Below are 114,704 nucleotides of genomic sequence, written 5' to 3' on the forward strand. Positions count from 1 at the left end.
AAACGGCCTCGCCAACAAATGCAATTTTCATTGAGTCATCACTTGTCTGTTCATAGAGACTTACGGTCAGTTCTCTCGCGGATTTTTTCCGCTTTCGCTTTCGCTTTTTCTAATAACCCCGTCTCTTGCTTAATGATTTCCCGTGGCGATTTAGCAAAATAGACGGTGAGAAAACGCCAAATATCCCGCTGTGTCAGACCTATATTCAGTGAGGAAAAATAGAGTCCAATCAGGTCTTTATCCCGCCAGCGCTGCGGAACATGAGCGCGCATTTGGGCACGATGCAGATCGATTACCGATATTTTCAGCGTCTCTTCGTCACCGTTGAAAGGCAGATGCAGCAGAAAATGGCAGATATAACAGTCGCGATGGTTTACGCCAGCCTGGTGCATCTTGCGAACCATGGTCGCGATACGCTTGATGATCATGCGTTTGATTCGCGGTTCTGGCGGATGGGTCAGCCAGTCGGCACAATAATCTTCCAGGCTAATCGTCGGCGTTAAATCTTCAGTAATAATAAAAGAGGTTTTATTGATAGGATTTACGCCCTTTTCACCAAACCCCACGCCATGCATCGTATCCACACCCGCATCATGCAAACGGTGAATGGCATTCCACTCCCTGTCTGCACCCAGCACGGGTAAACGCAGCGAAAGGAGATTTTTCACCACCTCTTTCACCGCCGTTCCCTGGTGCCACTTCAGGAAATAACTTTTATCCGCGAGTTCAAAGCGCAGGGTGCGGCGTGTTTCGAGCTGGCGAAAGACCTCCCCCTGCAATTTTTCAACTTCAGCAAATGCATCTTTTCCCCGCCAGAGTGTTGCCAGCGGCTCTTTCAACTCAACCATGCACTTCACCCGTAATAATATCCGCCGCTTTTTCCGGCAGACTATAGAGATCATGAGTATCTGCGAAATGTCGCGCCTGCTCCGCCCACTCGTTGCGTATTGCTTTGTCTTGCAAGGCCACTCGCAATGCATCGTTCAGGGCCATCTGTGAATAAGGCTCATTAATTACCACGCCGCATTGTGCTTGCGTGATGTAATGCGCATAGCCACAGACCGATGTGGTGAGCACCGGTAAACCCGCCGTTATCGCCTCAAGCAGTACGATGCCTGCCGCTTCCTGGTAGGCGGGGTGTATTAGTAAATCCGCGCCAGCCATCAGTTCCGAGACATCATTGCGACCCGAGAAGAAGCGTACATTTTCTTTAATGCCCAGTTTGTCCGCCTGGGCAGCAAAACGTACCGGCTTATCTTGGCCCACGACAAACAGCAGCGTATTTTTCCTGATCGCTTCAGGCAAAGCGGCAACGGCAGCAATGCTTCTGTCGACACCTTTGCGGCTAAAATCAGAACCTACTTGCAGGAGCCAGTGTTGATGTTCGGCAATACCGTTTTTATCGCGGTAGATTTGTCGGCTGTTCGGTATTTGCTGGCTGTATTTGCGGTCAGGATAAATACCCGGCGGCAATATATAAAACCGATCGGATTCAGTTTGATAATGCTTTTGAAAGTCGCCGATTTGCTTATCCGTCAACATCAGCAATTGCGTCGCTTTCCCTTGTTCGAAGGTGGCGCGCTCAAACGCAGCATAATGGCGGTAACGGGACGTCAGACGGTAAAAGAAACCTTTTTCCTGCACGACTTTTTCGGCATAACACACATCCGCCGCATAGTAGACGTCCAGGCCAGGCATTTTGTTAAAACCAACGACCCGATCAACCGGATGCTGCGCCAGATGCGCCTGCACCCAGGCATAATATTCGGCATTGCGCCCATGGTTTGTACGCGATTTCACTGGCACGCGAATAAGCTCGAAATTTTCCGGCTCGTCGCCTTCCCAGGATTGCGTGTAGACCCTGACATGATGCCCGCGTCCTGCCACGGTTTCTGCGATACGCAGAAAATCGCGTTGCAGGCCGCCGAACGGGAAATACTTATATAAGCAGAAGGCGACAATCATGATGAAGCCCCCATAGCCGCAGCGGAAAAGCGTTGCGGAAGCATCTTTTCCGTTGCAGCAATAACATCTTCGGCCGGGATGACGGACATGTATTTTTTATTTCTGTCCAGATCACGTCGTGCTGGCATCGTCTGATAATTTCCCGCCCAGAACTGGATAATGTCGTTGCTCCATGGCCGCCAGAATACGTGGTCGGTCGCACCAAAGAGGCAAATAATCGGCGTTTTTACCGCAGCGGCAATGTGTCCTGGAGCCGAATCAACCCCAATAAACAACGCAGCGTGATCAATCAACGCGCCAAGTTCCGGGAAACGCGTTTTACCCGCAAGCGTGGTGACCGGTTTTTGCTTACACCCGTCAGCGATATCTTTAATACATGCGAGATCATCTGCGCCCGGACCGGATGTCAGGACAACCTGATAACCGCGGGCTTGCAACGCATCAATAACCTGGGAGAATTTGTCGTTATCCCAGCATTTGAATAGCTGCCGGGCCGTGGGTTGTATCACGACATAATGCTCACCCACCTCAGATTCATTCAGCGCGTTGCGCATACGCTGCCAGTGTTCAGACGCGTAGCTCATGGTCGTTTCACGGCAATAATCTGTAATACCCAGCGGAGCAAGCGCCGACAAATTACGCTCCACGGCGTGTTCACCCGCAAACGGCGCGAGGTGCGTGAAGCTTTTTTTCCAGAACGGCGACTGCCGGTTGGCAAAATCCTGCGAGATTTTCACTTTAGCCGCCAGGCATCTCACGAGCAGCGCCACGATGTGTTGATCTGTCAGATTGACAATCAAATCGTAATCATTCTTGCGTAAGTGGCTAACCAGACTGAAGAAATTCTGTATCTTCTCCTTTAGCGATGCCCCTTTATTGCTCACGCCGTAAAGCGCATGAATCTCCGTGTTTTCGGATAAAATCGGCATCGTGTCTTTATACAGCAGCATATCGATGTTCGCGTCAGGATAATGACGTTTCAACGTACTGATAACCGGCGTGGTCAGCAGCATGTCTCCGTGAAAACGCATTTTTATGACCAGAATTCGCTTAAATGGCTTTTCCACAATCGGCTTTGGCTCTTTAGGAAATGGTATCCGGAAAAAAAGACTGGCACGCTACCGCCCCAGGCTCGACAGCTACCTGAACACTGATATTGCGTACTTATAGATCTTTTATTGTACCACTTCTTTCCCGCCGATCCGATATCAAGCACTTTTCGGCAATTCTTTCAAAAAAGAGCCTTAAATCAAAGAGATGAAAGCAAGCGCTTTTACCTTACGACAGAATCAGTGGTCTCCCGAAACATCAATAAAATAGATAAGAATGCAAAAAAACATGGCTGGCCGATATTATTGATGCGATAAGAGGCCAATTTAGCTGATTTCGGCAAAAGTAATAGCAATGGCTGTGCTAAATACTTAAAATCCCCAGCACATTCCTAAGCCAGCAAAGTACTATGCTCCAATTGCTCTACACCACATTGCTGTATCTTATTCAGCCGCTGATTTGGGTGCGGCTGTGGGTGCGTGGTGCTAAAGCTCCGGCTTACCGCAAACGCTGGGGTGAACGCTACGGCTACTATCGTAAGCCGCTGAAAGCCGGCGGTATTATGCTGCACTCAGTGTCCGTCGGTGAAACCCTCGCCGCCATTCCTCTGGTACGCGCCTTGCGTCACCGTTATCCCGATCTGCCGATTACCGTTACGACGATGACGCCGACAGGATCGGAGCGTGTTATGTCCGCGTTTGGCAGCGATGTGCAGCATATTTACCTGCCCTATGATCTGCCCGGTGCGTTGAACCGCTTCCTTGATAAGGTTGACCCCAAATTGGTGCTGATCATGGAAACCGAGCTGTGGCCAAACCTGATTAGCACGCTTCACAAGCGAAAAATCCCGCTAGTGATTGCCAATGCGCGCCTTTCCGCGCGTTCTGCTGCCGGTTACGCAAAGCTGGGCAAATTTATCCAGAACCTGTTACGCAAAATTACGCTGATCGCCGCGCAAAACAGCGAAGACGGCGAGCGTTTTATTGCACTCGGAGCAAAACGGAACCAGCTTACTGTAACCGGGAGCCTGAAGTTTGATATCTCGGTCACACCGCAACTCGCTTCCAGAGCTGTCGCTCTGCGCCGCCAGTGGGCTCCTCATCGCCCGGTCTGGATTGCGACAAGTACGCATGAAGGCGAAGAGAGCATTATGCTGGTTGCGCATCAAGCCTTGCTAAAACAGTTTCCTGATTTACTCTTGATTCTGGTTCCACGTCATCCTGAACGTTTCCCGGACGCTGTAAATATGGTGCGCGAAGCCGGTTTGAATTACATCACCCGCTCTTCTGGCGAAATACCGTCAGCCAGTACGCAGGTCGTGATTGGCGATACTATGGGCGAGCTGATGCTGCTTTACGGCGTTGCAGACCTTGCGTTCGTGGGTGGTTCACTGGTTGAAAGAGGCGGCCATAATCCTCTTGAAGCTGCTGCCCATGCTATCCCTGTATTGATGGGGCCGCACACGTTCAACTTTAAAGATATTTGCGCGCGATTGTCACAGGCCGATGGTTTGATAACGGTGCCGGACGTGGATGCACTGACCAAAGAGATCACCTCTTTGCTAACTGATAAAGATTACCGTAATTTCTACGGTCGCCATGCAGTGGAAGTCCTCTATCAGAACCAGGGCGCTTTGCAGCTTCTGTTACAACTGCTGGAACCCTATCTGCCACCTAAAGCGCAATAAGGTCAATTATGCAAAAGCGGGCGATTTATCCTGGCACCTTTGATCCCATCACTAACGGGCACATTGATATTGTCACCCGTGCCGCCACAATGTTTGACGAGCTGGTACTGGCGATTGCGGCCAGTCCAAGCAAAAAGCCGATGTTCGATCTTGATGAGCGCGTGGCGCTGGCGCAAGCCGCAACGGCGCATCTGCCGAACGTCACGGTGGTAGGCTTCAGCGATTTGATGGCAAACTTCGCACGGGCGCAGCAGGCAAATATCCTGATTCGCGGTTTGCGGGCGGTGGCGGATTTTGAATATGAGATGCAGTTGGCGCATATGAATCGCCATTTGATGCCAGAACTGGAAAGCGTTTATTTAATGCCGTCAAAAGAGTGGTCGTTTATCTCTTCGTCGTTGGTTAAAGAGGTGGCCCGCCATCAGGGTGATGTTGCGCATTTCCTGCCGCAGAACGTACACCAGGCGCTGCTGGATAAGTTGAAGTAATCTTTCGATGCCGGGCCGGATGGCAGCTTCGCTTTACCCGGCCGACAAAATTACGCTTATTTCTGACATCGACGACAATAAAATGTTGAGCGCTGTGCGTGTTTTGCCGCCACGATCGGTGCGCCGCACACACGACAAGGTTCCCCTTCCCTCCCGTAGACTTGCAGCTCCTGTGCGAAATAACCTGGCTTGCCGTCACTTTGCAGAAAATCTTTTAGCGTCGTTCCGCCCTGCTCAATAGATCGCAGCAACACCGCCTTGATGACCCGCACCAGGATGTCGCACTCCTGTTTTGAAAGCGACGAAGCCAGCCGATCAGGATGGATCCCGGCCGCAAAAAGCGATTCGCTGGCGTAGATATTCCCTACCCCCACCACCAGCTTGTTATCCATCAGCCAGGGTTTAATGGCCGTTTTTTTCCGGGCACATTTCTGTTGAAGATAGTCGGCATTAAAGTCATCGCTGAGCGGTTCCGGGCCAAGGTGAGCCAGCACGTTGTGGCCTTCCAGCTCTTTGGTCCATAGCCATGCGCCGAAACGGCGAGGATCGGTGTAGCGCAGCACTTTGCCGTTGCTCATCACCAGGTCAACGTGGTCATGTTTTTCCGGCGGCAGCTCATGGGGAAGAATACGCAGGCTGCCAGACATTCCCAGGTGAATGATGATCCAGCCATCAGGCAGCTCAAGCAGCAGGTATTTGGCGCGGCGCTGAACGCTGAGCACCAACTTATCGCTCAGGCTGTGAATTTCTTCGGAAACCGGCCAGCGTAATCGCCCGTTGCGCACCACCGCGTGCAGGATGGTCTCGCCCACCAGATGCGGTTCAATGCCTCTGCGGCTGGTTTCAACTTCGGGTAATTCAGGCATCTCGTCTCCGGCGTTTTTGCGGGTTGTCAGAAATGCAAAAACCCCGACAGTGCGGGGTTTTTGTTCAAGAAAACTAAAATTATTTGATTTTAGCTTCTTTGTACAGCACGTGCTGACGGACAACTGGATCGAACTTTTTCAGTTCCAGTTTTTCCGGCTTAGTACGTTTGTTCTTCGTGGTGGTGTAGAAGTGACCAGTACCAGCGGAAGAAACCAGCTTGATTTTCTCACGAATACCTTTAGCCATGATTTATATCCTTTAAGTACTTAGTACTTTTCGCCACGGGCACGCAGTTCAGACAGAACTGTATCGATGCCTTTCTTATCAATTACACGCATACCTTTAGCAGATACACGCAGGGTGACAAAACGCTTTTCGCTCTCAACCCAGAAACGGTGAGAGTGCAGGTTCGGCAGGAAACGGCGTTTAGTCGCGTTCAGTGCGTGGGAACGGTTATTACCGGTCACCGGACGCTTGCCAGTAACTTGGCAGACTCGGGACATGTCTATTCTCCAAAAATCAAATTAGCTCGAGCTTCGTATGGGGTATCGGCGCCTCGTCAGGCTTTACAGCCCGGTCATCGCAGTTCTATGTGAACTCTCGATTGCCAGGCCCAAATGCCAAACCCGAGATTCTCAAAGGTGGCGTAGTATACGCTGAGTCGGCGGTGTGCTCAAGTCCCGAACAGACAAAGATCCCGATGGATCGCGCAAAGTGGTCTAAATCCAACCACGTTCTGCAAAAGAAACGTACTCTCCGTGACCAATAACCAGATGATCAAGAACGCGAATGTCCATGAACTGGCAGCTTTTTATCACGCGTTCCGTGATCAATTTATCCGCTTTACTCGGCTCAGCGTTACCCGAGGGGTGATTATGCGCGAGGATCACGGCGGCTGCATTGACTTTTAACGCTTCACGTACAATTTCTCGTGGATGCACTTCCACATGATTGATGGTGCCGCTAAAGAGCCGGCAATGTTTAATGATGCGGTTCTGGTTATCCATCATGATGACCATAAAGATCTCGCGCTCTTCACTCGACAGCTGGCTTTGCAAAAACTCCCGGGCCAGTTCAGGGCTGAGCAGAGGGCTTTCTTCCACGACGATGCGGGCGTTATAAGAACGCCGCGCCAGTTCGCCAATGCCCCGCAGTTGCGCATATTTCGCCACGCCGATACCCGGAATATTTTTAAATTCCTCATAATCGGCAGAGAGCAATGTATATAGCGAACCAAACTGTTTCAGCATTTCCCGGGCAACGGTGAGCACACTCTTCCCGCGCGTTCCGGTGCGCAGAAACAGTGCCAATATCTCAGCATCGGTAAGGGCCTCAATACCTAACTCCAGCATTTTTTCGCGTGGTTTCTGGGGCATAAAAACGATATCCATATCCATTCCTCTCTGTCTCGCCTTAATGCTGCCACACCCGGCGCATCCCATTCGACTGCGAATTTTCATCCCTGCGTAGCGCCTCGCAAAGTGCCTTGCGGGCAAAAGCACGACAACATCAGGATTGTGATAAAATCCCCAGCTTCTGGTGAAATCCAACAGGAAAGAATCATGATCAGTCTGGCGGGTAAAAAAATTGTCCTCGGTGTAAGCGGCGGAATTGCTGCTTATAAAGCTCCTGAACTGGTGCGCCGTTTGCGCGATCGCGGAGCCGAAGTCCGCGTGGCAATGACCGAGGCCGCCAAAGCCTTTATCACCCCGATGAGCCTGCAAGCCGTTTCCGGCTATCCCGTTTCCGACAGCCTGTTGGATCCCGCTGCCGAAGCGGCGATGGGCCATATCGAACTGGGTAAATGGGCCGATCTGGTGATTTTGGCTCCCGCCACCGCCGACTTGATAGCCCGCGTCGCCGCCGGCATGGCCAACGATTTGGTTTCCACAATTTGCCTCGCTACGCCGTCGCCTGTCGCGGTGGTACCGGCCATGAACCAGCAGATGTACCGCGCCACCGCCACGCAGCACAATTTGCAGGTGCTGTCTTCTCGAGGCCTGCTGTTGTGGGGGCCAGACAGCGGTAGCCAGGCCTGTGGCGATATCGGCCCGGGGCGAATGCTCGATCCGCTCACTATTGTTGATATGGCCGCCGAACATTTTTCGCCGGTCAAAGATCTGCAACATCTGAACATCATGATTACCGCCGGGCCAACCCGTGAGCCGTTGGATCCGGTGCGTTACATCACCAATCTCAGCTCCGGCAAAATGGGCTTCGCCATTGCCGCCGCCGCCGCAAAACGCGGGGCCAACGTCACGCTGGTTTCCGGCCCGGTGTCGCTGCCAACGCCCGCCTTTGTGCAGCGCGTGGATGTGACTACCGCACTGGAGATGGAAGCCGCCGTGCAGAGCACAGCACAGCAGCAGCACATTTTTATTGGCTGCGCAGCGGTAGCGGATTACCGCGCCAGCCAAGTAGCTGATGAAAAGATTAAAAAGCAAGGCGATGAAATCACGATAAAAATGGTCAAAAACCCCGATATCGTGGCAGGTGTTGCGGCACTTTCTGTAAATCGCCCTTATGTTGTTGGGTTTGCCGCCGAAACAAATAATGTGGAAGAATACGCCCGGCAGAAACGCGCCCGCAAAAACCTCGACCTGATTTGCGCGAACGATGTTTCGAAATCCAATCAAGGTTTTAACAGCGATAACAACGCATTACACCTTTTCTGGCAGGATGGCGATAAACGTTTACCGCTGGAGCGCAAAGAGCTTCTGGGACACTTATTACTGGACGAGATTGTTACCCGTTATGATGAAAAAAATCGACGTTAAGATTCTGGACCCTCGCGTGGGTAAGCAGTTTCCGCTGCCGACCTATGCTACCGCCGGTTCCGCCGGCCTTGACCTGCGCGCCTGTCTTGATGACGCCGTAGCGCTGGCACCAGGCGCAACAACTTTGCTGCCGACCGGTCTGGCAATCCATATTGCCGATCCAGCGCTTGCCGCCGTGATTTTGCCGCGTTCAGGGCTGGGCCATAAACATGGCGTGGTGCTGGGTAATCTGGTTGGGCTGATTGATTCAGATTATCAGGGGCAACTGATGGTCTCTGTCTGGAACCGTGGGCAGGACAGCTTTACGATCGTTCCCGGCGAGCGCATCGCGCAAATGGTCTTTGTACCGGTTGTCCAGGCGGAGTTTAACCTGGTAGAAGATTTCGACGCCACCGAGCGTGGTGAGGGCGGCTTCGGCCATTCAGGGCGTCAATAAGCCGCTCTTTTTAACGCATCACACAGCAAAACAACGCGATAACATAACCGCAAACGCACCTCGTTTGCGGGTGTTGTGTGGTTGCTCGCCTGACAAGTGCTTATTTTCAGGGGTATTTTAGAACATGGCAGAAAAACAAACTGCGAAAAGGAATCGTCGCGAGGAAATACTTCAGTCTCTGGCGTTAATGCTGGAATCCAGTGATGGAAGCCAACGCATTACGACGGCGAAACTGGCGGCGTCCGTTGGCGTTTCTGAAGCTGCGCTGTATCGCCATTTTCCCAGCAAAACACGCATGTTCGATAGCCTGATCGAGTTTATCGAAGATAGCCTGATTACCCGTATCAACCTGATTTTAAAAGACGAAAAAGACACTACCACCCGTCTGCGTCTGATTATGCAGCTCATCCTTGGTTTCGGCGAGCGCAATCCGGGTTTGACGCGCATAATGACCGGCCACGCGTTGATGTTCGAACAGGATCGCCTGCAAGGGCGCATTAACCAGCTGTTTGAGCGTATAGAAGCGCAGCTACGTCAGGTACTGCGTGAGCGCAAGATGCGTGAAGGCGAAAGCTATACAACCGACGAAACACTGCTGGCAAGCCAGTTACTGGCGTTTTGCGAAGGAATGCTTTCACGCTATGTGCGCAGCGAGTTTAAATACAGCCCAACCGAGGATTTCGATGCCCGCTGGCCGTTGTTAGCCATGCAACTCCAGTAATACCATATGCAGTCCTTGTGGCTGCATTCGCGCTTCCCCCGCTTACTTTGCAAAATCACGGCGTAATTCCTTATATTACAGCGCGTCAATCCACGCCCCGTGCATCCTCACACAGGGCGTAAATGTTATACGCCGTACTCTTCGCGATAAGCGCGTACAGACGCCAGGAGATCGGCCATCTCCGGCTTCTCTTCCAGATAACTAATTAAATCATTCAGGGTAATGATTGAAATCACTTTACAGCCGTAGTCGCGTTCCACTTCCTGAATGGCGGAGATATCAGCACGGCCACGCTCCTGGCGATCCAGTGAAATCATCACACCCGCCAGCGTCGCGCCGTTGGCCTGAATGATTTCCATCGATTCACGAATCGCCGTACCGGCGGTTATCACGTCGTCCACCAGCATGACACGGCCCTGCAAGGCGCTACCGACCAGATTGCCGCCTTCACCGTGGTCTTTAGCTTCTTTACGGTTGAAGCAGTACGGCACATCGCGTTCGTGATGCTCCGCCAGCGCTACCGCCGTGGTGGTAGCAATCGGAATCCCTTTGTAGGCCGGGCCAAACAGCAGATCAAAATCGATACAGGAATCCACCAGCGCTTCGGCGTAAAAACGGCCTAACAGCGCCAGATCGCGCCCGGTATTAAACAGCCCTGCGTTGAAGAAATAGGGGCTTTTGCGCCCGGATTTCAGCGTAAATTCGCCGAACTTCAGTACCTGTTTGTTAAGCGCAAATTCAATAAACTGACGCTGATACGCTTTCATGGATTCGCTCCTCATCTCACTTTTTACAGACAACAAAAAGGGCGACATCGTCGCCCTTAATAATTAACTCGCCAGCGCCGCTTTCTGCGCCGCGATAATCGATTCAATCCCCCCTCTGGCTAACGCCAACAGGGTGAGTAGCTCTTCATGGGAGAAGGGCTCGCCTTCCGCGGTACCCTGAACTTCAATCATGCGACCATCTTCGGTCATTACTACGTTCATGTCGGTTTCCGCTGCGGAATCTTCCACATATTCAAGGTCACACACCGCTTCGCCGTTAACAATGCCGACGGACACCGCCGCAACCATCCCTTTCATTGGGTTAGTTTTCAGTTTTCCGGCGGCGACCAGTTTGTTCAGTGCATCGGCCAATGCGACACATGCACCAGTAATCGACGCGGTACGGGTACCACCATCGGCCTGGATAACGTCACAGTCGAGGGTAATGGTGAATTCACCGAGCGCATTCAAATCGACTGCGGCGCGCAGCGCACGGGCGATCAGGCGCTGGATTTCCATGGTGCGGCCGCCCTGCTTCCCTTTCGCAGCTTCACGCGCGTTACGGGTATGAGTAGAACGCGGCAGCATGCCATATTCGGCGGTGATCCAGCCCTGGCCCTGACCTTTCAGAAAACGCGGAACGCCTTCTTCAATGGAGGCGGTGCACAGAACTTTGGTATCACCAAATTCAACCAGCACGGAGCCTTCTGCGTGTTTTGTGTAGTTACGGGTCAGGGTGACGGGGCGCACTTGAGTGGCGCTACGGCCTGCTGGACGCATGATGATTTCTCCGGGCTGTTACGAATGTGGCTGCGCATTATACTGGCTTACCGAGGTTATGCCTATCCTGATAAGGCCATGAAAGCTATAATCCCCGCATCTCTCTTTAAAAACGGGAACGTCTATGATCCGCAGTATGACCGCCTACGCCCGGCGTGAAATCAAGGGTGAATGGGGCTCCGCCTCCTGGGAACTGCGCTCGGTTAACCAGCGATATCTGGAAACATATTTCCGCCTGCCGGAACAATTCCGCAGTCTCGAACCGGTTGTCCGTGAACGTCTTCGTACCCGTCTGACACGTGGCAAAGTCGAATGTAACCTGCGTTTTGAACCGGACTCGAGTGCACAAGGTGAACTGATTCTTAATGAAAAACTGGCGAAACAGCTGGTTACTGCCGCGAACTGGGTCAAAATGCAGAGCGACGAAGGGGAGATTAACCCAGTCGATATCCTGCGCTGGCCGGGCGTTATGGCTGCCCAGGAGCAGGATCTGGACGCGATCGCCGCGCAAATTCTTGCCGCACTGGATGGCGCGCTGGACGACTTTATCGTCGCCCGTGAGACCGAAGGCCAGGCGCTGAAAGCGCTGATCGAACAGCGTCTCGAAGGTGTCAGCGGCGAAGTCAGCAAGGTTCGTGCGCATATGCCGGAAATCCTGCAATGGCAGCGTGAGCGCCTGGTCGCCAAACTGGAAGACGCGCAAGTGCAACTGGAAAACAACCGACTCGAGCAGGAACTGGTGCTAATGGCGCAGCGAATCGACGTTGCCGAAGAGCTGGACCGACTCGAAGCGCATGTTAAAGAGACTTACAACATCCTGAAGAAGAAGGAAGCGGTCGGTCGCCGTCTCGACTTTATGATGCAGGAGTTCAACCGCGAGTCGAACACGCTGGCCTCCAAGTCTATTAACGCTGAAGTGACCAACTCCGCTATCGAACTGAAAGTGCTGATCGAGCAAATGCGCGAGCAGATCCAGAATATCGAGTAACGCTTCATACTGTCGCACTGCGTTGCAGAACGCCCCGCCAAGCCCGCTAACCACGGGCTTTTTACTATATTGTCGTCATCGCACAGGATTGCGTGAAATCATACGCAAGCTTGCGCCCGGCGCCGTCTTCATCAGCGGATAATTTCTTGCAACACAATTAAGTCCGTGAAATGAAAAGTGGGCACGATGAGTATCCTGAAAAGAGGAAGCCCGACAATATAAAAAACACCTGCGAGTAATTGACCCGGTATATATATCCTTTATTATTTCGCTGGTATTTATATAGTTAACAGACCCAAAACGATCCACAACAGCACATAAACGCCGTAATTTTTCGCCGTTAAAAACGTAAGAAAAAATAACATCCCTACGCACATAACATCAATTAACTAACTGATAATAATTAAAAAAACTCAGATCGTGGAGAAAAAATAGCGACAATAACAATACGGTTGTTAACCAATATATTAGTACCAGGAGAAAATTTATTACTGATTGCCAGCAGAATAGCCGCCTATTTATATCGACACCATTTGAATGCTACCTCCATAGAGGTAGGTGATTTAATTTCTCGATAAGGGTTTGTTATGACTATCAGGCGCGTTTCTTTCTTATTATTTGCAATACTGATTGGCATTTTTCTTGTGAGTTCCGCTACTAATTTGTGGCGACTCACGCAAAGCAACCGCACGTTAGACAATACGAATAACGAGCTAAACGTGATTCTTTATGTGATAGACCCGATCAACCACAGCCGCACTGTGCGCGTAGTGCTGCGCGAAGCCATATCCCATGCACACAAGGGCGACATGCAAGCGGCACGGGCGGCTATTGAAAAAGCTGAAATCACCTTACAAAAAGGCGTGGGAGCTTTTAATAATTATCTATCCGCCCCGCATTATCCTGGTGAGAGTAAATTCGAACCGGGGTATCGCGCAGCGTGGAAAGAATATTACGACAAAGGCTTATTCCCCTTGTTACAAGCGGCGAAAGCCAACGATTTTGTACAGTTCGAATCGCTGGTAGGCGACACCTTACCTAAGCTTGATCACGATTTTGAAGTCGCGCTGGATAAGCTGTTAGCGTTTCGTAATATCTACGCAGATAAACGTAACCAGGAGGCGCAGCAGCATTTCACTAGCAGCGTTATTAATGTGGTCGCTTTCACTGTACTGTTTGTCTTAATTGTTGCTTTGGTGTTTGTCGCAATTCGCCGTCGTCTCTTAACCCCGTTAGCTATCGCACATAATGAGTGTTCGCGCATCGCAGCAGGCGAATTGCATAATCCGATCAACGCCACGGCGGGAGACGAAATCAGCGACATGCTTCGCGCTATCGAATCCATGCGCGTATCGCTGGTAGACATCATCCACAAAGTGAAATCTTCAAGTGATCATGTGTCGCATTCAGCACAGGAAATCGACGCGGGAAATACTGACCTCTCATCACGCACAGAGCAACAAGCGGCGTCATTGGGGCAGACCGCTGCGAGTCTGGAAGAAATCACCTCCACTGTTAAGAAAACGTCCGAGAATTCACAATACGCCACACGCCTGGCGGAAGAGATGCGCACAGCCGCGTTAACGAGCGATCAAACTATGCAACAGGCCATGACTTCGATGCGAGATATCGAAACCAGCTCTGGCAAGGTGAGCGATATTATCGGAGTCATTGAGGGAATCGCGTTTCAGACCAATATTCTTGCCCTTAACGCAGCGGTAGAAGCCGCCCGCGCCGGTGAGCAAGGGCGCGGTTTTGCAGTTGTAGCCAGCGAGGTACGCAATCTGGCGCAGCGTTGTGCTGTTGCGGCGAAAGAGATTGCCGCATTACTGGAGAAAGCACGGGAAGAAGTGCTAACCGGCGGCGAGCATGTAATGCACGCAGGTGAGAGCATGAAACAGATTATTACCACTGTTAGCCACGTTTCTGAGCTTATGAAAGAAATTGCGGTTGCGACAGGTGAACAAAGTATTGGTATCGATCAAATAAATGCAGCTATCGCGCAGATTGACACAGTCACCCAACAGAATGCCGCGCTAGTTGAAGAGTCATCCACCGAGGCGCGGGTGCTCAATGAGCAATCCATAATGTTGGCTAACACCGTCTCCCTTTTCCGTTTAGCTTAATATCTCCCGCACGCGCTGCCGCTGCTTGCCGCTGGCGCGTGCACACATATCTCATGAGCTTATCGCTGATATTTAACAAACAACTCCCGAACATCGATTCAGATCTTCGCGGCTTTAAAAGGGAAAAATTTGCTGACCAATCTTTCTTCATGCTACGGCCAACAAATTAGATAAACTAATCCGAAACACCTCTCCTTAGAAAAACTCAATCGTCCCGCTGCCGCGTAATCGTTACCCTGCCGCATCTACATCACGGAGGCGGGCATGCTGCTACACATTCTTTATCTTATCGGTATCACCGCCGAAGCGATGACCGGTGCACTGGCAGCTGGCCGTCGCCGGATGGACACCTTTGGCGTCATTATCATTGCCACCGCCACGGCACTCGGCGGCGGTTCGGTACGCGATATCCTGCTGGGCCACTATCCGCTCGGCTGGGTGAAGCACCCGGAATACGTCATCATTGTTGCCATCGCCGCAGTGCTGACGACTATCTTCGCACCAGTGATGCCGCATCTGCGCCGCCTGTTTCTCATACTTGATGCCCTTGGTCTGGTTGTTTTCTCTATTATCGGTGCACAAACCGCGCTTGATATGGGCGAAGGCCCGGTGATCGCCGTGATTGCCGCTGTCGTCACCGGGGTTTTTGGCGGTGTGCTGCGCGATATGTTCTGTAAACGTATTCCTCTGGTATTCCAGAAAGAGCTCTACGCCGGGATCGCGTTTGCTGCCGCCGTGGTTTATATCGCGCTGGGCCATGTCATTACCAGCCACGATACCGTCGTGATTACCACGCTGCTGTTTGGTTTCACGACCCGCCTGCTGGCCATTCGCTGGAAGCTGGGCTTGCCGGTGTTTCACTACAAACATAGCGCTCACTGAAACGCTTTCACGCCTTGCTTACCCAGCCATGTTGTCAGTTGTTCAATCACTGGCGCATGGATAAAAGCGATAATCTGGCGGGCTTTTTCTGCACCAATAGCGGGTAGCTGTTGCCAGGCCTGATCATCCCGCCCTTTTATTTGTTGCCATGAAGTATCACCAGCGGCGTTGATCGCAGATTGCGGCATCGGTGTACTGAGCGCGTTAAGCCAGCGGATAAAAGGCTTTTCGCGCGTCAGGGAAAAACGGTGCCAGAGCTGTAGCCCACGCGCTGGCGAGATGCCAGGCGTTGCCTGCAACTGCTCTTTCGTTAATGTCAGCCAGGAAAAGAGATGCTCAAAGTGATGCGTCTGGTGCAGCATTCGCCATCCGCTCTCACCCAGACCGTCCAGATCCAGCGCCTTTGCTGAACTTAGCCATACCAGGCGGGCAATAAACTGTTCGTGGCAATCCGGGGCGACATAAAAACAGCTAAGCGGCGTAAAGCGCGAAGCGGGAGGAACAGACCGCTCCCGAACAAGGCTGCGCCAGACCACACGATCAATGCGCGGAATACCCTGCCCAGCAAGGCTGATAGCAATGTTATCTCCTGGCGCAATATCCAGTTCCTGCCAACGTCTTACTGAGCCGACATTCACCCTCTGGACACGCTTGTCATCAAGCTGTACCGGCTCGAGCAGGGCGACGACGGAAATTTTGCCGGTGCGCCCAACGGCGAATTGAATATCTTTTACGGCAGCGACTTCCTCGACGGGCTCGTATTTCCACGCCACAACCCAGTCGCCCTGACCGGGCAGCCAATTTTTACCCGCAGGTTCTGTGCTGGTGCGCACCACCACACCATCGGTGACGAACGGTAGCGATGAGGTAAACCACCGCTCACGCAGATTCTCCACATCCTGCACGGAGTTGACCGGCACACTGTAATGCTGCATGTCGCTAAACCCGGCTTTACCGAGCGCAATCAGCCGCTGTGCTAATGTTGCCGGGCCGTCTGGCCAGGCCCAGACAAAAAAGGCCAGCTCGTTGAGAATGGCAGGATTATCACGCCGCAGCATCGCGCCCGCCACTTTTGCCCGCGCGTTAACCCCTCCAGCCTGTTTTTGCACATGATTTTCACGGCGTAGATAGAGCTCGCCTTGTAACACACTGTTTGCCAGTACACCGACCACGGTTTTGGGGATTGATGGAATTGCGCGTACTTTTGCCGTCCAGTCTTCACCTATCAGGCCATTTCCCCGGCTGATGGCCTGCACCAGCTCGCCGTTGCGATACACCAGTGTGACCGCAATACCGTCCACCTTCGGCTGCACCCACAGATCCTGTTTACCCACCATCCACTGGCGTAACGCGAATTTATCCGTCAGCTTGCGCACTCCGGTGTGTGCAACCGGATGTCTCACACTACCGCCTGGCAATGCAGGCGATTGACGGGTAGATTCAATGGCAAAGCAGCGCTGCCACTGCGCCAGCCGGGCGCTTAAACGGTCATAAACACCGTCACTCACTTCACTTGCGCCCTGCTTCCAGTAGGCATCATTCCACTTGCCGAGCTGTTGTTGCAGGCGGCCAATCTCATCTTGCGCCCGCGATGGCGACCAGACCGGGCAGGTCGCCTGGCTTAACGCGCTCCATAGCAGCAGAAAAACGGTCATTCCGGCTCTTTTCCACATCATGCTTTCTCCCTTGTGATTGCGGTTTGGTTATACCGTGGGCGGTTGGATGCTTCGAGCAGGAAAAAGCGAGATTGCGAGCCGGGTTCCAGCAACTCGTTGCGGCGGTGAAAATTTGCAAATAAATCAGGAAACGAGTGCGCAAAACGCCATACTCAATGGGAAAAAGTGTGACAAAGACTACGTCACATAGCGCTGATGTGTATAATAGGCACGTATGTAAGTTCCTCTCGCATTCACATACAAAAGACTCTCATGGCTCAAGGCACGCTCTATATTGTTTCCGCCCCCAGTGGCGCGGGTAAATCAAGCCTCATCCAGGCTTTGCTGAAAACCCAACCGTTATACGACACACAAGTTTCTGTTTCGCACACTACCCGCGCTCCGCGCCCGGGCGAAGTACACGGTGAACACTATTTCTTTGTTAATCATGATGAATTCAAAGCCATGATTAATGATGACGCGTTTCTTGAGCACGCCGAAGTTTTTGGCAACTACTACGGCACGTCTCGTGCCGCTATTGAGCAAGTGCTGGCAACCGGTGTAGATGTTTTTCTCGATATCGACTGGCAGGGCGCACAGCAAATTCGCACCCGTATGCCGCAGGCGCGCAGCATCTTTATTCTGCCGCCGTCGAAGCTGGAGCTGGATCGCCGCCTACGTGGGCGTGGCCAGGATAGCGAAGAGGTGATTGCGAAGCGTATGGCGCAGGCGGTTGCGGAAATGAGCCATTACGCGGAATATGATTACCTGATTGTGAATGATGATTTCGATACCGCCCTGGGCGATCTGAAAACCATTATTCGCGCCGAACGTCTGCGCATGGGCCGCCAAAAGCAGCGACATGACGCTTTAATCAGCAAACTATTGGCAGACTGAGCCTGGTTTCAGTATCATGCCCAGTCATTTCTTCACCTGTGGAGCATTTTAAGTATGGCACGCGTAACTGTTCAGGACGCTGTAGAGAAAGTTGGTAACCGTTTTGACCTGGTGCTGGTCGCCGCGCGTCGCGCTCGTCAGATGCAGGTTGGCGGTAAAGATCCGTTAGTTCCGGAAGAAAACGATAAAACCACCGTTATCGCGCTGCGCGAAATCGAAGAAGGTCTGATTAACAACCAGATCCTCGACGTACGTGAGCGCCAGGAGCAGCAAGAGCAGGAAGCCGCAGAATTGCAGGCTGTTACCGCCATTGCTGAAGGTCGTCGTTAATTAACCCGCAGGTCACCCTTGTATCTGTTTGAAAGCCTGAATCAGCTGATTCAAAACTATCTGCCTGAAGACCAAATCAAACGTCTCAGGCAGGCGTATCTCGTTGCACGTGACGCTCACGAGGGTCAAACACGTTCAAGCGGTGAACCTTATATCACGCACCCGGTAGCGGTGGCCTGTATTCTGGCCGAGATGAAACTCGACTATGAAACGCTGATGGCCGCACTGCTGCATGACGTGATTGAAGATACCCCTGCCACCTACCAGGATATGGAGCAATTGTTTGGCAAAAGCGTTGCCGAGCTGGTGGAAGGGGTCTCTAAGCTTGATAAGCTCAAGTTTCAGGATAAGAAAGAAGCGCAGGCCGAAAACTTTCGCAAGATGATTATGGCGATGGTGCAAGACATCCGCGTCATTCTTATCAAACTCGCCGACCGCACCCATAACATGCGCACGCTGGGCTCTCTTCGCCCGGATAAACGTCGTCGCATCGCCCGTGAAACCCTCGAAATCTATAGTCCGCTGGCACACCGTTTAGGTATTCATCACATCAAAACCGAGCTGGAAGAGCTGGGCTTTGAAGCACTGTATCCAAACCGCTATCGCGTGATTAAAGAAGTGGTGAAAGCCGCACGCGGCAACCGTAAAGAGATGATTCAAAAAATCCTCTCCGAAATCGAAGGGCGTTTACAGGAAGCGGGCATTCCCTGTCGCGTCAGCGGGCGCGAAAAGCATCTTTACTCCATCTACTGCAAGATGGTGCTTAAAGAGCAGCGTTTTCACTCGATCATGGATATTTACGCCTTCCGTGTGATTGTTCATGACCTGGATACCTGCTACCGCGTGCTCGGTCAGATGCACAGCTTGTACAAGCCGCGTCCCGGTCGCGTAAAAGACTATATTGCGATACCCAAGGCGAACGGCTATCAGTCGCTGCATACCTCAATGATTGGTCCGCATGGCGTGCCGGTTGAGGTGCAGATCCGTACCGAAGATATGGATCAAATGGCAGAAATGGGGGTTGCCGCACACTGGGCTTATAAAGAGCACGGCGAAAGCAGCACCACTGCGCAAATTCGCGCCCAGCGCTGGATGCAAAGCCTGTTGGAGCTGCAACAAAGCGCCGGTAACTCATTTGAATTTATCGAAAGCGTTAAATCTGATCTCTTCCCCGATGAGATTTACGTTTTCACTCCGGAAGGCCGCATTGTCGAATTGCCCGCTGGCGCGACGCCGGTGGATTTCGCCTACGCAGTCCATACGGATATCGGCCACGCCTGCGTTGGCGCACGCGTTGACCGCCAGCCGTATCCGCTATCGCAATCGCTCTCCAGCGGTCAGACGGTCGAGATTATAACCGCGCCGGGCGCTCGCCCGAACGCTGCATGGCTGAACTTTGTTGTCAGCTCGAAAGCGCGCGCCAAAATCCGCCAGATGCTGAAAAACCTCAAACGCGATGACTCGGTAAGCCTGGGTCGCCGTCTGTTGAACCATGCTTTGGGCGGTAGCCGCAAGCTGGCGGAAATCCCGCCGGAGCATATTCAGCGTGAGCTGGATCGTATGAAGCTGGCCTCGCTTGACGATCTGCTGGCAGAAATCGGCCTCGGCAACGCCATGAGCGTCGTCGTGGCAAAAAATTTGCAGCAAGGGGAAGCCGTACAAGCAACACAATCATCGTCCAGCGCAAATGGTCATCTGCCGATTAAAGGCGCAGACGGCGTACTGATTACGTTTGCCAAATGCTGTCGACCTATCCCTGGTGACCCGATTGTCGCCCACGTCAGCCCCGGTAAAGGGTTGGTTATCCACCATGAGTCCTGCCGTAATATTCGTGGCTACCAGAAAGAGCCAGAGAAATTTATGGCTGTGGAGTGGGATAAAGAGACCGCCCAGGAATTTATCACCGAGATCAAGGTTGATATGTTCAACCACCAGGGCGCACTGGCCAACCTGACAGCAGCCATTAACACGGCCTCCTCCAATATTCAGAGCCTGAATACCGAAGAGAAAGATGGCCGCGTTTACAGCGCTTTCATCCGCCTTACGGCGCGCGATCGCGTCCATCTGGCGAATATCATGCGTAAAATCCGCGTGATGCCGGATGTGATTAAAGTCACCCGTAACCGAAACTGATTGTATGAATTCTCAGCGTTATGCGCGTATTCGCGAGATGCTCGCCAGGCGTCAACCCGATTTGACCGTCTGTATGGAACAGGTTCACAAGCCTCATAACGTCTCTGCCATTATCCGTACTGCGGATGCCGTTGGCGTACATGAAGTCCACGCCGTCTGGCCGGGCAACCGCATGCGCACCATGGCCTCATCTGCGGCGGGCAGCAATAGCTGGGTAGAAGTGAAAACTCATCGCACCATTGCAGACGCGGTTGGCGCGCTAAAACAGCGCGGCATGCAAATCCTCGCCACCCATCTGTCTGACAAAGCCGTCGACTTTCGCGAAATCGACTATACCCGCCCGACCTGTATTCTGATGGGCCAGGAGAAAACCGGGATCACTCAGGAAGCGCTGGATCTTGCGGATCGGGACATCATCATCCCGATGATTGGTATGGTGCAGTCGCTCAATGTTTCGGTTGCATCAGCACTTATTCTTTACGAAGCGCAGCGCCAGCGGCAAAACGCTGGCATGTACCAGCGCGAAAACAGCACATTGCCAGATGCCGAACAACAACGGCTGTTGTTTGAGGGCGGTTACCCGGTGCTGGCCAGAGTCGCGAAACGCAAAGGTCTGCCTTATCCTCACGTGAATAATGAAGGCCAGATTGAAGCCGACCCGACGTGGTGGTCCACCATGCAGGCCTCGAGGTAACCGATGAAAGGTAAGCTGCTCGATGCGGTGCCCTTAAATACGCTGACCGGCGTCGGCGCGGCGCAGAGCAGCAAGCTGGCAAAAATCGGCCTGCATACCGTTCAGGATCTGCTGTTACACCTTCCCCTGCGCTACGAAGACCGCACCCAGCTTTACCCTATTGCCGACCTGCTGCCAGGCGTTTACGCCACGGTGGAAGGTGAAGTGCTGAACTGCAATATCACCTTCGGCGGTCGCCGGATGATGACCTGCCAGATAAGCGACGGCTCCGGCATTCTCACCCTGCGCTTTTTCAACTTCAACGCGGCGATGAAAAACAGCCTCGCCACTGGCCGCCGAGTGCTGGCCTACGGCGAAGCGAAACGCGGGAAATATGGCGCCGAGATGATCCACCCGGAGTACCGCGTACAGGGCGATTTCAGCACCCCGGAATTGCAGGAAACACTGACGCCAATTTACCCCACCACCGAAGGCGTTAAGCAGGCAACACTGCGCAAGCTGACTGACCAGGCGCTGGAATTGTTGGCGACCTGCGCCATCAGCGAACTGCTGCCACCGGAGCTGGCACAAGGCATGATGAGCCTGCCGGACGCACTACATACGCTGCATCGTCCGCCGCCCTCGTTGCAATTAAGCGAGCTGGAAAGCGGGCAACATCCGGCGCAACGTCGGCTAATTATGGAAGAGTTGCTGGCGCATAACCTGAGTATGCTGGCGCTACGTGCCGGGGCGCAGCGTTACCATGCGCAACCGCTTGGCGCTAACGATACGCTGAAAGAAAGCCTTCTGGCGTCCCTGCCCTTTAAACCCACGGGCGCACAGGCGCGCGTGGTGGCAGAAATCGAACGCGATATGGCGCTGGATATCCCAATGATGCGTCTGGTGCAGGGCGACGTTGGTTCCGGTAAAACGCTGGTAGCCGCACTCGCGGCGCTACGCGCAATTGCCAATGGCAAACAGGTGGCGATGATGGCACCGACAGAGTTGCTGGCAGAGCAACACGCCAATAACTTCCGCGCGTGGTTTGCGCCGCTTGGTATCGAGGTGGGCTGGCTGGCTGGGAAACAGAAAGGTAAAGCACGCCAGGCACAGCAGGAAGCGATCGCCAGCGGGCAGGTGCAGATGGTGGTCGGCACGCACGCCATTTTCCAGGAGCAGGTACAGTTTAACGGCCTCGCACTGGTGATTATTGATGAGCAGCACCGCTTTGGCGTCCACCAGCGGCTGGCGCTGTGGGAAAAAGGCCAGCAGCAGGGCTTTCATCCGCATCAGTTGATTATGACCGCAACGCCGATCCCACGAACCCTGGCGATGACGGCCTATGCCGATCTGGATACTTCGGTGATTGATGAACTGCCGCCGGGCCGTACGCCAGTGACCACGGTTGCTATTCCCGATACGCGCCGCAGCGAGATTATTGATCGCGTGCGCAGCGCCTGCACTGGCGAAGGCCGCCAGGCGTATTGGGTTTGTACGCTGATTGAGGAGTCCGACCTGCTGGAAGCGCAGGCAGCGGAAGCGACCTGGGAAGAGCTCAAACTGGCACTGCCAGAACTGAATGTCGGGCTGGTGCATGGCCGCATGAAACCGGCAGAAAAGCAGGCGGTGATGCAGGCGTTCAAACAGGGTGAGTTGCACTTACTGGTTGCCACCACGGTAATTGAAGTCGGCGTGGATGTGCCCAATTCCAGCCTGATGATCATTGAAAACCCGGAACGTCTTGGCCTTGCGCAACTCCACCAGCTACGTGGTCGCGTAGGACGTGGCGCGGTAGCATCCCATTGTGTGCTGCTGTACAAATCCCCGCTCTCCAAAACAGCGCAAAAACGTTTGCAGGTGCTGCGTGATAGCAACGATGGCTTCGTGATTGCACAAAAAGACCTGGAAATTCGCGGTCCCGGAGAATTACTGGGTACACGCCAGACCGGCAATGCAGAATTTAAAGTAGCCGACCTGCTGCGCGACCAGGCGATGATCCCGGAAGTGCAGCGCGTCGCGCGCCATATTCATGAGCGCTACCCGCAGTTGGCCGAAGCGCTGATTGACCGCTGGATGCCAGAAACCGAACGCTACTCTAACGCCTGATTTTTAGAACCTGACGGTGCGAAATCAACATCCCTTAGAAAAGTATGCGTTTAACCAAGCAACCGTTTGCTTTTACCAAACAGTCCGATAAAATCAGCGCTTTTCCATCAGGGGATGCTTGAGATGTCCGTAAACACCATCGAGTCAGAAAATGCGCAACCGGTTGCGCAGACTCAACCCAGCGAACTGATCTACCGCCTTGAAGATCGCCCGCCGCTGCCGCAGACCCTGTTTGCCGCACTGCAACATTTGCTGGCAATGTTCGTTGGCGTTATCACGCCCGCGCTGCTGATTTGCCAGGCGCTGGGTTTACCGGCTCAGGACACTCAGCACATTATCAGCATGTCGCTGTTCGCCTCCGGCGTTGCTTCTATTATTCAAATCAAAGCCTGGGGCCCGGTTGGCTCCGGTCTCCTGTCGATTCAGGGCACCAGTTTTAACTTTGTTGCACCTCTGATTATGGGCGGAACTGCGCTGAAAACCGGCGGTGCGGATGTGCCCACCATGATGGCTGCGCTGTTCGGCACCCTGATGCTGGCAAGCTGCACCGAAATGGTTATCTCACGCATTCTGCCGCTGGCCCGCCGCATTATTACCCCGCTGGTTTCCGGTGTAGTGGTGATGATTATCGGGCTGTCGCTGATTCAGGTGGGCCTGACTTCCGTAGGCGGTGGCTTCGCGGCAATGGGCAACCACACCTTTGGCGCGCCGAAAAACCTGCTGCTGGCAGGCGTTGTTCTCGGGCTGATTATTCTGCTTAACCGCCAACGCAACCCGTACCTGCGTATCGCCTCGCTGGTGATTGCGATGGCCGTCGGTTATGTGCTGGCGATGTTTATGGGCATGCTGCCGGAATATAACGCGCCAGCGGACACGTTTATGGTGCCGACGCCGCTCTATTATGGCCTGAGCATCGACTGGAGCTTGCTGCTGCCGCTGATGCTGGTGTTTATGATCACCTCGCTGGAAACCATTGGCGATATCACCGCAACCTCTGATGTGTCTGAACAGCCTGTTACCGGCCCGCTGTATATGAAACGCCTGAAAGGCGGCGTGCTGGCGAACGGTCTGAACTCCTTTGTTTCTGCGGTGTTCAACACTTTCCCGAACTCCTGCTTTGGTCAGAATAATGGCGTTATTCAGTTGACCGGCGTTGCCAGCCGCTACATTGGTTTCTTCATTGCGCTGATGCTGATCGTGCTTGGCCTGTTCCCGGCAGTCAGTGCTTTTGTGCAGCAATTGCCAGAGCCGGTACTTGGCGGCGCAACGCTGGTGATGTTTGGCACTATCGCCGCATCCGGCGTGCGTATCGTCTCCCGCGAGCCGCTTAACCGCCGCGCGATCCTGATTATTGCGCTGTCACTGGCCGTTGGTTTAGGTGTTTCTCAGCAGCCGCAAATCCTGCAATTCGCGCCGGACTGGCTGAAAAACCTGCTCTCTTCCGGTATCGCCGCAGGCGGTATCACCGCTATCGTACTGAATCTGATTTTTCCGCCAGAGAAAAACTGATTAACCCCGCGGCAATGGGGTACAACCTGTTGCCGCAGCAATCTCCTTTCACCATTCCTCCCTTGAGCATTGCGCATAATTCGTGCATAAATCCCTTACTGACACTTCGGGGATGGAAGATCATGAAATTTCTTGGAAAGCTACTACTTGTTGTCGTTATCGTCCTGCTTGTGGTGATTCTGGCAGGCTATTTCCTGCTGCAAACACGCTGGGGCGCGACGCAGGTGAGCAAATGGGTAAACAACAACAGCGACTACCACCTCACCTTTGAGGCCCTGGATCACCGCTTCTCCTCCCCATCCCATGTGCTGCTGAAAAACGTGAATTTCGGTCGTAAAGGCCAGCCCGCCACCTTGGTTGCCAAAACAGTTGATATTGGCCTGAGCAGCCGACAAATTACCGACCCGCTGCACACCGACACCATTCTGTTACAGGACGGTACGCTGAATCTATCCCCAGCCGCTGCGCCGCTGCCCTTTAAGTCTGACCGTCTGCAATTAAGCAATATGGCATTTAACAGCCCGACCACCGGCTGGGATCTGAGCGCGCAACGCGTAACCGGCGGCGTTGTGCCGTGGGAGCCTGTCGCAGGGAATGTGATTGGCAGCAAAGCACAGCTTCAAATGAGTGCCGGATCGTTAACCTTAAACGGCGTTCCCGCCACGAATGTGTTGATTCAGGGCAGTATTGATAAAGATGTAGTCACGCTCACCACTATTGGTGCAGATATGGCGCGCGGTTCACTCACTGGCGATGCGCAACGCGGCTCAGATGGCAGTTGGGTGGTGAATAATTTGCGCCTGAATGATATCCGTCTGCAAAGCGATAAATCTCTGCTCGATTTCTTCGCGCCGCTGACTACGCTGCCTTCCCTGCAAATCGGCCGGGTGGAAGTGACGGATGCTCGCTTACAGGGGCCAGAGTGGGCAGTGACAGATCTGGATCTCAGTTTGCGCAACCTGACGCTGGCGAAAGGCGACTGGAAAAGCGAGGACGGCAGGCTATCGATGAATGCCAGCGAGTTTATTTACGGCTCGCTGCATCTGTTTGACCCTATTCTTAACGCGAATTTTTCGCCGCAGGGCATTGCGCTGCAACAGTTCACTTCACGCTGGGAAAACGGCATGGTGCGCACCTCCGGTAACTGGTACCGCACAGGCAATGCGCTGGTACTGGATGACACTGCATTCGCCGGGCTGGAATATACCCTGCCTGATAACTGGAAACAGTTATGGATGGATGAATTGCCGACCTGGCTCAACAGCCTGGTATTGAAAAAATTCAGCGCCAGCCGCAACTTGGTGATTGATATCGATCCCACGTTCCCGTGGCAGCTCACCGCGCTGGATGGTTACGGCGACAACCTGCAACTAGTGCGCGAACGCAAATGGGGCGTCTGGGGTGGCTCCGCAAAACTGAATGCCGCAGCCGCAACGTTTAACCGGGTGGATGTACGCCGCCCGTCGCTGGCGCTTAATGCCAACAGCAGTGTGGTCAACATTACCGAGCTGAGTGCCTTTACCGGCCAGGGCTTGCTGGAAGCCAGGGCCGTGGTTGCACAAACGCCGGATCGCGGCGTAAATCTCAGCCTCAACGGACGTGGCGTGCCGGTAAATGTATTGCAAGAGTGGGGCTGGCCTGCGTTACCGATCGGCGGTAACGGCAATCTGCAATTAACCGCCAGCGGCACTGTACGCGCCGATGCGCCGTTAAAACCGTCGGTAAACGGCGAGTTACAGGTTATAAATGCGCAAAAACAGCAGGTTAAGCAGAGCATGCACGGTGGCGTAGTCTCCGGCGGCGTGGTTGCGCCACCAGCAGAAACACCAGTGCAAGCGGCACCATAAACCCATTTTGCCGGATGGCGCTAACGATTCCCAGGCCCGGTAACCGTTAGCGCCACCGGGCGATTCTCTTCTCAAAGTATTATGCGAACCTCCCCGCCCTGCGGCGCGATCACCACACCGAGTTCGCTACCAGTCTGCGTTGCGCCCTCCACGCGAGTGATTTGCGCGATATTACGCAAGCAAAGCGTCCAGTTTTTGCCTTCACCCTCAGCCCGAACGGTTATCACCCCTCCTTCGCGTTTCGCCCGCAGACGGAAGACAATCGCACCGCTGGCATCGGGGATTTCGCTCAATGCTTCGCGCCCGTCATCCAGCTCAAATAGCTGGAATGCAGTATTTTGATGCCAGGCATAATCCGGTCGTTGTTCGTTATTGCCCAGCGCCAGCAGGGTATTGTCACGAACATAAACTGGCAGGCTCATAAAGCCGTGACGCTGCTTATGCCAGCGGCTGCCGTTAAGCGTGTCGTTATGCCAGAGGTGTGTCCAGCGCCCTTCCGGCAAGTAAAATTGCACATCCCCCACTTCGCTGAACACCGGTGCGATTAGCAGCGCATCGCCGAGCATATACTGGCGGTCGAGGTAATCGCAGGCCGGATCGTCCGGGAAAGCCAGCATCATGGCACGCATCATCGGTAAGCCGTACTCGCTTGCCAGCGCGGCCTGGCGATAAAGATAAGGCATCAGGCGGCATTTTAACTGGGTGAAATGGCGCACCACATCGCAGGACTCTTCATCGTAGGCCCACGGCACGCGGTAAGATTTGCTGCCGTGCAGGCGGCTGTGGCTGGAAAGCAGACCAAATGCGCACCAGCGTTTATAGACATGTGCGGGGGCGGTGTTTTCGAAACCGCCAATGTCGTGGCTCCAGAAACCAAAACCAGAGAGGCCAATGGACAACCCGCCGCGCAGGCTTTCCGCCATCGATTCATAATTGGCGTAGCAGTCGCCGCCCCAGTGCACCGGAAATTGCTGCGCCCCAACGGAGGCCGAGCGGGCAAAAAGTACTGCTTCCTGCTCGCCAACGGTCTCTTTCAGCACGTTCCACACCAGCTCGTTATAGATGTAAGCATAGTGGTTGTGCATTTTTTGCGGGCAAGCGCCGTTATGCCATACCACATCCGTTGGGATGCGCTCACCAAAGTCTGTTTTGAAGCAGTCCACGCCCATTGCCACCAGGCCTTTGAGTTTATCGGCATACCACTGGCAGGCTTCCGGGTTGGTGAAGTCATAAATTGCCAGCCCCGGTTGCCACTTATCCCACTGCCACAGCGAACCATCCGCGCGTTTTAGCAGATAACCTTTCTCTTTTAGCTCACGGAATACGGGCGATTTTTGGCCGATATAGGGGTTAATCCAGACGCAGATTTTCAGCCCGCGCGCTTTCAGGCGTTTGATCATCCCTCCCGGGTCCGGGAAGGTCACCGGGTCCCATTCGAAATCACACCACTGGAAGGCTTTCATCCAGAAACAGTCGAAGTGGAAAACATGCAGCGGTAACTGCCGCTCAGCCATGCCATCGATAAAGCTGTTAACGGTTGTTTCGTCGTAGTTGGTGGTAAATGAGGTGGTGAGCCACAGGCCAAATGACCACGCAGGCGGCAGTGCCGGCCGACCAGTGAAGCGGGTATAGCGGTTCAGCACGTCCTGCGGTGTCGGGCCGTCGATAACGAAGTATTCCAGGTGCTCCCCTTCAACGCTGAATTGCACTTTGGAGACTTTCTCCGAACCGATTTCAAACTCCACCGCTTCCGGGTGATTCACCAGTACGCCGTAGCCGCGATTAGTGAGGTAGAACGGGATGTTTTTATAGGATTGCTCAGTGCTGGTGCCGCCGTCGCGGTTCCAGGTTTCTACTGACTGACCGTTGCGCACCAGCGCGGTAAAGCGTTCACCGAGGCCATAAACCGTTTCGCCAACGCCCAGATCCAGCCGCTCAAAAATAGAGTTGCGCCCGCTGTTACTGTCCTGCACGTAACCGTTATTTTTAAGCTGGCTACCGGTAATACGTTCGCCATTGCGAAAAAAATCGAGTGCCCAATTTTCGCCTTTACCAACACGAACCGTTAACGCACCGCTTTGTAGCTCGGCAAACTCATTGGTGTTGCGTATCTCAACAGGAACGTTTGGCGCAATGTTGAGCGGGAAGTGCGGCCCTTTGTCCACTTCGCCCTGAAAGTGCTCAATACGCACACCGATAATTCCTTCGTGTGGGGAAAAAAAGCGCAACGTAAACAAAGGTGTATCCAGTTGCCAGGTACGCTCGCGCACATCGCGCGGCGCGGCATACACCACCATCTCATTGCCTTGCTGTTCGACATCGAACACCTGGACAGGCTGGATTAATGTCAGACCAGGCTGGATAAGCCAGTTACCATCACTGATTTTCATGCGTTGCTCCTTACAGTAACTCTTCCCGGGTTGAAACGTCGCCGAACCGCTGTTGGCTGCGATGCTCACCACGCGCCAGTTGCGCCATGATGGATTTCAGGAACGGGGTTTTCAGGGCGTAGTAGCGTTTAGCGATTATGGCGCTCAGCAAATAACAGGCCGCCGGAACCAGAGTGAACAGCGCGATGATAATGCTGATGGTGGTGCTGTTCTGGCTTTGTGCCGCGGCATTGTAACCGCCGCCCGCCAGCGCCCAACCTATCAACGCGCCACCAAGCGCCAGGCCGAGTTTCAGCACGAACAGCGTGCCGGCAAAGCTGATGCCGGTCAGGCGCTTACCGTTGCACCATTCGCCGTAATCGACGGTGTCGGACATCATTACCCACTGGATCGGGGTAACAAGTTGGTGCAACACGCCGATGACAAAGATAAAGGCGAACATGGTGATGCTGGCCTGAATCGGGATAAAGAACATGGCAATGCTCAGCACGGTGAGCGCGGCGTTAGTCCACCAGAAGATGGTGACTTTGCATTTCCAGTCGGTAAGTGGCTTGGCCATTGCGCTACCGATCAGGTTGCCGACGCAGTAAGTGGTGAGGAAGGCAGTAAAGATGGCGGCATCGCCCATTATCCAGGTGACGTAATACATCATCGCGCCGCCGCGCACGCAAACCGCCAGGATATTAAGGATGGTCAGCATACCGACGATGCGCCACTGGTCGTTTTGCCAGATATCGCGAAGGTCTTCGCGCATGGCCGTTGTGCTCGGTGGAGCCTGAATACGCTCTTTGGTGGTGAAGAAGCAGAAAGCCAGCATCATAAAAGCGACAACGGAGAGCACCGCAATACCGCCCTGAAAGCCGACAATTTTGTCTTCACCACCGATAAGTCTTACCAGCGGCATCATTAGCACGGTTGAGAGCATGCCGCCTGCGGTTGCCAGTACGAAGCGCCAGGATTGCAGCGAGATACGTTGTTGTGGGTCATTGGTAATGACGCCGCCGAGAGCGCAATACGGAATGTTGACCACGGTGTAAAGCAGGGTGAGTAACGTGTAGGTTACAGCGGCATAGAGCATTTTGCCGCTGAGGCTAAGATCCGGTGTGCTGTAGGCAAGTACGCAGACTATGCCAAACGGCAACGCACCAAAAATAATCCACGGGCGAAATTTACCCCAGCGGCTGCGGGTGCGGTCGGCAAGCAGCCCCATGCAAGGGTCGGAAATGGCATCTAACGCGCGCGCCAGAAGAAACATGGTGCCGACAAATCCGGCGGGGATGCCGAAGATATCGGTGTAGAAAAACATCATGTACAGCATTACGTTATCAAAGACGATATGGCTGGCGGCATCGCCCATTCCGTAGCCAATCTTTTCTTTCACAGAAATAATCTGACTGTCCATTTTTGTTTCCTTAACGCCTGAAAAATAGGCTGATAGCGGTTTCAGACGTTGTAAACGATCGCTTTACAGGCGGGTATTGCGATTTCTGGTTATCAAATTACGTTTATTCTTTTCTGTGATCGTGATTCCTTTAAGGTATGCAAAATGCTAAGCAATGGAAAAGATAGAGATTTATCTTAAACAAACAGAGAAAGCAGAAGCACAATGAGAAAATTTATGGTGGGGGGATGTGGTAAATGTCTGAAAGTAGCTATAATGCGCCCCGCCTCCATGTAGCAATGCAGGCGCGGAAGATCGTCATCTCCGGTGAGGTGGCTGGACTTCAAATCCAGTTGGGGCCGCCAGCGGTCCCGGGCAGGTTCGACTCCTGTGATCTTCCGCCAATTTGCCTCTCCTGAACTCCACTGTCTCAAGTAAATCCCCTATAATACCCGAAATTACTGCTAATTATGTTCTCCCGAGGTCAACTGTCTCTACCAGAATCAAGTGCATTCTGGGGGCATAATGGGGGGCATGATTTATAGCCCCATTTTGAGATGCCCCCAATGAAGCTAACAGTCAGACAAATCGACACAGCCAAGCCCAAAGAGAAGGCGTACAAGCTATCTGATGGTGGAGGCCTCTACCTTGAAGTAACCACCAACGGCTCACGCTATTGGCGTTTAAAGTATCGTTATGCGGGTAAAGAAAAGCGCCTTGCTTTCGGCGTTTATCCTGAGGTTTCTCTCGCTCAAGCCCGTGAAAAGCGTGAAGCTGCGAAAAAGTTACTATCTGCTGGAAGCGATCCCGGAGAGCTAAAGAAAGCAGAGAAAATCGCTCAAAAACTAAACTACGAAAATACCTTCGAGGCTATTGCCCGTGAATGGCACCAGCTGAGAGCGGATCGTTGGTCATTACGTTATCGCGATGAGATTATTGATACCTTTGAAAAGGATATTTTCCCCTATATCGGTAAGCGTCCCATAGCTGAAATTAAGCCCATGGAATTGCTGGAAACCCTTCGTCGTATGGAAAAGCGTGGTGCATTAGAAAAGATGCGCAAAGTCAGACAGCGCTGCGGTGAAGTATTCCGTCATGCAATCGTGACCGGACGCGCTGAATACAATCCTGCACCCGATCTCGCTACAGCCCTCGCAACACCAAAGAAAACACATTTTCCTTTCCTGACTGCCGAAGAGCTTCCTCACTTTCTTATGGATCTTGCCGGTTACACCGGTAGCGTTATTACCAAGACTGCGACTCAAATCATCATGCTTACAGGGGTACGAACTCAGGAGTTACGTTTTGCCCGCTGGGAGGATATCAATTTTGAAAAGCGGCTTTGGGAGATCCCTGCTGAAGTGATGAAGATGAAACGACCACACATCGTTCCGATGTCGGATCAGGTTGTCGAGCTCTTTGAGTCACTTAAGCCTATTACTGGGCTATACCCACTGGTATTCGTCGGACGCAATGATCGAACGAAGCCGATCTCAAAGGAAAGCGTTAATCAGGTGATTGAGTTATTGGGATATAAAGGAAGGCTGACGGGGCATGGTTTCCGCCACACGATGAGTACCATCCTCCATGAAGAAGGTTTTAACTCAGCGTGGATAGAAACGCAGCTAGCACATGTGGATAAGAACGCGATACGTGGGACTTACAACCATGCACAGTATTTGGAGGGACGGAGGGAGATGATGCAGTGGTATTCAAACTTTATTAAAGTGAAATGTATATCGATAAAGTAATTAAAATATCAGCTTTAATTAATTTTCAAGTGGGCATTTTAAGAGCCCACTTTATTTTTATTTTTTGCTTCCAAATTGAATGCCAAGAAGCTTATTCTCAGCTTTATCTCCTCGCAAGGTGAGTACAACTTTTGACCTTAAATCATCCATTTCGAACTTGGAGAGTGTTTCGGCCATAGCTTGGAAGTTTTCTGTGTTTAACGACGCTATATACTGTTTTCCATTAAATTTCACAGATTCATTTATGAATGCAAACCATCTTGAACGCACCCCGGGGTCAATATCAGCAAACAGGCGGTTGTCATGCCACAACATATTCATCGAATGATTTTGACCATACATAAATACTAACCAATCAAAACATAATATCCTTGCATCATTAATACCATCAGAATCATCTCCTTCTATTTGAATGCTTAAATCATAACGAATTTGATTATCACCGGTATTAACATCTAAGACTATACCAGCCGGTACTCTCGGATACAATATTTCAGCAAGCTCGGCAAATATTCTATCATATTCTGATAAAGGATTGGTGGAAGTATAATCAACCGCCAGTCTATCTTGTTCAACTTTTCTTTCTCTTAATTTTTGTGCTTTTTCTTGGAGTTTAGTTGCGAAGTTTAAGTATTCATGCAATCTTGATTTTTCTTCCTCTAATTCAGCAAGTTGCCTTGCAACGACGGAATATTCATCAAGCGCTTTTTTACCATGCAAAGATTGCAGATTTAGATCTCGAAGCTCTGAAACTTCAGCAATATTGAACTTGAGAATTTCCAATTCAGAAAGCAGATTTATTTTATCCTTCTCTAATCGTCTTTTTCTATTGAAAGAAAGTGAATTATGAAAATTTTCAACCGCTTCAAAATGAGCTAATGTTTCTGGTTTGAAAATATTTTGCAAACCAGAATATAAATCAAGCAAATCTTCTCTTGATATATCTGGATGTTCTAAAAGAGTTTTATCAATATTACTTATTCTAAATTCAATAATGTTTTTATTTTTTTCTAACTCTCGCACTTTCTTTGTTAATATATTTGTTTCTTCTTCTATAGCTCGATATTTTTCATGAATCTGGAATTCATCTAGCTCATCTTTTAATTTCGGAATGACACGTTCAAGCCACTCATAACGAACTTTGGGCTGAGAACCAGCTCTAAACATATCTTTTAATATATCGTCGTTCTGCCAATTTTTTAAAGATTGACTAACCTTGTCTAATTCATGCTTATTATTTCTTTTAGACAAAATTAAGGTATGATCAATACCTAATAAAAATGCCGTTCGGAGTAAAGCTTCAAAATCAGGCTCTTTAGTTGTGCGAACTGGGCTAATGCAGTCATCCCTTGTATACCGTGTAAACCGCTTAAATAATGATCTAAAGCTTAAATAAGGAATGTTATCATTTAAGTTAAATATGCCAGATTTATCCAATAACTCTTTGTATGCCTTTAAAGAAATAGGCTGATCGTTTAATATTATTTTTTTCCCATTACCTGTTCTCGAAACTAAGTATTCAGTCCCGTCGTGTGAAAAAATTAATGTAAACCACCAATCAGGAACAGCAGAGGATAATTTTTTATCAGCATTTGCTCCTAAACAATGCTGTATAAGGCCAAGTACTAACGTTTTGCCAACGCCATTACTACTCCCTTCTTTTTCAGTTGAACTATCCCCTATTATTAGAGTTAATCCAGATTCATTGAAATATACAGGGTGAAAAGTTGGTTGATCGCAAGTTAAGCGGATTAGTTTCATTAAACTTCTCTTCTACTATAGTTCATTATCATTGCAAACTTCCAAAGTTAATCTGCCTTCTTCATCAACAATTATCTGCTTGATGCAAAATAGAATATCTAGAGCGAATATAAATTGTGTAAATGATGGAGTTATCAGCTCTGTGGATTTTTTTTGTTCAATTTTCGACCAGAGCTCATCGACAGATAGTGGTTCATCTATAATTGTCCGGATGTAACCAGCAATTGCTACTAAAGAATTGCTAAATCTAATATGTTTATGTGGCAGAAGCATTGTTTGGATGTTCATACGCATCGCACGTCTCAAAATATTTTGCTAAGATCAGCTCAGCGGCAAATCTATAGCTAGCTTTAGCATTTTCATGAATTCCTGATGGGAGTAATCTATCAATCATCCAAAGATATCTCAAGTCCGCTCGTTCAGGAATTTCGGAAGATATGGCTAATTTACTTAGTGCATAAGTCTCTTTGACTTCCTGTGCTATGCGTTGTTCTAAACCATTATCTACAGAATTGAGAAATTCGTTTATTAGGTATAATTGATAGCTATTCATTTCAAGCCTTAATTTTATAGGCTTAGAAATACCATTTATTTTTATTTTCTCATCAAAATCAGGTGCTGTTTCGCTTAAAAAAGCCAAGTCTGAAGATGATTTATATGCCAAATAATTCAAAACTTCGCCGACAGCACGACTATCAATAAAATCCAGGTCTACGTCTGGAATTAAACCTACAATATCTTGCTTATCACACTCAGACAAAGACATAAACTCTTTGAGGAGTTCCATCCCTCCCATAGCTCCTGCATGGTCAAGGCATTTTTCGTCCGCAAGTTTTTTTAGGGAATTTCCTACAGGTGCAGGAATCCCCTTAAAATAATCATTCATAACAAAAGTATACTTTGATACCTTTCCCCACTTAACAACTAACTTGTCAAAATCGCCAATCGATTTATTAACAGCTTCTAGCTCTTTGATTTGATTAGAAGGCTTGGGGCCATAAACTTGGAAGTAGTGAGCTTCGGTTTCTATCCATCCATCGTTTCCACCATCTCCCCAGTTTCCCCACGGTGATACAGCCTGGAATCCAGGGGTCGTATATTGCATAACCTTCGAAAAAAGAGCCTGAAAAGCATCGCCCATGCTTTCATGAATCTTCAGTCGAAATAACTGCCTGTAAAGATATTCTTGGTGTGTAGAACTCATACGACCTGCATCTTTGATGAACAATTTTTGATGATAATATCCTCTCTTTCAGTGATGTAAACTTGTTATTTTGAAAATTGGGACTACTTCCACTTTACAAAACCAAAATTTCTTAAATTCTACCAACCCACCCCCAAAACACATATGAAAAATCGAATATGACATTGACTCCTGTACAAACCTGTTTATCATTAAAAATATTTGTCGGAGGTATCAATGAAACTTACCAATCTACAACTCTTCAAAAATCTCTCTGATGAAACTCGTCTGGGCATCGTGCTGCTACTCAGGGAGATGGGCGAGCTGTGCGTGTGCGATCTTTGCACGGCGTTGGAGCAGTCGCAGCCCAAGATCTCCCGTCATCTGGCAATGCTCCGGGAAAGTGGTCTATTACTGGATCGCAAACAGGGCAAGTGGGTTCACTACCGCTTATCCCCGCATATTCCTTCCTGGGCCGCTCAGGTGATTGAGCAGGCCTGGTTAAGCCAACAGGACGACGTACAGGCCATCGCCCGTAGGCTGGCATCGGCAAACTGTTCTGGCAGCGGTAAGGCTGTTTGTATCTAAAAAATTTGCCTGAATATATATGATTTTTCGAATGTGAGGTATTCAGAATGAAAACGTTAAAGGTGTTTGACCCGGCAATGTGCTGCAGTACCGGCGTATGTGGCTCAGATGTCGATCAGGTTCTGGTTGATTTTTCTGCTGATGTGCAGTGGCTGAAAGGACGTGGTGTACAGGTTGAACGTTACAACCTGGCGCAGCAGCCCATGAGCTTTGTTCAGAATGAGAAAGCGAAAGCATTCCTCGAAGCATCTGGAGCAGAAGGGCTTCCGCTACTGCTGTTGGACGGTGAAACGGTGATGGCAGGGCGATACCCAAAACGCGCTGAGCTGGCTCGCTGGTTCGGTATACCGCTGGAGAAGGTAGGGTTAGCTCCCACCAGCTGCTGTGGTGGTGGTAATACTTCCTGTTGCTGAGTATGTCAGGAGGACATATGAAATTCTTACAGAATATCCCGCCTTACCTGTTTTTTACCGGTAAGGGAGGTGTAGGAAAAACTTCTATTTCCTGCGCGACGGCAATCCGCCTTGCTGAACAGGGTAAGCGGGTTTTGCTGGTCAGTACCGATCCAGCCTCCAATGTCGGCCAGGTATTCGATCAGGCTATCGGTAACACCATTCGCCCTGTGGCAGCAGTTCATGGACTTTCCGCTCTGGAAATCGACCCGCAGGAAGCCGCCAAACAATACCGCTCCAGAATCGTTGATCCTATCAAAGGTCTTTTGCCTGATGACGTTGTTAACAGTATCAGCGAGCAGCTTTCAGGAGCCTGTACCACTGAGATTGCAGCGTTCGATGAATTCACTGGCTTGCTAACAGACGCTTCCCTGCTGACCCGCTTCGATCACATCATTTTTGATACAGCGCCGACGGGCCACACGATTCGCCTTCTCCAGCTTCCCGGTGCCTGGAGTAGCTTCATTGAAAGCAATCCAGATGGTGCTTCCTGTCTTGGCCCAATGGCCGGGCTGGAAAAGCAGCGTGAGCAGTATGCTCATGCGGTAGAGGCGTTATCCGATCCTGAACGTACCCGCCTGGTTCTGGTTGCGCGACTGCAAAAATCTACGCTGCAGGAAGTCGCCCGCACCCATGAAGAACTCGCCGCAATTGGCCTGAAAAACCAATATCTGGTGATTAATGGTGTGCTGCCTAAAGCCGAAGCTGAACATGACGCCCTGGCAGCTGCGATATGGCAACGTGAGCAGGAGGCACTGGCAAATCTTCCTGCCGGTTTATCTGGGCTACCGACAGATACCCTATTACTACAGCCAGTCAATATGGTTGGTGTTTCAGCATTGAAGGGACTGCTGGATACCGGTTCTGAGGCATTACCGCTCCCGGTAACGAACATCCAGTACACGCCTGAAAACTTATCGCTCTCTGGCCTAGTCAATGATATCGCTCGCAGTGAACACGGCCTGATTATGCTGATGGGCAAAGGTGGCGTAGGGAAAACCACAATGGCTGCTGCCATCGCCGTCAGGCTGGCAGACATGGGATTTGACGTGCATCTCACGACCTCTGATCCTGCTGCGCACCTGAGTACAACGCTGAACGGCAGCCTCAAAAACCTTCAGGTCAGCCGCATCAACCCTCACGATGAAACCGAACGCTATCGCCAGCATGTTCTTGAGACGAAGGGAAGAGATCTGGACCAAGCAGGGAAACGGCTACTGGAAGAGGATTTACGCTCTCCCTGTACTGAAGAAATTGCCGTGTTTCAGGCCTTCTCCCGCGTGATTCGTGAAGCGGGTAAGCGCTTTGTTGTTATGGATACCGCCCCTACCGGACACACGCTGTTGCTGCTGGATGCGACCGGGGCTTACCACCGAGAGATTGCCAAAAAAATGGGGAGTAAAGGTCATTTTACTACCCCCATGATGCAGCTTCAGGACCCGGAACGAACCAAAGTTCTGCTGGTTACGCTTCCTGAAACCACACCGGTGCTGGAAGCGGCAAACCTGCAGGCTGATCTTGAAAGAGCGGGAATTCATCCGTGGGGCTGGATTATCAATAACAGCCTTTCCATTGCGGATACGCGTTCTCCGTTGCTTTGCCAGCGCGCCCGGCAGGAACTGCCTCAGATTGAGGTTGTTAAGAATCAGCACTCTAACCGTTTAGCGCTGGTTCCGGTGCTGGCATCAGAGCCCGCTGGTATTAAAAAGCTCAGAGAGTTGATGAGTTAATTTTTTTGCATATACAGGGCGGCAAAGTCGCCCTGTCAGGAGGTTTTATGTTACTGGCAGGCGCTATTTTTGTCCTGACCATTGTTTTGGTTATCTGGCAACCAAAGGGATTAGGGATCGGCTGGAGTGCAATGCTGGGCGCGGGACTGGCTCTGATATCAGGCGTTGTGCATGTGGGCGATATTCCGGTGGTGTGGAATATCGTCTGGAACGCGACGGCGACCTTTATTGCCGTAATTATTATCAGCCTGCTGCTTGATGAGTCCGGTTTTTTCGAATGGGCAGCGCTGCACGTTTCCCGCTGGGGTAACGGTCGTGGACGTTTGCTCTTTACGTATATCGTTCTGCTTGGTGCGGCGGTGGCGGCACTGTTTGCCAACGATGGTGCGGCACTTATTCTGACGCCGATAGTCATCGCCATGCTGCTGGCATTAGGGTTCAGCAAAGGCACCACGCTGGCATTCGTCATGGCTGCCGGTTTTATTGCCGATACTGCCAGCCTGCCGCTTATCGTGTCGAACCTGGTGAATATAGTCTCGGCGGACTTCTTTGGACTGGGCTTCACTGAGTATGCGTCGGTAATGGTGCCGGTGGATATTGCCGCTATTATCGCCACGCTGGTTATGCTGCATCTGTTCTTCCGCAAAGATATCCCGCCGACTTACGATCTGGCTCTCCTGAAGGCACCGGCAAAGGCGATTAAAGATCTGGCAACCTTCAGAACCGGCTGGATAGTTTTAATTCTTCTGCTGGTTGGGTTCTTTGTCCTCGAGCCGCTCGGTATTCCCGTTAGCGCGATTGCGGCTGTTGGAGCTGTGATCCTGTTTGCAGTAGCTAAACGAGGCCATGCCATTAACACTGGCAAAGTGCTGCGCGGTGCACCATGGCAGATCGTCATCTTCTCATTGGGGATGTACCTGGTGGTCTACGGTCTGCGCAACGCCGGGCTAACCGAATACCTTTCAGGTGTGCTGAACGTACTGGCGGATAAAGGACTCTGGGCTGCGACGCTGGGTACTGGCTTCCTGACGGCTTTCCTGTCTTCCATCATGAACAACATGCCTACCGTGCTGGTTGGCGCTCTTTCTATCGATGGAAGCACCGCAACAGGCGTTATCAAAGAAGCGATGATCTACGCCAACGTGATTGGCTGCGATCTGGGCCCGAAAATTACACCTATTGGTAGCCTGGCAACGCTGCTCTGGCTGCATGTTCTTTCACAGAAGAATATGACCATCACCTGGGGATACTATTTCCGCACCGGGATCGTCATGACTCTGCCTGTGCTGTTTGTAACGCTAGCCGCGCTGGCGCTACGTCTCTCTTTCACTTTGTAATGAGATACTGATATGAGCAACATCACCATTTATCACAACCCAGCCTGCGGCACGTCGCGTAATACGCTGGAGATGATCCGCAACAGCGGTAATGAGCCGACCGTAATTCTTTACCTTGAGACTCCACCTTCACGCGATGAGTTGGTCAAACTTATCGCAGATATGGGGATTACAGTACGGGCGCTGCTACGTAAAAATGTCAAGCCTTATGAAGAACTGGGGCTTGCCGAAAACAAGTTTACTGACGATCAGTTAATCGATTTTATGCTTCAGCATCCGATCCTGATTAACCGCCCAATTGTGGTGACACCGTTGGGAACGCGCCTTTGCCGCCCTTCCGAAGTTGTACTGGATATTCTTCCGGATGCGCAAAAAGGCGCATTTGCTAAGGAAGACGGCGAGAAAGTCGTTGATGAAACAGGTAAGCGATTGAAATAAACATAAAGGGGGCAGACGCCCCCTTATTCCTGCCTCAGAGCATAAGATCTGAATCTTCTGGCAGAGTACTATTCCCTTCACCAAGTTTCATTTGCAGCAAAACCGTGTCAAGCCAGCGGCCATGTTTGAAACCAATGTCCTTTAATGTGCCTATTTCAGTAAATCCTGCGCGGATATGCAGCGCAACAGAAGCGACGTTAGCGCTGTCACCCACAACAGCAATCATCTGACGATATCCCTGAGATTCGGCCCATTTTAATGCATGATCGAGCAGTGCTTTTCCGACGCCCTGTCGCTGATAAGCCGGATCAATATATATCGAATTTTCGACAGTAAACCGATAGGCATGGCGTTCGCGGTAACGGGAAATATAACAGTAGCCGATGACCTTATCGCCCTGCAGGGCGACATACCATGGGAATCCCCGAGACTGAATGCTCCTCAGCCGGTTAAGCATTTCCTGCGTATCCGGAGGTTCGGTTTCGAAGCTACCTGTACCATGCAGAACATGGTGAGCATAGATATTGCGTATCGCGGTAATGTGCTGTTCTTCAGCTTTGATAATGTGCATCGAATTGCTCCAGTAATGGTGTTTTACAAACTACCGGAATTCGCGACAGCAGGTTAAGCACTTAAACTTATAATCTGTATAAGCAAAAGTTTGGCTACAGAAGATGGGGCCGTAGCCCCATCTATTAGTCTGCCATTTTTGCCAGCAGAGCCGCACCCACTGGTTCTTCGTTCTGCAGTGGTGTTAATGCAATTCGCTTTGCAAACTGCTCTGTAACGTCATTTATCAGCGGCAGTTCGCGACTGGCTCGGGTTACGAGGAACGGTGAGGACGGTTTCGCAGCAGCCAGACTGCTATTGATTACCCATGCCCATGGTTCAATTCCGGCCCGGCGCAAATCCTGCTGCAGGTTTGCCGCTTCCAGTACAGGTGTCGTTTCGGCAAGTGTCACGATAATCACCTTCGTCTTCTCCGGGTCCTGCAATTGCATCATTGGCGTCATCACATGGTCATGTGTTTGCCCCATCTGGCGCACCATTTCCCGGTGATAGGCTCCTGTTGCATCCAGTAGCAGAAGTGTGTGGCCCGTTGGCGCTGTGTCCATAATGACAAAATGGTCGTCAGCCTCTTTGATGATCCGCGAGAATGCCTGGAAGACGGCGATCTCTTCAGTACATGGCGAGCGGAGATCTTCCTCCAGCACCGCCAGCCCTTCTGCATCTAACCCTTTCCCCTGATTTTCCAGAACAAAGCGACGATAGCGTTCCGTCTCTACTTTAGGGTCAATACGGCTGACCTGAAGGTTTGGTAGCGAGCCATCCAGCGTGTAAGACAGATGTGCTGCCGGATCTGACGTCGTCAGATGGACTTTATGGCCGCGTTTTGCCAGAGATACCGCCACCGATGCCGCAACAGTCGTTTTACCCACTCCGCCTTTACCCATCGTCATTATCAGCCCTTTCCCTGTCTGGCTGAGTTCATCTACCAGCGAGGCAAGTTTCGGTAAATCCAGAGCATTCAGCGTGGTAGCAGCGAGAACCGGTGAGGCTTTGCTCTCCGTAAATAGCTCCCGCAGGGCTTCCAGACCGACCAGATTAAATGGCTTCAGATACAGCTGCGAGCGGGGAAGGTTCGCCAGGTTCTCTGGCATTGCCTGTAATGCTTTTTCTTCCCGAGCCAGAATACTTTGTGCCAGTGGATCATTTTCACCTGCAAACGGCGGCAGCACGCCATTGATGGCAAGGTGTTGATGCTGCAAACCGATTGCATACAGCTCATCGTGCGTATGAGAGACTTCTTTCAGTGTTGAAGCCTGGGCACGGGCAACCAGAACCAGACGCGTGAGTGCAGCATCAGAGAGAGCCTTAACCGCGTCTGAGTACTGGTGCTGTTGTTTCTCCAGCCCCACCAGCGGCCCGAGGTTAGCGGCGGCATCAGGGTTCGCTTCGAGATAACCGCTCCAGGCCCCCGGCAACTCAAGCATACGGATGGTATGACCGGTTGGCGCAGTATCAAATACGATATGGTCATACTTTTCCCGCAACTCATGGTTGGTAAGAAGACCTGTAAACTCATCAAATGCCGCGATTTCCGTGGTGCATGAACCTGAAAGCTGTTCTTCAATGCTGCTTACCACCTCGGCTGGCATCAGCCCGCGAACCGGGTCGAGCACTCGGTCACGATAGGCTTGTGCAGCAGCCATCGGGTCAACTTCCATCGCCGCAAGATTTTGTACGGTACTGATATCTGTGATTCGGTGGCCGATAGTCTGGCTAAATACCTGGCCGACATTGGAAGCCGGATCGGTACTCACCAGAAGTGTTCTCTTGCCCTTATCGGCCAGCCATACCGCAGTAGCACAGGCCAGAGATGTTTTACCCACGCCACCTTTGCCGGTGAAGAAGATGAACGGGGGAATGTCTTTTAAAAATGGCATATTCATCAGTGATAGCTCCTCTGGAATTAAGGCATACTTGGAATGCTGCAGCAGCGTGGTTGCGTGCTGTCCTCACTCCAGTCCTGAGTAAGCGGAATACCTGCCCAGCGGGCGATATCTTCACGAGTCGGGAGTTTGCCTGCCATTACCAGCTTGCCGTCAAGTAAGGTGACAGGGAGGGATTCCATCCCTGATGAGTTCAGGAACTCTTTGATGACAGGCGTATTCAGGAACTGCTGCGGATTCTTCGCGAGGCTGTAACGCTGAATATCAACGCCATTTTTTTTCGCCCATTCGGCGCTGGCGTTCCATTTGACGGCTTCGTCACTGACCACAACGCTACTGGTTGCACAGCAGCCTGCAGCTTCAAAGATCTCAATTTTTGACATGGAATGTTTACCTCAGTGTTTAGTCATTTGGCTTTACACTGAGGTAAACGAAGGTGGTGGGAAAAAGATGCGCGATTAATTCATTTTTTTGTGGCAGCAGACGGGAGACGTGTCATCCGCCTCAATCTGACAAAGTTCTGTCATCGTTTCTTTCAGGTGCTTTCTGGCCCGAAGCAGACGGGATTTAAACGCCGTAAGCGAGATTCCCAGTTCATCGGCCAGAGACTGCTGGGGACGCCGGTTAAGGTCGGTATCTTCAATCAACCACCGCTCATCTTCGGATAAAGCCTGTAATGTTTCAGGCAGGCAAATATCCAGCGTTGAGATTGCATCAGGGGATGCGTCTGTTAATGGGGCATCTTCTTCCAGCTCAACAAACTCCCTGGTGGTGCGGTACTCATCAATCAGCAGATTCCTCGCCGCCCGATACAGCCAGGCTCGCGGATTCTCCATCTCGCAGAAACTGTCTGAATGAGCGCGGGCACGCAGGAATAGCTCTTGCATAAGGTCAGCTGCTTTTTCGCTATCGCCAGTCTTTGATGTCAGAAAGCGAGATAGTTCGGCTTCATGTTGCCGCCAGAACACGCGCATGCAGTTGTTGAATGCCGTTATATCAATCATACCAGCCCTCAAATTTTGCTCTGATTAACCCGCCGGGAAAGTTCTTCTGCCGATTCTTTTCGTTCGCTGTAGCGATCAACGAGATAGGCTGAGTTGCCTCTGGTCAGCAGGGTAAATTTCACCAGTTCTTCCATCACATCCACGATACGGTCGTAGTACGATGACGGCTTCATGCGTCCGTCTTCATCAAACTCCTGCCAGGCTTTTGCCACAGAGGACTGATTCGGGATGGTGATCATCCGCATCCAGCGGCCAAGAATACGCATCTGGTTAACGGCATTGAAGGACTGAGAGCCACCGCAGACCTGCATTACGGCCAGCGTTTTCCCCTGAGAAGGGCGAACAGCGCCTTCCGAAAGTGGTATCCAGTCAATCTGGGCTTTCATGATGCCGGTCATCGCACCATGGCGTTCAGGGGAACACCACACCATCCCTTCAGACCAACGAACCAGCTCGCGCAGTTCCATGACTTTAGGATGCGAGTCAGGCGCATCATCAGGAAGAGGCAAGCCAGAAGGATTGAAGATCCGCACTTCTGCACCCATGGCGGTCAGTAACCTTGCCGCTTCTTCCGTTGCCAGTCGGCTGTAGGAACGTTCGCGCACAGAGCCGTACAACATGAGGATGCGTGGAGGATGGGGAACGGCAGGAACACCGAATCTTGCCTCTGTGATTGAGGTGTCGAACAAACCCGAATCAACATTCTTAAGATCACCTGTCATTTTACTTCTCCGTCTTCTGGGGCATGGTGAGGTAGTCGTCAGTTCCTAAGCAGCATTCTTCTGTCAGGAAGGCAATCAGAGCCTCAAGGTTTTCATATCGAGCATGGCAAAAGAGCGTTCTGCCCAGACGTTCCTGGCGTACCAGAGAAACTGATATCAGCGATGAGAGATGATGGCTCAGCGTAGAGGCAGGGATATCGAGCCGCTTTTGCAGTTCACCAACCGGTAACCCTTCATGTCCGGCTTTAACCAATTCTCTGTACACGCTCAGGCGCGTAGGATGCCCCAGCTCTTTCAGGGTATCTGCTGCTTTTGAAAGCTCCATCTGTATCTCATTTCTATATTTCCGGAATTGTAGAAATATATCTAATTTCCTTTCCTGGTAAAAGAGGGGCAATGGTCGATGTCGGCACGCTCAGATTTAATCTACGAACTCTACCGACCGAAACTGTCTCTTAAACGTCTAACACATAAATCAAGTCGCTACATTTCGGACAAACCTTGTCCCCATGCCAGTGAGTATCGCACCAGCAGCATCGCCATTGCCGTATCGTCGTGTTAGTAGGTCGAAGGCGCATTTCTGAAGGCGGGATAGTTTTTGGCGAGGTTTGTTCTGGTACTGTTTGGAGCTTGTTAAATCGACAAGTTTTAAGCCGAGCAACATTGTTGATATGCCTCGGTATGTGCACAAACGTTCTTGTAGTTGTCAGAGGATCAAACTGAACACCGATCTGCAGTTTGCAGTAAATACAAAGCAATGAATCAAAATCAACCTGTTGAACAGATTCTGGTGTAACCCATTCACCATCTACGGTGACGGCGTGAGTGGCTAAGACGAAGTAATTCATCATGAACTCCGTAACAAATGAAAAAAGCCAGCATGGTTAGCTGGCTTTGTAGATAGAAGGGGGAAGGAAGCATTACCGACAGTTACAACAGGTTAGGTTTACCGGCCTGTTTATGCTCTCTTCCTTTTTTTCAATGAACGTACTTCTCCGCGACCAAAGGTTCTGGCATTACCCGGAAGAACCAGACGTGCACAGGCATCGATTTTGGTGATGTAACTTAGCGCCTTAAGTAACCCCTTGTCCTTACTACTGTCACCGCGTTTCAGTTTGCCGAGGCAGCAGTCCTCATAACGCTCTTTGTAAGCGTTGCAGTTGTAGAACATGCCTTTACCTTTAGTAATAGTTTCATTCCAGTATCTCCCGAAAGCATGAGCAATCACGCCATCCTGTTGTGCCTTATTACCATTTAAGATAAATAGCATGTGGTAATGAAATTTACGTTGTGGGCCATATTCCAGTTTCCATACCGTCCCGAGGACATGGCGAAATATTGGATTCTTTTGCATATTGCGAAACAGCTGCTGACGGTGCTTACGGGCATCATCAGCAGTGATATCAGCTTTGTGCTCATTTGCCCATGATAAATCAACCCGCAAGACCAGCAGCCGGGAATGACGCTCCTGCAGATGTCTGATGTAATTCATCACTCCCTTCAGATTTTTAACCGAAGCCCTCTGGTACTTTCTGCATGCTTTTTTAAATCCTGCCTGGCTCACAGTAAACCGGTAATCCTGTATCAGCTTATTCAGCATTTCTGCTGTGGTAACAGTGTCTGCCCCTGCTATTTTCCCGTTATGGACACGCGAATATAAATCGGCGCTAGTAAATAAACGCTGGAAGGTAGCTATACGTGGATTAGCTATTCGTACTTTCATTGCATCTTGTGGCAACATATTGAGATAACGGATGGCATCAAGAATGGTGGCTGACTCAGCACTCTCTTTGTATCCTGATCGGTTATACAGAATAGCGAAAGGTAACTTACGTCCTCTGCTGATAGTTTTAAGACAACTGTCCAGTTGTTCTAATCTGAATCTAAATTCATTGTCATCGGATATGGTGACATAGGGAGTGTTATTCTCAATGTGATATTCAGCATGAGATAACAGGAATGATTCTGGTAAGTCCATATTGTGTTTCCCTGAAGCCAGTCAGTAGTGGCTGACTGGCAATGTATTTGTGTGGTTATTGGATGAGTGTCTTTGTCTGATATTCAGTATGAATAGTGACATCAGAGGTAGAGTATGTGTGATAACAAAGTGTAAGTGTATGACGCTATAATGAGTGTGATAAAACGTGTTTATATGAAGTGATATTGACTTGTGATTGAATGCATTAAAGAATAATTGATAATGCATTAAATACAATAATAAATAAACCGACTTTATAAATCACATTAAACTCACACGGCATAAGGCGTGAGAGTATATAAACATGGTGTAAAGTTAGTAACCCTCACCATCACTATCTTTAGCAGTCTTTTATGCTCTCGGCTCATTAACACGAGCTTCCAGCCACTCTTTTACTTCACGTTCTATCCAGCGGGAACTGCGGCCAAATTTTACAGGTTTTGGAAACTTTCCTTGCTGTGCCATTTTATAAAACCACTTATCAGACAGACTGGTCAGCTCGGTAATGAAAACCATATCAACGAATCGGTCTTTATAAATATCAATCTCTTTCATGACTTCTCCAAAAGAATTTATCATGAGGACGCCGGGCGGCATCCTTTCAAATGGATAGGTCATGTATGTATGGTTTTACATTTCTAAGGAGAGTCTCCATAGTAGTTGAAGAGTCATTACTGAAGGCATGCAGGGACAGGTTATGGCCTTTCACTATGGCGATAAGGAAACTCACCTTACATACCTGTCTAAAACAAGTTACTTTCTGTGTAATTTGTCAGTAATGCTGGACTTTCCATCAAAAAAAACACTACAAAAAAACTACGAAAAATCTACTCGTTGACTACGTAATACACTACATCTATTATCAGTATAAAAATAATGGATATACTGTAAATTAAGTCCGCCATTCGAAGAGGTAAAAGATGAGTTTAAGCAAAGGTAAGAATAAGGATTACCGGCTAAAAATAAAAACAAAAAGAGAACTATCCGTTTTTTATTGGTTTGTAATGGAAAATAAACCTATGGTCGATCGTTACCGTTCCTCACCTCTAAAAAACATGAAAAGAATAAATTCAATTTACCGAATGAATATACGGGATGCCCCTTTACTATTATCTGAAATTGTCAGCGATTATTATTCAGGTGTCCTTGATGCCATACTTTATTATGAAAGAAAAATAGAGTTGTTTCTTGACTCACTTCTTCCGGAGTCAGAGTTTGAATGGTTCAGGAAAAATGAGCATGCCTGCTATTTTGTGTGGTTAAGCATTAAAAAATATTGTCCTCAACTATCTTCTGAAATGATTAATATCCAAAAGGAGGTTGCGCCACAAAAATTTAGTCATGTCCATTCCCTGACTGATCTATCCGTTTCTGATAATTTCAACACAAATACTCAGTATGCGATTGCGTTAGAATCTTTTCTTTCAGAAATAAAATCGCTGCATACACATCCCACATCCCATAAAGAACGTTATAACTCCATTCTGTATTTTATGGATTTAGTCCCAGCATACTTCATTGATAAATTATCATTTATAAAAAATATAAGATCCCAATGGGATAGTAAATTTAAAGCAAAACGTAAGTTAAGCATTCCCATGGACAATACAGAGTTATGCCAGTGGGCCTGGGAATATATGAAAAACAAACCGTCCAGAAGAATGCGTATTTACGACCAAAGCACAGACACCCCGGAGAAGAGTGTTGCATTATCTGGTGAATATAATATCCACTCAGTATGCACTGCTGACAACAAAGATGATATCTGCAATCAGAATATGTCAGAAAGTACTTCACAGGAAGATTACGATAAATCAACCGGCAATGACGCCGCTAGTGATAAGAATTCAGGGCATGAAAGTGGCACAAAAAAGGTTAGTTACAGAACCATAGACCTTTCTCCGGAAGATGGCGGTCTACTTTCCAGTTTTAACAAAATTGGCTGGCATGATGCATTTGAGATCATTCAGCCATCGACACCAAAAGAAACATATTTATCTATCCATGCAGTCTGGATTTTCTATGTTGGAGGAACTTACATCGAACCAGAACTGTATCAGCAGTTTAAGCGTGCCAGGGATACATACCTTACCCGTAAAAGAAAAATAAAAAGAATCAGTAACAAACTACAGCTAATAAATTAGCTAGTGGGGAATTGGTGATCTTATTACTCAGGATAAATTACCCCATAAAAGTGCCTTGAAAGCACTCCACATATTTTCACACCTATATTACCCCCATGAAGCCGCGCCGGTATGTATTACTGGTGTGGCTTCTGTACATTGATCTGTTGTGCCGATCGATACTTAAATCATGATAGCTAATGACTATTAATAATCATGTATCGATCGTTTTAATGATAGATTCAAACGATCAATTTTCTGAAACTGATCTGTATTAACGATTATCTGCTAGCTCATTTTATCAATACGATCAGCCTGCTCCCCTTAACACGGAAGCGGGCTTTTTTGTATCTAAATCATCAGGAAAGGAAACCAAAATGCTCAGAAACTATTATGCAACTCTGGCTGGATTACTGCTGCTTAGCCACAGTGCCAGCGCCGTACAGGCTGACCAGCAATGGGGTGACTGGTACGGGAACATCAGCGCCATGGAGTTTGAACTCAATACTCAAAATGCTTCAGGCGAAGTGCTCACACTGACCTGCACAAGCGGAAAGCTGGCTGCTGCTTACAGCGTACCTGCGGAGGATTACCGCATCTCGTCACAAACAGGGCTTTCTGATCCTGGAGTCAGTATCAATGGTACAAACCATCCTCTGGATAAAACGACCTTTACTGCGTTAAAAGCGACAAGTGAAAAAGACGTAATAAAAATGACCTCAATGAATGCCGCTATCTCTAAAAAATTCAGCGCCAAAGGGCTGAATGAAGCACTGGCTGATATCACATGGCAGGACTGTATTAATAACTAATAAACTGAAAGGAAACCTTATGCGTAAACTCGTTGTTTTATCTCTCAGCTCTGCAGCACTGTTTATTCCATTGGTCTCGTCTGCAATGACAATTCACGGCGACATACATCCCGAACGCTATACCTTCTTTCTGACTCAGGAAGGCAGTAATCAACTGAAACAGGCAAATGACCGGATAGCGAAGAACCCGCAGGCTTATACGCTTGATGTGAATCACACCGGCATTCAACCCTTTGACGCTGTTCGCTGGGACGGGAAGCCTGTAAAAGCTGTCACCTGCGTCTTGGTAGACGGCGTGATGATGGGACAAAAAGCCACGTGGTCACAATGTAAAGACGAGAGCGGTGCTGAGTATTTCGGCAATAAAGGCTGGCTGGTACGTGATTATGTGGCAAAAGCCTGTGAAGTCGGAAAATCAGATTGTCCTGTTTATCTTGTGCTTCAGACAGATCCGCCAACCATGCGCAGCGATATGGCGAATTTCGTACCTGCTCCTAAAAACTTTAATGCTTCGACAAGCCTGACGGATGAAATTAAATCTGAAGGTTGCCAGATGGCGGATAACTCATTTGAACATGCCAAAAGTAGTCTGCGTTGTCGTGCCATTAATACCGTGCGTTTCATCCGCAAACAAAATACCGAAGCGGCATATGAAGCTGACTTAACCACCACAACGGGTGAAGCTCTCACTATGACAGTAGGGTACACCTACGGTAATGCCTCCAGTAAAGAGCCGGGCTGGCGCACAATTTCGGTCAACCAGGGAGACATCATTACTGATATCCGTAAGCAAGGCCAGTGGATTCCCAATGGTTATAAATAACATTATCAGTGAGATAACTTTTTAACCGGCATTCAGCTAACGGAGGTTCAGTGGGAAAAACATTACATCAGGAAACGCTACCAACCGTGGACTGTACCTGGCAACTTGTTTTGAGTATTGCCGGTGTGACATTGATGCGCAGCAATTCTGTTGCGGTTAAAGCACTGGGTGCCAGCCTCACCACACTGAGTCTGATACGCATCATCAAAAAACTCGCCACACTTGCCTGATCTCCCTTGCTGCAAGCTCAGAGGAAAAAAGCAATATGTCTGAAAATACCCAAGGAAAACTCAAGGGACTGAAAGAGAAATTAAATCTGCGGGGAAATATCTCCCCCACTGATAACAAGGATGAGCAGGTAGAAGAAAATGTCAGTGAGCAAATTACAGAAGGGCCAGAATCCCGTACTACCCGATATAAGCGCTTGCTCGACAGTATCGTTATCAGCGGTTTGCTGACCATTGCCGAGGATAAACTCAGTGACGATGTGTTTATCGAGTCGATGTTCAGTAAGGCTTATGAGCTTCTGCCTGTGCCGGTCAGACTGGTTGTTAGAAGGGAATGGTGTCTGGATTATCTCCAGTCACGGAAAGCCCCGTTACTGGCGCAGCTCCAGCTCTACCGAGCCGAAAGGCACGGCTCAGCAGAAATGGTGCCTCCTGCCCTGGAACCCACGTTACCACCAGCGACCTAATCAGACTCATCAATAACAGACAGGGCCATCCTTCGGGGTGGCCTTTTTTATGTCCATTTTCTACAGGAGTTTTTATGACCCGTTTAGCCAGCCGCTTCGGCTCAGTCAATCTTGTTCGCCGCGACCGCCCGCTAACCCGTGACGAACTGGCGCACTATGTGCCGAGTGTCTTCAGCGAAGACAAACATGAATCCCGAAGTGACAGGTACACCTATATCCCAACTATTTCCCTGCTCGATAACCTACAACGTGAAGGCTTCCAGCCATTCTTTGCCTGCCAGACCCGAGTTCGAGACCAGAGCAAACGAGAGCATACGAAGCACATGCTGCGCCTGCGTCGTGAAGGTCAGATTACTGGCAAACAGGTTCCAGAAATTATTCTACTAAACAGCCACGACGGCTCTAGCTCATATCAGATGTTACCGGGGTTATTCAGATCGGTTTGCCAGAATGGGCTGATTTGCGGTGAGAGTTTTGGTGAAGTTCGTGTGCCACATAAAGGCAACGTAGTAGAGAAAGTAATCGAAGGAGCATACGAAGTACTGGGGATATTTGACCGCGTAGAAGAGAAGCGCGATGCCATGCAGTCGCTTTTGTTGCCGCCACCCGCTCAGCAGGCAATGGCTAAAGCGGCATTAACCTATCGCTTTGGTGAAGAGCATCAGCCGGTGACAGAATCGCAGATACTTTCCCCACGCCGCTGGCAGGACGAAAGCAATGATCTCTGGACCACTTACCAGCGTATTCAGGAAAACCTGATTAAAGGCGGTCTGTCGGGGCGAACGACCAAAGGTCAACGCTCCCATACACGTGCCGTTAAAGGCATCGACGGGGATGTGAAGCTGAACCGCGCACTTTGGGTGATGGCCGAGAATATGCTGCAGCTTGCTTCATGAACCTTTTTACCATCCATCTCTTCATGCCCTGCCACTAAGCAAGCGGGGCATTTTGTTTTAAGGAACAATTATGTCAGCACTCAATTTATCCCCAATATTCCTGCCAAATGAGCAGCGCGTTATTCGTCGGGCGTTACGACTGCTGGAAAAATATCAGCGTCAACCGAGTGAGTCTTTTACCTCCACCAGCTTCACCAAGACCTGGCTTCAGCTACAGATGGCTCATCAGGAGCGGGAAGTATTTATCGTGATGTATCTCGATAACCAGCACTGCCTTTTGGGGCGAGAAACGCTGTTTACCGGCACGCTCAGCCATACCGAAGTACATCCGCGCGAAGTTGTGAAGTCAGCCCTGAAGCACAACGCCGCTGCAGTGATTCTGGCGCATAACCATCCGTCCGGTACGACAGAAATAAGTCAGCAGGATAAACACATCACCCAGCGAATAATGAAAGCGTTAGCACTGGTAGAAGTGCGAGTGCTGGATCATTTGGTTGTTGGGAACGAAGTGGTGTCTTTTGCTGAATGTGGTTGGTTGTGAGGTGCAGAATGAAAATCATCAGTAAGCGCCAGGCGATGCATATTTATCGTCAGCATCCCGAATCCCGGTTATCTGCCTTCTGTACAGGTCATTACCAGTGGCATGGCAGTGTCTGCCATTACTACGGACGTGAAGTTCAGGATATCAGCGGTGTACTCGCTGTTTTTGTTGAGCGTCGTCAGGACCGGGCAGGCCCATATGCCATCCTTCGCAGCGTGACGATGAATTAATCACTTCTCTCAGTCATTAAGGAATATGTTAATGCAATCGACCACCTTATCCGGCTCATCAGCGGAGAACGCATCCTGCCTTCAGTGGGGATTAAAACGTAATATCAAGCCGTGCTTCGGCGCTCGCCTGGTACAGGAAGGCAACCGTCTCTACTTTCTGACTGATCGGGCTGGGTTTGATGGCTCATTCAGTGACGATGAAGCTTTGCGTCTGGACCAGGCATTTCCACTGATGATGAAACAGCTTGAGCGGATGCTAACGACTGGCGAGCTTGATCCTCGCAGCCAGCACTGCGTCACACGGTATCACAACGGACTTACTTGTGAAGCTGACACTCTCGGCTCTCATGGCTACGTTTACATTGCCATATATCCCCAGTCAGCTCTAACCAGATAACACCTTCCTCTTCTTTTATCAGGGACTCAACTCATGCATATTTCAACTGTACCGGCAACAGTGACGGTTTCGTCACGCCTGTCTCCTGTCCAAGTTTGGCAAAAACTATTAACGTATATTTTAGAGCATCATTACGGCCTCACGATCAACGACACACCGTTCAGTAACGATACGACGATTCAGGAACATATAGAGGCGGGAGTGCATCTTACTGATGCTGTTAATTTCCTTGTGGAACGATTCGAGCTTGTGCGCATTGACCAGAAGGGTTTCTCCTGGCAGGATCAAGAACCTTGGATAACATCTTTGGATGTTCATCGGGCACAGTTCAACCTTGGCTTGAAACGCTCATAAATCAGCCAGCTGATCATTAAGGAAAAACATGTGGGGGCATAATCGGGGGCATGTCAGTAAAGAGCATATGAAAATAATCAATAAATTCAACATGATTAACCACCAAATGCGACTCCTGTGATCTCCGCCAAACGTGGCTTTTCTTTATTAGAACGTATTAAAGCTTCGATAAAAATCATTAACCGTTATGTTTTTAGCTCTGAATTTTATTAGCAAAAAATAAATGAGACACAAGTCGCATTTATTTATGCAATGTCTTTTTATTTTCCTTTCGCACCCAGTATTAATCGCACCTTTTAGTTTCCTTATTAATTTCAGATGTTTCATTACCCATGATCTTTATTAATCATGCTATCTTCGCCGGCGAAAACAAATGGTTTCCCGTTTTAACTCACCAGTATTAACAAAATATTCACACATAACTGTTCACACGAGGAAGAATAATGAATGTGAGAGATGCGACTTATTCAGATATCGATATGGTATGTGATCTGCTTGCCGATGCCTTTTATGACGATGTACTTATTAAATCTGCTTTCCCAGTTCCCGAAAGACGAAAAGATGCGCTGCGCAGCTTTTTTAGAATTTATGGGGAAATAGCGCTAAAAAAAGGCGGCATTATTATCGATGAAAATAACAGCGGCGCATTGATGTATTTGCATTACGACTCAGAAAATATCACTGACGAAATAATATTGAAGCAATTCCAGGACGAATATAGTCCCGATTATGCCGTAATGGCGTTCTTAATGCACAAACTCAGCGCTTATCACCCTAAAACCCCGCATTACTATATTTTCGTCCTTGCCATCCCGGGGCAAGAATATGGTATGGACGTGATAGGTGCACTGTTACGCAGACTGCATGTCCTGCAAGATAAGGCCGGCATCCCCTGTTATGCCGAATGCACAGCGATGCGGGTGCAAAAACTCGCCAGTCGACTTGGATATCAACATGCTGGCTTCCCATTGTGTATAGAGGGTTTCCCGGAACTTTATCCGATATTAAGAAATCCGCAATAAATAAAAATATCTATAATTATTCACACACAAGGGATTGTAATGAAAAACTTAGCTACAAATTCCAAAAAAAAACACCAGGAAATTGCGAACTCTTTTTTTCCTTCTGCATTCAATGATAAGAACGATGCTCTGGCCAGTACTATCCCCGGACTACTTGCACATATAAATACGTTACGTCCTGATAATAATGGCCCTGCATATTTAGGCGAAAGCGGTGCATTCAATGATAAGAACGATGCTCTGGCCAGTACTATCCCCGGACTACTTGCACATATAAATACGTTACGTCCTGATAATAATGGCCCTGCATATTTAGGCGAAAGCGGTAGCCTGAATATTAATTTCAATGAAGTAAAAAACATCGAAATGGCTGACAATATTGGCAGCTGCGATGACGTAATTAAACAAACTGTCGCATTATTTAATGGTATGCCAAACTGGGGCCATCCATTAACCATGTGTAACGTTATCCCGCAAGCGAATATCGCTTCCATTATTGCAGCCACGATGGCGCAACTCTTTTCGCCGAATATTTTATCAGGTGAATATGCCTGGAATGTGCAACGCGCAGAATTAGAAAGCGCCGGGATGCTGGCAAATATGGTGGGATGGAAGGGGCAGGATGCCGGCGGGGTTTACACCTATGGCGGCTCCGGCTGCTGGACTTACCATGTTAAGTACGCGCTTACGCGTGTTTTGCCCCAGTCCCGCACCGGTGGTGTACGTACCGATGCTAAAGTCATCTGCTCTCAGCAAGCACATTACTCCATGCTGAACAGCACGGACTGGGCAGGCCTGGGAATGAACAACGTTATTCGCGTCAAAACCGATCCAAATACCAATGCGATGGATCTTAACGATCTGGAATCGGTGCTTCAGTCCCTGCAAGCGCAAAATATCCCTGTCGCGTCGGTTGTCTGCACCATGGGAACGACCGATGCTAATGCCTTCGATCCTGTTGCTGGTGTTCGCCGTTTGTTAGACCGTTATCCCAACGGTGCCCCGTATGGCAAAGCGCTGCTCTATTGCGATGCAGTAACCAGCTGGTCATGGCTGGCATTTCAGAAATATGACTTTGCCCGCAACCCACTGCAATTTACCGATACACTGTTACCGATTCTGGAAAGCAACTGCCGGGCTTTGCAGGATATGAAATACGCCGATGCAATTGGCATTGATTTTCACAAAGCGGGCTTTGCGCCCTATATCAGTAGCTTTTTTGCCTACCGCAATGCCGAAGAGTTTGAAACCCTTCACCAGCGTCCCGGTTCGGCTTATCTGCAATCCCGAACGCCGTACAATCCGCTTGATTACACGCTGGAAGCGTCGCGCTCGGCGACCGGAGCGCTAGCGGGCTGGGCAACGATGAAATACTTCGGTTATGAGGGTTTTCAGGCCATTCTTGGCACGATTATGGAAAACCATCACACGTTGCGTAACGTGCTGAAAGCGGAGAGCACCAGCGTCTGCGTCAATACGCACGATCACGGGTTAGTTACTCTGTTCCGGGTTTATCCACAGGGAGTTGAAGCAGAGCAACAATATCAGCATGAGCTATGCGATCCGGCATATAAGCCGCAACTTCTGGCACACAACCAATTGACACTGGATATTGGCAATAAACTGTACGAGTGGTTTCGGGCGGGCAAGAAAATTAACGGCAAGTACACGCCGTATATGAGTTTCACCACCGGCTTTTGCGTCACGGAATATAACCGCGACGCGAGCGATGCAGATGCCACGGTCTTTGCGTTGAAAATCTATATTATGAATACGCATCTGACCCCGGAATTGATGCAACATGTTGTGGATTGCATTATGGCCGCGAGAGACAACGTGACTGGCATTGTTAGCGACCAATGAAAAAAGGGGGAAATCCCCCCTTTCTGCACTGCGTTATCAAGCTTGTAGCGCCGGATAGTCAAGATACCCTTCTGCACCGCCGCCGAAGAATTTCTCCCGGACAGGCTCATTCAACGGCAGATTGTTTGCCAGGCGGTGCGGCAAATCCGGGTTGGCGATAAACGGGCGGCCAAAACCAATCAGGTCTGCCCAGCCTTTTGCCAGCGCTTCTTCGGCGCGTTCCGGTGTATATTTTCCTGAATAAATCAGCGTACCGTGGAAAATAATACGCAGCGCTTCTTTAAACGCTGCTGGCATTACCGGTGCGTCATCCCAGTCAGCTTCCGCGATATGAATATAGGCAATGCCAATCTCATTTAGCACGCTTGCTGCTGCCAGGTAAGTCGCCTCTGGCGTATCGTCGCGCGAACCCATCAGCGTGGTCAGCGGAGCAAGGCGAATACCGACGCGCTCCTTGCCAATCGCCGCCGATACCGCTCCCACGACTTCTTTCATAAAGCGCAGACGGTTTTGCAGCGCGCCGCCGTATTGGTCATCACGCAAATTAGATTGGGAATCAATAAACTGATTAATCAGATAACCATTGGCACCATGCAGTTCGATGCCATCGAAACCCGCAGCAATTGCGTTACGCGCAGCTTGTGCATAGTCGTTGACGATAGCGGGGATTTCATCGAGCGTCAGCGCACGCGGCATAGTGTGCTGAACCATATCGCCGACGCCGTTCTCCGGCCCACGACCTTCTACATCGACAAACACTTTTACGCCTTCAGCCTGAATGGCGGAGGAAGAAACCGGAGCCGCATTACCCGGCTGCAATACAGTGTGAGAAACACGTCCCACATGCCACAGTTGTGCAAAGATTTTCCCGCCAGCGTTATGTACCGCGTCGGTCACTTTTTTCCAGCCCGCAACCTGCGCCTCGGTATAAATACCCGGCGTCCAGGCATAACCCTGACCCTGCTTGCTGATTTGCGTACCTTCGCTGATGATAAGACCCGCGCTGGCACGTTGTGCGTAGTAATCCGCCATCATATCCGTCGCCACATCACCGGCTCCGGCACGGGAACGCGTCATCGGCGGCATCACGATACGGTTATTAAGCGCGAGCGCATTCAGAGAGTATTTATCGAATAACATGGTTGCTTATCCTTTCTTGATTCGGTCAGTGTGGTTGTGTTTAACAACCTGATGGGAAGCAGGATAAGCGCTGAGTAATATTGAATAAATAGCAATAAAGGCAATAGACTATTGCTTTTTTGGCACAAAAAAACCTGACCAGCATTTGCAGGATAGCGACGGAGCGCTTACAGTCGATAACGACACGTTGCTTTTCAACTTTTTATTTTGCGGGAAGCGTTATGTTGTTCATTGATTTTCGCGTCGTCGCGGCGGCGCAACAGGAGTGCCGCTAATGGCGACACTCACGCCCACATTGCGTAACTGGTTACAGCTTATCGCGCTGTCGTTGATGTTAGTGGCACTGATGGAATTCGTTCATCTTCCTGCCGCCCTGCTACTTGGCCCGATGTTCTCCGGCATTCTTCTTGCCATCGGCAAACGCCCGGTCACCGTCAGTAAAAACAGCTTTAGCGCCGCGCAGGCGGTAGTGGGCGCAATGATTGCCCATGCCATTCCGCCCTCGGTGTTTGGCCGCATCGCCGCCGACTGGCCGGTTTTTATCCTTTGTATTATCTCGGTGATTTTCGCCAGCGCCATCCTCGGCTGGATCATGGCAAAGTTGCAGGTATTTCCCGGCTCAACGGCGATTTGGGGATCGTCGCCAGGTGCGGCGGCAGCGATGACGATTATGGCCGAGAGTTTTGGCGCAGACGTGCGGCTGGTCGCTTTTATGCAGTATTTGCGGGTGATGATCGTCGCATTAGTCGCGGTGCTGGTCACCCGCATGTGGATGGGTGCCGAGAGCGCGGATCACGCAGTGGCGACGTTCACCCTTTTCGGCCCGCTGCGCTGGTTGCCTTTTGCCGGAACGCTGCTGGTGATTGCCGCAGGCTATGTGATTGCCCGGCGAGTAAAAATGCCGTCCGGGCCGATGCTTATCACGCTGGCGCTGGGGATAATCGTTGAAGATAGCGGCTGGCTGACGCTGGAATTGCCGCCGTGGCTGCTCGCCATTTCTTACGCGATTATCGGCTGGAGTATCGGACTGCGTTTTACGCGCGAGATTGTGCTGTACGCCGCCCGCGCCCTACCACGCGTGCTGCTTTCCGTTCTGACGCTGGTTGCCGTGTGCTGCGGCTTTGCCTTCTTATTGGTGAAATTCGCGGGCATTGACCCGCTCACCGCTTACCTCGCCACCAGCCCCGGCGGAGCCGATACAGTGGCGATTATTGCGTCATCAAGCCATGTGGATATTTCGTTTGTGATGGCGATGCAAACCGGGCGCTTTATTGTGGTGCTGATAACCGGCCCGGCGATCTCACGCTTCGTGGCGAAGCGGTTGGGGACATAAGCATCGCATTGTTGCCGGATGGCGCTATAAACGCTTATCCGGCCTACAAAACCACCGAACCCGCAGCCGCCCTCCGACAAAAAGATCAAACCGCTAACCGCAATTTCTCAATGACTTGCGCAACATCGCGGCGCGCATCGCCTTGCAGCGTCTGTAATGGCGGCGGTAAACACGGCGCGGCCACGGCCCCGAGCAGCTCTGCTGCGGTGGCAATCACGCGCAAACTGCCGCCGTAGCGTTTAAACAGATCCCACAGAGGTTGCAGCGCATCTGATTGCGCCCGCGCCTGCGCCATATCACCCGCCATCGCCGCTCGGGAAATCGCCAGCGCGGCTTGCGGAAACAAGCCGCCCGTGACCGAATACCACACGCTGCACCCGGCGCTCAGCCCTTCGACCGCGCTGGCATCGCCGCTGATACCCAGCCGAATATGTTCCGGTATCTCCGCGCGCAGTTTTGCCACCCGCTGCGGGGCAAGCTCAGCGGCGACCGGGGGAATTTTAATCGAACCAATATTGGGTAATTGCGCGATGCGGGCAATCAGCGCATCGCTAAAGGAGAAGTGCGTAGTGGCGGGATTATCGTAAACGCACAGCGGCACCGACAGTTCGCGGGTCACCGCGTCGAACAGGTTAAACACTTCCTCTTCGGTTAACGCATGATAAGAAACCGGTGCCAGCAGCACGGCGCTGACCCCCGCTTTCTGCGCATCTTCCGCCAGCCACAGCACATCGCGGGTGCGCAACGCGCCAATCCCGGCGATAACCGGCACCGCGCCAGAATGTTCCGTCGCCAGACGTAACGCGTTGGCACGTTCACTACGGCTGAAATAGGGATAACACCCCGTCGAACCCAGCGCGCCGATTGAATCCACCCCGGCTATGCGGAGCTTTTCAATTAACCTGACATAGGCCGCCTCATCCAGGCGGTCATCGAGAAGCGGCGTCAGCGCAAACGCGCTTAACCCTGTGAAATCCATTTTTTCCCCCTCATTGATCCAGTCTGAGCACTGTTTTTTCGCTACGACAGCCCGGCATCATACGTGCTAACCCGGCGATCAGTTCGTTGCCTGCTTCACATAATGCAGCCAACGGCATTTCCGACTAAACAACATCTGGCTGTTTGATGCGCTTGCAGGAAAGCGAACGCCACTCATGAACCCGGCTCATAACGTCATTATGATTTAATGGCGTTATCGTTTGTGTCGCCCTGCTTAAGATAACGTTCCGCTTTGTCGGCTCCCCTCTTCGTTACTTAATCAGGATCTTATGTCTACTAAGCTTCACGGGCCGCTGTTTCTCGCGATCCTCAGCGCGCTGATGGCCTTTACTTCCCTGTCGACGGATATTTACCTGCCCGCCATGCCGCTGATGGCGCGTGAACTGCAAGGCGATATCGAACTCACTATCACCGGTTTTTTGATGGGGTTTGCGCTGGCGCAACTGGTATGGGGGCCAGTCAGTGATGCCATTGGCCGCCGCACACCGCTGTTTATCGGCATGGTGCTGTTTGTTATCGGCTCTGCGGGCTGTGCGCTATCAACAGAAATCCATCAGATGGTGTTCTGGCGCGTGTTCCAGGCCTTTGGAGCCTGCACCGGGCCGATGCTGGCGCGGGCGATGATCCGCGATCTGTTTGTTCGCACCCGCGCGGCGCAGATGCTCTCCACACTGACCATTATTATGGCGATAGCGCCCATCGTCGGGCCGCTGGCGGGCGGGCAAATCATCAAAATCACCACCTGGCACGCGATCTTCTGGCTGCTGGTGGTGATTGGCGGGCTGATGTTTATTTCTCTTTTTGCGCTACCGGAAACTCTGCCCACAGAGAAACGTGTTAAAGCTTCGCTGCCGGGGGTGTTTCGCAACTACTTTACCCTGCTGCGTAACCGCGCGTTTATGCGTTATACGCTGTGTGTCACCTTTTTCTATGTCTCTGCTTATGCGTTTGTGACCGGTTCGCCGTTCGTTTATATCGGTTATTACGGTGTGGAGCCGCAATATTTCGGCTGGCTATTTGCACTAAATATTGTCGGTTTGATGGGCATGAGCGCGGTAAACCGGCGGCTGGTGCAGCGCCATCCGCTGGATAAGCTACTGAAAATCGCCGTGTCACTTGCCGCCGTTGCGGGCGTCGTGTTGGCGCTGTTGGTAAAAATGCAGATTGGCGGCATTGTCGCCGTGATGGTCACCGTGTTCCTCTTTTTCTCGATGAACGGCATTATCGCCGCCACGTCCACCGCCGCCGCACTCGATACGGTGCCTGCATTTGCGGGTTCGGCCTCGGCGCTGATCGGCTCCCTGCAATATGGCAGCGGCATTATCTCTTCGTTGTTGCTGACCTGGTTTCGCGACGGCACGCCGTGGACAATGGCATGGATTATGGCGCTGTTCGCCGTAGCCAGCGCGGCGATGGTGTGGCGTCGCCATTAATGAGCAGTATTCATAAGATCATGCTGATTTAGGCCAATAGTGCGGATGTCTGGCGGGGATTAAGATTGCTTAATTAACAGCAGCTACGCTTTAGAGACGTGTTCAAAGAATGGAGAACAGCATGAAAATCATCCGCAGTGCATCAGTTCCCTCGGCGCAGGGGCCAGCAGAGTATTTCACCGGCCGGGTGCGTATTGACGCGCCATTTAAAGCAGACGAGCCCGCGCGTGTCGGCGGCGCCACCGTAACGTTTGAACCCGGCGCGCGTACCGCATGGCACACCCATCCGCTCGGGCAGACATTGATCGTCACCCACGGCAAAGGCTGGATCCAGTGCGAAGGCGAGCCGGTGCAGGAGATGAACCAGGGCGATATCGTCTGGATCCCGGAAGATATTAAACACTGGCACGGTGCCACAGCAGAAACCGCAATGACGCATATCGCCATTGCCGAATCCCTCAACGGCAGCCCGGTGACCTGGCTTGAGCACGTCACCGACGAGCAATATCGTGGTTAATCAGGAGGCATGATGAAGAATGTCGAGAATAAAGTCGTTGTCATTACCGGTGCCAGCAGCGGCCTGGGTGCCGCGCTTGCCCGGCGGCTGGCAGAGGAAGGCGCGAAAGTCGTGCTTGGCGCGCGCCGTGTTGACCGGCTGACGCAACTGGCGCAGGAGCTAAATCTGCCTGCCGAAGCAGCAGTGCAGACGGATGTTACCGACGCCGAACAGGTTCAGGCGCTGGTCGATCGCGCGGTTAAACTCCATGGCCGTATTGACGTTATCGTGAATAACGCCGGGTTAATGCCACATTCCCTGCTGGATAAACGTCGCCTTGCCGACTGGAACGCGATGATCGACGTCAACCTGAAAGGGGTGCTGTACGGCATCGCCGCCGCGCTGCCTTATATGCAGCAGCAAAAGTCCGGGCATATCATCAATACTTCGTCAGTGGCCGGGCATAAAGTGCGCCCCGGTAGCGCGGTCTATGCCGCCACCAAAACGGCGGTGCGGGTAATTAGCGAAGGGCTGCGCCAGGAAGTGAAACCGTACAATATCCGCACCACTATCATTTCCCCAGGTGCGGTTCAGAGCGAGCTGGCGGAGAGCGTGACCGAGCCGGAAATGGCGGCAGGCATCAAAAAATTCTACGAGGAAAACGCCATCTCTGCTGATTCGTTCGCCAGCACGGTGCTGTTTGCTATCAGCCAGCCGGACGATGTGGATATCAACGAAATCCTCTTTCGCCCTACCAAACAAGAATTGTAAGCGCAACCGCCATCCGGCCTACGACGTTTGTAGGCCCGGTAAGCGCAGCGCCACCGGGCGTTGTAGGTGATAAAGAGATGTTACGGCTTGATCATATTAATCTGTTCGATCCGTAACTTATTCATATTTAATATGCAACCTAACATATCTTCACCAAATGCATGGGTTCCCATAGCCTGCGTACTAACCAGTTCGCAATAACCATTTCTATATTGAATCCACTCTTTCTGATTCTGTTTATAGGTTGCCAGCATGCGGTCTTTCTGCTCTTGGGTGCCTCTCCACCAGCGGGTATAATCATGCGAGGTAATTTCTTTTAACTTATTGTTAAAACTATCATTTAGCTCTTTCTCAGATTTTTCATTGAGATCGCCCAGGCATTCGTCATCACTCTCGCCATATACTTTTGCGCAATGCGAAACATCTTTGTTTTCGGTTATGCTTTTGGTTGCCGCAAATGCACTATTTCCAAAAAATAGTAACGATGCTATTAAAGTAATCGTTTTCATCTTAAATAATTTAACCTTAGTGATAAGCGCTGAGGATCCCGCGATTGAAATAAATCGTTTTTAAGGTAATCAATAATATCTTTTCGTGTACCGTTCTCAGCCATAATTTTCACCATAGCCCGGGCCGTCTGGTTTCCCTGAAAAATCGTATCAACAAATACATCTCTTATTTTTATATCCACCTGATCCCAGGTTAATGCTTTCGGCAAATTGGCACTATTTCGACTATATACTCCTTTGGCATAATCTTTTTTCTCACGATATGAAAAATCAAAAAGACGTATTTGTTGTTGATGTGTAATCTCACCAACCAGGGGACCATAAACGCTAATAAAAACATCGGCCTGCCTTCCTTGCAAATAGGCGGCTTTAGCGCATATCTGAGCTTTATATTCCTCAATACCCGATTATCGGAGCATATATAAGATACTACCGGCGCTACGTTTTTTCATATCATAGCCTCGTCCGAGAGTTACACCTGAGTCGGAAGATGGGTGATGCAAGATACGCGAAAACCATGGCATGCGGGCTGGCTGCCGAAAAGGTTCAACAGCAGTTATATAATCAACACCTTCATAGTCAAAAGTTAGCTGGCCTTCTTGTACTTGCAAAGGTCCACCAGTGTGTCTTTCACGCCAACGCATAGAAGTTGCATTCTCTAGCGCTTCCATAAACCACATGTCAGTAGGGTAAACAAGCCCTGAAGCAGGCATACCTACCAATCTCTGGAACCAGCGTATCGCTTCTAACGTATCTGCTATGCATTGACCATCAGTATTGATGATACGTCCCGTACCTTGCGAGTATCCTGCGTTTTTAATTTGAATCTGAAGCGCTTTAACATCACCAGGATCATTAAAACCACACTCTCCAACTGTTGATGAGAGGCGAAAAACCCTCGGCTGATGGTACTTATGCTGATTCATCCTTTTCATTTTTTCTCACATATCCATTGATAAATAGTTATTGGTTAATTTACCGCGAATGTCTCGCCTTTTAATTGGCAACATTCAAAAAACGAGTATCTAACATAAAAAGAGCCCGAAGTATCCCCCGGGCATCTCAGAACTTACGCGCCCGCTTTATTCAGCGCGGCAATCTCGTCTGTAGAGAGTGTTAACGATACGGCGGTGACAAAGCTGTCGATATGGGCGAGTTTGGTGGCGCTGGCGATCGGGGCGGTAACGCCCGGTTGATGGATAAGCCAGGCCAGCGCGACTTCGGCGGGTTTCACATTATGGTTCGCTGCAACGCTATCCAGCGCATCAAGAATGGCGAAACCGCGCGGGTTCAGGTATTTGGCGATTCCCTGGCCGCGCTGGCTCTGGTCAAGATCGTTCTCGCTGCGGTATTTGCCGGACAGAAACCCGGACGCCAGGCTGTAATAAGTCACCACGCCGATATTTTCCCGCACCGTTAAATCCTGCAACGCGCCCTCAAAGCTTGCGCGATCGTAGAGATTATATTCCGGTTGCAGCACCTGGTAGCGAGGCAGCCCTTTTGCGTCCGCCACTTTCAGCGATTCCGCCAGTTGTTCAGCATTAAGATTGGATGCGCCAACCGCGCGGATTTTCCCGGCTTTCAGCAATTTTTCATATGCGCCGAGGGTTTCATCATACGGCGTTTCGCTATCCGGCCAGTGCGAGAAATAGAGATCGATATAATCCGTTTGCAGGCGACGCAGCGAGTCGTCAACCGCCTGCTCTATCCAGCGCGCAGAAAGCCCTTTTTTACCCGGTTCGCCCAGATCGGCGCCTACTTTCGTGAACAGGGTGATCTTTTCACGGTTACCGGGGTGCGCAGCCAGCCATTTACCAATAATCGTTTCCGATTCACCGCCTTTATTACCCGGCGCCCACGCCGAATAGACATCCGCCGTATCAATGGCGGTGAAGCCTTTTTCCAGCAAGGCGTCCAGTAAACTGAAGCTCTGTTTTTCATCGACGGTCCAGCCAAAAACATTACCGCCAAAAACGAGGGATGGGATCTGTAAACCCGTGGTGCCTAATGAACGTAAAGCCATTGCCACTTCCTCCTGTAGGACAAACCTTAAGCCTGGCGCGTAAACGCGTACATATTTTGGTCATCCGTGCGGTTTAAACGCCGGATGACTTTGCAGCAGCGCGGTCACAGGCTGTAAGTGTTCGCGCAGGACGCGGTGAAGATGGCGGATGGCAGGCGAAAACTGCTTGCGATGCGGGCAAATCAGGTTCAGCGGCGCGGCCTCGCCGGGATGTTGCGGCAGCAGTACGTCCAGCCGCCCGGCCAGTACATCGGCGCTGATATCGATCCAGGATTTATAGACAATGCCCATCCCCTCAACCGCCCAGCGCCGGGCGACATCTGCGTCATCGCACAGCATCCGGCTTTTAACAATGAGCTGACGGCGCATGCCGTTTTCCGGGAAGATCCATTTGTCGTACACCTGGCTGTTCATGGTGAACAGCAAACAGTGGTGATTCACCACTTCATCCAGCGTTTGCGGCCTGCCATGTTTCGCCAGATAGCCGGGCGACGCGGCAAGTACGCGGCGGTTATCCTCAGCGAGCGGTAGCGCTACATAGCTGTTGTTATCCAGCACCCCGTAACGAATAGCGATATCCACCGGGTCACGAAACACATCACTGATTTGATCGGACAAAGACAGGCGCAGCGACACTTTCGGGTAGTGCTCGCAAAAACGACCAATCAGCGGCAACAAAACGTTGCGGCCCAGGTCGGAAGGCATCGCCACGCGCAGTTCGCCCTGCGGTTCGTTATCGCCACTGTGCAGGCTTTCCGCACCGGCATGCACCACCTCCAGCATCTCCTGGGCAAAAGGCAGGTATTTTTCCCCCTCGGCGGTGAGGCGCAAACTGCGCGTCGAGCGTACAAACAGGCGCTTATCGAGATCCCGCTCCAGCCGGTGAACCGCCGCGCTGACCTGCCCCGGCAGCAGCCCCGCTTCGCGCGCGGCGTTTGAAAAACTGCCCAGTGCCGCCGAGCGAACGAACAGCGTGACATCTTCCAGCCGAATCATGGTTTCTCCGAAGGCCAATAAAAAGAGTGGATCTGTTGTGCCAGAAAAAAGTGCCAGAAAACGCCGCGCAGGCAAACAGCATTTTCACTCAATGAGTGAAAGTGTTGCCTGTTTACGCTGATTTATCTTGTTATGTTTTGCGTTTATCCTCGACACACTCTACGGGACGGTACGCCCCGCATTTTTCAATTTTGCGCCAGGAGAAAGACGATGACCCTTGATGATGCCGTTATTGCCCGCCATACCGTGAAAGCCTATGAACCCGGCCAGACCGTGCCGCAGGATAAAATCGACACGCTGCTAAACGTGCTGCAAAACAGCCCCTCTTCTGTTAACTCGCAGCCGTGGCACTTTGTGGTTGCCTCCAGCGCAGAAGGCCGCGCAGCAATGGCAAAAGCCGCCACCAGCGCCTTCGCCTATAACGAACCCAAAATTTTGAACGCGTCCCATGTGATTGCGTTCTGCATGCGTAGCGATCTGGATGAGCAGCATCTGCAAAAAGTGCTGGCGCAGGAAGAGAAAGATGGCCGTTTTGTGGCCGATGGCGCGAAAGCAGGCCAGGACAAGAGCCGCCGCTCCTATGTTGATCTGCATCGCTATGAGCAGCGCGACCTGCCGCAGTGGATGGAAAAACAGGTTTACCTGGCGCTCGGCGGCCTGCTGCTGGGTGCGGCAATGCTCGGCATTGACGCCACGCCAATGGAAGGCATTGACCAGCGCGCGCTGGATCTGTCCCTGGGCCTGCGTGAAAAAGGGCTGACCAGCGTGATGCTGGTGTCACTCGGCGTGCGCAGCGAAAAAGACTTCAACGCCGCGCTGCCAAAATCCCGCCTGCCGCGCGACGAAATTTTTACCTTTATCTAACAACGTTGGAAGCCCGGCGCACCGGGCATTTCCACGCCTTAAATCGTCGCTTTTGCCGTGCTGAGACCCGGCACGAGGATCACTTTGCGGCAATCTTCGGCATGTTTATCAAAGATGTCATAGCCACGGGCAGCTTCTTCCAGCGGTAAATGGTGGGTGACAATCTCTTCCGGTTTGAGATGACCGGATTCGATGAGCGGCAGCAAGTCTGGCAAAAACGCTTGCACATGTGTCTGGCCCATTTTAAAGGTCAGCCCTTTGTCAAAGGCATCGCCAAACATAAAGGCATGGATAAACCCGGCATACACGCCCGGCACGCTGACAATACCGCCACGACGCACCGCGGCGATGGCCTGGCGCAACACTTTTCCGCTGCTGCCTTCGATTTTCAGGGTGCTGAGCACAGTTTCAGTGGTGCTGCCTTTGGCTTCAAAGCCTACGGCATCAATCACTGCATCGACACCGCGATGGCCTGGGGTGTTTTCGATTATCCACTCGGCGGGGTCATCGTTTTTGTCAAAGTTGATGGGAATAACGCCATAGCGATCGCGGGCAAACGCCAGCCGATAGTCGCTGTCATCAATCATAAAGATCTGTTCCGCCCCTTCCAGGCGAGCGCAGGCCGCAGTGAGAAGCCCCACCGGCCCCGCACCGTAAATCGCCACGCTTGAGCCCTGTTTCACTTCGGCGTTTTTTACCGCCTGCCACGCTGTGGGGAGGATATCGGAGAGAAACAGCACTTTTTCGTCGGACAGCGTGTCAGGGACTTTAAATGGCCCGGTATTGGCTTTTGGCACGCGGACATATTCCGCCTGGCCGCCCGGAATGCCGCCATACAGATCGCTATAGCCGAACAGCGCCGCCGGTGGCGTAATACCTTTGCGATTGAGGGCTGCGCCTTTGCCGCTGTTGGTTTCCGAACAGGCAGAATATTGGTGAAGTTTGCAGAAAAAACACTCACCGCAGGCAATCACAAAAGGGATAACCACCCGATCGCCTTTGCTGACCGCGTGAACGCCCGCCCCGGTTTCCACCACTTCGCCCATAAACTCGTGACCGAAGATATCGCCATGATTCGTCCCGGGAATTTTGCCGTGGTAGAGGTGCAGATCCGAACCGCAAATCGCCGTTGCGGTCACGCGAAGAATAATATCATCTGAAGCTTCGATAACCGGATCGGGTCGGTTATCGACACTGACTTTATGTGCGCCGTGATAAGTAAGTGCTCTCATGTACCGTGCTCCCTATAACATTCAGACAGGATTGTTAAGCATAGAACAGCCTGCGGGAGCACGGCGAAATCGGGCTAAATCTTATCCACCGCGCCACGACGGTGGGTGAGAATATCATCCAGGGAATAAGCAGCGGCAGGATTGCCGCTGCTTTTGTGAGTGTGCGCATGAGAGACATGCCATTACGTAAAATTTTATATTGCGATTTGGTAAGGAGTGTCTCATTTAATGGAAATTATAAGCACACGGATTAGCAAAAAGCTGAAAAAGGAAGTATGAACAGTGAGAGATAGAAAAGTATAAGCATTTTCGTAATAACCTCATATGAAAGATCGATATAGGTACCCACCGGTTAGCGCCTGGCTGACCAGTGGGGGAGTGTAACAATGGCTTAGCAAGCGAATATCAGCCAGGCAAAATAAAATTAGCTGCTTCCTTGTTGATTTTGTATGCTGTGAAACTATTTACAGACAAGAAAACATAATGGCAGAACAATCTTAGCTTTCAGATAAATGACTTATTAACCAGCACAACCTATTTCTTTCAGGAGTTGAAAGTAGAACAATCATCTAAATTGCAGGTATACATAAAGGGAGATTTTGTAATGTCTGCGAGATTTATCGTATTTGGTTATTCATGGCCTGCGCTTTTTGCTATCACAGCCTTTCTCGAAAAGCAGGATCATCTTATTACGCAAATATATCAGGATGAGCAAAAACTCTTAGAGGCGTTACAGAGCAACCCTTCTCTTCCGCTAATTGTTGATGCCTCACCGCATCGTAAAATCCTGTTGATTGCGGCTATCGCCGCCACCTCCCGATTAAGATCGGCTTTCTTTACCGCCAGAAAAATTTATCTTAATGATAAAGTAGTTGCTGATTTTTATTTCGAGGAAAAGAAATGTCTGACACACGAAAAATTAATATCGATGACGAAAGAAGAGATAGATGATGCACTGCGCGTTGAGCGTTCACCGGCGTGTTTATCCCCAGGTGTTATGCGCCCCCGGATAATGAATCTTATGCATCATAGGAAAGCGTTGTATAAGGCGATGCAGGGTAATATTTATCACAGGCTGTATTTGCTTGGCGCCACGACAAATGAGATCAATACATTAAGGTTGCTTATTTCGGGGTTATCAGTGCAGAAGATTGCGGGACTCATTAATTTACAAAACAAAACGATTTACGCTTATAAAGCGCAGCTTGCACAGAGAATAGCGCTATCGATATCTTCTCGCGAACTGATTAGGGGATTAAGTGTGGGGGAAGCAAACCAGGATAATAATCATTTAAAACATATATATGAAACTCATTGTAATAAGGGGGAAAGCCACTGCGCTGCGTGCCCGTTTTGCCATTTTTGTTATGACACAGAATGCGGGTAATGTAATTTACCGTGTAATGAGACAGGTGGAGAAGATATTGTTCCCGACAGCAAAGGCGAGAAGCGCAATAAGCAACAAAGAGACGCCAAGCGTAATTCCCAGCACACCCCAGAACCGATTACCCAGCCCGAGCACGACGTTCAGCAAGGATGATCCATACCGTTCAATGTTTTTAATACCCGAAACCGGATAAGAAAAAATGCCAGTCAGTTGCTTAACTGGCTGGCATCACTCCTTGCGGAGGCTTTACCGTTTCCGCATTTCGGGAATAATCAAATCCCCGCGCACGCGATACGTTCCCAATACGCTTTGGGTTTTCTCATTCAGCCACGCCACAATGCGTGCGGCCATTGCATCCATGGAATATTCAATTGCCGGAATGGTGGGAATACCGGGCAAATGTAATGAACCCGCAAGGCTGAAGACCATAATGTCGCCCGGCACCGATTTATTAAACGCCTGCAACTGCGGAATAACCCGCTGCGCTTCTTGCTCGTCGGCCACCAGCAACGCATTGAAATTCAACGTCGTTGCGTTATTGAGCAGCACCTGGAGCGCCACAGAAGACGACGTATCATCCATAAACACCAGGTTGCGGTTAAATGGCAGAAAGTTGTTTTCCAGCGCCAGCTTATAGCCGTGCAGCACGTGATCGGCAGCGGCATTGCGCGGGTGGATCAGCGCAATCTGTCGGCGGCTCTGGCTAATCAGGTAGTTACAGGCGGTTTCGGCGGCAAAAGCGCGATCGAATTGAATGCTGTTGGGCGTGCCGTCGGCGGACTCGACACAATCCACCAGAATCACATTCTCGTCATCAATGATGAGCGGGAAACGCGCGCCGATAATCAGCACATCGTCGCACAGCCCGCAGGTGAGTTCGTCCAGCGCACTCATCACCTCCGCTTTGTTATTGGCGAAACGCAGCAGTAAATGTTTCTGATTCAGACTTAAATGTTTTTCCAGCGCGTAAAGGTAGCCAGTGGTTTGGTTGATATTTTCCTGGGCGCAGATAACGCCGATGCAGCCTGTCGACTGGCTGAGCAATGACTGCGCGATAACATTGGGCCGATAATTCAGCTCTTCGACCGCTTTCAGTACCGCGAGACGACTGGCTTCCTTGACGCCGCGCGAACCACTCAACACCCGTGAGACTGTGGCTTTTGACACCCCAGCTAAACGTGATACATCGTTGATTGTTGACATCTTTTTCCCCTGACAGACGCACATCCGCGCCTGCAAAATCCCACAACAGCTATGGCGAATATATAACCACCGGGAGTATAGCGTTTTCCTTTTTTGATGGAAACCGATTTTCCATACGGCGCTTTTTGCTTGCATAAAAACATTAAAATCCGTGATGCAAATCCAATAAATCAGCCTTGTTTACCATAGATATTGACAGCTATCACACTTCTACGGAGAACAAATGGAAACCGGTTTCCATATGATATCCAATCGTCTCCGCAATAACTTTTTACACTTCGAGGACGGTTAACAATGTTCAGGATCATGTTGTGTTGTTCGGCCGGTATGTCCACCAGTTTGCTGGTCAGGAAAATGGAAGAAGCCGCGAAGGCGCGCGATATCCCGGTTGAGATCGACGCGTACGGCGTAGCTGAATTTGACACGCAGTTTCCGCGTTACCAGGTCGTGCTTCTCGGTCCACAAGTTAAATACATGTTAAAAACGCTGGCAGAAAAGGCCGCCGCTCAGGGCATTCCGGTACAACCCATCGACCCGATGGATTACGGCATGCAACGTGGCAATGAGGTACTGGACTATGCTTTGTCGCTAATTGAAGCGGCGCATTAAAAAGGTGTTCTTATGAGTTCCTTCTATCAATCAATGATTACGACTATAGAGCAAACCATTACGCCGCTGGCCGGTCGTCTTGGGCAGCAGAAGTACGTTATCGCCATCCGCGACGGTTTTACCGCCGCACTGCCGTTTATGATAATCGGCTCGTTTATGCTGGTGTTTATCTTCCCGCCGTTTTCCGCCGACACCACCGTCGGTTTTGCCCGCGCGTGGCTTGATTTCTCGACTGAATACCGCGAACAACTGATGCTGCCGTTTAACCTCAGCATGGGCGTGATGACCTTCTTTATCTCCGTCGGGATTGGCGCAAGTCTGGGTCGCCAGTTTAATCTCGACCCGGTAATGACCGGGCTGCTGGCGTTTATGGCGTTCCTGCTGGTCGCCGCACCCTATGCTGATGGCAAAATCTCCACCCAATATCTCTCGGGTCAGGGCATTTTTACCGCGCTTATCACCGCCATCTACTCGTCGCGCGTTTATGCCTGGCTGAAAGATCACAAGATAACCATTCGCCTGCCGAAAGAGGTGCCGACCGGCGTGGCCCGCTCGTTTGAAATCCTCATTCCGGTGCTGGTGATCATCGCCACGCTGCATCCGCTGAACCTGTTTATTGAAGCGCAAACGGGGATGATCCTGCCGCAGGCGATTATGCACCTGCTGGAGCCGCTGGTATCGGCTTCCGATTCCCTGCCAGCTATTCTGCTCTCTGTGCTGCTGTGCCAGATTTTCTGGTTCGCCGGCATCCACGGCTCGCTGATTGTCACCGGCATCATGAACCCGTTCTGGATGGCAAACCTTTCAGCTAACCAGGCCGCGCTGGCGGCGGGCGCAGCATTGCCGCATGTTTATCTGCAAGGGTTCTGGGATCACTATTTGCTGATTGGCGGCGTCGGTTCCACCCTTCCGCTGGCTTTCCTGCTGCTGCGCAGCCGCGTCGCGCATCTGCGTACCATCGGCAAAATGGGCGTGGTGCCGAGCTTTTTTAACATCAACGAACCTATTTTGTTCGGCGCGCCGATCATCATGAACCCGATGCTGTTTATCCCGTTTGTCTGCGTGCCGCTGGTGAACGCCGTACTGGCTTACGTCGCCACCAAAATGGGCCTGCTGGCACAAGTCGTTTCGCTGACGCCGTGGACCACGCCCGCGCCGATCGGTGCGTCCTGGGCCGCAAACTGGGCCTTCAGCCCGGTGGTGATGTGCCTGATTTGTATGGTGATGTCCGCCCTGATGTACCTGCCATTCCTGCGTGCTTACGAGCACTCACTGATGAAAGCAGAAGAACAAAAAGCGCAGAGCAGCGCCCCGATGGCGGGAACCGTCAGCAGTAATTAAAAGGAGCCGGTAATGAAATATGAATTTCCCGCAAACTTCTGGTGGGGCAGCGCCTGCTCTGCGCTGCAAACCGAAGGGGAAAGCGAACAGGGCGGTAAAAGCGCAACGACATGGGATGCCTGGTTTGCCCGTCAGCCGTGGCGTTTTCACCAGCAGGTTGGGCCGCAGGCGACCTCGACGTTTTACCAACACTGGCGGCAGGATATCGCCCTGTTAAAGCAGCTTAAGCACAACAGTTTTCGCACCTCGCTGAGCTGGGCGCGCCTGATCCCGGATGGCACCGGTGAGGTGAACCCGCAGGCGGTGGCGTTTTATAACGAGGTGATCGACGAACTGCTGGCGCAAGGCATTACGCCGTTTATTACCCTGTTTCACTTCGATATGCCGATGGTGATGCAGGAGAAAGGCGGCTGGGAAAGCCGGGAAGTGGTGCAGGCATTTAGCCGCTATGCACAACTCTGTTTTGAATTATTCGGCGACCGGGTGCACCACTGGTTCACCTTTAACGAGCCGATTGTGCCAGTCGAAGGCGGTTATCTGTACGATTTCCACTACCCGAACGTGGTGGATTTCAAACGCGCCGCCACGGTGGCCTACAACACAGTGCTGGCCCACGCCAGCGCGGTACGGGCGTTTCGCGCCGGGCATCATCCCGGTGAAATTGGCATTGTGCTGAACCTGACGCCGTCCTATCCGCGCTCGCAACACCCGGCGGATGTGAAAGCGGCGCACTGTGCCGATTTGCTGTTTAACCGCAGTTTTCTCGACCCGGTACTGCGCGGCGAATATCCCGCTGATCTGGTGGCGCTGCTGAAAGAACATAAGCAGTTGCCCGCCTGCCAGCCGGACGATATTGCGCTGATTGCAGAAGGGAAAATCGACCTGCTCGGCATCAACTATTACCAGCCGCGGCGGGTAAAGTGCCGGGACAGCGCGGTCAATCCCGACTCGCCGTTTATGCCAGAGTGGTTGTTTGATTATTACGAGATGCCAGGCCGGAAAATGAACCCGTATCGCGGGTGGGAAATCTACGAACCGGGTATTTACGATATTATTACCAACCTGCGCCTGAATTACGGCAACCCACGCTGTTTTATTTCTGAAAACGGTATGGGCGTTGAGAATGAACAACGGTTTATTGAAAACGGGCAAATTAACGATAGCTACCGCATTAATTTTGTTCGCGATCACCTTATCTGGCTGCATAAAGGAATAAGCGAAGGCTGCAATTGTCTTGGCTACCATATGTGGACATTTATTGATAACTGGTCATGGTGTAATGCCTATAAAAACCGCTACGGTTTCGTGCAATTAGATTTAGAAACCCAACAACGTACCATTAAAAAAAGCGGAGAGTGGTTTGCTGCCACCGCCGAAACTAATGGTTTTACTCAGGATTGAAGATTATGGTCGCACTTGAAGAAGCGGTAATGGAAATTATCGTCAATGCCGGTCAGTCGCGCAGCCTCTGCTTTGAAGCGCTGCGTTCGGCGCGCGAAGGCAACATGGAAGAAGCAAAACTGTTGTTACAGGAAGCCGATGGCTACGCGCGTCAGGCGCACCAGATGCAAACCAAATTAATTGAACAGGATGCCGGTGAAGCCCGGCAGCCCATGACCTTAATTATGGTGCATGCGCAGGATCATTTAATGACGTCGTTATTAGCCCGTGAATTATCCGAGGAGATTATTCAGCTTTATCAGCGTAACTGAATGGAGAATTGATTACGGTAAATCTTAATACATCTGTACCCAACTTAATAAAATAAAGCAGTTCGTTTTGATGATGGCAATATGCCTGCCCGTTACGGGCCGGAAGGTTATTGTCTGAGAACAACTTACTATATTGAGATAACCATGAAGATAAATAAAAAACTTCCAGTGGCGCTGGCGGTTGCGGCTACGCTTTGCTCTGGATCCGTCTTCGCACAAGAATTTACGCAAGAGCAAATTGACGCCATCGTGGCAAAAGCGGTGGATAAAGCACTGGCAGAGCGCCAGGCCAAAATGGATGCGGCAATAAACCAAAAAGCCGATGTGGTGGTCGAGCCACAAAGCGCGGCGCAAACGCCGGATATGGCAATTCCTTACGGCGTGAAGTTCAGCGGTTACGCCCGTTACGGCGCGCACTTCCAGTCTGGCGATCAGAAATACGTTGGCGTTGATGGGTCGTACAACGGCGCGTCGGCGATTGGTCGTCTGGGTAACGAAGGCAACGGCGGCGAATTCCAGCTCTCAAAAGCGTTTAAAGGCGACAACGGCGCAATCTGGGACATCAACGTGATGTTCGATCACTGGGGCGATGAAGTTAACCTGAAAAAAGCCTATGCCGGGGTAACTAACCTGCTGGCTTCCAACCCGAATGCTTACTTCTGGGCGGGGCGTGATTTCCACCAGCGTCCGCAACAGGGTATCAACGACTACTTCTGGATGAACCACGACGGCCAGGGCGCAGGGGTGAAAAACTTCGATATCGGCGGCGTACAGTTTGACGTTGCCGCCGTCGGCTCTGTGGAATCCTGTAGCCCGGAAGTGATGGAAGACGAATCCAACCCGTCGCGCATTACCTGTACCGGCAGCTCCAACGTTGGCGATAAAGGCAACTATGCGGTGACCTCGAAAGTTCACGGTATGAAAGTCGGGCCGCTCGATCTGGAAATTTACGCCAACTACGGCTTCGATTCGAAAGCGGTCGATCGCGATGAACGCCTGCATGCCTGGCAGGGCGGCGTGGTGCTGAGCCACACCAACGACCACGGCGTTAACAAAGTGATCGCCCGCTACTCTGACAATTCAGATAACAGCGTATTTAACAAAACCGACGATCTGACGGCGATTTACACCAGCTTTGAAGGCAGCTACAAGTTCACGCAACAAACTCAGGTGGACTATCTGCTCGCCTACCATGATTACGACAACAGCACCATTAAAACGGATAACCGCCGCAACTACGGCGCGATTGTTCGCCCGATGCACTGGTGGAACGATGTGCACTCAACCTGGCTGGAACTGGGTTATCAGCGCGTAGATTATGATGACGGCGGCGATAACCACGGCTGGAAAGCCACCCTGTCGCAGAACATCTCGATTGCGATGGGACCGGAGTTCCGCCCGATGCTGCGTTTCTACGTGACCGGCGGCGAAGTGGATAACAAACGCACCGCGCGCGTCAACGGCACCAACGATACCTCGCTGGACTCCCTCAACATCGGCGCGATGTGGGAAGCCTGGTGGTAAGGTAAAAAGCCGGAGGCGGTCACCCTCAGCCGCCTCCGGTTAACCCCTGCACATATGTTATGCTTCGCGACCTGGTGATAAATAAAAAGCATGGGTTCGCGATGAGTTCGACAAAAAAAGGGATGCTATACGTACTGGCGGCGGCGGTGTTATGGGGCAGTTCCGGGGTATGCGCCCAGTACATTATGGAGAAAAGTCATATTTCGTCGCCGTGGTTAACCATGACGCGGCTGCTGTTCACCGGCGTGATTTTGTTGACGCTCTCGTTTGTTCATGGCGACAAGGTTTTCACTATTCTGCAAAACCGCAAAGACGCGCTGAGCCTGCTCTTCTTCTCGCTGTTTGGCGCAATGGTGGTGCAACTCAGCTTCCTGATGACGATTGAGCAATCCAACGCGGCCACCGCTACAGTGCTGCAATTTCTCTCGCCGACGATTATCGTCACGTGGTTTGCGCTGGTGCGAAAAGCCCGCCCCACGCTGCCGGTCACGGCGGCGATCCTGACCTCGCTTATTGGCACATTCCTGTTAGTGACGCATGGCAATCTGACGTCGCTGTCTATTTCGCAACAGGCGCTGTTCTGGGGCATTGTTTCGGCGTTTTCCGCCGCGTTTTATACTACTTACCCTTCGGCGCTCATTGCCCGTTACGGTACGTTGCCGATTGTCGGCTGGAGTATGTTGCTGGCGGGTCTGATGTTAACGCCGTTTTTCGCCGGGCAGGGGAATGATTTTGTAGTCGATGGCCGCCTGTTAATGGCCTTTTTCTACCTGGTCGTGATCGGCACGGCGCTGACGTTCAGTTTGTATTTGAAAGGCGCGCAGATGATTGGCGGCTCGAAAGCCAGCATTTTAAGCTGCGCCGAACCGCTCAGCAGCGCCCTGCTTTCCGTGGCGCTGCTCGGCGTGGCGTTCACACTGCCGGATTGGTTAGGCACGCTGTTGATTGTCTCGTCAGTGGTGCTGATCTCGCTCGATTCGCGCCGCAAAATGCGCGCCGCGTGATTTTGCCCGATGGCGGCCTTGCCTTATCGGGCCTACGGTTCGTGCAATTTGCACGGTTTTGTAGGCCGGATAAGCGCAGCGCCATCCGGCGGTTGGCGGTATTTACGCTTTCACTTTGACTTTCGCCATCACCAGCAGCGCGGTCAGCAACATCAGGCCGCCGGAAAGCATCAACGGCGACAGCAGGCCGTAATGATCGAGGGCAAAACCGCCAATCGCTGCGCCGCAGGTGTTGGCAAGCTGGATAATCGCCACCTGAATCGAACCGGCTTTTTCTGCCTGATCCGCAAGCGTTCGCGTGATCCACGTTGACCAGCCCACCGGCACCAGCGCAAAGCCCAGCCCCCAGACAATGGCAACGCCCGCCGCCACGGCTTTATCGCTGCCCCACAAAATCAGCACCAGCGCGCTAATCGCCAGCGTCAGCGGGGCAAGCGCCAGCGCCATTTTCACCGAACGCTTCATCACTACCGATGAAAAAGAGGTGGCGACAAAACTGGCGATACCAAAGCTCAGCAGCACCAGCGTCAAGCCGTCAACGCTGAACCCGGCAAGGTTCATATACACCGGGCGAATATAGGTAAAGAAGGAGAACTGCCCGGCGAAGACCATAAAAATCGCCAGCATCCCCGCCGCCACGCCAGGGCGTTTAAGCAGGCCAAACATATTCTCGTGGTGCTCGGTTTTTCCCGGCAGCGACGGCAGCGCCAGCCACACCCAAATAATGCAGGCCGCGCCCATCAACGCCGCGCCGTTAAACACATTACGCCAGCCGATAATGCCGCCTAAAAAACTGCCCAGCGGCGCGGCAATCACCAGCGCAATCGACACCGCGCCAAAAATCACCGACAGCGCTTTCGGCACGGTGCGCATTGGCACCAGGCGCATGGTCAGCGACGCCGACATCGCCCAGAAGCCGCCTAACGCCAGCCCGAGGCAGGCGCGGCCCAACAGCAGCAGGGTAAAACTATTGGAAAACGACACCAGCAGGCAGGAGAGGGTTAACAGCACCGCAAAGGCGATCACCACATAGCGGCGGTCGGTGGCACGAATAATGTTGGTAATAAACAGGCTGGCGAACATCGCCACAAACGCCGTCACGGTGACGGTTTGCCCGGCGAGCCCTTCGGAAACACCCAGATCCAGCGCCATTGGCGTCAGCAGGCTGACCGGTAAAAATTCAACGGTGATCAAGCACGCCACACAAAACGCCACGGCAAAAACGGCAGACCAGTTTGGCCGGGTAACCGCATCCACGGGAGATTGCGCCACAGTTTGCTCACTCATTTGTCACCTGCTTAATTGTTATTCGTGAAAGTCGCGCAGTGTAACATTCATAAACTGTGACGCAATTAACAATTTGGCAACTCTATAGCATGAAGCGATCTATTCGCCGCGCGCCTTCCGTGCCGCCGTTGCCAGGCCGACAATCCACACCTGATGCGCATTGATCATCGGGTTCGGCACTGTGCTCGCCAGTTGCTGCGCCGGAACACCGGTTTGCGTCTCCTGAGTCAGAATGCGCACCCGCCCGCCGGGTAAATCTTCAAATAACCAGGCGTGAATCGCATCAAGCCGCGATTGCTTATCGCCTTCTACCCAGCCGTACCACGCAATGCGCGCCGCCTGGCCGCTTGCGGGCGGCACATATTCACACACCTGCGCTTCAACCGGAAAACCAAAGGTGGTAAAGCGAAAACGGGCATTGGCGCTGAGCAACGGGCCGCTGGCGTCGTGAAAACGGATATCCTGCGCATTGTTGTAGTAGGTCGACCACAAGCGCGTGTCATTGAGCTGCGCCCAGATCTCCTGCGCCGTGAGACCAGCAACGATGATTTCGTTAGAGGCAAAGTTATCGGTGGTGCCAGGCAGGTAATCTTGCGGCCAGACAATGGCGCTTTGGGTCAGGGATTGGGTCATGGTGTACCTCCAGTGATTAACGGAGGTCACTATGCAAAGCCGGAAGCTATAAATCTAATGGTTATCTTTTATCATCACCATCACGCAGCGTGATATCAGTGCAGCCAGTGCACGCCCTCTTCGGGCATAAACAGCGCGTTATAGCGCATCTGAAAATTGTTTAATTCCGCTTTGTCCGGCTCCAGTTCGCGCAGGAAACCAAGCGCCAGGCGCACTTGTGCATCGGTTATCGGTGCAGCCAGCCGCGCTTTTTGCACAATACGGTGCCAGTACAGCAGGTTCTGCTCGCTGCTATCGACAATCGACACCTGCCAGATTAATAACACCTGCGCGGCGTTTTGCAGGTGCGCTTCATCCGGGCGCACCAGATAGCTGAGAAACTCATTGCCCGCCGCTTTGCCCATCTGATCAATCATCGATTCCACCGGCACGGGCTGAATGTTGAGTCGGTCGGTGAGACGGCGTATCGCACGGCGGGAATCAGACGTTAATACCCTGAAACCAATCACAAAAACCACCACCAGCGTTGCCAACATCAACCAAATCATAATCACTCCTGCGGCGAAAAAGAGGCTCATCATACGGGGAAATCCCCCACAACGGACAGCGCTTAGTGCGATAATCTTTTTTATCGCCCAGCCTGGCCACCATCATGAATAACGATATCAGAAGCCTTGATCTTAACCTGTTGAAAACCCTCGATGCGCTGCTGGATGAACGCAATGTGACCCGCGCCGCCGCGCGTCTTTCTCTGACACAACCGGCGGTGAGCGGTATGCTGACGCGCCTGCGCGACTATTTCGCCGATCCGCTGTTTATTCGTGCGCCGCATGGCATGATCCCCACGGCGCGCGCCCAGGCGTTGGCAGCGCCCGTGAAGCAGATCCTCGCCGATATTGATGTGCTGCTGAAACCCGGCACGTTTGACCCGCATACCGCCACCCTCACCTGGACGCTGGCAGCAACGGATTACGCGCTAAAAGTGGTGATCGTGCCGTTTATTGCGGCGCTGAGACAGCATGCGCCGGGCATTCGCCTGCGCGTGGAGCCGGTGGAGCCCAGGCAGCTAATGAGCCAGCTTGAGCGCGGTGATGTGGATGCAGCGTTGATGACGCCCTACAGCACGCCGCCTGAACTACGCAGCCGGGCGCTGTTCGAGGAGCGTTTTGTCTGCATGATGCGCGCCGATCACCCGGATGCCGCAAAGAAAACGCTGACGCTGGAACGCTTTTGCGCGCTGGAACATGCGCTGGTGTCATGGGATGGCGATCGTTTTCGCGGCGTAACGGATGACGCGCTTGCCCTGCTGGGCAAAACGCGGCATGTCGGTATGTCGGTCAGCAACTTCCTGATCCTGCCTGAGCTCTTAGCGGTGAGCGATATGATTGCGGTTGTGCCGCAGCGCCTCGCCCGGCTGAGTGCAGGGATGTGCGTGCGCGATGCGCCGTTGCCGATCCCGGGATTTACTAAAACGCTGGCCTGGCATGAACGCGCACATCGCGACCCGGCGCAGCAGTGGCTGCGCGGGCTGCTGTATGAAACCAGCCAGCACGGCGTTTATTCAACGCCGGTGGTGACGTGAAAACGCCGCGTTTCCTGAGGTGCAAGCGTCAGCAAGCTTCCATTGCGCTGGGCGGCGAGGAACCCTTCCGGGCGGCACGTGGCGGGCAAGGCAAATGCCGCGACTTGCTGATCGCCGTTATAGAGGATCCAGCGGGTGGCGTAATTAAACTCGCGGCTGGAGAAGCGCGTTAGCCAGGTCACGCCGTCCGGGCCGTGCATACGAAACTCCGGCGTATCGGTATAACGGTCGAGACAATCGGCGAAAAAGACGATTTCCGGATCGTAAAACGCCGGTTGCGTCAGCGCGCTCAGGCTCGCTTCGCCCTGCTGCAAGCGGCGGTTAAACGCCAGCCACTGCTCGGTGGGTTTAACATGGGCGGGCACCGATTCACGCAACGTCAGCGCGTCATCCGGCAGATTCTGGCTGAACGTCGCTTGCGGTACATACGCGTAATTCATATGGCACATGTACTGAAGCGGCATTGGCGCACACGCCAGGTTAGTCACCGTCATCTCAATATCAAACAATGCGCTGTGGCTGTGGAGCACCACCGCAGGTTGCGCCAGGTAGTGATCGCCAAAACCCATCACATATTCATAGCGCCCCGTCAGGCGCAAGGTTTCACCGTCCAGTTCCAGCCACGCGTCATCCATCGGCGCGCAAGCCATTTCACCGTGCAGGACGTGCGTATCCTCGGACGACGGGCAACCATTCGCCAGTAACCCGGAATGAAAGGCAAAGCAGCCGTAGGTTTCAACAATCTGCTGCGCAGGTTTCGGTTGGCGGAACATGTTGTGCATGGTCAATGAGCGGCCATCGAAATGGACATCCCAAATCATCTGCCCCAGCCACGGCAGCACTAACAAATAACCGCGATCGTTTTCCAGTTTCACCGCTTCCACACCGCTCGGGTAGCGAAACGCGCTGACGGTAAAGTCACTGTTTTCCAGCAAGATTTGCGGCTGAAGGGTGAACCCTTCACGCTGTAGAGCAAAACGTGTCGCCATCATCGTCTCCTTAAGAAGCCGTGGCATTTGCAAGTTCCCCACGCACTTTGCTCTCGCGCCAGAAATGGACGCCGACATAGACAAAGCACAGCATGGAAACGAGGAACGAGAGTTGCAGTGAATGCAGCATATCCGCCACATAGCCCTGCACCGCAGGCACTACCGCTGCGCCGACAATCGCCATGACGATCACCGCGCCGGCCATTTCGGTATGTTCGTTGTCGACCGTATCCAGCGTTCCGGCATAGATCGTGGCCCAGCATGGCCCGAACAGAATGCTGACGGCAACCGCCACATACACCGCGCTAAAACTCGGTGCCAGCGCTACATACGCCAGGAACAGGGCGCCAATAATCGAGTACATAATCAGCACTTTGGTTGGGTTAAAGCGCGTCATTAAAATGTTGGCGACAAACTTGCCGATAAAGAAGCAGGCGAAGCTGTAAACCATAAAGTTAGAGGCATCGCGCTCGTTGATGTCCCCCATTTCCAGCGCCAGCCGGATGGTGAACGACCAGACGGCAACCTGCATGCCCACATACAGAAATTGTGCGAGGATGCCGCGACGAAAGCGTTCATTGGACGCCAGGTAGCGCAAGGTTTCCATCGCCGAAGGGCGTTTATGCGTGGCGGTGCGCGCCACTTTACAGGCCGGGAAGCGAGTGAACATAAACAACGCCATCACCACAACCAGCACCATAATCATGTACTTATAAGGCTCGAGAGTGTTTTCCAGCATCAGCACTTTGAAATTATGCATCTGCTCCGGCGTCATACCGACCATCTGCTTTTGCAGGCTCTCGCCGTCGGAAAAGACCAGATATTTACCCAGCAAAATGCCGGAGGCTGCGCCAATCGGGTAAAAGGTCTGGCTAATGTTGAGACGCAGTGTCGCCTGCGCTTTTGGCCCCAGCATGGAGCTGTAAGTATTGGCGGCAGTTTCCAGGAAACTCAAACCAATGGCGATGGCGAAAATCGCCGCCAGGAACATGGTGTAAGTCGCCATGTGCGAGGCGGGGAAAAAGAGCATACAACCGACGATATACAGCGTCAGCCCCATTAAAATCGCCATTTTATAACTGCTTTTTTTAATCACCAGCGATGCCGGAAGCGCAATTAAAAAATAGCCGCCATAAAATGCACTTTGCACCAACGCCGAGGCGAAATTGCTTAATGAAAATACACTTTTAAACTGCGTAATTAATATGTCATTTAATGCAGCAGCGCATCCCCATAGCGGGAATAAGCTGGATAACAGAATAAACTGGAATAACGGAGTCTTATTCAGATAGCCGTCGGGCATCTGAACGATATTTTTTTCGTTCATAGTGCTACCTTTAACAGTGCAGGGTGTATGCCTGAATAATTACCGGCAGCGCGTAATTAAGCACCGCCGTTTTATTTCAGGGATTATTTTTCGTTAAACGCCAGAAACTCATTAAATTGCTCAATGCTTGGGTAAGATGATTGCGTGCCTTTGCCCGTTACGCTGAACGCGGCGAAGAGCGAGGCCTTTTTCATGGCGGTTTCCACATCACCGCTTTGGACATAATAGTGGGCGAAACAACCGATAAACGCATCGCCTGCGCCACTGGTATCGACGGCTGTTACGTTAATAGCGGGAATATGCTCTTCGCGATCCCGCGTCATCCATAGCACGCCTTTTTCACCCATGGTGACAATAATATTGTTCAGACCTTTATCAATCAGGCTACGGGCAGCGGTACGAATATTCTCATAATTATCCACCGGCAGGCCGGTAAGAATTTCTAATTCGGTTTCGTTTGGCACAAAGAAATCGCATTTACAGGCATAGGACATATCTAATTCACGTAATGCCGGTGCCGGATTAAGTAATACTTCGATACCATGCTTTTTACCAAATTCAATGGCGTGATAAACCGTTTCTAGCTGCACCTCAAGTTGCAGGACGATCAGTTTACATTTCTTCAGATCTTCCGCAGCGCGATCGATATCTTCCGGCGAGAGGAATTTATTCGCACCTTTGATAATCAAAATGCTGTTACTGGAATTCGGGTTGACAAAAATCGGTGCGACACCGCTGCTGGTACAGGGCACTTTTTCGACATAGGTGGTGTTAATACCCCAGGATTCCAGGTTGCGAATGGTGTTGTCGGCAAAAATATCGTCGCCCACTTTCGTCAGCATCAGCACTTTCGAATTGAGCTTCGCGGCGGCCACCGCCTGGTTTGCGCCTTTGCCGCCGCAACCTATTTTAAAGGAGGGGGCTTCCAGGGTTTCACCCTCTTTCGGCATTTGGTGGGTGTAGGTGATGAGATCCACCATGTTGGAGCCAATGACCGCGATATCCATTTAGTACCTCTCGAAACAATCATGTAACAATGATATTTTAGTAACATTATCATGTTATTTTAGTATCATTTGTGACTCAACTCGCGATTACATGATCCTTTTATCTCTGTTAAATCCATCACAACTGGCGAATTCCCGGCAGTTAACTCCATATCCAACGCGAACATTTCAATGTTACTATTGAAACATTCGCGAGCGAGCCGGAGAACAAGTGAATGGAAACTAAGCAAAAAGAGCGTATTCGTCGTCTGGTGGAACTGCTGAAAAAGACGGACCGTATCCATCTGAAAGACGCCGCGCGTATGCTGGAGGTTTCTGTCATGACGATCCGCCGGGATTTCAGCCAGGAAGAGGAACCCTTACCGTTAGCCCTGCTCGGCGGCTACATTGTTATGGTCAATAAGCCTGCCGCCGCGGTGGTTTCAGCCGCTCGACCCCATCATAAAGACGATTTGCCCGTCGCGATCCTGGCGGCCGGGCTGGTGAGCGAAAACGATTTGGTGTTTTTTGATAACGGGCCGGAAATGCCGCTGGTTATCAGCATGATCCCAGATGACATCCACTTCACCGGCATTTGCTATTCTCACCAGGTTTTTATGGCGCTTAATGCCAAACCGAACGCCACGGCCATGCTGTGCGGCGGAACATATCGCGCCAAAAGCGATGCGTTTTATGCCCCGGATAATCACTCCCTTCTCGATGCGTTAAACCCGCGCAAAGCCTTTATTTCCGCCAGCGGCGTGCATGAACATTACGGCGTGACCTGGTTCAACATCGACGATCTGCCCATGAAACGTAAGGCTATGGAACAGGGGATGCGCAAGATTTTGCTGGCGCGTTACGCCCTGTTCGATGAGGTCGCGCCCGCCAGCATCGCGCCGCTCGCCAGCTTCGATGTGCTGGTCAGCGACAGGCCCTTGCCTGCGGAATATTCGGCGCATTGCCGAAATGCCTTTGTGAAAATCATTACCCCCGATGCTGAAAATGAGTAATCAGGCCGAAAGAACCTCAGGCAAGCGCGCCGTTTTAGCCGTTACTCAAAGAACAACCCAAGCTTGTTAAACACGCCCGGATCGGTCTGGTGACGGATGATTTGCACCACATCTTCCAGCTTATCGATCTGGCTTATCATCTGCTCCAGGCGCTGGTCGTTGGCGACCTGTAGCCAGATGCGGCTCTGCTCGCCGTTTTGTAGCGGCAAACAGAGAATGCCTTCCACGTTGAACGCGCGACGGGCAAATAGCCCGCAGACATGGGTCATTACACCCGGATGGTTGCGCACGGTGAGTTCGAGAATGACGTTATCGGTTGTTTGCATGGCTTATTCCCCCACCATTTCTGTATTCGCCGCGCCCGGCGGCACCATCGGGTAGACTTTTTCTTGTGGATCGATACGCACATGGACCAGCGCCGGGCCAGGGCGGGAGATAATCTCTTGCAGCGCGGCTTGCGGGTCGGCCGCGGCATTTAAATCGCAGGTTTGCAGGCCAAAACCGGCGGCAATCTGCATAAAGTTGACCATACCGGGATACGTCGCGGCAAAGACGCCAGACTTGTAGAACAGGCTCTGTTGTTGATGCACCAGCCCCAGCGCTTCGTTATTCATCAGAATGATTTTTACATCCAGATTATTTTCCGCAGCAGTGGCCATTTCCTGAATATTCATCATCAGGCTGCCGTCACCGGAAAAGCAGATAACTTTGCGCTCCGGGTTCGCCAGCGCCGCGCCAATCGCCGCAGGCAGACCAAAGCCCATGGTGCCCAGCCCGCCGGACGTCAGCCACTGGCGCGGGCGATTAAGCGGATATGCTTGCGCTGTCCACATCTGATGCTGCCCGACATCGGTGGCGATAATCGCCTCATCATCCACACAGGCCGCCACCGCGTTAATTAAACCGTAATGGCTTAACGGATCGCGATGCTGCGCAATGGCAGAAGGAAATTCCGCCTGCAACTGTTCAACGGTGTTGCGCCAGGCGTGGCGGGCGCTCGCTTCAATCTGCGGGATCAATACGTCGAGGACTTCACCAACATCGCCCTGAATAGCAACATGCGCTTGCTTCACTTTGCCCAGCTCTGCGCGGTCGATATCAACATGAATGATTTTGGCATTCGGACAGAACTGCTCGGTTTTGCCAATCGCCCGGTCATCAAAACGCGCGCCCAGAACAATCAGTAAATCCGCTTCCTGCAAGATGAAGTTAGTGCTGCGCGCACCGTGCATGCCCAGCATTCCCAGCGACAGCGGATGGTTTTTTGGCAGCATACCGAGCGCCATCAGCGTCATGGTTGTTGGCAAATTGGCTTTTTCCGCCAGCCGACGAATTTGCTGCGGCGCATTAATCACGCCGCCGCCCAGGTAGAGCACCGGGCGCTGAGCGGCGTTGATCATCTCGGCGGCTTCGCGAACAGACTGCGCATTCCAGGCGGGAGCCGGGGCTTTATAACCGGGTTCCGGCAACTCGCTCAGGGTGATTTCTGCGGTCTGTACATCTTTTGGAATATCTATCCACACCGGGCCAGGGCGACCGGACTGCGCAATGCGAAACGCGTCGCTAATGACCTGCGGCAGTTCGGCGATATTGCGCACCAGGTAGTTGTGTTTGGTGATGGGGATAGAGATGCCGTAAGTGTCTACTTCCTGGAATGCGTCGGTGCCAATCATTGAGGCGGGCACCTGGCCGGTGATGCACACCAGCGGGATGGAATCGAGACGCGCATCGGCGATGGCGGTCACCAGGTTGGTCGCGCCCGGTCCACTACAGGCCAGACACACCGCCGGTTTTCCCTGTGTGCGTGCCATGCCCTGGGCGATAAAGCCTGCGCCCTGCTCGTGACGCGCCAGTACATGGCGAATCTGCGTACTTTGGCTCAGCGCGTCGTATAACGGCAAGACGGTGCCGCCCGGGATGCCCGTAACGGTGGTGATGCCCTGTCGCTCCAGTAAATGAACAATCAGCTGCGCGCCTGTGTAGCGCGTGGATTGCGGTGTGCTGCCCGAACTTGCCATGCTCCAGTCCTTCTTGTTCTGGGCCGACTTTCCGGGAGGGATAAAACAAGAAACCCCGCCCGGTTTGCGCCGGCGGGGTTTTGGAATCGTGTGTTGTTCCGGACCCTACGGCGCTTTGCCGACGACCACCACCACACGCACGACGACCACCGCGGCGTTATGCGCGGTTTTTAGTAGGGTCATCGGTTTGATGGCAGCGTTCATTAGGGACCTGTTGTTGTGTTATTAACGAGATTTATACAAACACAGGAATCATCCGCCGACAACTGCTTTTTGCGCAGCGGCGGGAAAGTGCGCTATCGCTCACATTTATTTACTTAAGCGATGAAAACAAAAAACCCCGCCGGAGCGAGGTTTTTTTGCAGTTTTTTGCGGTTGGTGGCCGCAAGCACACTGCGTTACGTCAACAGCGGAACTATACGCTATATCGGAAAATTGCGCAATTTTCAGGCGTAATCCGCCGCATTAAGTATGGTGCAATGTCGCAAAAACCGCCAATAATTACTGTATATAAACACAGTGTTCACATATACTGATCCCGCGCATCTGTGTTAGGGGCCGCATCTACGGCGCAATAAGTCCTGGCTGAAACGGGTGGTGCCGTCAGCGCCTTAACCCCTGTGAGCACACTGCGTTACGCCAACAACACGGCTGGCAACAGGCGGCGGAAAGGTACGTCAGCCGGTGCTCCTTTACCTGAGGAGACGCGTATGGGCGAAATGGAGATGGTTATCCTGATCCTGAAACTCATTGTTGCCTTGTTGCAACTGCTTGAAGCTGTCCTGAAATTCCTGCGGTAATTCAGGTTCAAGTCGCACCAAAGGGGGGCGGGCAACCGTCCCCCTTTAACATGGCCGTTCTGGCCTGCGCTGCGGCAGCTATGTTACATTTTGGTGACATTTCACTCACGCTGACCGCCATGACACTCACTGTTTTTTCGATTTTGCTGTTCGCCGCGCTGCTGCACGCCAGCTGGAACGCCATTGTCAAAGCGGGCAGCGACAAGCTCTATTCTGCCATTGCGGTGAGCGGTTCCGCTGCGCTAATCGCCCTGATTTTATTGCCTTTCTCTCCCCAGCCGACCCTTGCCAGCGCACCGTATCTGGCGGCAAGTTGCGCCTTGCAGGTGGTTTATACCGTGCTGGTCGCCAAAACGTATCAGGTCTCGGATATGAGCCAGACCTACCCGCTGATGCGCGGCGCTGCGCCGCTGCTGGTGGCGTTAATCAGCGTGCTGTTTATGGGCGATTCCTTAAGCGACCTGGCGTGGGGCGGCATTGCGGTGATCTGCTTATCGATTCTGGGGATGGCCTTTAACGGGCGCAGCCAGTCACGCAAGGGGATTTGGCTGGCGCTACTCAACTCTTGTTTTATCGCGGGCTATACGCTGGTGGACGGCACCGGCGTGCGCCTGGCCGGTTCCGCGCTCGGTTACACTTTATGGACCTTCTTTCTGAACGGCTTCTGCCTGCTGCTGTGGGCAATGGTGGCGCGACGCCAGACGGTTTCGCGTTACCTGGTCGCAAACTGGAAAAAGGGCGTACCGGGCGGGATTGGCACCATGGGCTCCTACGGCCTGGCGCTGTGGGCCATGACGCAAGCACCGCTGGCGGTTGTTGCGGCCCTGCGCGAAACCTCCATTTTGTTCGGCGCATTGTTGGCGTTTTTGCTGCTGAAAGAGAAAGTCGCCGGGCTGCGGATTGTCGCCGCCTGCGGTATCGCGGCTGGGGCGATTCTGCTGCGCCTTTCGTGAATCATCCTGGCAACAAATGTTGCCGATAATCGTTTACAAATCCTGCCTGCCACCGCGCAACCATTACTGGGATCCGTAGTGGTTCTGTCATCTTCTTATGGTAGATTCCTCCTTCATTAAGGCTGTATCGCAGCCATATATTCTATAATTTCCATCTTTTATAAAGTAATCATCGATATGAAAAGGCAAAGAAACGTCAATTTGTTATTGATGCTGGTGCTTCTGGTCGCGGTCGGGCAGATGGCGCAAACCATCTATATCCCGGCGATTGCGGATATGGCGCGCGACCTGGCGGTAACAGAAGGCGCAGTGCAGAGTGTGATGGCTGCATACCTGCTGACCTATGGCGTCTCGCAGTTATTCTACGGCCCGCTGGCCGACCGCGTGGGTCGTCGTCCGGTGATCCTCGCCGGGATGTCGATTTTTATGCTGGCAACACTGATCGCTATCACCACTAACAGCCTGCCGGTGCTGATCTTCGCCAGCGCCCTTCAGGGCGTCGGCACCGGGGTTGGCGGCGTCATGGCGCGCACATTGCCGCGCGATCTTTATGCGGGCACCGAATTGCGCCACGCTAACAGCCTGTTAAATATGGGCATTCTGGTTAGCCCACTGCTGGCTCCGCTGATTGGCGGCGTGCTGAATACGCTGGTGAACTGGCGCGCCTGCTTTATCTTCTTGCTGGTGTTATGCGCAATTGTGACTTACAGCATGGCGCGCTGGATGCCGGAAACGCGGCCCCTGGACGCGCCGCGCACGAGGCTGGTCGCCAGCTATAAAGCCCTGCTCGGCAACGGTGCGTTTAGTTGTTACTTGTTAATGCTGATTGGCGGCCTGGCCGGGATTGCGGTGTTTGAAGCCTGTTCCGGCGTGCTGATGGGCGGCGTGCTCGGCCTTAATAGCCTGACGGTGAGCGTGCTGTTTATACTGCCTATTCCGGCGGCGTTTTTCGGCGCATGGTTTGCCGGACGGCAAAATAAGCGTTTCACCTCGCTGATGTGGCAGGCGGTGATCAGTTGCCTGGCCGCCGGTATCCTGATGTGGATCCCCGGCATACTGGGGGTGATGAACATCTGGACTCTGGTGGTGCCCGCCGCGCTGTTCTTCTTCGGCGCCGGGATGCTGTTCCCGCTGGCAACCAGCGGTGCGATGGAGCCGTTCCCGTTTTTGGCCGGCACCGCAGGCGCGCTGATTGGTGGCTTGCAGAACATGGGCTCCGGCGGGCTGGCGTGGCTGTCGGCGCAGTTACCGCAAAACAGCCAGTTTAGCCTTGGGATGCTGATGACGCTGGCCGGGCTGTTGATTGTGTTGTGCTGGCTGCCGCTGGCGTCGCGCTTTGCGCACCACGAACCGGCGCTTTAACCTCATGATGGCCCGGCTTTGCGTCGGGCTTTTCACACGTGGGGGCAATCATCTCTTTCAATAATGGCTCCGGCGCAGGCCGCCACGCGCCCTCTTCACCATCATAAAATTGCGTATCGGCATTAATGGCGTACGGGATTTTCGCCTTGTTCAACTCGCAGGCCATAAAGCGGGCGAATGCCATTTGTGATGCGCTGGGTGTGCTTTTTATCGATTCGCCCACCGCCCAGCCGCCCACCCAACTGGCGTGTCCGGTTTTTTGCTGCCAGCGCAACGCCGTGGCAATGCGTGCGCGGATCGCTGCTTTCTCCGCCGCCGTACCGGAGGTCCACGGGTATTTGCCGTTGGTTTTCAGCGGCCCCCACGGAAAGATATGCCACTCCGCCAGCAGGTAGTTCTGGCTGTGCGCAGGCAGTTTTAACGAGGCGAGATCTTCCGGCGCGGCGCGCATGCGTGGGGCGATAAAAATCATCCGCTGCGGATCGATATCATGCAGGGTTCTGACAACATTGTCGTAGGCGCGATTAAGCGCAGGGAGATCGCGGTTGAGCTTGTCGGCGGGTTCATAAATCACATCAAAACCGAGCGTCGGGTGTTCGGTGCCAAAAAAATGCCCCACCGTTGACCACCACGCCACCAGTTGCGCTTCGTTTTTCGCATCAGGATCGGCTTTGAAGCTGTCCGCCTGGTAAGCAATCACCGGGGTAATACCGTATTGCTCGCAGGCTTCCACCAGCTTACGCAGGTGAATCAGGCGCGCTTCGGTCATGTTATCCGCCACGCGAATACGGACATGGCGAATACCGGCGTTGTAGAAATCGCGTACGATAAGCGGGTCAAACTCGCGAATACCGCGCTCGGTGCGCGCCCAGTCGACATCCATACCCACCCCCAACTGCTGCGCGTAACGCGCCGCCGTCAGCGGAGTTTCGGCGGCAAATACAGTCGTTCCCGCCAGCAACATAACAACAGCAATCAATGGCTTTAACACAGTTGACCTTGCGAAAATCGGGGGTGATTACATGTATTTAGCATGCTTTTATCCGCCACGCGTAGCGACAAAGCGTAATAAATTTTCTCTTCACACTCAGCCGCGCTGGCGCAAAATCGCCATGAGCTCCATGGGTGAGCGCCGCTGGCGCAGCAAATCACGCATCACGCGCATATGCGGCGCACTGTGGGTGAAAAAGTGGCGGTAACCTTCACACAATGCGCTCTTGCCGTGGCTAAAGCGGTGCTTCGGGCAGTCGCCCTGGCAAAACCGCAGCACGTCGCAGTTCCGGCAATCACTGCCGAGCGTCGCTTTTTTACTCTGCCCGAAGACGATAGCCTCGCGGCTGGCGTTGATCTCTTTGATGGGGATGTGATGCAGGTTGCCGAGGCGATAATCCGGGTAAACATAGTGATCGCACTGGTAAATATCGCCGTTAGCCTCCAGCGCAAAGGCATGGCCGCAGGTTTCGCCGAAGGTACACATTTGCGACGGGTAGCCGCTCCACACGCCGAGAGTTGAGTCAAACAACTGCACATAGACGCGGCCAATATCTTCCCGCGCCCAGAGATCAAACACTGTGCTCAGAAAGTGGCCCCACGCTTCGCCGCTCACGGATTCAGCGGATAAATGCCCCAGCGCATCCTGCTCGACCAACGGAATAAACTGCAAAAACGGCGTGCCGAGTGCGCGCAGATAGCGGTAAACCTGCTGCGGCTGCTGGCTGTTGCGGTTATTCACCACGCAAAGCAGGTTGAACGCCACGCCATGTTTTACCAGGGTTTCAATGGCGTTCACCACTTTGTGGTGCGAGGGTTTACCGCGGCGGTTCACACGATACACATCGTGCAATTCTGCCGGGCCATCAATGGAAATACCCACCAGCCAGTCATTTTCCCGAAAGAAACGGCACCAGGCGTCATTGAGCAAAATCCCATTGGTTTGAAAGGCGTTTTCGATCCGCTTGCCGTTGGCATACTGCTGTTGCAGGGCGGCGACACGGCGGAAAAAATCCAGCCCGCAGAGCGTGGGTTCACCGCCCTGCCAGGCGAACGGCACCACGTTGCCCGGTTGCGCGTCGATTTGCTGGCGGATAAACGCCGCCAGCGTGGCGTCATCCATTACGTCTTGCTGGGGTTTCTCAAGGTAAAAACAGTAGCGGCAGTTAAGGTTACAGCGGGAACTGGCGGGCTTCGCCATCACATGACAGCCTGGCATCACTTGTCCTTAGAGAAATAGAAGTAGCTGGCGGATATGGGTAACAGCAAACAGTAACGAGAGGGAAAACACCGCGAGGGAGATCAATAATTTGTCACGTATCGCGCCAGGCATAACAAAATCATTGTCGTTCACGTCCATTAACTGGCGCTTATGGGTGTAGCGCCAGAGGATCACCGCCGCTAACGCCAGCAGCGCCAGAGAAATCCAGAACGGCGTGCCCGACTGCTGCCAGTTATGCTTCACCGCCAGCGCCATCAATGCGCCGTAGCCAAATAACGTGCGCAACCATGCCAGCGACGTGCGTTCCGGTTGTAGGCCCGGATCGGCTTCGCGGCGTGCTTTGCGGTTATCCGGCATAGAACACCAGCACCATGACCACCACCGCGACCGCCAGCAGGGCAACGCTAATCACCAGCAGCGTGCGGGTGTAGGGCAAATCCTCTTTCAGGCGCATCGCTTTTTCATTGCGCAGCCAGCGCAGATAACCGTAAAGCGCCAGCGCACCGGCAAAGAGGCACAACAGCAGCGCCAGCACTTCGCGGATAAGCGGCGTGGCAAATTCCGGGGCCAGCTGATCCAGGCCGACGCCCGCGGCGAGAAAACCGAGCGCGGTGCGGATCCAGGCAAGAAAAGTGCGCTCGTTGGCCAGCGAAAAGCGGTAATCCGGGGCTTCGCCGACGCGGGATATTTTCATGACTTCTCCTTGTTATCGATTACCCCACGCCGGTTGCCGTGCGGGGCATGATCAGAACTTCTGCGTTTTCTCTTCCACCTTCACCCCCTGCGTGGGCAAGCCGGTGTCGTAATCGCGCACCACGGGGGAGTAACCATCTTCCGGACGCGGGCGGAATGCCCCCATCCAGCGCGGCGCGGCATCGGCTCGCCACGGGCGCAGGCTCCACTGGTAAGTACGGAACGGGTCGCGCACCTTATCCATATAATCCAGCAGCGCATCATGCAGCCGGTTACGGGTGTCGGCAAAGCGCGGATCGTTAATCAAATTATTCAGTTCATCCGGGTCATTATGCCGGTCGTACAACTCATCGCTGGTAAACAGATTCAGCACCAGTTTAAAGCCGTCGGTGACCCAGCAGCGTACCGGAATAAACCCACCGAAACTATCATGTTCAATTTCATAACGGTTAAATTCCACCATCACGCCACGTTCAGGCTGCGCGTTGAAAAGGTTTTCACCGGGCAAAATCGGCGGTTTTTCAATGCCTGCCAATGCCATCAACGTTGGCAGCACATCAATATGGCTGACCGGCGTATCCACCTCGGCAGGCGAGCCGTGCGGCGGGCGGATAATCAGCGGTATACGCGTAATATCGTCATACATCGCCGCACCTTTACTGATGAGCTGATGCGCGCCCATCATTTCGCCGTGATCGGAGGTGTAAATCACCCAGGTGTTTTCCCGTTGTTGCGGGGTGAGCGCATTGATCACCCGGCCAATCTGGTCATCCACAAAATCGTTACAGGCGAAATACATCGGATGGTGATAAAGGCCATCCTCCCCGACCGGCGAAGGCATGGCCTGCGCCCACAGGCGATGATGCTCCGGTTTGTTGGCTAAATCATCCTGCGCCTTGCCCTGCAAGTCATAGTAAAAGTCGGCGTACTTTTCCAGATACGCGACCGGGCAGGTAAAAGGGTGGTGCGGTTCATCATAGGAGACCACCATCAGGAACGGTTCATCTTCAACGTCCGGTTTGGCGAGAAAATCGATGGCGCGGTTGCTGATGCGATACGCCCAGGTAAAGGTCTCATCGATGTTGTGCGCCTGCAAATCCTCCACGCTGTTCAACCCGTTGCGCCAGAGGCTTATCTGCTCGTCGGTTAATTCTGCCAGGTAGTTCGCGCCGTCAAACCAGTACTCCTCATCCCACTCCGGCGGGCAAACGCCGGTGCCGAAGTAGTCGTGCCCGTCGAGGTGCCATTTGCCGATATAGCAGGTGTGGTAACCCGCATCCTGAAAGTAACGTCCCATGGTGGAGATGTTTTTGCCCGGCGCGACATTGTTGGTCCACGGCCCGGACTGATTACTGTAGATGCCAGTAAACAGCCCGGCGCGTGCCGGGGTGCAAACGGGGGTGCAGGTATAGGCGGAATTAAAGCGAATGCCTTCCTGCGCCAGCGCATCAATATGGTGCGTGTTCAACGGCTTGCCGCTGTAACAGCCCACCATATTGGTGGCCTGCGTGTCGGTCATAATGAACAGAAAGTTAGGGCGAGTCATGGCTTTTCCTTGATGTCAGCATACGTCGCGTGAGCGGTGCGGCGCTGGCGCAGCGCATCGACCAGCAGGTAAATCACCACTGCGGCGACAATCAAATAACAAATAATGGTGAAGGCATGGGTGGGGTAACCGCCAAATTGCGCCAGCCCGGCGTAAACGCCAATCATGGCGAACAGCACACCGACGGACGCTATCTTCGCGTTTTTCCACGGTTTCATATCCACGGCGAAGGCATCGCGAAAAGAAAACGGCGTAGCGCGCGGTTTGAACCAGCCAATCACCAGCATCAGCACCACATTCAGGCAGAAGGTGGTGGCGAGAAGGTAGAGAAAATGGAAGTCGAACTTCACTAAATAGTTGATGGTGATATAGCTGCAAATACCGAACAACATGGCGGCTTTGGCGGCAATCGCCGGAATGCGCGGAAAGAAGAAGCCCATAATGACGATGGTCACCAGCGGAACGTTATAAATGCCGTTGAGCTGCTTCATCCACGAGTAAAGCCCCTGCGGCGCATTGGCAATCCACGGCGCGACAAATACAGAAACCACCGCCACCACCAGGCCAAACCTGCGCCCGACGCGCACCAGTTGGTCATCGGTTGCCTGCTCATTGATAATCCGCCGATAAATCCCGAGGCTGAACAGCGTGCTGGCGCTATTCAAAAAGCCGCAAAAGGCGCTGATGATGGCACCAAACAGCACGGCGCTAAAAAAGCCGATCAGCGGCAGCGGCATCACTTTGTTAACCAGCGCCGGGTAGGCCATATCGGCTTTTGGTAGATCCTGAAACAGGTGAAACGCAATCACGCCTGGCAGGACCAGAATCAGCGGATCGAGCATCTTCAGCACCGCAGTTAATAGCGCGCCTTTTTGCCCTTCCGCCAGGCTGCGCGATGCCAGTGTGCGCTGGACAATGCCCTGATTGGTACACCAGTAAAAGGTGTTTACCAGAATCAGCCCGGTTAACGCGGCGCCAATCGGCACCGGATCGTGGCTGCCGCCAATGGAGTTGAGCAGCTGGCTGTGGTCGCTGGTCAGGCGGTCAACGCCACGAAAAAAATCGCCGCCGCCCATTGCCATCAGGCCAAACACCGGCACCATCAGGCCGCCAATCACAAGGCCAATGCCGTTAATCACATCGGCAATGGCAATGGCGCGCATCCCGCCAACCACTGCATAAAGAATGCCGGAAATGCCGAGCACAATCGCCATCGCCCAGATGGCGCTGTTTTGCGAAATGCCAAAAGTATCAGCAACATGAAACATGCTGTTAAAGGCCAGCGCGCCGGAGTAGAGAATAATCGGCAGAAAGCAGATGCCGGTAGCAATCAGGAAACAGCAGTCGATGATGATGCGCGTGGTTTTGTCGTAGCGCTCCTCAATAAAATCGGGAATGGTGGCGATGCCGCGTTGTAAATAGCGGGGCAGGAAGATCAGCGCCAGGAAAATCAACGGAATAGCGGAGATAACTTCCCAGGCCATCACGGACATACCGCTGCGATACGCCTGGCCGGTCAGCCCGACCAGTTGCTCTGTCGACAGGTTGGTCAGCATCAATGAGGCGGCAATCACCGGCGCTTTCAGGGAACGTCCCGCCAGAAAATAGCCCTGCTGCGAACCGGTATCGGCTTTGCGTAACTTCCACCAGGTAATGAATGCGACGAGCAGAGTAAATGCAATAAAGCTCACAATTTGCTGCATATTCATTTTTATTGCCCTTATTAATAGGCGATGGTGCTGCAAAAAAGAATCATTATTTCCCTGGCCTAAGATTTTTCTGCTAAGTTTCACGGTCAGGTTGTGGGCATAATTCTCCGGCGAGATAATAAAATGAATGGAAAAAATAATATTTCGGATGTAAAAACCGAAACTACCTACAATATTCCGCTGGTTCTTGACGAAAATGTGATCTCGAGCGGAATTACGCTGATTTCGCTGTGGCATACGCTGGCGGATGAAAGCTACCGCGTTTACTGGCCGCGTGATAAGAAAAAGCCGCTGATTGCCAACTCCTGGGTGGCGGTCTACACCCTGCAAGGCTGCGGGAAGATATACCTGAAGGACAATAGCGAAATTACTCTCAATGGAAATTGCGTTATATTCTTAAAACCAACCGATATAAAAAAATATCACTGCGATGGTTTGTTGTGGGAACAATACTGGATGGAGTTTATCCCTACCAGCGTTATGGAAATACCGTTATTACAGCAGGCTATTATTTATAACGGCAGCGGGTTTAATCAGGAACTCAGTAATGTCGCCACGCTTATCGCCAGTCGGGATCCGATGAAAAATAATCTGGCGGTGGCCTTTCTGACGAAAATTATATATCAGTGGATTTGTCTTATTTCTGAAAATGGAATAAAGGATAGCCAGTTACTGCATATTGAAAAATTAATTACCGCGCTGCATGCCTCCCCGCAAAAACGCTGGACGGTGAGCGAAATGGCGCAGTGGATGCAGTGCAGCGAGCCCTGGCTGCGACGCCTTTTTCTGCGCTACACCGGGAAAACCCCGAAAGAGTACTACCTGGATGCCCGCCTCGAACTGGCGCAGTCGCTCCTGAAGCAGGAGGGTAATTCAATTGCGCATGTCGCTGATATGCTGAATTTTTTTGACGCCTTTCACTTCAGCAAAGCGTTCAAGCAGAAGTTTGGTTATGCGCCCTCGGCGGTACGCAAAACGCCAGACCGGCATCCTGGCGATGCCGGTCGCGAGAAGTAATAATCACCCCATTCCCCACAGCAGCACGGCCAGCAACTGCGGGGTAATAATGCGCAGAAACATCACCAGCGGATAAACCGTAGCATACGAGAGCGCGGCGGCTCCGCTGGTGGCATGCAGACCATTGGCGAACGCCAAAGCGGGCGGATCGGTCATCGAGCCAGCCAGCATACCGCACAGGGTTAAGTAGTTCATTTTCCCCAGCATCCGCGCCAGGATGCCGACCGTAAGCAGCGGAATGGCGGTGATAAAGATGCCGAAACACATCCACTTCACGCCGTCGCCGTGGGTCAGAGTGGCAATAAAATCCCCGCCGGATTTCAGCCCGACGACGGAGAGAAACAGCACAATACCTAACTCGCGCAGCGCCAGGTTGGCGCTCGGCGGCATAAACCAGTAGAGCTTGCCGATGGTACCGATGCGCCCGAGGATCAGCGCCATAATCAACGGCCCGCCCGCCAGACCTAACTTCAGCGCGACCGGAAAGCCAGGAATAAACAGCGGCACGGAGCCGAGCAGCACGCCAAGCCCGATACCAATAAACACCGGCAGCATCTGCACCTGCTGCAATTTTTGCTGCGCGTTGCCCACTTCGTTGGCGACGGCTTCAATCGCCGTCGGTCGGCCCACCAGGTTGAGAATGTCGCCAAATTGCAGACTGGCATCGGAGCTTGCCACCAGTTCAACACCTGCGCGATTCAGGCGCGAAATCACCACGTCGTAGCGCTCTTTAAAATGCAGATCGCGGATTTTTTTCCCCAGCACTTTTTCGTTGGTGACCACCACGCGCTCGACGCGCAAATCCGTGCCGCGCGTGGATAACGAAGTATCCACCTCCTGACCGATCACCAGTTGGGCGTTATGCAAATCTTTGGGTAAACCCACCAGGTGCAGCAAATCGCCAGACTGTATGACGGTTTCCGGCGACGGCACCATCAGCAACTCTCCCCGTTTCAGGCGCGAGCAGATGATTTTGTCGCTATTGAGGATCGGCACATCCTGAATCGCCATGGTGTTGAGATTGGGGTTTTCGACGCGAATATTGATGGTGCGAATATGCGAGACGCCGCTGCTGAGGGTGGAATCATGCTTGCGGGCTTCTTCATCGACATCAACGCGAAACAGCACGCGCAGCAGCCACATGGTCAGCAAAATCCCGCAGATACCGAACGGATAGGCCATCGCGTAGCTTGTCCCCATCAGATCAAGCTGCTCAGCAGGAATGCCTAAATCGCGCAAAATTTGCTGACCAGCCCCCAGCGCGGGCGTGTTGGTCACCGCGCCGGAAAAGAGGCCGAGCACCACCGGCAGCGGAATGGCGAAGAGTTTATGCAGGATTGCGGTGACCAGGCCGCCGAGGAGCACTATCAAAATCGCAAACAGATTGAGGCGCAGGCCAGAGACGCGCAGCGAGGCGAAAAAACCCGGCCCGACCTGAATGCCAATGGTGTAGACGAAGAGGATCAGGCCGAATTCCTGCACGAAAACCAGCATTGGGCTGCTTAAGGGAATGCCCAATTTATCGACGAAGTGGCCGACGATAATGCCGCCGAACAGCACGCCGCCAATGCCAAACCCGACGCCGCGTATTTTCACGTTGCCAATCCACAGCCCGACAACGGCCACCAGCGCCAGCACGCTCACGGTTAACGCAATATCACTCATGATTTTTCCCTGTACATGATGATTGAGGAGATTCTGACATGAGGCGGGCGTGGTTGTATGGGCGATGGCGCACAAACTCCATGGCTTCTCGCGCCCCGCGATGTGGCGAAACCTGCACCACACAGGGCAGGTTGCCCTGAATCAACGCAGCGTATTCGGGTTTTGAAAGGCGTGAGGCCAATGCTTGCGGGAACAATGGGTTATGGCACGGTTAATGCAAAAGTCCACTTTTGTTAACAACAGGGTGGCAGAATGACAAATACAACCTTAACCAACGTGGTAGTGGTAAGCCCGGCGAAGAAATGGGTACAACTGGCGCTCGGCTTATTGTGCATGGTGTCGATTTCCAGCCCGCAATATGTCTGGGCGCTGCTCACACGGCCGTTTATGGAAAAGCTGGGCGTGCCGCTGGCAGAAATTCAGCTCACCTTTTCGCTGCTGATTATTCTGCAAACCTTCTTTTCCCCCTTTCAGGGCAAGCTGATTGATAAGTTTGGCCCGCGCCGGTTGATTGCTATCGGCACCGTGCTGAGCGGCGCGAGCTGGATGCTGACCGCAACCATCAGCAGCCTGACGGAGCTTTATCTTTATTACGGCGTGATCGGCGGCCTGGGCACCGGAATTGTCTATATCGGCGTAGTTGGCCTGATGGTGCGCTGGTTCCCGGAAAAACGCGGCTTTGCCACAGGGATGGTGGCGGCGGGCTATGGCATGGGCGCGATCCTGACCACCTTCCCGGTGACCCAATCGCTGGCCGCCAAAGGGCTGGAGAATACGCTGTGGCAGTTTGGCCTGCTGATGGCCGCAGTCGGCTTTCTCGCCAGCCAGGGGCTGCGCGCGCCGCAACATGTCAGCACCCAAGAGCAAGGCAGCAACCTGAAGATGAGCGATAAGAGCTTCACCTCAAAAGAGATGCTGCGCAAGCCGCTGTTCTGGCTGATGTTTGTGATGATGACCATGATGTCGACGTCCGGCCTGATGGTGACCTCGCAAATGGCGATTTTCGCGGAAGATTTTGGCATTACGGCGGTGACGGTGCTGGGCATGGCGGCGCTGCCGCTGGCGATGACTATCGACCGTTTTATGAATGGTTTAACACGCCCGGTGTGCGGCTATATTTCCGACCGCATTGGCCGCGAGAACATGATGTTTGTCGCCTTCGGCCTGGAAGGGTGCGCGATGGCGCTGTGGCTGCTGTGCAAAGACGATCCGCTGCTGTTTGTGCTGCTTTCCGGGGTGGTCTTTTTCGGCTGGGGCGAGATCTTCTCGCTGTTTCCGGCGACGCTGACCGATACCTTCGGCACCCAACATGCAACGTCAAACTATGGCTGGCTCTATATTTCGCAAGGGATCGGTTCTATCTTCGGCGGCCCGCTGGCGGCGCTGCTGTATCAGAAAACCGCAAGCTGGAACCTGGTGTTTGGCTGCGCCATTACGCTGGATATTCTCTGCGCGCTGCTGGCGCTCTTTGTGCTGAAACCGTGGCGCCAGCGCTTTTTGCAGAGCGTGCGGGCATAAATGAAAAAGCCTTGCGAAAGCAGGGCGATAACATCATGCAAGCATGGCTATTGCAGAGGTTTTCATCTCCGGGGATGTTCTGCCGCTTTTATCAAAGGCGGCAATCAACAAATTGGTATCCAGCAAAACTTTCCTTGTCATTACTGTTTCTCCTGCTGTTTGAGCAAGCGTAACAAATTAGCTTTCGCATCCTGCTGCTCGTCAGCGCTGCTGTTCTCAAGCTTCATCTGGTTTATATCAACGCTGAAAACGTCTTTCAGGATATCGGCCAGGGCGGCTTTATTCGGCGCGGCTATTTTTTACGTTTTAACAATGCCATCGCTATCGCGGTAAAGGTTATAGGCTTCGCCCTCTTTAAGCTGTGCGAGAACAATGGACGAGTGGGTGGTGATGTAAAAAGTGGTGTTAGGGAACAGTTTTTTGAGCAACGGAATAATGTTTGCCTGCCAGGAAAGATGCAGATGGCTTTCTATTTCATCAATAAAAACAATACCTTTTACTTTTTGAATATTGGTTTCATTAGTGAAATAGCTGTAGCCGGAAACAATGGCCTGAACCAGCTTGAGGAAGTAGAGAGTTCTGCGGTTCTCCAGCGTCCCCAGGGAGGTGTTACTCATATCGGCTTTATGATCTATTTTTCCACGCGCTTGAGCTCCCAGAAAAACGACCGGCAATGTGTTGGATGTTAAAGAGGGGAAATAGTCCCGGGCGCTCACCCATAAAGGAGAGGCATCGTTTTCTCGCTGAACTTTAAAAGGCTGCGGGCGATTCGTAGCAAATGATTTGAATTTGAAAAAAATTTGATTCATGGGAATCAGCGATTTTTTTACCAGCTCATTATTAAAAAACATGAACTGGAACAGCGCTTCCAGCATTTTGGTTTTACCCACGCCGTTAGGACCGATAAAAGTATAAATATGCTGGTCAGGTTCAAGCGCTAACTGAGCGCGCCCAACGCCGATAAGTCCTTCAATCTCAAGCTGTTCGCCAAGCATAACCATCTCCAGAATGCCGCAATGGCTCCAATGTATACCAGCCTGCAAAAGAAACAAAAAAGCCCTGCTTATAAAGCAGGGCGCAGAGTCTTATTCAGGCTTTAGCTATTCAACGCCGGGCGCGAACTAATAGCGATACGCTGCGGTTCGGCGCTTTCCGGCACGTTGCGCAGTAAATCGATATGCAGCAGGCCGTTGGTGAAGGTGGCGCCGGAGACTTCCATAAAATCAGCCAGCGTAAAGCTCAGGCTGAACGGCTGTATAACCAACCCCTGATGGAGCCATTTCGGTTCGTTGGCCGGTTTTTCCGGCGTGCCTTTAATCGTCAGGCGACCGTTTTCCAGTTGAATATCCAGCTCTTCCTGGCGAAAACCCGCCAGCGCAAGGGTAATGCGATAGTGGTTATCGTCGCTTTTTTCGATGTTATAGGGCGGGAATGCCTGCTGCTCAGCGGTGCTGCTTTGCAGGGCGTTGGCCAGTTTGTCGAAACCAATCCACTGACGCAGAAGCGGGGATAAATCGTAGTTACGCATTGTGTTTCTCCTTCTAAGAAGCGAGTAAATACCTGCGAGCTTTCGGCTCGCATATGCCCCCTGTCGGCGAGCATGTTGGGAGTGGGCCGCGATGGCGACCCGACGCAATTAGTTAATTTCGATACGGCGCGGTTTTTTCTCTTCCGGGATCACGCGTTCCAGCTCGATATAGAGCAGGCCGTTCACCAGATTTGCGCCCTTGATATGGATGTTTTCCGCCAGCTGGAATTTGCGCTCGAAGTTGCGTTCGGCGATGCCCTGGTAGAGGTAAGTACGCTCTTTCTGCTCAGCAGCGTGGGAACCTTTCACCACCAGCAGGTTGTCCTGCGCGGTAATGTCCAGTTCGCTTTCGGCGAAGCCTGCCACAGCGATAGCAATGCGGTAGTGGTTTTCATCCACTAATTCGACGTTGTACGGAGGGTAACCGTTATTACTCTGGTTGGGGTTATTTTCCAGCAGGTTGAACAGGCGATCAAAACCGATAGCTGAACGATACAGTGGGGAAAGATCAAAGTTACGCATACTTAAAGCTCCTGACATCAGCGAGAGTGTAAAAGACCTTCCACAATGGACAGGTCATCATGCTATGTAGCCAAACACCCTTCCGGCGTGTTCCCCGGCTACAGGAGTAAAATGCGGCTGCGCTGATTTTTTTCAAGGGTGCTGGTCTGACTTTTTTTTGCACTTTCTGGTGCAGTGCATAGACTGGGATCACAGCACAAAGGGTTAAAGTGCGAATGCCGCCACAGAGCGGAGCGTTAATGCTGTTGCTTTACCTGGCGGAAGGCTATAACCGCCAGGACAGCATTAAAATTACAAACAACGATGATCAATCGACAATGAAAACGATTCTTATAGTTTCTGCACTGTTTTGCGGGGTGGTGTTATCGGGGTGTTCCAGTGTGATGTCACACACCGGCGGCAAAGAGGGGGTTTACCCCGGTACTAAAGCCAGTTCGGCCATGCTTTCAAATGACGATACCGGCATTGGTATGAAGTCGCTGGTGGCGCTGGATATGCCGTTCACTGCGATTATGGACACGCTGTTGCTGCCGTGGGATCTCTTCCGGCGGGATAGCTCTGTCAAATCGCGGGTCGAAAAAAGCGAGCGAGAAAACCAGGCAATCAATAACCTGATCCCACCCGCGCCGATGCCAGCACACTAAATCTACCAACCGGTTTCCGTCATCCATAACTGGCGGAAACCGTCTACCTCTTCCATCCAGGCGATTTGCTTGCCATCCGGTGAAAACACCACCGCATCCGCAGACGGCGGGTTAGCATGATCGGCTGTCAAAAAGGTGATTTCACCACGCACAGCGTCGCACAGCGCAATGCGGTTATCGCAGACAAAACCCAGCGTGTTGCCGGAGGGATGCCAGTTAAAAGCCGACTGAACCCCGGCATCGACATGGGTTAACTGGCGCGGTTCGCCGCCGTTCGGGCTTATCAACCAAAGCTGCACCACGCCGTTGTCGTCACGCATTAAAAACGCAATATATGTCGCCTGCGGATTGCTGCGCACCCAGTGGCGCGGCACATTCACTAATCCCGGATAACACGTGTGATGGGTAAATGTCAGGCGCTTTTGCTGCACGCCTTTTGGCGGCGCGGGCAGAGTAGTTTCGCTCCCCGCCAGCGGCGCATCGCCCGGTGTTTTCCAGCCTTGTTCATCGCGTGGTAAATCAACAATAAACAGCTCCGGGACTTTTTCACCGCTGGCTGACAGTGTATCGCCAATAAACGCCAGCCGCTGATTGCCTACCCAGCCCTCTTCGTAAGCGCGGTTGATCTCATCGCTGCCGGGCGCGGGGGTCGGCGTAGTGCGGCTAACCAGCACGCTCCAGTGGCTGCCCGCATATTCACGCGGATGCGTGCAGGGCGGCGTAACCGGGCCAAACGGCACTGCTACGCCGACATTGCGCAGATCCAGCGCCGGGGAGCGTTCATGCATCACGTGATCGTTATAAGTGAAGCTGACATTTTCGCCATTCGGGCTGAAGACATGCACATGCGTGCCGCCGCGTAGCGCGCCGGGCGTGTAAGGTGCGGTGATATCTAACGCATCAAGATTCTGCGTGCGGCTATTCTCTGTGACGACGCCGCGCCGATGGTGGAAATCGTACTGCCAGTCAGTATCCGGGTTTTCCGGGCCGTGGATAAAAACATATTTCTGCGCTTCAGGGTGAACCGTCACTACACCAACATGCGCGCCATCCGGTGCGGTATACAGCACCTCAACGTTTCCGGTGTGCACATTGACCCGTTCGATGGTTTTGCCGGTAAACGACGCGCCGGAAGGACGCACATCAAACACCAGCCACTGGCTGTCCGGCGTCCAGGTGTTGATGTTGGTCAGTTGATGATTACGCGGGGCGAAGGTGAGTTGTTTCATGAGAATACCCTGAAGCCAAAAATAGCCTCAGGGTATAGGAATGCGTGGCGTTAGCCTACTCGCTTGACGTCACCGACCAGCAAAATGTAGGAGAGCGCACCAATCAGCGCCACAGCAGAGATATAAACCAGCGCCGGGCCAAAACCGTAATCCTGCGCCAGGTAGCCAATCACCAGCGGCACAGTGATGCCGCCCAGACCGCCGACAAAGTTGAATACCCCGCCGGTCAGGCCAATCAGGCGCATCGGTGCGAGTGAAGAGACCAGCGACCAGGTAATCGACGCGAATCCGTTACCGAAGAAAGCCAGCGCCATCAGCGTCATAATCCAGATCGGGTCGTTGGTGTAGTTCGCGCCCATAATGCAGGTTGAAATGAGCAAGCCGCAGATAATCGGCGTTTTACGCGCAATCCCCAGCGAATAGCCCTTTTTCACCAGCGTATCGGCGACCCAGCCCGAAAGCAGCACGCCAAAGAACGCGGCGAGAAACGGAACGGTGGTCATAAACCCGGCTTTCAGCGCGGTGATGCCTTTTTCCTGGGTCAAATAGTTCGGGAACCAGGTGAGGAAGAACCACAGCGTTGAGGTAACGGCAAATTGCCCCAGGTAAACGCCAATCAGTTTGCGGTGGAACACCAGTTTCCACTCCGCTTTGGTCAGCGGCTGGCGCGCCTCTTTTTTCACTGGCGCGTCGCCGTCAATCAGGCCGCCGCCCGCTTTGATGTACTCCAGCTCTGCCTGGCTGACGCTTTTGGTCAGGCGCGGCGGCTGATAAACCTTAATCCAGATAAGCGACCAGATAATGCCAATCCCGCCGGTGATGATAAACACCCAGTGCCAGCTTAGCAGCTCCTGGATCCAGATCAGCAGCGGGGTGAGAAAGGCCAGCCCGACGAACTGCCCGGAGGTGTAGAACCCGACCGCCGAAGCGCGTTCCTGTTCCGGGAACCAGCTTGTCACCATCCGGTTGTTGGTCGGGAAGGCCGGCGCTTCAAAAATGCCGGTGATGGCGCGCAGGCCAATCAATGATAACAGCCCAGTAGCAAAGCCCTGGAACAGCGTTGCCACCGACCAGCCAAAGATAGCGATAAAGTAGGTCAGGCGGGAGCCGACGCGGTCAAGGAACCAGCCGCCGGGAATTTGGCACAGCGTATACAGCCAGGCAAATGCCGAAAAGACGTAGCCCATTTCCGCTTTGCTGATGCCAAACTCTTCCTGAATATGCGCGGACGCCACCGCCAGGTTGGCGCGGTCGACATAACAAATGACGACCGTGATAAAGATCATCAGCAGCGTCACATAGCGGCGACGCCCTGGTTTTGCAGTCGTTACAGAAATATCCATAACTGTCTGTCTCCGGGTTTTGGGCATAGCGAAGCCGCTCACCATGCCCTGTTAAATACAGAGGGTGTAAGGGAAAAATTATTTTTTTAACGTTATGAATGCTCTAAATAGTTTGTGTCGCAGGAAGGCGGCAAGTTTTCGAATCCCCGGGAGCTTACTGAAGTAAGTGACCGGGGTGAGAAAACGCAGCCAACGCACCGGCGGCGCAAAATATGACGAGCATTACCATTCGGCGACGGTGCCGTCCGCGTGCCGCCAAACCGGATTACGCCAGTCCGGCGCATTCTTGCTTAGCGCAATCACTTTCTCTTCGTCAATTTCCACGCCGAGGCCGGGTTTCGTTAACGGTTTAAAGAATCCGCCTTCCATGTTGAAGTCTTCTTTGTTCTTCACGAAATCGAGTAGTTCGGCACCTTTGTTGTAGTGGATGCCCATGCTCTGTTCCTGGAACACTGCATTGTGCGACACGAAGTCAACGTGCAGGCACGCCGCCAGCGCTACCGGGCCGAGCGGGCAGTGCGGTGCCAGCGCCACATCGTAAGCTTCGGCCATACCGGCAATTTTGTAGCACTCGGTAATGCCGCCTGCGTGGGAGAGATCCGGCTGCAAAATCGCAATACCGCCCGCTTCCAGCACACGTTTAAACTCAAAGCGCGAGAACATACGTTCCCCGGCAGCAATCGGAATATGGGTTTGTGCCGCGAGGCGCGGGTAATATTCCGCCTGCTCTGCCAGCACCGGCTCTTCAATAAACAGCGGGCGATACGGCTCCAGCTCTTTAATTAAGACTTTCGCCATCGGCGCGCTGACGCGACCGTGGAAATCGAGACCAAATTCAATTTGATTGCCGAAGGCTTCGCGGATTTGCGCCACGGTATTGACCGCCGCATCCACTTTGCGGGAATCGTCGATAACGCCTAACTCTTCGCAGCCGTTTAATTTAAAGGTGTCGAAACCGATATTGCGCAGGGTTTTAATCCCGTCGATCACCTCTGCCGGACGGTCGCCGCCGACCCAGCTGTAGGCTTTGATTTTGTCACGCACCAGGCCGCCCATGAGTTGCCACACCGGCGCATTCAGCACTTTGCCTTTGATATCCCACAATGCCTGGTCAATCCCGGCGATAGCGCTCATCAGGATCGGGCCGCCACGGTAGAAACCGGCGCGGTACATCACTTGCCACAAGTCATTGATACGCGACGGATCCTGACCAATCAGGTATTCGCCAAGTTCATGTACTGCTGCTTCAACGGTGCGCGCACGCCCTTCAATGACCGGCTCTCCCCAGCCCACTACGCCTTCGTCGGTTTCGATTTTCAGGAACATCCAGCGCGGCGGTAAACGGTAAGTCGTCAGTTTGGTTATTTTCATTGCACTGCCTCTTGATACGCGTTAACAAATGCTTTCGCCTGCTCTGCGGTGCGGCTCACCGGTTGCCCGGCGCGATAGAGATCGCTGCCCAGCCCTGCGCCAACACAGCCCGCTTGCAGCCACTGCGCCAGGTTTTCCGGCGTGACGCCACCGACAGCGAACACCGGCACGTCCGACGGCAATACCGCTTTCAGCGCTTTGATGTAGTCCGGGCCAAAAGCCGACGAGGGGAAAATCTTCAGCGCCTGCGCACCGGCTTCCAGCGCGGTGAACGCTTCGCTGGCGGTCGCGCAGCCTGGGCAGACTGTCATGCCGTGGCTGACCGCGCGGCGGATCACCTCCGGTTGCGTATTCGGCGTGACAATCAATTTGCATCCCATCTGCGCTAGCTGATCGACCTGTTCTGGTTTCAGCACCGTGCCGCCGCCAATCAGCGCACGATCGCCAAAGGTATTAACGATATCGGCAATGCTGGTTTCCCATTGCGGGGAGTTGAGCGGAATTTCGACGGCGTCGAATCCTGCGTCCAGTACGGCGGCGACATGTTCGCGCGCCTCTTCCGGTTTGATGCCACGTAAAATGGCGATCAGCGGAAGCTTAGTTTGCCACTGCATGGGCAATCCTCCTGATACCTGCCTGAAATGCCGTGTCGCCATCCAGCGTGTTGACCGCCCGCCCAATGGCGCGAAACGCGCGCTGATACCGGGCGGAAAGGGACGCGCTGGCGACCAGCGTGATTGCCTGCGAACCGGCAAAGCGGGCGTTCATAGTCGCCACTTCGCCGCCTATTAGCAGGCCCGAAAGGAATTCGCTCACGTGTTCACGCGCTAAACTGCCCAGCACATGGGCGGCGCGAACTTCAAAAAGCTGCGGCAGGATCTCAGGCGATGCGAGGCCGCGCGTCAGGCCTGCATCAAAGGCATTATCACTGGCGGATTGCTCCGGCAAACCTGCGCCCACCAGCGAGTGGCGCAGCAGGAGATGATGCAGTTCACCGGTCATCACGGTACGGAAATCATCAATCTGATGGTGATTCGCCTGCACCCATTTGCAGTGGGTGCCGGGCATCACGTACAACGCGGAGGGGGCGAGTTCGCTGGCGCCCAGCAACTGGGTTTCTTCGCCGCGCATCACGTTGTGATTGTCATCGCGCGACACGCACAGGCCGGGGATTATCCAGACATTCTCTTTGACCTGGGTCAGACGTTCGCCAATGCCATCAAGGGCGGTCGGACATGGCAGATACGGGGCGATTTTCCAGCCTGCGTTGCTGCCAACCATGCCCGCCATCACCACGGGCGTGCTGTCGCTGTTCCAGCCTTCGGTTACTTCTGCTAACACCGCTTCGGGGGCGCGGCCATTGAGACGGGTTACTCCCGCTTCAGACTGCCTGCTGTCCTGGCATACGCCATCCTGAAAATACCAGGCGCGTAAGTTGGTGGACCCCCAGTCGATTGCGATGTAGCGAGCTGTCATGTGATTTCCTTCAACCTTCGTGTCGAGCTGGCGATCATGGTGAGCGCCGCCTGCTCTGCCGCACTGCTGTCCTGATGGCGTATCGCATCGAACAGCGCCTTATGTTCCTGGAGGGTTTTCGGCATGTTCGCCTCATCACCCATCCAGGTTCGTTCAAATACCGCACGTTGCAGTGAGCTAATCGCCACACTCAACTGTTGCAATACCGGGTTGTGCACCGATTGCAGTACCGCTTCGTGATAGCGAATATCCGCTTCGTTAAACGCATCCCGGTTCTGGTTGTTGGCGATCATGTCGTTGAGCGCCGACTCAATTTGCGCCAGGTCGCTGGAGGTGGCGCGTTCCGCCGCCCAGCGGGCGATGGCCGGTTCGACCAGGTTACGCACTTCACTCATCGCGCTGATTAATCGCGGGTCGTAATCGTGCTCCAGCACCCATTGCAGCACCTCGGTATCGAGGTAGTTCCACTGGTTACGCGGGGCGACAAACGCGCCGCGATAACGTTTCATCTCAATCAGGCGCTTCGCCATCAGCGAGCGGTAAACTTCGCGGATGATATTGCGTGAGGTTTCAAACTCTTCGCAGAGATCCGCTTCTGCGGGGAGCGCCGATCCCGGCACATATTTGCCACTGATAATCTGGCGACCGAGGGAAACGATAATGCGGTCGGTTTTGTTCATGGTCATAAAACGTCCTTAGCAACATTTTCTGTACCACTACTTTATCGCCTGTGGCGCAATTTCCCTCAACATTGAAGTACAAATATGCTTGCTTTCCCCTATAGCGTGAGGCAATCGTAGTACAATCAATATGTGTTGTACTACAATTTAGATCACAAAAACGACAATTCGTAAGAAAGTTGTTATCAGGATGCTGTGCGCTGTGAAGGGCAAAAAAAACCCGCGCAGGGCGCGGGTCGGGGGAGAGTTATGGGGCTTATTTCAGGGCGAACTTCTCGATAGCGTAAGCAACGCCGTCTTCCAGGTTGGATTTAGTGACAAAATCCGCCACCTCTTTTACCGATGGGATAGCGTTATCCATTGCCACGCCAATACCAGCGTATTCAATCATCGCGATGTCGTTTTCCTGATCGCCAATCGCCATGACCTCGTCCGGTTTGATGTTTAGCGCTTCGGCAAGGGATTTCACGCCGGTGCCTTTATTGACGCGTTTATCAAGGATTTCGAGGAAGTACGGCGCGCTTTTCAGCACGGTGTATTTCTCTTTCACTTCCGGCGGGATACGGGCGATCGCCTGATCGAGGATCGTCGGTTCATCAATCATCATCACTTTCAGGAATTGCGTTTCCGGGTCCATTTTTTCCGCTTCACAGAACACCAGCGGAATCGTCGCCACGAAGGATTCATGCACCGTGTAGTAGCTGATATCGCGGTTAGCGGTGTAAAGCGTGTTGCGATCCAGCGCGTGAAAATGGGAGCCGACGTCGCGGGAGAGTTTTTCCAGATAACGGTAATCGTCATAGCTCAGAGTCGTTTGCGCCACCGTGCTGCCATCGCTGGCGTTCTGCACCAGTGCGCCGTTATACGTGATGCAATAATCACCTTCCCCTTCCATCAGCAGCTCTTTCATATAGCTGTGCACGCCCGCATAAGGCCGACCGGTGGTCAGCACAACGTTCACGCCGCGTTCGCGTGCGCTAGCAATAGCGTTTTTTACCGCGGGAGAGATGGTGTGGTCCGGCAACAGCAAAGTGCCGTCCATATCGATTGCAATAAGTTTGATAGCCATGAGATCCCCAGATGAGAAATTTCCGCGTTCATGCTAACGCGATTCCGCTCAAAAAACAGCAGCGCGGCGGGGGGAAAAGGAGGACAGGAAGGGGAATTCGGATTCCCCTTTTTAATGCAGAAAGTACGCGTAGGCCTGATAAGCGAAGCGCCATCAGGCAATTTTCGCCGGGTGGCACTACGTTTACCCGGCCTACATTAAACCGGCCGGGAGGACGATTAAATATCGATATTCGCCGCTTTCAGGGCGTTCTCTTCGATAAAGGCGCGGCGCGGTTCAACTGCATCGCCCATTAACGTGGTGAACAGCTGATCGGCGGCAATCGCATCTTTTACGGTGACGCGCAGCATACGACGGCTTTCCGGATCCATAGTGGTTTCCCACAGCTGCTCCGGGTTCATTTCGCCCAGACCTTTATAACGCTGAATGGAAAGACCACGACGGGACTCTTTCACCAGCCAGTCCAGCGCCTGCTCAAAGCTGGCTACCGGCTGGCGGCGCTCGCCGCGTTCGATAAAGGCATCATCTTCAATCAGACCACGCAGTTTCTCGCCAAGGGCGCAGAGACGACGGTATTCGCCACCGGTCACAAACTCGTGATCGAGCGGATAATCCGTATCGACACCGTGAGTGCGCACGCGAATAACCGGCTCGAACTGACTCAGCGCGGTGTTTTCATGAATATCGTATTTCCACGTGCTGCCGTGCGCTTCGTTCTCGTTCAGCACCGTCACCAGTTGAGAAACCCAGCGGGTCACCGCCTGTTCGCTGCTGAGATCGGCTTCCGCCAGTGTCGGTTGATAAACCAGTTCTTTCAGCAGCGCGCGCGGGAAACGGCGCTCCATGCGGCCAATCATTTTCTGCACGGCGTTGTACTCAGACACCATTTTCTCCAGCGCTTCACCTTGCAGTGCCGGTGCGCCTTCGGTGGTGTGCAGGGTTGCGCCATCCAGTGCGATAGAGATTTGATACTGATCCATCGCATCGTCATCTTTAATGTACTGTTCTTGCTTGCCTTTCTTCACTTTGTACAGCGGCGGCTGCGCGATATACACGTGCCCGCGCTCAACAATTTCCGGCATCTGACGGTAGAAGAAAGTCAGCAGCAGCGTACGGATGTGCGAACCATCGACGTCCGCATCGGTCATGATAATGATGCTGTGATAACGCAGTTTGTCCGGGTTGTACTCATCACGGCCAATGCCGCAGCCCAGCGCGGTGATAAGCGTTGCCACTTCCTGGGAAGAGAGCATCTTGTCGAAACGCGCTTTCTCAACGTTGAGGATTTTACCTTTCAGCGGCAGAATCGCCTGGTTCTTACGGTTACGGCCCTGCTTCGCAGAACCGCCCGCCGAGTCCCCTTCCACTAAGTAGAGTTCGGACAGCGCCGGGTCGCGCTCCTGGCAATCCGCCAGTTTGCCCGGCAGACCAGCCAGGTCCAGCGCGCCTTTACGACGGGTCATTTCACGGGCTTTACGCGCCGCTTCACGGGCACGCGCCGCATCGATAATCTTACCGACCACAATTTTTGCGTCTGACGGGTTTTCCAGCAGGTATTCGGCCAGCAGTTCGTTCATCTGCTGTTCAACCGCCGTTTTCACCTCAGAAGAGACCAGCTTGTCTTTGGTCTGCGAGGAGAATTTCGGGTCCGGCACTTTCACCGACACCACCGCAATCAGGCCTTCACGGGCATCGTCACCGGTGGCGCTGACTTTGGCTTTTTTGCTGTAGCCTTCTTTATCCATATAGGCGTTCAGCGTACGGGTCATCGCCGCACGGAAACCCGCGAGGTGAGTACCGCCATCGCGCTGTGGAATGTTGTTGGTAAAGCAGTAGATGTTTTCCTGGAAACCATCGTTCCACTGCAACGCGACTTCTACGCCAATACCGTCTTTTTCGGTGGAGAAGTAGAAGATGTTCGGGTGGATCGGCGTTTTGTTTTTGTTGAGGTATTCAACAAACGCCTTGATGCCGCCCTCGTAGTGGAAATGGTCTTCTTTGCCGTCGCGCTTGTCGCGCAGGCGAATGGAAACGCCAGAGTTCAGGAAGGAGAGCTCACGCAGGCGTTTCGCCAGAATTTCATATTCAAATTCAACTACGTTGGTGAAGGTTTCGTAGCTTGGCCAGAAACGTACCATCGTACCGGTTTTGTCAGTTTCACCCGTCACTTCCAGCGGAGCCTGCGGCACGCCGTGGGCATAAATCTGACGGTGAACTTTGTTATCGCGCTGGATAACCAGCTCCAGTTTCTGCGACAGGGCGTTAACGACAGAAACGCCGACACCGTGCAGACCACCGGAAACTTTATAGGAGTTGTCATCGAATTTACCGCCCGCGTGCAGCACGGTCATGATCACTTCGGCCGCTGAAACACCCTCTTCCGGGTGAATACCGGTCGGAATACCACGCCCGTCATCCTGTACGGAGACAGAGTTATCGCTATGGATGGTGACGACAATATCTTTACAGTACCCTGCGAGCGCTTCGTCGATAGCGTTATCTACCACCTCGAATACCATATGGTGCAGACCGGTGCCGTCATCCGTATCGCCGATATACATACCCGGGCGCTTACGTACCGCATCCAGCCCTTTCAGGACTTTGATACTGGAGGAGTCATAAGAATTCGACATCAACGTTTCTCGCTCATTTAATCTTGGGTTAATCCGTTATTTTACCCTTTTCCACGGTGAACATCTTCGAATTTTTGTCCGACATGTCCATCACGTGATCAGCGCTAATGGCGCTGACGAAAACTTGTGACTGCGTGGCTTTTAACCGGCTGGCTAATAGCCCGCGCTTTTCGTCATCAAGCTCCGAGGCAAAATCATCTATCAGGTATAAACAGCGTCGCCCGCTTTCGCGCGTTAAAAATTCCCCCTGCGCCAGGCGCAGCGCACACATCAGGAGTTTTAACTGCCCGCGCGAGAGCGTGTCTTCTACCGGCGCGCCATCCGCACGAATGCGGAAATCCGCTTTATGTGGGCCGTGCGCGGTGTAGGTCAGCATGCGGTCGCGCTCAAAATTGCGCTCCAGCACCTCGCCATAATCCGTCTCTTTTTCCCAGCCGCGCTGAAAAGAGAAGGTAAGAGAGAACTCCGGCAAAAATTGCTGGCAGGTATCGGCCATATCTTCGGCAATGGCGGCGCTGTATTCGGCACGCCAGCGGCTGATTTGCTCCGCCAGCGGAACAAGCTCTTTATCCCACGGGCGCAATTGCCCGTAATGGCTCACCTGGCGCAATGCGGCGTTACGCTGTTTTAACAGCCGTTTGAGATTGCTCCAGGCGGTAAAAAACCCGGCTTCGTTGTGGAAGCATCCCCAATCAAGGAATGCTCTTCTGTATTTGGGGCCGCCGTTGAGTAAAGTAAACCCCTCGGGCGTAATCAGTTGCATCGGCATTAGCAGCGCGAGCTCCGCCACTTTATGGCCGTCGGTGCCGTCGATACGCACTTTGCTATCGCCGAGCTTATCTTTGGTCAGGCCGATTGCAGTTTCCCGCTCTTCACCCTGCAAACGCCCGTGCAGGACAAACGACTCTTGCTCATGGCGGATCACGCGGCCAATTTGCAAACTGCGAAACGCCCGGCCGTGACCAAGCGTATAGATCGCTTCCAGCACGCTGGTTTTACCGCTGCCGTTGGCACCAACCAGGAAATTAAAGCCGGGAGATAAGGCGAGATCCGCGCTTTCAATATTGCGAAAGTCGCGGATCAGCAAGCGGGTTAGCGCCATTACAGTCTCATTGGCATGACTACGTAAGCCGCACTTTGGCTGGCTGCATCTTCAATCTGTACGCTGGAAACGGAGTCGGTCAGCAGAATGCGCACGTTTTCGCATTTCAGCGCATTCAACACGTCCAGCACGTAGCTGACGTTAAAGCCGATTTCCATTTCACTGCCGCCGTAGGTGACATCGAGAAACTCTTCCGCTTCTTCCTGCTCCGGGTTGTTGGCGGTGATTTTGATCTGGTTCTCGCTGACATACAGACGCACACCGCGGAATTTCTCGTTGGAGAGGATCGCGGCGCGGGCAAAAGCCTGCTTCAGGGAATCACAGCCAGCTTCCAGCGTTTTGTCCGGGTTCTTCGGCAATACGCGGCGATAATCCGGGAAACGGCCATCAACCAGCTTGGAGGTAAAGATAAAATCGCCAACGTGTGCGCGAATGTTGTTACTGCCGATCTGCACACGCAGCGGCGAATCACCGCCGTCGAGCATGCGCATTAATTCAATCACGCCTTTACGCGGCACGATCACCGAATGGTTCGGCAGCGCCTGGCCAATCGGCATGGAACAGACCGCCAGACGGTGACCGTCAGTCGCCACGGTGCGCAGCTCTTCACCTTCGGTTTCAAACAGCATGCCGTTTAAGTAATAACGCACATCCTGATGTGCCATAGAAAACTGCGTCGCTTCGATCAGGCGCTTCATCGTTGCCTGCGGCAGCGTGAACTCGACTTCGCTCTGCCAGTCATCCAGGTTCGGGAAATCCGCCGCAGGCAAGGTTGAAAGGGAGAAACGGCTGCGCCCGGAGCGAATCAACATGCGTTCGCCTTCAAGCTGCACCGCGATTTCCGCGCCTTCCGGCAGACCGCGACAGATGTCGAAAAACTTACGCGCCGGTACGGTCGTCGCGCCCTGATCGTGCGGCTGGGCAAGCGCAACGCGTGCGACCATTTCCATTTCAAGATCGGTGCCGGTCAGCGACAGCGCGCCTTCAGTAACCTGAAGCAGCAGATTACCGAGGATAGGCAACGTCGGGCGTCCACCCAGCGGGCCGCTAACTTGTTGCAGCGGCTTTAATAAATGTTCACGTTCAACGGTAAATTTCATAGCGTCACGAAGAGAGAGTTCGGATTAAATTGGAAAAATCTTCTTTGATATCATGGCTTTCTTCACGCAGCTGCTCAATCTTACGGCAGGCGTGCAGCACGGTAGTGTGGTCGCGACCGCCAAAAGCATCGCCGATTTCCGGCAGGCTGTGGTTGGTCAACTCCTTTGCCAGCGCCATCGCCATCTGGCGCGGGCGAGCTACCGAACGGGAACGCCGCTTTGACAGCAGATCGGCGACTTTGATTTTGTAATACTCCGCCACCGTCTTTTGGATGTTGTCGATGGTGACCAGCTTTTCCTGTAGCGCCAGCAGATCGCGCAGCGCTTCACGCACGAAATCAATAGTAATAGCGCGCCCGGTGAAGTTGGCATTGGCGATAACGCGGTTCAGCGCCCCTTCCAGCTCACGCACATTCGAGCGCAGACGCTTGGCAATAAAGAAAGCCACTTCGCCCGGCAGACGAATGTCGTTTTCGTCAGCTTTTTTCATCAGGATCGCTACGCGGGTTTCCAG

At 52.4% G+C, this 114,704-nt stretch carries 115 protein-coding genes and 1 tRNA gene (2 of these 116 cut by a window edge); 54 read left to right on the top strand and 62 right to left on the bottom strand.

The features are described from left to right. The 4 genes in view from waaB to rfaQ are tightly spaced (at most 19 nt apart) and all read right to left on the bottom strand, a layout consistent with a single transcriptional unit that may run on beyond the window. Positions 1-31, bottom strand: partial view of a lipopolysaccharide 1,6-galactosyltransferase gene (gene waaB / locus Q5705_06225; GenBank protein ID WLI78144.1) — the 5' portion only. Its footprint begins 1,058 nt before the window's first position; the window shows 31 of its 1,089 coding nt (coding positions 1-31); the start codon lies at positions 29-31; the stop codon falls past the left edge of the window. A gap of 19 nt (positions 32-50) precedes the next feature. Next, positions 51-848 carry a lipopolysaccharide core heptose(I) kinase RfaP gene (rfaP, locus tag Q5705_06230; protein ID WLI78145.1) on the bottom strand — a complete coding sequence of 266 codons (798 nt, stop codon included), beginning with the start codon at positions 846-848 and terminating at the stop codon, positions 51-53. Beyond that, positions 841-1,965 carry a glycosyltransferase family 4 protein gene (locus Q5705_06235; GenBank protein ID WLI78146.1) on the bottom strand — a complete coding sequence of 375 codons (1,125 nt, stop codon included), beginning with the start codon at positions 1,963-1,965 and terminating at the stop codon, positions 841-843. The genes rfaP and Q5705_06235 overlap by 8 nt, the downstream gene beginning before the upstream one ends. After that, positions 1,962-3,032 (bottom strand): lipopolysaccharide core heptosyltransferase RfaQ, encoded by a 1,071-nt coding sequence (gene rfaQ / locus Q5705_06240; GenBank protein ID WLI78147.1) that lies wholly within the window; start codon positions 3,030-3,032, stop codon positions 1,962-1,964. The genes Q5705_06235 and rfaQ overlap by 4 nt, the downstream gene beginning before the upstream one ends. Before the next feature lie 392 nt (positions 3,033-3,424). Between rfaQ and waaA the strand changes: the two genes are divergently transcribed. Further along, complete coding sequence (gene waaA, locus Q5705_06245) at positions 3,425-4,702, top strand: lipid IV(A) 3-deoxy-D-manno-octulosonic acid transferase (GenBank protein WLI78148.1); 1,278 nt, start codon at positions 3,425-3,427, stop codon at positions 4,700-4,702. Positions 4,703-4,710: 8 nt separating this feature from the next. Beyond that, a complete protein-coding gene (coaD, locus tag Q5705_06250) occupies positions 4,711-5,190 on the top strand; it encodes a pantetheine-phosphate adenylyltransferase (GenBank protein ID WLI78149.1) in 480 nt (159 codons plus the stop codon). A gap of 56 nt (positions 5,191-5,246) precedes the next feature. Here coaD and mutM read toward each other — a convergent pair whose 3' ends face one another. From mutM to radC (Q5705_06270), 4 genes are all read right to left on the bottom strand, one after another. Continuing rightward, positions 5,247-6,056: a bifunctional DNA-formamidopyrimidine glycosylase/DNA-(apurinic or apyrimidinic site) lyase gene (gene mutM / locus Q5705_06255; GenBank protein ID WLI78150.1), complete on the bottom strand. Its 810-nt coding sequence runs from the start codon at positions 6,054-6,056 to the stop codon at positions 5,247-5,249. Between the two features lie 79 nt (positions 6,057-6,135). After that, positions 6,136-6,303 (bottom strand): 50S ribosomal protein L33, encoded by a 168-nt coding sequence (gene rpmG, locus Q5705_06260; protein ID WLI78151.1) that lies wholly within the window; start codon positions 6,301-6,303, stop codon positions 6,136-6,138. Between the two features lie 20 nt (positions 6,304-6,323). Then, a complete protein-coding gene (rpmB, locus tag Q5705_06265) occupies positions 6,324-6,560 on the bottom strand; it encodes a 50S ribosomal protein L28 (GenBank protein WLI78152.1) in 237 nt (78 codons plus the stop codon). Between the two features lie 216 nt (positions 6,561-6,776). Beyond that, a complete protein-coding gene (gene radC / locus Q5705_06270; GenBank protein ID WLI78153.1) occupies positions 6,777-7,448 on the bottom strand; it encodes a DNA repair protein RadC in 672 nt (223 codons plus the stop codon). Positions 7,449-7,619: 171 nt separating this feature from the next. On the opposite strand from radC (Q5705_06270), the gene coaBC reads away from it, so the two are divergent. From coaBC to slmA, 3 genes are all read left to right on the top strand, one after another. After that, complete coding sequence (gene coaBC / locus Q5705_06275; GenBank protein ID WLI78154.1) at positions 7,620-8,834, top strand: bifunctional phosphopantothenoylcysteine decarboxylase/phosphopantothenate--cysteine ligase CoaBC; 1,215 nt, start codon at positions 7,620-7,622, stop codon at positions 8,832-8,834. Continuing rightward, the gene (gene dut / locus Q5705_06280) at positions 8,812-9,270 is read left to right on the top strand and encodes a dUTP diphosphatase (protein WLI78155.1); all 459 of its coding nucleotides are present in this window, start codon (positions 8,812-8,814) and stop codon (positions 9,268-9,270) included. Before coaBC ends, dut begins: the two co-directional genes overlap by 23 nt. Positions 9,271-9,394: 124 nt before the next feature. After that, a complete protein-coding gene (gene slmA / locus Q5705_06285) occupies positions 9,395-9,991 on the top strand; it encodes a nucleoid occlusion factor SlmA (protein WLI78156.1) in 597 nt (198 codons plus the stop codon). 125 nt (positions 9,992-10,116) lie between these two features. Here slmA and pyrE read toward each other — a convergent pair whose 3' ends face one another. Together pyrE and rph are read right to left on the bottom strand one after the other, a co-directional pair. Next, positions 10,117-10,758: an orotate phosphoribosyltransferase gene (gene pyrE / locus Q5705_06290; protein WLI78157.1), complete on the bottom strand. Its 642-nt coding sequence runs from the start codon at positions 10,756-10,758 to the stop codon at positions 10,117-10,119. Positions 10,759-10,821: 63 nt separating this feature from the next. Then, positions 10,822-11,538 (bottom strand): ribonuclease PH, encoded by a 717-nt coding sequence (gene rph / locus Q5705_06295; GenBank protein ID WLI78158.1) that lies wholly within the window; start codon positions 11,536-11,538, stop codon positions 10,822-10,824. Positions 11,539-11,662: 124 nt separating this feature from the next. Between rph and Q5705_06300 the strand changes: the two genes are divergently transcribed. From Q5705_06300 to Q5705_06310, 3 genes are all read left to right on the top strand, one after another. Then, complete coding sequence (locus Q5705_06300) at positions 11,663-12,526, top strand: YicC/YloC family endoribonuclease (protein WLI78159.1); 864 nt, start codon at positions 11,663-11,665, stop codon at positions 12,524-12,526. 587 nt (positions 12,527-13,113) lie between these two features. Then, on the top strand, positions 13,114-14,652 hold the full coding sequence (locus tag Q5705_06305) for a methyl-accepting chemotaxis protein (GenBank protein ID WLI78160.1): 1,539 nt from the start codon (positions 13,114-13,116) through the stop codon (positions 14,650-14,652). 264 nt (positions 14,653-14,916) lie between these two features. Then, entirely contained in the window at positions 14,917-15,534 is a 618-nt protein-coding gene (locus Q5705_06310) for a trimeric intracellular cation channel family protein (GenBank protein ID WLI78161.1), read from the top strand. Here Q5705_06310 and ligB read toward each other — a convergent pair. Then, entirely contained in the window at positions 15,528-17,207 is a 1,680-nt protein-coding gene (gene ligB / locus Q5705_06315) for an NAD-dependent DNA ligase LigB (protein WLI78985.1), read from the bottom strand. The two genes, Q5705_06310 and ligB, sit on opposite strands and share 7 nt — an antisense overlap. 255 nt (positions 17,208-17,462) lie before the next feature. Here ligB and gmk point away from each other — a divergent pair, with 255 nt between their 5' ends. The 7 genes from gmk (at position 17,463) to Q5705_06350 (ending at position 26,684) form a co-directional block, all read left to right on the top strand. Next, a complete protein-coding gene (gmk, locus tag Q5705_06320) occupies positions 17,463-18,086 on the top strand; it encodes a guanylate kinase (protein ID WLI78162.1) in 624 nt (207 codons plus the stop codon). Between the two features lie 54 nt (positions 18,087-18,140). Then, positions 18,141-18,416 (top strand): DNA-directed RNA polymerase subunit omega, encoded by a 276-nt coding sequence (gene rpoZ / locus Q5705_06325; protein WLI78163.1) that lies wholly within the window; start codon positions 18,141-18,143, stop codon positions 18,414-18,416. Between the two features lie 18 nt (positions 18,417-18,434). Further along, positions 18,435-20,549, top strand: a complete 2,115-nt coding sequence (gene spoT, locus Q5705_06330) for a bifunctional GTP diphosphokinase/guanosine-3',5'-bis pyrophosphate 3'-pyrophosphohydrolase (protein WLI78164.1) — start codon at positions 18,435-18,437, stop codon at positions 20,547-20,549. A 4-nt stretch (positions 20,550-20,553) separates the two neighbouring features. After that, entirely contained in the window at positions 20,554-21,243 is a 690-nt protein-coding gene (gene trmH, locus Q5705_06335) for a tRNA (guanosine(18)-2'-O)-methyltransferase TrmH (protein WLI78165.1), read from the top strand. Positions 21,244-21,246: 3 nt separating this feature from the next. Then, entirely contained in the window at positions 21,247-23,328 is a 2,082-nt protein-coding gene (recG, locus tag Q5705_06340) for an ATP-dependent DNA helicase RecG (GenBank protein ID WLI78166.1), read from the top strand. A 123-nt stretch (positions 23,329-23,451) separates the two neighbouring features. Continuing rightward, complete coding sequence (locus Q5705_06345; protein ID WLI78167.1) at positions 23,452-24,837, top strand: uracil-xanthine permease family protein; 1,386 nt, start codon at positions 23,452-23,454, stop codon at positions 24,835-24,837. Between the two features lie 122 nt (positions 24,838-24,959). After that, positions 24,960-26,684, top strand: coding sequence for an AsmA family protein (locus Q5705_06350; protein ID WLI78168.1), 1,725 nt, complete (start codon positions 24,960-24,962; stop codon positions 26,682-26,684). 71 nt (positions 26,685-26,755) lie between these two features. Here Q5705_06350 and yicI read toward each other — a convergent pair whose 3' ends face one another. Together yicI and Q5705_06360 are read right to left on the bottom strand one after the other, a co-directional pair. Beyond that, positions 26,756-29,074 (bottom strand): alpha-xylosidase, encoded by a 2,319-nt coding sequence (gene yicI / locus Q5705_06355; protein ID WLI78169.1) that lies wholly within the window; start codon positions 29,072-29,074, stop codon positions 26,756-26,758. Between the two features lie 10 nt (positions 29,075-29,084). Beyond that, a complete protein-coding gene (locus Q5705_06360) occupies positions 29,085-30,476 on the bottom strand; it encodes a glycoside-pentoside-hexuronide family transporter (protein WLI78170.1) in 1,392 nt (463 codons plus the stop codon). A gap of 288 nt (positions 30,477-30,764) precedes the next feature. Here Q5705_06360 and Q5705_06365 point away from each other — a divergent pair. After that, a tRNA-Sec gene (locus Q5705_06365) sits at positions 30,765-30,859 on the top strand. Between the two features lie 162 nt (positions 30,860-31,021). Beyond that, positions 31,022-32,206 (top strand): tyrosine-type recombinase/integrase, encoded by a 1,185-nt coding sequence (locus Q5705_06370; protein WLI78171.1) that lies wholly within the window; start codon positions 31,022-31,024, stop codon positions 32,204-32,206. A 57-nt stretch (positions 32,207-32,263) separates the two neighbouring features. Here Q5705_06370 and Q5705_06375 read toward each other — a convergent pair whose 3' ends face one another. Beyond that, the gene (locus tag Q5705_06375) at positions 32,264-33,967 is read right to left on the bottom strand and encodes a DUF2326 domain-containing protein (GenBank protein ID WLI78172.1); all 1,704 of its coding nucleotides are present in this window, start codon (positions 33,965-33,967) and stop codon (positions 32,264-32,266) included. Between the two features lie 256 nt (positions 33,968-34,223). Continuing rightward, positions 34,224-35,171: a hypothetical protein gene (locus Q5705_06380; GenBank protein WLI78173.1), complete on the bottom strand. Its 948-nt coding sequence runs from the start codon at positions 35,169-35,171 to the stop codon at positions 34,224-34,226. Between the two features lie 216 nt (positions 35,172-35,387). Here Q5705_06380 and arsR point away from each other — a divergent pair, with 216 nt between their 5' ends. From arsR to arsC, 5 genes are read left to right on the top strand one after another with little or no spacing between them, the layout of a single operon-like run. Further along, positions 35,388-35,738, top strand: a complete 351-nt coding sequence (arsR, locus tag Q5705_06385) for an As(III)-sensing metalloregulatory transcriptional repressor ArsR (protein WLI78174.1) — start codon at positions 35,388-35,390, stop codon at positions 35,736-35,738. Between the two features lie 47 nt (positions 35,739-35,785). Beyond that, positions 35,786-36,151, top strand: coding sequence for an arsenite efflux transporter metallochaperone ArsD (gene arsD, locus Q5705_06390; GenBank protein ID WLI78175.1), 366 nt, complete (start codon positions 35,786-35,788; stop codon positions 36,149-36,151). Positions 36,152-36,168: 17 nt separating this feature from the next. After that, on the top strand, positions 36,169-37,920 hold the full coding sequence (gene arsA / locus Q5705_06395) for an arsenite efflux transporter ATPase subunit ArsA (GenBank protein WLI78176.1): 1,752 nt from the start codon (positions 36,169-36,171) through the stop codon (positions 37,918-37,920). Between the two features lie 47 nt (positions 37,921-37,967). Then, positions 37,968-39,257: an arsenite efflux transporter membrane subunit ArsB gene (arsB, locus tag Q5705_06400; GenBank protein WLI78177.1), complete on the top strand. Its 1,290-nt coding sequence runs from the start codon at positions 37,968-37,970 to the stop codon at positions 39,255-39,257. 12 nt (positions 39,258-39,269) lie between these two features. Next, entirely contained in the window at positions 39,270-39,695 is a 426-nt protein-coding gene (gene arsC, locus Q5705_06405; protein ID WLI78178.1) for a glutaredoxin-dependent arsenate reductase, read from the top strand. Between the two features lie 34 nt (positions 39,696-39,729). Here the strand turns inward: arsC and Q5705_06410 are convergent, their stop codons facing one another. From Q5705_06410 to Q5705_06445, 8 genes are all read right to left on the bottom strand, one after another. Continuing rightward, positions 39,730-40,266, bottom strand: coding sequence for an N-acetyltransferase family protein (locus Q5705_06410; GenBank protein ID WLI78179.1), 537 nt, complete (start codon positions 40,264-40,266; stop codon positions 39,730-39,732). Positions 40,267-40,390: 124 nt separating this feature from the next. Then, on the bottom strand, positions 40,391-42,148 hold the full coding sequence (gene arsA / locus Q5705_06415; GenBank protein WLI78180.1) for an arsenical pump-driving ATPase: 1,758 nt from the start codon (positions 42,146-42,148) through the stop codon (positions 40,391-40,393). Positions 42,149-42,168: 20 nt separating this feature from the next. After that, positions 42,169-42,531, bottom strand: a complete 363-nt coding sequence (locus tag Q5705_06420; GenBank protein WLI78181.1) for an arsenic metallochaperone ArsD family protein — start codon at positions 42,529-42,531, stop codon at positions 42,169-42,171. A 75-nt stretch (positions 42,532-42,606) separates the two neighbouring features. Then, on the bottom strand, positions 42,607-43,152 hold the full coding sequence (locus tag Q5705_06425; protein ID WLI78182.1) for a sigma-70 family RNA polymerase sigma factor: 546 nt from the start codon (positions 43,150-43,152) through the stop codon (positions 42,607-42,609). Positions 43,153-43,160: 8 nt separating this feature from the next. Further along, the gene (gene arsH / locus Q5705_06430; GenBank protein WLI78183.1) at positions 43,161-43,874 is read right to left on the bottom strand and encodes an arsenical resistance protein ArsH; all 714 of its coding nucleotides are present in this window, start codon (positions 43,872-43,874) and stop codon (positions 43,161-43,163) included. A 1-nt stretch (position 43,875) separates the two neighbouring features. After that, a complete protein-coding gene (locus Q5705_06435) occupies positions 43,876-44,199 on the bottom strand; it encodes a metalloregulator ArsR/SmtB family transcription factor (GenBank protein ID WLI78184.1) in 324 nt (107 codons plus the stop codon). Between the two features lie 633 nt (positions 44,200-44,832). Further along, positions 44,833-45,852, bottom strand: coding sequence for an inovirus-type Gp2 protein (locus tag Q5705_06440; protein WLI78185.1), 1,020 nt, complete (start codon positions 45,850-45,852; stop codon positions 44,833-44,835). A gap of 351 nt (positions 45,853-46,203) precedes the next feature. Beyond that, complete coding sequence (locus Q5705_06445) at positions 46,204-46,407, bottom strand: AlpA family phage regulatory protein (protein WLI78186.1); 204 nt, start codon at positions 46,405-46,407, stop codon at positions 46,204-46,206. A 365-nt stretch (positions 46,408-46,772) separates the two neighbouring features. Here Q5705_06445 and Q5705_06450 point away from each other — a divergent pair, with 365 nt between their 5' ends. From Q5705_06450 to Q5705_06505, 12 genes are all read left to right on the top strand, one after another. Continuing rightward, entirely contained in the window at positions 46,773-47,996 is a 1,224-nt protein-coding gene (locus tag Q5705_06450; protein ID WLI78187.1) for a hypothetical protein, read from the top strand. Between the two features lie 356 nt (positions 47,997-48,352). Then, positions 48,353-48,787, top strand: a complete 435-nt coding sequence (locus tag Q5705_06455) for a hypothetical protein (GenBank protein WLI78188.1) — start codon at positions 48,353-48,355, stop codon at positions 48,785-48,787. A gap of 19 nt (positions 48,788-48,806) precedes the next feature. Then, positions 48,807-49,610, top strand: coding sequence for a hypothetical protein (locus tag Q5705_06460; protein WLI78189.1), 804 nt, complete (start codon positions 48,807-48,809; stop codon positions 49,608-49,610). A gap of 50 nt (positions 49,611-49,660) precedes the next feature. Then, a complete protein-coding gene (locus Q5705_06465) occupies positions 49,661-49,840 on the top strand; it encodes a hypothetical protein (protein WLI78190.1) in 180 nt (59 codons plus the stop codon). A 35-nt stretch (positions 49,841-49,875) separates the two neighbouring features. Continuing rightward, on the top strand, positions 49,876-50,304 hold the full coding sequence (locus Q5705_06470; protein WLI78191.1) for a hypothetical protein: 429 nt from the start codon (positions 49,876-49,878) through the stop codon (positions 50,302-50,304). Between the two features lie 74 nt (positions 50,305-50,378). After that, complete coding sequence (locus Q5705_06475) at positions 50,379-51,200, top strand: DUF932 domain-containing protein (protein ID WLI78192.1); 822 nt, start codon at positions 50,379-50,381, stop codon at positions 51,198-51,200. A gap of 70 nt (positions 51,201-51,270) precedes the next feature. Continuing rightward, the gene (gene radC, locus Q5705_06480; protein ID WLI78193.1) at positions 51,271-51,741 is read left to right on the top strand and encodes a DNA repair protein RadC; all 471 of its coding nucleotides are present in this window, start codon (positions 51,271-51,273) and stop codon (positions 51,739-51,741) included. Between the two features lie 8 nt (positions 51,742-51,749). Continuing rightward, a complete protein-coding gene (locus Q5705_06485) occupies positions 51,750-51,971 on the top strand; it encodes a DUF987 domain-containing protein (GenBank protein ID WLI78194.1) in 222 nt (73 codons plus the stop codon). A 31-nt stretch (positions 51,972-52,002) separates the two neighbouring features. Continuing rightward, positions 52,003-52,368, top strand: a complete 366-nt coding sequence (locus tag Q5705_06490) for a type IV toxin-antitoxin system YeeU family antitoxin (protein ID WLI78195.1) — start codon at positions 52,003-52,005, stop codon at positions 52,366-52,368. Between the two features lie 33 nt (positions 52,369-52,401). Continuing rightward, positions 52,402-52,722 (top strand): TA system toxin CbtA family protein, encoded by a 321-nt coding sequence (locus tag Q5705_06495; GenBank protein WLI78196.1) that lies wholly within the window; start codon positions 52,402-52,404, stop codon positions 52,720-52,722. 443 nt (positions 52,723-53,165) lie between these two features. After that, entirely contained in the window at positions 53,166-53,744 is a 579-nt protein-coding gene (locus Q5705_06500) for a hypothetical protein (GenBank protein WLI78197.1), read from the top strand. Positions 53,745-53,783: 39 nt separating this feature from the next. Continuing rightward, positions 53,784-55,607: a pyridoxal-dependent decarboxylase gene (locus Q5705_06505; GenBank protein WLI78198.1), complete on the top strand. Its 1,824-nt coding sequence runs from the start codon at positions 53,784-53,786 to the stop codon at positions 55,605-55,607. 36 nt (positions 55,608-55,643) lie between these two features. Here Q5705_06505 and Q5705_06510 read toward each other — a convergent pair whose 3' ends face one another. After that, positions 55,644-56,747, bottom strand: coding sequence for an alkene reductase (locus tag Q5705_06510; GenBank protein WLI78199.1), 1,104 nt, complete (start codon positions 56,745-56,747; stop codon positions 55,644-55,646). A 274-nt stretch (positions 56,748-57,021) separates the two neighbouring features. Here Q5705_06510 and Q5705_06515 point away from each other — a divergent pair, with 274 nt between their 5' ends. Then, positions 57,022-58,080, top strand: coding sequence for an AbrB family transcriptional regulator (locus tag Q5705_06515; protein ID WLI78200.1), 1,059 nt, complete (start codon positions 57,022-57,024; stop codon positions 58,078-58,080). Positions 58,081-58,165: 85 nt separating this feature from the next. Here the strand turns inward: Q5705_06515 and Q5705_06520 are convergent, their stop codons facing one another. Then, a complete protein-coding gene (locus tag Q5705_06520) occupies positions 58,166-59,059 on the bottom strand; it encodes a dihydrodipicolinate synthase family protein (protein ID WLI78201.1) in 894 nt (297 codons plus the stop codon). A gap of 289 nt (positions 59,060-59,348) precedes the next feature. On the opposite strand from Q5705_06520, the gene Q5705_06525 reads away from it, so the two are divergent. The 3 genes from Q5705_06525 (at position 59,349) to Q5705_06535 (ending at position 61,779) form a co-directional block, all read left to right on the top strand. Continuing rightward, positions 59,349-60,512, top strand: coding sequence for a multidrug effflux MFS transporter (locus Q5705_06525; protein ID WLI78202.1), 1,164 nt, complete (start codon positions 59,349-59,351; stop codon positions 60,510-60,512). 121 nt (positions 60,513-60,633) lie between these two features. After that, a complete protein-coding gene (locus Q5705_06530; GenBank protein ID WLI78203.1) occupies positions 60,634-61,029 on the top strand; it encodes a cupin domain-containing protein in 396 nt (131 codons plus the stop codon). 9 nt (positions 61,030-61,038) lie between these two features. After that, a complete protein-coding gene (locus Q5705_06535; GenBank protein ID WLI78204.1) occupies positions 61,039-61,779 on the top strand; it encodes an SDR family oxidoreductase in 741 nt (246 codons plus the stop codon). 80 nt (positions 61,780-61,859) lie between these two features. On the opposite strand, the gene Q5705_06540 is transcribed toward Q5705_06535, so the two are convergent. The 5 genes from Q5705_06540 to Q5705_06560 form a co-directional block, all read right to left on the bottom strand. Continuing rightward, the gene (locus Q5705_06540) at positions 61,860-62,288 is read right to left on the bottom strand and encodes a lysozyme inhibitor LprI family protein (GenBank protein WLI78205.1); all 429 of its coding nucleotides are present in this window, start codon (positions 62,286-62,288) and stop codon (positions 61,860-61,862) included. Continuing rightward, a complete protein-coding gene (locus Q5705_06545; GenBank protein WLI78206.1) occupies positions 62,285-62,647 on the bottom strand; it encodes a hypothetical protein in 363 nt (120 codons plus the stop codon). The genes Q5705_06540 and Q5705_06545 overlap by 4 nt, the downstream gene beginning before the upstream one ends. A 48-nt stretch (positions 62,648-62,695) precedes the next feature. Next, positions 62,696-63,214, bottom strand: a complete 519-nt coding sequence (locus Q5705_06550) for a peptidoglycan-binding protein (protein WLI78207.1) — start codon at positions 63,212-63,214, stop codon at positions 62,696-62,698. 143 nt (positions 63,215-63,357) lie between these two features. Next, the gene (locus Q5705_06555) at positions 63,358-64,311 is read right to left on the bottom strand and encodes an aldo/keto reductase (GenBank protein ID WLI78208.1); all 954 of its coding nucleotides are present in this window, start codon (positions 64,309-64,311) and stop codon (positions 63,358-63,360) included. 60 nt (positions 64,312-64,371) lie between these two features. Next, the gene (locus Q5705_06560; protein ID WLI78209.1) at positions 64,372-65,307 is read right to left on the bottom strand and encodes a LysR family transcriptional regulator; all 936 of its coding nucleotides are present in this window, start codon (positions 65,305-65,307) and stop codon (positions 64,372-64,374) included. Positions 65,308-65,517: 210 nt separating this feature from the next. On the opposite strand from Q5705_06560, the gene nfsB reads away from it, so the two are divergent. Further along, positions 65,518-66,171 (top strand): oxygen-insensitive NAD(P)H nitroreductase, encoded by a 654-nt coding sequence (gene nfsB, locus Q5705_06565; protein WLI78210.1) that lies wholly within the window; start codon positions 65,518-65,520, stop codon positions 66,169-66,171. A 38-nt stretch (positions 66,172-66,209) separates the two neighbouring features. On the opposite strand, the gene Q5705_06570 is transcribed toward nfsB, so the two are convergent. Then, complete coding sequence (locus tag Q5705_06570; protein ID WLI78211.1) at positions 66,210-67,403, bottom strand: zinc-dependent alcohol dehydrogenase; 1,194 nt, start codon at positions 67,401-67,403, stop codon at positions 66,210-66,212. Between the two features lie 550 nt (positions 67,404-67,953). Here Q5705_06570 and Q5705_06575 point away from each other — a divergent pair. Continuing rightward, positions 67,954-68,790 carry a hypothetical protein gene (locus tag Q5705_06575; GenBank protein ID WLI78212.1) on the top strand — a complete coding sequence of 279 codons (837 nt, stop codon included), beginning with the start codon at positions 67,954-67,956 and terminating at the stop codon, positions 68,788-68,790. Between the two features lie 246 nt (positions 68,791-69,036). Here Q5705_06575 and Q5705_06580 read toward each other — a convergent pair whose 3' ends face one another. Further along, on the bottom strand, positions 69,037-69,993 hold the full coding sequence (locus Q5705_06580; GenBank protein ID WLI78213.1) for a LacI family DNA-binding transcriptional regulator: 957 nt from the start codon (positions 69,991-69,993) through the stop codon (positions 69,037-69,039). Positions 69,994-70,287: 294 nt separating this feature from the next. Between Q5705_06580 and Q5705_06585 the strand changes: the two genes are divergently transcribed. From Q5705_06585 to Q5705_06610, 6 genes are all read left to right on the top strand, one after another. Then, the gene (locus Q5705_06585) at positions 70,288-70,602 is read left to right on the top strand and encodes a PTS sugar transporter subunit IIB (protein WLI78214.1); all 315 of its coding nucleotides are present in this window, start codon (positions 70,288-70,290) and stop codon (positions 70,600-70,602) included. 12 nt (positions 70,603-70,614) lie between these two features. After that, the gene (locus Q5705_06590) at positions 70,615-71,943 is read left to right on the top strand and encodes a PTS transporter subunit EIIC (GenBank protein ID WLI78215.1); all 1,329 of its coding nucleotides are present in this window, start codon (positions 70,615-70,617) and stop codon (positions 71,941-71,943) included. Between the two features lie 12 nt (positions 71,944-71,955). Then, on the top strand, positions 71,956-73,344 hold the full coding sequence (locus Q5705_06595; protein WLI78216.1) for a glycoside hydrolase family 1 protein: 1,389 nt from the start codon (positions 71,956-71,958) through the stop codon (positions 73,342-73,344). Between the two features lie 5 nt (positions 73,345-73,349). Further along, a complete protein-coding gene (locus tag Q5705_06600) occupies positions 73,350-73,655 on the top strand; it encodes a PTS lactose/cellobiose transporter subunit IIA (protein ID WLI78217.1) in 306 nt (101 codons plus the stop codon). 144 nt (positions 73,656-73,799) lie between these two features. Further along, positions 73,800-75,179: a carbohydrate porin gene (locus Q5705_06605; GenBank protein ID WLI78218.1), complete on the top strand. Its 1,380-nt coding sequence runs from the start codon at positions 73,800-73,802 to the stop codon at positions 75,177-75,179. 101 nt (positions 75,180-75,280) lie between these two features. Next, on the top strand, positions 75,281-76,183 hold the full coding sequence (locus Q5705_06610; protein ID WLI78219.1) for an EamA family transporter: 903 nt from the start codon (positions 75,281-75,283) through the stop codon (positions 76,181-76,183). A 102-nt stretch (positions 76,184-76,285) separates the two neighbouring features. Here Q5705_06610 and nepI read toward each other — a convergent pair whose 3' ends face one another. The 3 genes from nepI to Q5705_06625 form a co-directional block, all read right to left on the bottom strand. After that, positions 76,286-77,470, bottom strand: coding sequence for a purine ribonucleoside efflux pump NepI (nepI, locus tag Q5705_06615; GenBank protein ID WLI78220.1), 1,185 nt, complete (start codon positions 77,468-77,470; stop codon positions 76,286-76,288). A gap of 99 nt (positions 77,471-77,569) precedes the next feature. Beyond that, positions 77,570-78,103 (bottom strand): SRPBCC domain-containing protein, encoded by a 534-nt coding sequence (locus Q5705_06620; protein ID WLI78221.1) that lies wholly within the window; start codon positions 78,101-78,103, stop codon positions 77,570-77,572. Between the two features lie 95 nt (positions 78,104-78,198). Next, complete coding sequence (locus Q5705_06625; GenBank protein ID WLI78986.1) at positions 78,199-78,651, bottom strand: DUF1198 domain-containing protein; 453 nt, start codon at positions 78,649-78,651, stop codon at positions 78,199-78,201. 104 nt (positions 78,652-78,755) lie between these two features. Between Q5705_06625 and Q5705_06630 the strand changes: the two genes are divergently transcribed. Next, on the top strand, positions 78,756-79,685 hold the full coding sequence (locus Q5705_06630; GenBank protein WLI78222.1) for a LysR family transcriptional regulator: 930 nt from the start codon (positions 78,756-78,758) through the stop codon (positions 79,683-79,685). Here Q5705_06630 and Q5705_06635 read toward each other — a convergent pair. From Q5705_06635 to rbsK, 3 genes are all read right to left on the bottom strand, one after another. Beyond that, positions 79,661-80,674, bottom strand: coding sequence for an aldose 1-epimerase family protein (locus Q5705_06635; GenBank protein ID WLI78223.1), 1,014 nt, complete (start codon positions 80,672-80,674; stop codon positions 79,661-79,663). The genes Q5705_06630 and Q5705_06635 overlap by 25 nt on opposite strands. Before the next feature lie 10 nt (positions 80,675-80,684). Beyond that, positions 80,685-82,001 carry an L-fucose:H+ symporter permease gene (gene fucP, locus Q5705_06640; protein ID WLI78224.1) on the bottom strand — a complete coding sequence of 439 codons (1,317 nt, stop codon included), beginning with the start codon at positions 81,999-82,001 and terminating at the stop codon, positions 80,685-80,687. A gap of 83 nt (positions 82,002-82,084) precedes the next feature. Then, on the bottom strand, positions 82,085-83,008 hold the full coding sequence (rbsK, locus tag Q5705_06645) for a ribokinase (protein ID WLI78225.1): 924 nt from the start codon (positions 83,006-83,008) through the stop codon (positions 82,085-82,087). A gap of 215 nt (positions 83,009-83,223) precedes the next feature. Here rbsK and Q5705_06650 point away from each other — a divergent pair, with 215 nt between their 5' ends. Next, positions 83,224-84,000 (top strand): DeoR family transcriptional regulator, encoded by a 777-nt coding sequence (locus Q5705_06650; protein ID WLI78226.1) that lies wholly within the window; start codon positions 83,224-83,226, stop codon positions 83,998-84,000. Positions 84,001-84,041: 41 nt separating this feature from the next. On the opposite strand, the gene ilvN is transcribed toward Q5705_06650, so the two are convergent. The 3 genes from ilvN to ivbL form a co-directional block, all read right to left on the bottom strand. Continuing rightward, the gene (ilvN, locus tag Q5705_06655) at positions 84,042-84,326 is read right to left on the bottom strand and encodes an acetolactate synthase small subunit (protein WLI78227.1); all 285 of its coding nucleotides are present in this window, start codon (positions 84,324-84,326) and stop codon (positions 84,042-84,044) included. Between the two features lie 3 nt (positions 84,327-84,329). Further along, positions 84,330-86,018, bottom strand: a complete 1,689-nt coding sequence (gene ilvB / locus Q5705_06660; GenBank protein ID WLI78228.1) for an acetolactate synthase large subunit — start codon at positions 86,016-86,018, stop codon at positions 84,330-84,332. Positions 86,019-86,123: 105 nt separating this feature from the next. Then, positions 86,124-86,222: an ilvB operon leader peptide IvbL gene (ivbL, locus tag Q5705_06665; GenBank protein ID WLI78229.1), complete on the bottom strand. Its 99-nt coding sequence runs from the start codon at positions 86,220-86,222 to the stop codon at positions 86,124-86,126. Between the two features lie 506 nt (positions 86,223-86,728). Here ivbL and tisB point away from each other — a divergent pair. The 3 genes from tisB to emrD all read left to right on the top strand — a co-directional run bounded on the left by tisB (position 86,729) and on the right by emrD (position 89,133). Continuing rightward, a complete protein-coding gene (gene tisB / locus Q5705_06670) occupies positions 86,729-86,818 on the top strand; it encodes a type I toxin-antitoxin system toxin TisB (protein ID WLI78230.1) in 90 nt (29 codons plus the stop codon). Positions 86,819-86,937: 119 nt separating this feature from the next. Beyond that, entirely contained in the window at positions 86,938-87,771 is an 834-nt protein-coding gene (locus Q5705_06675; GenBank protein WLI78987.1) for a DMT family transporter, read from the top strand. A 177-nt stretch (positions 87,772-87,948) separates the two neighbouring features. Then, positions 87,949-89,133 carry a multidrug efflux MFS transporter EmrD gene (gene emrD / locus Q5705_06680; protein WLI78231.1) on the top strand — a complete coding sequence of 395 codons (1,185 nt, stop codon included), beginning with the start codon at positions 87,949-87,951 and terminating at the stop codon, positions 89,131-89,133. Here emrD and Q5705_06685 read toward each other — a convergent pair. The 6 genes from Q5705_06685 to Q5705_06710 all read right to left on the bottom strand — a co-directional run bounded on the left by Q5705_06685 (position 89,036) and on the right by Q5705_06710 (position 95,293). Further along, positions 89,036-90,124: a cellulase family glycosylhydrolase gene (locus Q5705_06685; protein ID WLI78232.1), complete on the bottom strand. Its 1,089-nt coding sequence runs from the start codon at positions 90,122-90,124 to the stop codon at positions 89,036-89,038. The two genes, emrD and Q5705_06685, sit on opposite strands and share 98 nt — an antisense overlap. 96 nt (positions 90,125-90,220) lie before the next feature. Further along, entirely contained in the window at positions 90,221-91,342 is a 1,122-nt protein-coding gene (locus Q5705_06690) for an anaerobic sulfatase maturase (protein WLI78233.1), read from the bottom strand. 9 nt (positions 91,343-91,351) lie between these two features. Beyond that, positions 91,352-91,702: a DUF202 domain-containing protein gene (locus Q5705_06695; GenBank protein WLI78234.1), complete on the bottom strand. Its 351-nt coding sequence runs from the start codon at positions 91,700-91,702 to the stop codon at positions 91,352-91,354. Then, positions 91,692-92,039 (bottom strand): DUF202 domain-containing protein, encoded by a 348-nt coding sequence (locus Q5705_06700; protein WLI78235.1) that lies wholly within the window; start codon positions 92,037-92,039, stop codon positions 91,692-91,694. The genes Q5705_06695 and Q5705_06700 overlap by 11 nt, the downstream gene beginning before the upstream one ends. A 51-nt stretch (positions 92,040-92,090) precedes the next feature. After that, positions 92,091-93,584 (bottom strand): sulfatase-like hydrolase/transferase, encoded by a 1,494-nt coding sequence (locus tag Q5705_06705; GenBank protein ID WLI78236.1) that lies wholly within the window; start codon positions 93,582-93,584, stop codon positions 92,091-92,093. Next, entirely contained in the window at positions 93,581-95,293 is a 1,713-nt protein-coding gene (locus Q5705_06710; protein WLI78237.1) for a solute:sodium symporter family transporter, read from the bottom strand. The genes Q5705_06705 and Q5705_06710 overlap by 4 nt, the downstream gene beginning before the upstream one ends. 123 nt (positions 95,294-95,416) lie before the next feature. Between Q5705_06710 and Q5705_06715 the strand changes: the two genes are divergently transcribed. Further along, the gene (locus Q5705_06715; GenBank protein ID WLI78238.1) at positions 95,417-96,310 is read left to right on the top strand and encodes an AraC family transcriptional regulator; all 894 of its coding nucleotides are present in this window, start codon (positions 95,417-95,419) and stop codon (positions 96,308-96,310) included. A gap of 3 nt (positions 96,311-96,313) precedes the next feature. On the opposite strand, the gene Q5705_06720 is transcribed toward Q5705_06715, so the two are convergent. After that, the gene (locus tag Q5705_06720) at positions 96,314-97,975 is read right to left on the bottom strand and encodes a putative transporter (GenBank protein ID WLI78239.1); all 1,662 of its coding nucleotides are present in this window, start codon (positions 97,973-97,975) and stop codon (positions 96,314-96,316) included. Positions 97,976-98,227: 252 nt separating this feature from the next. Between Q5705_06720 and oxlT the strand changes: the two genes are divergently transcribed. Beyond that, positions 98,228-99,493 (top strand): oxalate/formate MFS antiporter, encoded by a 1,266-nt coding sequence (oxlT, locus tag Q5705_06725; protein WLI78240.1) that lies wholly within the window; start codon positions 98,228-98,230, stop codon positions 99,491-99,493. A gap of 299 nt (positions 99,494-99,792) precedes the next feature. On the opposite strand, the gene Q5705_06730 is transcribed toward oxlT, so the two are convergent. From Q5705_06730 to ibpA, 3 genes are all read right to left on the bottom strand, one after another. Beyond that, a complete protein-coding gene (locus tag Q5705_06730; protein WLI78241.1) occupies positions 99,793-100,488 on the bottom strand; it encodes an AAA family ATPase in 696 nt (231 codons plus the stop codon). 101 nt (positions 100,489-100,589) lie between these two features. Next, positions 100,590-101,021 carry a small heat shock chaperone IbpB gene (gene ibpB / locus Q5705_06735; GenBank protein ID WLI78242.1) on the bottom strand — a complete coding sequence of 144 codons (432 nt, stop codon included), beginning with the start codon at positions 101,019-101,021 and terminating at the stop codon, positions 100,590-100,592. Between the two features lie 108 nt (positions 101,022-101,129). After that, the gene (ibpA, locus tag Q5705_06740; GenBank protein WLI78243.1) at positions 101,130-101,543 is read right to left on the bottom strand and encodes a small heat shock chaperone IbpA; all 414 of its coding nucleotides are present in this window, start codon (positions 101,541-101,543) and stop codon (positions 101,130-101,132) included. A gap of 317 nt (positions 101,544-101,860) precedes the next feature. Between ibpA and Q5705_06745 the strand changes: the two genes are divergently transcribed. Next, a complete protein-coding gene (locus Q5705_06745; protein WLI78988.1) occupies positions 101,861-102,187 on the top strand; it encodes a YceK/YidQ family lipoprotein in 327 nt (108 codons plus the stop codon). Positions 102,188-102,189: 2 nt separating this feature from the next. Here the strand turns inward: Q5705_06745 and Q5705_06750 are convergent, their stop codons facing one another. The 11 genes from Q5705_06750 to dnaA form a co-directional block, all read right to left on the bottom strand. Next, positions 102,190-103,416: a DUF3748 domain-containing protein gene (locus Q5705_06750; protein WLI78244.1), complete on the bottom strand. Its 1,227-nt coding sequence runs from the start codon at positions 103,414-103,416 to the stop codon at positions 102,190-102,192. Positions 103,417-103,466: 50 nt separating this feature from the next. Further along, a complete protein-coding gene (locus tag Q5705_06755) occupies positions 103,467-104,804 on the bottom strand; it encodes an MFS transporter (protein WLI78245.1) in 1,338 nt (445 codons plus the stop codon). A 177-nt stretch (positions 104,805-104,981) separates the two neighbouring features. Next, positions 104,982-106,130 carry a galactonate dehydratase gene (gene dgoD, locus Q5705_06760; protein ID WLI78246.1) on the bottom strand — a complete coding sequence of 383 codons (1,149 nt, stop codon included), beginning with the start codon at positions 106,128-106,130 and terminating at the stop codon, positions 104,982-104,984. Beyond that, positions 106,127-106,744 carry a 2-dehydro-3-deoxy-6-phosphogalactonate aldolase gene (locus Q5705_06765; protein WLI78247.1) on the bottom strand — a complete coding sequence of 206 codons (618 nt, stop codon included), beginning with the start codon at positions 106,742-106,744 and terminating at the stop codon, positions 106,127-106,129. The genes dgoD and Q5705_06765 overlap by 4 nt, the downstream gene beginning before the upstream one ends. Next, positions 106,728-107,606, bottom strand: a complete 879-nt coding sequence (locus Q5705_06770; protein ID WLI78248.1) for a 2-dehydro-3-deoxygalactonokinase — start codon at positions 107,604-107,606, stop codon at positions 106,728-106,730. Before Q5705_06770 ends, Q5705_06765 begins: the two co-directional genes overlap by 17 nt. Further along, positions 107,603-108,292, bottom strand: a complete 690-nt coding sequence (gene dgoR, locus Q5705_06775; GenBank protein WLI78249.1) for a D-galactonate utilization transcriptional regulator DgoR — start codon at positions 108,290-108,292, stop codon at positions 107,603-107,605. Before dgoR ends, Q5705_06770 begins: the two co-directional genes overlap by 4 nt. Before the next feature lie 250 nt (positions 108,293-108,542). After that, on the bottom strand, positions 108,543-109,355 hold the full coding sequence (gene yidA, locus Q5705_06780) for a sugar-phosphatase (GenBank protein WLI78250.1): 813 nt from the start codon (positions 109,353-109,355) through the stop codon (positions 108,543-108,545). A 218-nt stretch (positions 109,356-109,573) separates the two neighbouring features. Continuing rightward, entirely contained in the window at positions 109,574-111,988 is a 2,415-nt protein-coding gene (gene gyrB / locus Q5705_06785; GenBank protein ID WLI78251.1) for a DNA topoisomerase (ATP-hydrolyzing) subunit B, read from the bottom strand. Between the two features lie 28 nt (positions 111,989-112,016). Next, on the bottom strand, positions 112,017-113,090 hold the full coding sequence (gene recF, locus Q5705_06790) for a DNA replication/repair protein RecF (GenBank protein ID WLI78252.1): 1,074 nt from the start codon (positions 113,088-113,090) through the stop codon (positions 112,017-112,019). After that, positions 113,090-114,190 (bottom strand): DNA polymerase III subunit beta, encoded by a 1,101-nt coding sequence (gene dnaN, locus Q5705_06795; protein ID WLI78253.1) that lies wholly within the window; start codon positions 114,188-114,190, stop codon positions 113,090-113,092. Before dnaN ends, recF begins: the two co-directional genes overlap by 1 nt. A 4-nt stretch (positions 114,191-114,194) precedes the next feature. After that, a protein-coding gene (dnaA, locus tag Q5705_06800; GenBank protein WLI78254.1) for a chromosomal replication initiator protein DnaA crosses the window boundary here: on the bottom strand, positions 114,195-114,704 show its 3' portion. Its footprint extends 888 nt past the window's final position; the window shows 510 of its 1,398 coding nt (coding positions 889-1,398); the start codon falls outside the window, past its right edge — the gene reads right to left on this strand; its stop codon occupies positions 114,195-114,197.

Source organism: Kosakonia sp. H02 (assembly GCA_030704225.1).
Lineage (GTDB): Bacteria > Pseudomonadota > Gammaproteobacteria > Enterobacterales > Enterobacteriaceae > Kosakonia.

Excerpts from the sequence above, each read along its gene's own strand:
- rfaP (WLI78145.1), bottom strand. The coding sequence starts at position 848 with ATGGTTGAGTTGAAAGAGCCGCTGGCAACACTCTGGCGGGGAAAAGAT.
- Q5705_06235 (WLI78146.1), bottom strand. The coding sequence starts at position 1,965 with ATGATTGTCGCCTTCTGCTTATATAAGTATTTCCCGTTCGGCGGCCTG.
- waaA (WLI78148.1), top strand. The coding sequence starts at position 3,425 with ATGCTCCAATTGCTCTACACCACATTGCTGTATCTTATTCAGCCGCTG.
- coaD (WLI78149.1), top strand. The coding sequence starts at position 4,711 with ATGCAAAAGCGGGCGATTTATCCTGGCACCTTTGATCCCATCACTAAC.
- mutM (WLI78150.1), bottom strand. The coding sequence starts at position 6,056 with ATGCCTGAATTACCCGAAGTTGAAACCAGCCGCAGAGGCATTGAACCG.
- rpmG (WLI78151.1), bottom strand. The coding sequence starts at position 6,303 with ATGGCTAAAGGTATTCGTGAGAAAATCAAGCTGGTTTCTTCCGCTGGT.
- rpmB (WLI78152.1), bottom strand. The coding sequence starts at position 6,560 with ATGTCCCGAGTCTGCCAAGTTACTGGCAAGCGTCCGGTGACCGGTAAT.
- radC (WLI78153.1), bottom strand. The coding sequence starts at position 7,448 with ATGGATATCGTTTTTATGCCCCAGAAACCACGCGAAAAAATGCTGGAG.
- coaBC (WLI78154.1), top strand. The coding sequence starts at position 7,620 with ATGATCAGTCTGGCGGGTAAAAAAATTGTCCTCGGTGTAAGCGGCGGA.
- dut (WLI78155.1), top strand. The coding sequence starts at position 8,812 with ATGATGAAAAAAATCGACGTTAAGATTCTGGACCCTCGCGTGGGTAAG.
- slmA (WLI78156.1), top strand. The coding sequence starts at position 9,395 with ATGGCAGAAAAACAAACTGCGAAAAGGAATCGTCGCGAGGAAATACTT.
- pyrE (WLI78157.1), bottom strand. The coding sequence starts at position 10,758 with ATGAAAGCGTATCAGCGTCAGTTTATTGAATTTGCGCTTAACAAACAG.
- rph (WLI78158.1), bottom strand. The coding sequence starts at position 11,538 with ATGCGTCCAGCAGGCCGTAGCGCCACTCAAGTGCGCCCCGTCACCCTG.
- Q5705_06300 (WLI78159.1), top strand. The coding sequence starts at position 11,663 with ATGATCCGCAGTATGACCGCCTACGCCCGGCGTGAAATCAAGGGTGAA.
- Q5705_06305 (WLI78160.1), top strand. The coding sequence starts at position 13,114 with ATGACTATCAGGCGCGTTTCTTTCTTATTATTTGCAATACTGATTGGC.
- Q5705_06310 (WLI78161.1), top strand. The coding sequence starts at position 14,917 with ATGCTGCTACACATTCTTTATCTTATCGGTATCACCGCCGAAGCGATG.
- ligB (WLI78985.1), bottom strand. The coding sequence starts at position 17,207 with ATGTGGAAAAGAGCCGGAATGACCGTTTTTCTGCTGCTATGGAGCGCG.
- gmk (WLI78162.1), top strand. The coding sequence starts at position 17,463 with ATGGCTCAAGGCACGCTCTATATTGTTTCCGCCCCCAGTGGCGCGGGT.
- rpoZ (WLI78163.1), top strand. The coding sequence starts at position 18,141 with ATGGCACGCGTAACTGTTCAGGACGCTGTAGAGAAAGTTGGTAACCGT.
- trmH (WLI78165.1), top strand. The coding sequence starts at position 20,554 with ATGAATTCTCAGCGTTATGCGCGTATTCGCGAGATGCTCGCCAGGCGT.
- recG (WLI78166.1), top strand. The coding sequence starts at position 21,247 with ATGAAAGGTAAGCTGCTCGATGCGGTGCCCTTAAATACGCTGACCGGC.
- Q5705_06345 (WLI78167.1), top strand. The coding sequence starts at position 23,452 with ATGTCCGTAAACACCATCGAGTCAGAAAATGCGCAACCGGTTGCGCAG.
- Q5705_06350 (WLI78168.1), top strand. The coding sequence starts at position 24,960 with ATGAAATTTCTTGGAAAGCTACTACTTGTTGTCGTTATCGTCCTGCTT.
- yicI (WLI78169.1), bottom strand. The coding sequence starts at position 29,074 with ATGAAAATCAGTGATGGTAACTGGCTTATCCAGCCTGGTCTGACATTA.
- Q5705_06360 (WLI78170.1), bottom strand. The coding sequence starts at position 30,476 with ATGGACAGTCAGATTATTTCTGTGAAAGAAAAGATTGGCTACGGAATG.
- Q5705_06370 (WLI78171.1), top strand. The coding sequence starts at position 31,022 with ATGAAGCTAACAGTCAGACAAATCGACACAGCCAAGCCCAAAGAGAAG.
- Q5705_06375 (WLI78172.1), bottom strand. The coding sequence starts at position 33,967 with ATGAAACTAATCCGCTTAACTTGCGATCAACCAACTTTTCACCCTGTA.
- Q5705_06380 (WLI78173.1), bottom strand. The coding sequence starts at position 35,171 with ATGAGTTCTACACACCAAGAATATCTTTACAGGCAGTTATTTCGACTG.
- arsR (WLI78174.1), top strand. The coding sequence starts at position 35,388 with ATGAAACTTACCAATCTACAACTCTTCAAAAATCTCTCTGATGAAACT.
- arsD (WLI78175.1), top strand. The coding sequence starts at position 35,786 with ATGAAAACGTTAAAGGTGTTTGACCCGGCAATGTGCTGCAGTACCGGC.
- arsA (WLI78176.1), top strand. The coding sequence starts at position 36,169 with ATGAAATTCTTACAGAATATCCCGCCTTACCTGTTTTTTACCGGTAAG.
- arsB (WLI78177.1), top strand. The coding sequence starts at position 37,968 with ATGTTACTGGCAGGCGCTATTTTTGTCCTGACCATTGTTTTGGTTATC.
- arsC (WLI78178.1), top strand. The coding sequence starts at position 39,270 with ATGAGCAACATCACCATTTATCACAACCCAGCCTGCGGCACGTCGCGT.
- Q5705_06410 (WLI78179.1), bottom strand. The coding sequence starts at position 40,266 with ATGCACATTATCAAAGCTGAAGAACAGCACATTACCGCGATACGCAAT.
- arsA (WLI78180.1), bottom strand. The coding sequence starts at position 42,148 with ATGAATATGCCATTTTTAAAAGACATTCCCCCGTTCATCTTCTTCACC.
- Q5705_06420 (WLI78181.1), bottom strand. The coding sequence starts at position 42,531 with ATGTCAAAAATTGAGATCTTTGAAGCTGCAGGCTGCTGTGCAACCAGT.
- Q5705_06425 (WLI78182.1), bottom strand. The coding sequence starts at position 43,152 with ATGATTGATATAACGGCATTCAACAACTGCATGCGCGTGTTCTGGCGG.
- arsH (WLI78183.1), bottom strand. The coding sequence starts at position 43,874 with ATGACAGGTGATCTTAAGAATGTTGATTCGGGTTTGTTCGACACCTCA.
- Q5705_06435 (WLI78184.1), bottom strand. The coding sequence starts at position 44,199 with ATGGAGCTTTCAAAAGCAGCAGATACCCTGAAAGAGCTGGGGCATCCT.
- Q5705_06440 (WLI78185.1), bottom strand. The coding sequence starts at position 45,852 with ATGGACTTACCAGAATCATTCCTGTTATCTCATGCTGAATATCACATT.
- Q5705_06445 (WLI78186.1), bottom strand. The coding sequence starts at position 46,407 with ATGAAAGAGATTGATATTTATAAAGACCGATTCGTTGATATGGTTTTC.
- Q5705_06450 (WLI78187.1), top strand. The coding sequence starts at position 46,773 with ATGAGTTTAAGCAAAGGTAAGAATAAGGATTACCGGCTAAAAATAAAA.
- Q5705_06455 (WLI78188.1), top strand. The coding sequence starts at position 48,353 with ATGCTCAGAAACTATTATGCAACTCTGGCTGGATTACTGCTGCTTAGC.
- Q5705_06460 (WLI78189.1), top strand. The coding sequence starts at position 48,807 with ATGCGTAAACTCGTTGTTTTATCTCTCAGCTCTGCAGCACTGTTTATT.
- Q5705_06470 (WLI78191.1), top strand. The coding sequence starts at position 49,876 with ATGTCTGAAAATACCCAAGGAAAACTCAAGGGACTGAAAGAGAAATTA.
- Q5705_06475 (WLI78192.1), top strand. The coding sequence starts at position 50,379 with ATGACCCGTTTAGCCAGCCGCTTCGGCTCAGTCAATCTTGTTCGCCGC.
- radC (WLI78193.1), top strand. The coding sequence starts at position 51,271 with ATGTCAGCACTCAATTTATCCCCAATATTCCTGCCAAATGAGCAGCGC.
- Q5705_06485 (WLI78194.1), top strand. The coding sequence starts at position 51,750 with ATGAAAATCATCAGTAAGCGCCAGGCGATGCATATTTATCGTCAGCAT.
- Q5705_06490 (WLI78195.1), top strand. The coding sequence starts at position 52,003 with ATGCAATCGACCACCTTATCCGGCTCATCAGCGGAGAACGCATCCTGC.
- Q5705_06495 (WLI78196.1), top strand. The coding sequence starts at position 52,402 with ATGCATATTTCAACTGTACCGGCAACAGTGACGGTTTCGTCACGCCTG.
- Q5705_06500 (WLI78197.1), top strand. The coding sequence starts at position 53,166 with ATGAATGTGAGAGATGCGACTTATTCAGATATCGATATGGTATGTGAT.
- Q5705_06505 (WLI78198.1), top strand. The coding sequence starts at position 53,784 with ATGAAAAACTTAGCTACAAATTCCAAAAAAAAACACCAGGAAATTGCG.
- Q5705_06510 (WLI78199.1), bottom strand. The coding sequence starts at position 56,747 with ATGTTATTCGATAAATACTCTCTGAATGCGCTCGCGCTTAATAACCGT.
- Q5705_06515 (WLI78200.1), top strand. The coding sequence starts at position 57,022 with ATGGCGACACTCACGCCCACATTGCGTAACTGGTTACAGCTTATCGCG.
- Q5705_06520 (WLI78201.1), bottom strand. The coding sequence starts at position 59,059 with ATGGATTTCACAGGGTTAAGCGCGTTTGCGCTGACGCCGCTTCTCGAT.
- Q5705_06525 (WLI78202.1), top strand. The coding sequence starts at position 59,349 with ATGTCTACTAAGCTTCACGGGCCGCTGTTTCTCGCGATCCTCAGCGCG.
- Q5705_06530 (WLI78203.1), top strand. The coding sequence starts at position 60,634 with ATGAAAATCATCCGCAGTGCATCAGTTCCCTCGGCGCAGGGGCCAGCA.
- Q5705_06535 (WLI78204.1), top strand. The coding sequence starts at position 61,039 with ATGATGAAGAATGTCGAGAATAAAGTCGTTGTCATTACCGGTGCCAGC.
- Q5705_06540 (WLI78205.1), bottom strand. The coding sequence starts at position 62,288 with ATGAAAACGATTACTTTAATAGCATCGTTACTATTTTTTGGAAATAGT.
- Q5705_06550 (WLI78207.1), bottom strand. The coding sequence starts at position 63,214 with ATGAATCAGCATAAGTACCATCAGCCGAGGGTTTTTCGCCTCTCATCA.
- Q5705_06555 (WLI78208.1), bottom strand. The coding sequence starts at position 64,311 with ATGGCTTTACGTTCATTAGGCACCACGGGTTTACAGATCCCATCCCTC.
- Q5705_06560 (WLI78209.1), bottom strand. The coding sequence starts at position 65,307 with ATGATTCGGCTGGAAGATGTCACGCTGTTCGTTCGCTCGGCGGCACTG.
- nfsB (WLI78210.1), top strand. The coding sequence starts at position 65,518 with ATGACCCTTGATGATGCCGTTATTGCCCGCCATACCGTGAAAGCCTAT.
- Q5705_06570 (WLI78211.1), bottom strand. The coding sequence starts at position 67,403 with ATGAGAGCACTTACTTATCACGGCGCACATAAAGTCAGTGTCGATAAC.
- Q5705_06580 (WLI78213.1), bottom strand. The coding sequence starts at position 69,993 with ATGTCAACAATCAACGATGTATCACGTTTAGCTGGGGTGTCAAAAGCC.
- Q5705_06585 (WLI78214.1), top strand. The coding sequence starts at position 70,288 with ATGTTCAGGATCATGTTGTGTTGTTCGGCCGGTATGTCCACCAGTTTG.
- Q5705_06590 (WLI78215.1), top strand. The coding sequence starts at position 70,615 with ATGAGTTCCTTCTATCAATCAATGATTACGACTATAGAGCAAACCATT.
- Q5705_06595 (WLI78216.1), top strand. The coding sequence starts at position 71,956 with ATGAAATATGAATTTCCCGCAAACTTCTGGTGGGGCAGCGCCTGCTCT.
- Q5705_06600 (WLI78217.1), top strand. The coding sequence starts at position 73,350 with ATGGTCGCACTTGAAGAAGCGGTAATGGAAATTATCGTCAATGCCGGT.
- Q5705_06605 (WLI78218.1), top strand. The coding sequence starts at position 73,800 with ATGAAGATAAATAAAAAACTTCCAGTGGCGCTGGCGGTTGCGGCTACG.
- Q5705_06610 (WLI78219.1), top strand. The coding sequence starts at position 75,281 with ATGAGTTCGACAAAAAAAGGGATGCTATACGTACTGGCGGCGGCGGTG.
- nepI (WLI78220.1), bottom strand. The coding sequence starts at position 77,470 with ATGAGTGAGCAAACTGTGGCGCAATCTCCCGTGGATGCGGTTACCCGG.
- Q5705_06620 (WLI78221.1), bottom strand. The coding sequence starts at position 78,103 with ATGACCCAATCCCTGACCCAAAGCGCCATTGTCTGGCCGCAAGATTAC.
- Q5705_06625 (WLI78986.1), bottom strand. The coding sequence starts at position 78,651 with ATGATTTGGTTGATGTTGGCAACGCTGGTGGTGGTTTTTGTGATTGGT.
- Q5705_06630 (WLI78222.1), top strand. The coding sequence starts at position 78,756 with ATGAATAACGATATCAGAAGCCTTGATCTTAACCTGTTGAAAACCCTC.
- Q5705_06635 (WLI78223.1), bottom strand. The coding sequence starts at position 80,674 with ATGGCGACACGTTTTGCTCTACAGCGTGAAGGGTTCACCCTTCAGCCG.
- fucP (WLI78224.1), bottom strand. The coding sequence starts at position 82,001 with ATGAACGAAAAAAATATCGTTCAGATGCCCGACGGCTATCTGAATAAG.
- rbsK (WLI78225.1), bottom strand. The coding sequence starts at position 83,008 with ATGGATATCGCGGTCATTGGCTCCAACATGGTGGATCTCATCACCTAC.
- Q5705_06650 (WLI78226.1), top strand. The coding sequence starts at position 83,224 with ATGGAAACTAAGCAAAAAGAGCGTATTCGTCGTCTGGTGGAACTGCTG.
- ilvN (WLI78227.1), bottom strand. The coding sequence starts at position 84,326 with ATGCAAACAACCGATAACGTCATTCTCGAACTCACCGTGCGCAACCAT.
- ilvB (WLI78228.1), bottom strand. The coding sequence starts at position 86,018 with ATGGCAAGTTCGGGCAGCACACCGCAATCCACGCGCTACACAGGCGCG.
- ivbL (WLI78229.1), bottom strand. The coding sequence starts at position 86,222 with ATGAACGCTGCCATCAAACCGATGACCCTACTAAAAACCGCGCATAAC.
- tisB (WLI78230.1), top strand. The coding sequence starts at position 86,729 with ATGGGCGAAATGGAGATGGTTATCCTGATCCTGAAACTCATTGTTGCC.
- Q5705_06675 (WLI78987.1), top strand. The coding sequence starts at position 86,938 with ATGACACTCACTGTTTTTTCGATTTTGCTGTTCGCCGCGCTGCTGCAC.
- emrD (WLI78231.1), top strand. The coding sequence starts at position 87,949 with ATGAAAAGGCAAAGAAACGTCAATTTGTTATTGATGCTGGTGCTTCTG.
- Q5705_06690 (WLI78233.1), bottom strand. The coding sequence starts at position 91,342 with ATGCCAGGCTGTCATGTGATGGCGAAGCCCGCCAGTTCCCGCTGTAAC.
- Q5705_06695 (WLI78234.1), bottom strand. The coding sequence starts at position 91,702 with ATGCCGGATAACCGCAAAGCACGCCGCGAAGCCGATCCGGGCCTACAA.
- Q5705_06700 (WLI78235.1), bottom strand. The coding sequence starts at position 92,039 with ATGAAAATATCCCGCGTCGGCGAAGCCCCGGATTACCGCTTTTCGCTG.
- Q5705_06705 (WLI78236.1), bottom strand. The coding sequence starts at position 93,584 with ATGACTCGCCCTAACTTTCTGTTCATTATGACCGACACGCAGGCCACC.
- Q5705_06710 (WLI78237.1), bottom strand. The coding sequence starts at position 95,293 with ATGAATATGCAGCAAATTGTGAGCTTTATTGCATTTACTCTGCTCGTC.
- Q5705_06715 (WLI78238.1), top strand. The coding sequence starts at position 95,417 with ATGAATGGAAAAAATAATATTTCGGATGTAAAAACCGAAACTACCTAC.
- Q5705_06720 (WLI78239.1), bottom strand. The coding sequence starts at position 97,975 with ATGAGTGATATTGCGTTAACCGTGAGCGTGCTGGCGCTGGTGGCCGTT.
- oxlT (WLI78240.1), top strand. The coding sequence starts at position 98,228 with ATGACAAATACAACCTTAACCAACGTGGTAGTGGTAAGCCCGGCGAAG.
- Q5705_06730 (WLI78241.1), bottom strand. The coding sequence starts at position 100,488 with ATGCTTGGCGAACAGCTTGAGATTGAAGGACTTATCGGCGTTGGGCGC.
- ibpB (WLI78242.1), bottom strand. The coding sequence starts at position 101,021 with ATGCGTAACTACGATTTATCCCCGCTTCTGCGTCAGTGGATTGGTTTC.
- ibpA (WLI78243.1), bottom strand. The coding sequence starts at position 101,543 with ATGCGTAACTTTGATCTTTCCCCACTGTATCGTTCAGCTATCGGTTTT.
- Q5705_06745 (WLI78988.1), top strand. The coding sequence starts at position 101,861 with ATGAAAACGATTCTTATAGTTTCTGCACTGTTTTGCGGGGTGGTGTTA.
- Q5705_06750 (WLI78244.1), bottom strand. The coding sequence starts at position 103,416 with ATGAAACAACTCACCTTCGCCCCGCGTAATCATCAACTGACCAACATC.
- Q5705_06755 (WLI78245.1), bottom strand. The coding sequence starts at position 104,804 with ATGGTGAGCGGCTTCGCTATGCCCAAAACCCGGAGACAGACAGTTATG.
- dgoD (WLI78246.1), bottom strand. The coding sequence starts at position 106,130 with ATGAAAATAACCAAACTGACGACTTACCGTTTACCGCCGCGCTGGATG.
- Q5705_06765 (WLI78247.1), bottom strand. The coding sequence starts at position 106,744 with ATGCAGTGGCAAACTAAGCTTCCGCTGATCGCCATTTTACGTGGCATC.
- Q5705_06770 (WLI78248.1), bottom strand. The coding sequence starts at position 107,606 with ATGACAGCTCGCTACATCGCAATCGACTGGGGGTCCACCAACTTACGC.
- dgoR (WLI78249.1), bottom strand. The coding sequence starts at position 108,292 with ATGACCATGAACAAAACCGACCGCATTATCGTTTCCCTCGGTCGCCAG.
- yidA (WLI78250.1), bottom strand. The coding sequence starts at position 109,355 with ATGGCTATCAAACTTATTGCAATCGATATGGACGGCACTTTGCTGTTG.
- gyrB (WLI78251.1), bottom strand. The coding sequence starts at position 111,988 with ATGTCGAATTCTTATGACTCCTCCAGTATCAAAGTCCTGAAAGGGCTG.
- recF (WLI78252.1), bottom strand. The coding sequence starts at position 113,090 with ATGGCGCTAACCCGCTTGCTGATCCGCGACTTTCGCAATATTGAAAGC.
- dnaN (WLI78253.1), bottom strand. The coding sequence starts at position 114,190 with ATGAAATTTACCGTTGAACGTGAACATTTATTAAAGCCGCTGCAACAA.